Source organism: Pseudomonas sp. OST1909 (assembly GCF_015277575.1).
Classification (GTDB): Bacteria; Pseudomonadota; Gammaproteobacteria; order Pseudomonadales; family Pseudomonadaceae; genus Aquipseudomonas; species Aquipseudomonas synxantha_A.
On sequence record NZ_CP063780.1, the window covers coordinates 3393944 to 3509286 of the forward strand.

At 57.0% G+C, this 115343-nt stretch carries 91 protein-coding genes and 1 pseudogene (2 of these 92 running past the window's edge); 30 read left to right on the top strand and 62 right to left on the bottom strand.

The window, feature by feature from the left end; genetic code table 11:
* Positions 1-118, top strand: partial view of a Rab family GTPase gene (locus IH404_RS14860; protein ID WP_194438207.1) — the end only. Its footprint begins 539 nt before the window's first position; the window shows 118 of its 657 coding nt (coding positions 540-657); the start codon falls outside the window, past its left edge; it ends in the stop codon at positions 116-118.
* Between the two features lie 500 nt (positions 119-618).
* Positions 619-1389 (top strand): hypothetical protein, encoded by a 771-nt coding sequence (locus IH404_RS14865; RefSeq protein WP_141125138.1) that lies wholly within the window; start codon positions 619-621, stop codon positions 1387-1389.
* A 221-nt stretch (positions 1390-1610) separates the two neighbouring features.
* On the opposite strand, the gene IH404_RS14870 is transcribed toward IH404_RS14865, so the two are convergent.
* Positions 1611-2087: a hypothetical protein gene (locus IH404_RS14870; RefSeq protein WP_069868481.1), complete on the bottom strand. Its 477-nt coding sequence runs from the start codon at positions 2085-2087 to the stop codon at positions 1611-1613.
* A 173-nt stretch (positions 2088-2260) separates the two neighbouring features.
* Here IH404_RS14870 and IH404_RS14875 point away from each other — a divergent pair, with 173 nt between their 5' ends.
* Positions 2261-3433 carry a phospholipase D family protein gene (locus IH404_RS14875; protein ID WP_131696325.1) on the top strand — a complete coding sequence of 391 codons (1173 nt, stop codon included), beginning with the start codon at positions 2261-2263 and terminating at the stop codon, positions 3431-3433.
* 410 nt (positions 3434-3843) lie between these two features.
* On the opposite strand, the gene IH404_RS14880 is transcribed toward IH404_RS14875, so the two are convergent.
* The 3 genes from IH404_RS14880 to IH404_RS14890 all read right to left on the bottom strand — a co-directional run bounded on the left by IH404_RS14880 (position 3844) and on the right by IH404_RS14890 (position 10692).
* Entirely contained in the window at positions 3844-7788 is a 3945-nt protein-coding gene (locus tag IH404_RS14880) for a hypothetical protein (protein ID WP_194438209.1), read from the bottom strand.
* Between the two features lie 443 nt (positions 7789-8231).
* Positions 8232-8819 carry a 3'-5' exonuclease gene (locus IH404_RS14885; RefSeq protein ID WP_194438211.1) on the bottom strand — a complete coding sequence of 196 codons (588 nt, stop codon included), beginning with the start codon at positions 8817-8819 and terminating at the stop codon, positions 8232-8234.
* A gap of 97 nt (positions 8820-8916) precedes the next feature.
* Positions 8917-10692 carry a UvrD-helicase domain-containing protein gene (locus IH404_RS14890; RefSeq protein WP_194438212.1) on the bottom strand — a complete coding sequence of 592 codons (1776 nt, stop codon included), beginning with the start codon at positions 10690-10692 and terminating at the stop codon, positions 8917-8919.
* Positions 10693-10791: 99 nt separating this feature from the next.
* Between IH404_RS14890 and IH404_RS14895 the strand changes: the two genes are divergently transcribed.
* Positions 10792-11202, top strand: coding sequence for an NUDIX domain-containing protein (locus tag IH404_RS14895; protein ID WP_194438213.1), 411 nt, complete (start codon positions 10792-10794; stop codon positions 11200-11202).
* Between the two features lie 6 nt (positions 11203-11208).
* On the opposite strand, the gene IH404_RS14900 is transcribed toward IH404_RS14895, so the two are convergent.
* The 4 genes from IH404_RS14900 to IH404_RS14915 all read right to left on the bottom strand — a co-directional run bounded on the left by IH404_RS14900 (position 11209) and on the right by IH404_RS14915 (position 13952).
* A complete protein-coding gene (locus IH404_RS14900; protein ID WP_194438214.1) occupies positions 11209-12765 on the bottom strand; it encodes an IS66 family transposase in 1557 nt (518 codons plus the stop codon).
* A 63-nt stretch (positions 12766-12828) separates the two neighbouring features.
* On the bottom strand, positions 12829-13164 hold the full coding sequence (gene tnpB, locus IH404_RS27855; RefSeq protein ID WP_004575513.1) for an IS66 family insertion sequence element accessory protein TnpB: 336 nt from the start codon (positions 13162-13164) through the stop codon (positions 12829-12831).
* The gene (locus tag IH404_RS14910; RefSeq protein ID WP_194438215.1) at positions 13161-13481 is read right to left on the bottom strand and encodes a transposase; all 321 of its coding nucleotides are present in this window, start codon (positions 13479-13481) and stop codon (positions 13161-13163) included. The genes tnpB and IH404_RS14910 overlap by 4 nt, the downstream gene beginning before the upstream one ends.
* A gap of 96 nt (positions 13482-13577) precedes the next feature.
* On the bottom strand, positions 13578-13952 hold the full coding sequence (locus tag IH404_RS14915; RefSeq protein WP_194438217.1) for a hypothetical protein: 375 nt from the start codon (positions 13950-13952) through the stop codon (positions 13578-13580).
* A gap of 535 nt (positions 13953-14487) precedes the next feature.
* Here IH404_RS14915 and IH404_RS14920 point away from each other — a divergent pair.
* On the top strand, positions 14488-18435 hold the full coding sequence (locus tag IH404_RS14920; protein ID WP_194438219.1) for a hypothetical protein: 3948 nt from the start codon (positions 14488-14490) through the stop codon (positions 18433-18435).
* 187 nt (positions 18436-18622) lie between these two features.
* Positions 18623-18991 (top strand): histone-like nucleoid-structuring protein, MvaT/MvaU family, encoded by a 369-nt coding sequence (locus tag IH404_RS14925; RefSeq protein WP_053256026.1) that lies wholly within the window; start codon positions 18623-18625, stop codon positions 18989-18991.
* 126 nt (positions 18992-19117) lie between these two features.
* Here IH404_RS14925 and IH404_RS14930 read toward each other — a convergent pair whose 3' ends face one another.
* The 4 genes from IH404_RS14930 to IH404_RS14945 all read right to left on the bottom strand — a co-directional run bounded on the left by IH404_RS14930 (position 19118) and on the right by IH404_RS14945 (position 23517).
* Positions 19118-19810 (bottom strand): ImmA/IrrE family metallo-endopeptidase, encoded by a 693-nt coding sequence (locus IH404_RS14930; RefSeq protein ID WP_053256027.1) that lies wholly within the window; start codon positions 19808-19810, stop codon positions 19118-19120.
* A gap of 181 nt (positions 19811-19991) precedes the next feature.
* Positions 19992-21335, bottom strand: coding sequence for an RES domain-containing protein (locus tag IH404_RS14935; protein WP_194438221.1), 1344 nt, complete (start codon positions 21333-21335; stop codon positions 19992-19994).
* A gap of 127 nt (positions 21336-21462) precedes the next feature.
* Positions 21463-22395 carry a hypothetical protein gene (locus tag IH404_RS14940; protein WP_131696322.1) on the bottom strand — a complete coding sequence of 311 codons (933 nt, stop codon included), beginning with the start codon at positions 22393-22395 and terminating at the stop codon, positions 21463-21465.
* 207 nt (positions 22396-22602) lie between these two features.
* A complete protein-coding gene (locus IH404_RS14945) occupies positions 22603-23517 on the bottom strand; it encodes a DUF4209 domain-containing protein (protein WP_194438223.1) in 915 nt (304 codons plus the stop codon).
* A 150-nt stretch (positions 23518-23667) separates the two neighbouring features.
* Here IH404_RS14945 and IH404_RS14950 point away from each other — a divergent pair, with 150 nt between their 5' ends.
* From IH404_RS14950 to IH404_RS14960, 3 genes are read left to right on the top strand one after another with little or no spacing between them, the layout of a single operon-like run.
* Entirely contained in the window at positions 23668-26088 is a 2421-nt protein-coding gene (locus tag IH404_RS14950) for a TerB N-terminal domain-containing protein (RefSeq protein ID WP_194438225.1), read from the top strand.
* Positions 26085-27380 carry an ATP-binding protein gene (locus IH404_RS14955; protein WP_053256032.1) on the top strand — a complete coding sequence of 432 codons (1296 nt, stop codon included), beginning with the start codon at positions 26085-26087 and terminating at the stop codon, positions 27378-27380. Before IH404_RS14950 ends, IH404_RS14955 begins: the two co-directional genes overlap by 4 nt.
* A 43-nt stretch (positions 27381-27423) precedes the next feature.
* Positions 27424-29610, top strand: a complete 2187-nt coding sequence (locus IH404_RS14960; RefSeq protein WP_194440678.1) for a DEAD/DEAH box helicase — start codon at positions 27424-27426, stop codon at positions 29608-29610.
* Positions 29611-29837: 227 nt separating this feature from the next.
* Here the strand turns inward: IH404_RS14960 and IH404_RS14965 are convergent, their stop codons facing one another.
* Positions 29838-30827 carry a DNA-binding protein gene (locus IH404_RS14965; protein WP_053256033.1) on the bottom strand — a complete coding sequence of 330 codons (990 nt, stop codon included), beginning with the start codon at positions 30825-30827 and terminating at the stop codon, positions 29838-29840.
* A 216-nt stretch (positions 30828-31043) separates the two neighbouring features.
* On the opposite strand from IH404_RS14965, the gene IH404_RS14970 reads away from it, so the two are divergent.
* The 4 genes from IH404_RS14970 to IH404_RS14985 all read left to right on the top strand — a co-directional run bounded on the left by IH404_RS14970 (position 31044) and on the right by IH404_RS14985 (position 33715).
* Positions 31044-31985 carry a tyrosine-type recombinase/integrase gene (locus IH404_RS14970; protein ID WP_194438226.1) on the top strand — a complete coding sequence of 314 codons (942 nt, stop codon included), beginning with the start codon at positions 31044-31046 and terminating at the stop codon, positions 31983-31985.
* Between the two features lie 108 nt (positions 31986-32093).
* Entirely contained in the window at positions 32094-33155 is a 1062-nt protein-coding gene (locus IH404_RS14975; RefSeq protein ID WP_194438228.1) for a hypothetical protein, read from the top strand.
* A gap of 122 nt (positions 33156-33277) precedes the next feature.
* The gene (locus IH404_RS14980; protein ID WP_194438230.1) at positions 33278-33550 is read left to right on the top strand and encodes a hypothetical protein; all 273 of its coding nucleotides are present in this window, start codon (positions 33278-33280) and stop codon (positions 33548-33550) included.
* A gap of 18 nt (positions 33551-33568) precedes the next feature.
* Positions 33569-33715, top strand: a complete 147-nt coding sequence (locus IH404_RS14985; protein WP_194438233.1) for a hypothetical protein — start codon at positions 33569-33571, stop codon at positions 33713-33715.
* 30 nt (positions 33716-33745) lie between these two features.
* Here the strand turns inward: IH404_RS14985 and IH404_RS14990 are convergent, their stop codons facing one another.
* Positions 33746-34696, bottom strand: coding sequence for a hypothetical protein (locus IH404_RS14990; protein ID WP_194438235.1), 951 nt, complete (start codon positions 34694-34696; stop codon positions 33746-33748).
* Positions 34697-34708: 12 nt separating this feature from the next.
* Complete coding sequence (locus tag IH404_RS14995) at positions 34709-34966, bottom strand: hypothetical protein (RefSeq protein WP_156893503.1); 258 nt, start codon at positions 34964-34966, stop codon at positions 34709-34711.
* Positions 34967-35084: 118 nt separating this feature from the next.
* Between IH404_RS14995 and mauJ the strand changes: the two genes are divergently transcribed.
* Positions 35085-36422, top strand: a complete 1338-nt coding sequence (gene mauJ / locus IH404_RS15000) for a methylamine utilization protein MauJ (protein ID WP_194438237.1) — start codon at positions 35085-35087, stop codon at positions 36420-36422.
* Positions 36423-36672: 250 nt separating this feature from the next.
* Here mauJ and IH404_RS15005 read toward each other — a convergent pair whose 3' ends face one another.
* The 3 genes from IH404_RS15005 to IH404_RS15015 all read right to left on the bottom strand — a co-directional run bounded on the left by IH404_RS15005 (position 36673) and on the right by IH404_RS15015 (position 38403).
* Entirely contained in the window at positions 36673-37170 is a 498-nt protein-coding gene (locus IH404_RS15005; RefSeq protein ID WP_194438238.1) for a hypothetical protein, read from the bottom strand.
* A gap of 175 nt (positions 37171-37345) precedes the next feature.
* Positions 37346-37669, bottom strand: a complete 324-nt coding sequence (locus tag IH404_RS15010) for a hypothetical protein (RefSeq protein ID WP_194438240.1) — start codon at positions 37667-37669, stop codon at positions 37346-37348.
* Positions 37669-38403, bottom strand: a complete 735-nt coding sequence (locus IH404_RS15015) for a metallophosphoesterase (RefSeq protein ID WP_194438242.1) — start codon at positions 38401-38403, stop codon at positions 37669-37671. The genes IH404_RS15010 and IH404_RS15015 overlap by 1 nt, the downstream gene beginning before the upstream one ends.
* A 293-nt stretch (positions 38404-38696) precedes the next feature.
* Here IH404_RS15015 and IH404_RS15020 point away from each other — a divergent pair, with 293 nt between their 5' ends.
* Positions 38697-39071 (top strand): helix-turn-helix domain-containing protein, encoded by a 375-nt coding sequence (locus IH404_RS15020; protein ID WP_242462608.1) that lies wholly within the window; start codon positions 38697-38699, stop codon positions 39069-39071.
* A gap of 47 nt (positions 39072-39118) precedes the next feature.
* On the opposite strand, the gene qatD is transcribed toward IH404_RS15020, so the two are convergent.
* From qatD to IH404_RS15105, 17 genes are all read right to left on the bottom strand, one after another.
* A complete protein-coding gene (qatD, locus tag IH404_RS15025; RefSeq protein WP_194438245.1) occupies positions 39119-39886 on the bottom strand; it encodes a Qat anti-phage system TatD family nuclease QatD in 768 nt (255 codons plus the stop codon).
* Positions 39883-41259 (bottom strand): Qat anti-phage system QueC-like protein QatC, encoded by a 1377-nt coding sequence (qatC, locus tag IH404_RS15030; protein WP_194438247.1) that lies wholly within the window; start codon positions 41257-41259, stop codon positions 39883-39885. Before qatC ends, qatD begins: the two co-directional genes overlap by 4 nt.
* A complete protein-coding gene (gene qatB / locus IH404_RS28025; RefSeq protein WP_347340288.1) occupies positions 41256-42137 on the bottom strand; it encodes a Qat anti-phage system associated protein QatB in 882 nt (293 codons plus the stop codon). The genes qatC and qatB overlap by 4 nt, the downstream gene beginning before the upstream one ends.
* A gap of 10 nt (positions 42138-42147) precedes the next feature.
* Positions 42148-44106 carry a Qat anti-phage system ATPase QatA gene (gene qatA / locus IH404_RS15040; protein WP_194438249.1) on the bottom strand — a complete coding sequence of 653 codons (1959 nt, stop codon included), beginning with the start codon at positions 44104-44106 and terminating at the stop codon, positions 42148-42150.
* Between the two features lie 142 nt (positions 44107-44248).
* A complete protein-coding gene (locus IH404_RS15045) occupies positions 44249-44659 on the bottom strand; it encodes a hypothetical protein (protein ID WP_194438251.1) in 411 nt (136 codons plus the stop codon).
* 18 nt (positions 44660-44677) lie between these two features.
* Positions 44678-45664, bottom strand: a complete 987-nt coding sequence (locus tag IH404_RS15050) for a hypothetical protein (RefSeq protein WP_194438253.1) — start codon at positions 45662-45664, stop codon at positions 44678-44680.
* Between the two features lie 16 nt (positions 45665-45680).
* Positions 45681-46364 (bottom strand): hypothetical protein, encoded by a 684-nt coding sequence (locus tag IH404_RS15055; protein ID WP_122881091.1) that lies wholly within the window; start codon positions 46362-46364, stop codon positions 45681-45683.
* Complete coding sequence (locus IH404_RS15060; protein ID WP_122881092.1) at positions 46349-47281, bottom strand: TniB family NTP-binding protein; 933 nt, start codon at positions 47279-47281, stop codon at positions 46349-46351. The genes IH404_RS15055 and IH404_RS15060 overlap by 16 nt, the downstream gene beginning before the upstream one ends.
* Positions 47278-49071: a Mu transposase C-terminal domain-containing protein gene (locus tag IH404_RS15065; RefSeq protein ID WP_194438255.1), complete on the bottom strand. Its 1794-nt coding sequence runs from the start codon at positions 49069-49071 to the stop codon at positions 47278-47280. The genes IH404_RS15060 and IH404_RS15065 overlap by 4 nt, the downstream gene beginning before the upstream one ends.
* 1278 nt (positions 49072-50349) lie before the next feature.
* On the bottom strand, positions 50350-52626 hold the full coding sequence (locus IH404_RS15070) for a TonB-dependent siderophore receptor (RefSeq protein ID WP_242462609.1): 2277 nt from the start codon (positions 52624-52626) through the stop codon (positions 50350-50352).
* A gap of 149 nt (positions 52627-52775) precedes the next feature.
* Positions 52776-53759, bottom strand: a complete 984-nt coding sequence (locus tag IH404_RS15075; RefSeq protein WP_122735052.1) for a siderophore ABC transporter substrate-binding protein — start codon at positions 53757-53759, stop codon at positions 52776-52778.
* Positions 53756-54538 (bottom strand): ATP-binding cassette domain-containing protein, encoded by a 783-nt coding sequence (locus IH404_RS15080; protein ID WP_194438257.1) that lies wholly within the window; start codon positions 54536-54538, stop codon positions 53756-53758. Before IH404_RS15080 ends, IH404_RS15075 begins: the two co-directional genes overlap by 4 nt.
* Positions 54535-55485 (bottom strand): iron chelate uptake ABC transporter family permease subunit, encoded by a 951-nt coding sequence (locus IH404_RS15085; protein WP_194438259.1) that lies wholly within the window; start codon positions 55483-55485, stop codon positions 54535-54537. The genes IH404_RS15080 and IH404_RS15085 overlap by 4 nt, the downstream gene beginning before the upstream one ends.
* Complete coding sequence (locus IH404_RS15090) at positions 55482-56426, bottom strand: iron chelate uptake ABC transporter family permease subunit (protein WP_005788347.1); 945 nt, start codon at positions 56424-56426, stop codon at positions 55482-55484. Before IH404_RS15090 ends, IH404_RS15085 begins: the two co-directional genes overlap by 4 nt.
* Positions 56423-58180, bottom strand: coding sequence for an ABC transporter ATP-binding protein (locus IH404_RS15095; RefSeq protein WP_194438261.1), 1758 nt, complete (start codon positions 58178-58180; stop codon positions 56423-56425). The genes IH404_RS15090 and IH404_RS15095 overlap by 4 nt, the downstream gene beginning before the upstream one ends.
* On the bottom strand, positions 58174-59952 hold the full coding sequence (locus IH404_RS15100; protein ID WP_194438263.1) for an ABC transporter ATP-binding protein: 1779 nt from the start codon (positions 59950-59952) through the stop codon (positions 58174-58176). Before IH404_RS15100 ends, IH404_RS15095 begins: the two co-directional genes overlap by 7 nt.
* A gap of 136 nt (positions 59953-60088) precedes the next feature.
* Positions 60089-60607, bottom strand: coding sequence for a sigma-70 family RNA polymerase sigma factor (locus IH404_RS15105; protein WP_194438265.1), 519 nt, complete (start codon positions 60605-60607; stop codon positions 60089-60091).
* Between the two features lie 229 nt (positions 60608-60836).
* Between IH404_RS15105 and IH404_RS15110 the strand changes: the two genes are divergently transcribed.
* Positions 60837-62948, top strand: coding sequence for a condensation domain-containing protein (locus IH404_RS15110; protein WP_194438267.1), 2112 nt, complete (start codon positions 60837-60839; stop codon positions 62946-62948).
* A 45-nt stretch (positions 62949-62993) separates the two neighbouring features.
* Here the strand turns inward: IH404_RS15110 and basC are convergent, their stop codons facing one another.
* Together basC and IH404_RS15120 are read right to left on the bottom strand one after the other, a co-directional pair.
* Complete coding sequence (basC, locus tag IH404_RS15115) at positions 62994-64313, bottom strand: putative histamine N-monooxygenase (RefSeq protein WP_005788355.1); 1320 nt, start codon at positions 64311-64313, stop codon at positions 62994-62996.
* Between the two features lie 31 nt (positions 64314-64344).
* Positions 64345-68685, bottom strand: a complete 4341-nt coding sequence (locus IH404_RS15120; RefSeq protein WP_194438269.1) for a non-ribosomal peptide synthetase — start codon at positions 68683-68685, stop codon at positions 64345-64347.
* 143 nt (positions 68686-68828) lie between these two features.
* Between IH404_RS15120 and IH404_RS15125 the strand changes: the two genes are divergently transcribed.
* From IH404_RS15125 to IH404_RS15145, 5 genes are all read left to right on the top strand, one after another.
* A complete protein-coding gene (locus IH404_RS15125; RefSeq protein ID WP_199803502.1) occupies positions 68829-69974 on the top strand; it encodes an isochorismate synthase MenF in 1146 nt (381 codons plus the stop codon).
* A 27-nt stretch (positions 69975-70001) separates the two neighbouring features.
* Complete coding sequence (locus tag IH404_RS15130; protein WP_005788360.1) at positions 70002-71837, top strand: (2,3-dihydroxybenzoyl)adenylate synthase; 1836 nt, start codon at positions 70002-70004, stop codon at positions 71835-71837.
* Positions 71838-71876: 39 nt separating this feature from the next.
* Positions 71877-73100, top strand: a complete 1224-nt coding sequence (locus IH404_RS15135; protein ID WP_005788362.1) for a histidine decarboxylase — start codon at positions 71877-71879, stop codon at positions 73098-73100.
* A gap of 28 nt (positions 73101-73128) precedes the next feature.
* Positions 73129-73461, top strand: coding sequence for an isochorismate lyase (locus tag IH404_RS15140; RefSeq protein ID WP_005788364.1), 333 nt, complete (start codon positions 73129-73131; stop codon positions 73459-73461).
* 399 nt (positions 73462-73860) lie between these two features.
* Positions 73861-74790, top strand: coding sequence for a LysR family transcriptional regulator (locus IH404_RS15145; RefSeq protein ID WP_194438273.1), 930 nt, complete (start codon positions 73861-73863; stop codon positions 74788-74790).
* Between the two features lie 48 nt (positions 74791-74838).
* On the opposite strand, the gene IH404_RS15150 is transcribed toward IH404_RS15145, so the two are convergent.
* From IH404_RS15150 to IH404_RS15160, 3 genes are read right to left on the bottom strand one after another with little or no spacing between them, the layout of a single operon-like run.
* Positions 74839-75735, bottom strand: a complete 897-nt coding sequence (locus IH404_RS15150; protein WP_194438275.1) for an alpha/beta hydrolase — start codon at positions 75733-75735, stop codon at positions 74839-74841.
* Between the two features lie 16 nt (positions 75736-75751).
* On the bottom strand, positions 75752-76603 hold the full coding sequence (locus IH404_RS15155; protein ID WP_194438277.1) for a LysR family transcriptional regulator: 852 nt from the start codon (positions 76601-76603) through the stop codon (positions 75752-75754).
* 47 nt (positions 76604-76650) lie between these two features.
* Complete coding sequence (locus IH404_RS15160) at positions 76651-77598, bottom strand: MBL fold metallo-hydrolase (protein WP_005788373.1); 948 nt, start codon at positions 77596-77598, stop codon at positions 76651-76653.
* A 232-nt stretch (positions 77599-77830) separates the two neighbouring features.
* On the opposite strand from IH404_RS15160, the gene IH404_RS15165 reads away from it, so the two are divergent.
* Positions 77831-79468, top strand: coding sequence for a GMC family oxidoreductase N-terminal domain-containing protein (locus tag IH404_RS15165; protein WP_194438280.1), 1638 nt, complete (start codon positions 77831-77833; stop codon positions 79466-79468).
* A gap of 14 nt (positions 79469-79482) precedes the next feature.
* Here the strand turns inward: IH404_RS15165 and IH404_RS15170 are convergent, their stop codons facing one another.
* The 13 genes from IH404_RS15170 to IH404_RS15230 all read right to left on the bottom strand — a co-directional run bounded on the left by IH404_RS15170 (position 79483) and on the right by IH404_RS15230 (position 93405).
* The gene (locus IH404_RS15170) at positions 79483-80781 is read right to left on the bottom strand and encodes an FAD-dependent oxidoreductase (protein WP_194438282.1); all 1299 of its coding nucleotides are present in this window, start codon (positions 80779-80781) and stop codon (positions 79483-79485) included.
* Positions 80778-81353, bottom strand: coding sequence for a c-type cytochrome (locus IH404_RS15175; RefSeq protein WP_194438284.1), 576 nt, complete (start codon positions 81351-81353; stop codon positions 80778-80780). Before IH404_RS15175 ends, IH404_RS15170 begins: the two co-directional genes overlap by 4 nt.
* A 36-nt stretch (positions 81354-81389) precedes the next feature.
* Complete coding sequence (locus tag IH404_RS15180) at positions 81390-81881, bottom strand: hypothetical protein (RefSeq protein WP_005788380.1); 492 nt, start codon at positions 81879-81881, stop codon at positions 81390-81392.
* Between the two features lie 53 nt (positions 81882-81934).
* Entirely contained in the window at positions 81935-82543 is a 609-nt protein-coding gene (locus tag IH404_RS15185; RefSeq protein ID WP_005788382.1) for a class I SAM-dependent methyltransferase, read from the bottom strand.
* Positions 82544-82604: 61 nt separating this feature from the next.
* On the bottom strand, positions 82605-83165 hold the full coding sequence (locus tag IH404_RS15190) for a hypothetical protein (RefSeq protein ID WP_005788384.1): 561 nt from the start codon (positions 83163-83165) through the stop codon (positions 82605-82607).
* Entirely contained in the window at positions 83162-83956 is a 795-nt protein-coding gene (locus IH404_RS15195; protein WP_005788386.1) for a hypothetical protein, read from the bottom strand. The genes IH404_RS15190 and IH404_RS15195 overlap by 4 nt, the downstream gene beginning before the upstream one ends.
* Positions 83957-83979: 23 nt before the next feature.
* Entirely contained in the window at positions 83980-86796 is a 2817-nt protein-coding gene (locus IH404_RS15200) for a hypothetical protein (protein WP_194438286.1), read from the bottom strand.
* The gene (locus IH404_RS15205; protein ID WP_005788390.1) at positions 86793-87578 is read right to left on the bottom strand and encodes a hypothetical protein; all 786 of its coding nucleotides are present in this window, start codon (positions 87576-87578) and stop codon (positions 86793-86795) included. Before IH404_RS15205 ends, IH404_RS15200 begins: the two co-directional genes overlap by 4 nt.
* A complete protein-coding gene (locus IH404_RS15210) occupies positions 87575-88966 on the bottom strand; it encodes an MBL fold metallo-hydrolase (RefSeq protein ID WP_005788392.1) in 1392 nt (463 codons plus the stop codon). The genes IH404_RS15205 and IH404_RS15210 overlap by 4 nt, the downstream gene beginning before the upstream one ends.
* Complete coding sequence (locus tag IH404_RS15215; protein WP_005788394.1) at positions 88963-90435, bottom strand: MBL fold metallo-hydrolase; 1473 nt, start codon at positions 90433-90435, stop codon at positions 88963-88965. Before IH404_RS15215 ends, IH404_RS15210 begins: the two co-directional genes overlap by 4 nt.
* Before the next feature lie 86 nt (positions 90436-90521).
* Positions 90522-90686 (bottom strand): hypothetical protein, encoded by a 165-nt coding sequence (locus IH404_RS15220; protein ID WP_005788395.1) that lies wholly within the window; start codon positions 90684-90686, stop codon positions 90522-90524.
* Between the two features lie 236 nt (positions 90687-90922).
* Complete coding sequence (locus IH404_RS15225; protein WP_005788397.1) at positions 90923-91534, bottom strand: dTMP kinase; 612 nt, start codon at positions 91532-91534, stop codon at positions 90923-90925.
* 149 nt (positions 91535-91683) lie between these two features.
* Positions 91684-93405 (bottom strand): hydrogenase maturation protein, encoded by a 1722-nt coding sequence (locus tag IH404_RS15230; protein ID WP_194438288.1) that lies wholly within the window; start codon positions 93403-93405, stop codon positions 91684-91686.
* Positions 93406-93612: 207 nt separating this feature from the next.
* Here IH404_RS15230 and IH404_RS15235 point away from each other — a divergent pair, with 207 nt between their 5' ends.
* Positions 93613-94527, top strand: coding sequence for a LysR family transcriptional regulator (locus IH404_RS15235; RefSeq protein ID WP_005788400.1), 915 nt, complete (start codon positions 93613-93615; stop codon positions 94525-94527).
* Here IH404_RS15235 and IH404_RS15240 read toward each other — a convergent pair.
* The 5 genes from IH404_RS15240 to IH404_RS15260 form a co-directional block, all read right to left on the bottom strand.
* Complete coding sequence (locus IH404_RS15240) at positions 94520-95452, bottom strand: cupin (protein ID WP_194438290.1); 933 nt, start codon at positions 95450-95452, stop codon at positions 94520-94522. The genes IH404_RS15235 and IH404_RS15240 overlap by 8 nt on opposite strands.
* A gap of 156 nt (positions 95453-95608) precedes the next feature.
* Positions 95609-96928: an LLM class flavin-dependent oxidoreductase gene (locus tag IH404_RS15245; RefSeq protein WP_194438292.1), complete on the bottom strand. Its 1320-nt coding sequence runs from the start codon at positions 96926-96928 to the stop codon at positions 95609-95611.
* A gap of 11 nt (positions 96929-96939) precedes the next feature.
* Positions 96940-97896 carry an ABC transporter substrate-binding protein gene (locus IH404_RS15250; RefSeq protein ID WP_005788410.1) on the bottom strand — a complete coding sequence of 319 codons (957 nt, stop codon included), beginning with the start codon at positions 97894-97896 and terminating at the stop codon, positions 96940-96942.
* A gap of 156 nt (positions 97897-98052) precedes the next feature.
* Entirely contained in the window at positions 98053-99384 is a 1332-nt protein-coding gene (locus IH404_RS15255; protein ID WP_194438294.1) for an ATP-binding protein, read from the bottom strand.
* Positions 99381-100124, bottom strand: a complete 744-nt coding sequence (locus tag IH404_RS15260; RefSeq protein WP_122735028.1) for a response regulator — start codon at positions 100122-100124, stop codon at positions 99381-99383. Before IH404_RS15260 ends, IH404_RS15255 begins: the two co-directional genes overlap by 4 nt.
* Positions 100125-100253: 129 nt before the next feature.
* Between IH404_RS15260 and IH404_RS15265 the strand changes: the two genes are divergently transcribed.
* The 5 genes from IH404_RS15265 (at position 100254) to IH404_RS15285 (ending at position 104859) form a co-directional block, all read left to right on the top strand.
* Positions 100254-100565 carry a hypothetical protein gene (locus IH404_RS15265; protein WP_005788417.1) on the top strand — a complete coding sequence of 104 codons (312 nt, stop codon included), beginning with the start codon at positions 100254-100256 and terminating at the stop codon, positions 100563-100565.
* The gene (locus IH404_RS15270) at positions 100565-101230 is read left to right on the top strand and encodes a DUF3313 domain-containing protein (protein WP_194438296.1); all 666 of its coding nucleotides are present in this window, start codon (positions 100565-100567) and stop codon (positions 101228-101230) included. The genes IH404_RS15265 and IH404_RS15270 overlap by 1 nt, the downstream gene beginning before the upstream one ends.
* Before the next feature lie 109 nt (positions 101231-101339).
* The gene (locus tag IH404_RS15275) at positions 101340-102209 is read left to right on the top strand and encodes an oxaloacetate decarboxylase (protein ID WP_005788420.1); all 870 of its coding nucleotides are present in this window, start codon (positions 101340-101342) and stop codon (positions 102207-102209) included.
* A gap of 83 nt (positions 102210-102292) precedes the next feature.
* Positions 102293-102673 carry a RidA family protein gene (locus tag IH404_RS15280; RefSeq protein WP_005788423.1) on the top strand — a complete coding sequence of 127 codons (381 nt, stop codon included), beginning with the start codon at positions 102293-102295 and terminating at the stop codon, positions 102671-102673.
* Positions 102674-102879: 206 nt separating this feature from the next.
* Positions 102880-104859 carry a U32 family peptidase gene (locus IH404_RS15285; RefSeq protein WP_194438298.1) on the top strand — a complete coding sequence of 660 codons (1980 nt, stop codon included), beginning with the start codon at positions 102880-102882 and terminating at the stop codon, positions 104857-104859.
* Here the strand turns inward: IH404_RS15285 and IH404_RS15290 are convergent.
* Positions 104837-105739: a DMT family transporter gene (locus IH404_RS15290; RefSeq protein WP_005788426.1), complete on the bottom strand. Its 903-nt coding sequence runs from the start codon at positions 105737-105739 to the stop codon at positions 104837-104839. The two genes, IH404_RS15285 and IH404_RS15290, sit on opposite strands and share 23 nt — an antisense overlap.
* 108 nt (positions 105740-105847) lie before the next feature.
* On the opposite strand from IH404_RS15290, the gene IH404_RS15295 reads away from it, so the two are divergent.
* A complete protein-coding gene (locus tag IH404_RS15295) occupies positions 105848-106288 on the top strand; it encodes an Lrp/AsnC family transcriptional regulator (protein WP_032875274.1) in 441 nt (146 codons plus the stop codon).
* Between the two features lie 328 nt (positions 106289-106616).
* Here the strand turns inward: IH404_RS15295 and IH404_RS15300 are convergent.
* Positions 106617-107783: pseudogene (locus tag IH404_RS15300) on the bottom strand (aminotransferase class I/II-fold pyridoxal phosphate-dependent enzyme); the annotation flags it as partial.
* A gap of 211 nt (positions 107784-107994) precedes the next feature.
* Positions 107995-113604: an SET domain-containing protein-lysine N-methyltransferase gene (locus IH404_RS15305; protein ID WP_194438300.1), complete on the bottom strand. Its 5610-nt coding sequence runs from the start codon at positions 113602-113604 to the stop codon at positions 107995-107997.
* Between the two features lie 195 nt (positions 113605-113799).
* Here IH404_RS15305 and IH404_RS15310 point away from each other — a divergent pair, with 195 nt between their 5' ends.
* On the top strand, positions 113800-115146 hold the full coding sequence (locus IH404_RS15310) for a sodium:proton antiporter (protein ID WP_005788435.1): 1347 nt from the start codon (positions 113800-113802) through the stop codon (positions 115144-115146).
* A 120-nt stretch (positions 115147-115266) separates the two neighbouring features.
* Here the strand turns inward: IH404_RS15310 and IH404_RS27985 are convergent, their stop codons facing one another.
* A protein-coding gene (locus IH404_RS27985) for a hypothetical protein (RefSeq protein WP_005788437.1) crosses the window boundary here: on the bottom strand, positions 115267-115343 show its 3' portion. It continues 58 nt past the right edge of the window; 77 of the gene's 135 nt are visible here — the last part of the coding sequence; its start codon lies off the right edge, out of view; the stop codon is at positions 115267-115269.

The window sequence follows — 115343 nt, forward strand, 5'->3', positions numbered from 1 at the left end:
TGAGACCGGGCTTTCTAAGCTAAATACACGACCAAAAGTAATCCTCGGATCATTTGATGTCGACTCCAGAATGAAGTCGACAGTTCAGCATTTAATCCAGGTAATGGGGTCTATATGAAAGCTCTAGCGTTTTACGCACAGGCGCTCGACAATAGGTCTAGCGACACTATGCTCAACGAAAACAGCGAGATAATTTCGGTCTCAGAACAGAGGCAGAAAACCTTGTCGAAGATATCCCATGTGACTGCAGACGGGAAACTAGCAGCCTCTGGAGATGGATGGAAAATATTCCATCTTAAAAATTATTTCGTAGCGCAGATAATAACATCCGAAAGTGATTCGCTCGGAAGAGCCGCACCGATAGTGTGTTTGATTGATAGTCAAAATAATCATGACGATTTTGATGTTGATGTTCAAATGAAAACGTTTCTATCTCGAGTAAACCGGACAGTCGATGCACCAAGACTAGATGAGCTTCTCCAGATTCTGCGAATTCATCAAAAAAAAAGATCTCAACGCGATTCTTTGGCAGGAACCACGAGATGGATCCAAGAAATAATCAGCTGGATAGTTAGATTCATTCGTAGTCGCCACTAGTAAACGAGAGTAAAAATCTGAATGTCATTGTTTCCAGAAAATCACTCCAAGCGCAGAGCGATCTTAGTCCTTAACGAGTCAGATATCGAGCACTGTCGCTACGACCTGCCACCAGATGAGCGGAGTTTTCTATATAGTGAGGAAGCGTTTGTTTTGCCGACCTCCGCGCTATCTTCAAAAGAAGAATGCCCTGCCTTAACTAACATCCTTGATTCTGATCAGGTAAGGCATGGCAATATACTTATCCAAAGCCCTTACGATAGAGACGTATATGCTGAACTATCGGAGGCTAAAGAAGTATTTTCAATGGAAAAAATGCGTCACTTTACTAGGCTTTGCCAGATTCTAGGCGCGTCAAAGGTGCAGATCAAGCAAGTGGACATTACAAAAGAAGGGGCCACCTCCACTCTCAATCTAGAAGGCCGCACTACTCTAGCGACAGCCGAAGTATCTTTTGAAAGCTCAATTTCAAAAGTTCTAAAAAACGTATTTTCAATTAGCAGTAGCTATTCCGGCGGACAACCTGACATTGTAGGGGCAGAGCAGTACCTTCGTAAAAACCTGCTTTGGAATGACTCTGTGCTACGTGGGCTTGTCGAGCAGCGCGGGCATCAAAGCAACCAAATAAAGGATCAAAATATTTGTATCAACCTGACACGTGAAGCCAACAAAAGCCTGAGCGTGGCCGCAAAGTTAAATTTACCAATAAAAAATATTGGAATTCAGGCAAACTATAGAGAGGTTGCTAGCGCCTCTGAAGAGTTAAGCTTAACAATGAACGTGGTTTTTTAATGCCGCACTTACTTCTGAGACAGTTTGTTGGTCGCCCTGGCTCGCTAGCGGTTAACCCTTCCTACGTTTCGTAAACAGCCATCCTCCTCAGTTTTATACGGTTGTCAGCTGATAGCCGAGTGCCCCCCACCAAGGATAGCGTTGGGTCGATATCAGCCGATCACGACTGACCGCTTCGGGTCGGAAGCGGGCGCCTCACAAGGCAGCCTCCCTCTTGCCCCTCAGTTGCTGCCGTTGCGTTTCAGGGTCATCTTGAATGAGAACTTTCCATTCACATCGGGCTTGTCGTCAGTGGTAGTGACTTTGCCATTGGCGCCGCCATCGATCGAAAGCGCGTAGTCCTTATGCATGACCATTGCCGCCAATCCAAGCACGCCGACGGTGGCAAGCGCAGCAACGGCAACCGCAGCTGCGCCGCCACTGATACCGGTAGCACCTACCGCACCCGCAGCAGCTCCGAAGGCCACCAGACCGCTTGCTCCGGCAACACCACCAGAAATAGCCCCCACCGGGTTCCAGAAGCTGGCCGCGGCTACCCCTGCTCCGCCTGCTATCAATGCAAGCTTCGTGTACGTCACGGACTTGATCACACGTACCGCCAAAGCAAGCTTGCGATCGGTGATTACGATGCTGTCTGCCTTGTCGTTCAGGGCGCTTTTCAGCTCTTTAGCATTCCCTACGAATCGCGTACTGCTCACTTCGGTAGTCCTTGGAAATAATGGTCAAAGGTGGCAACGGTGCATCATTTTACGGCAAAAGGCTATCATCCTCTTGGAGCACCGATCCAAGGCTGCCAACGGCCAAGAGCGGACAATCTATGGACGCGGCAAGGGCGTACCTAAATTTCGTACCACACTTGATAAGGCGTCATATGGAACTGATTCTGCTTCCGAAAAAATCCGAGAATCTCAGCCTCGATGGAATTTACCACCGCGCACTGAGCCGCTCGAAAGAGCTATACATCGTAAGTGCTTACCTTACCGAGTGGGGTATTAAAGAGTCGCTTGGCGACCAATGTGAGTCTTTCCTTTTCATCGTCGGAAAAGATTTTGGCATCACCCGCAAGAGCGCCTGTCGGGCCGTCATGGAATGGCTCCCAGCCGACCGCCATCAAGAGTTCATGGTAGCGGAGTCGATCAATGGCTTTCATCCGAAGGCCATGTTCTGGCGTGAGCACGATGGAAAGTGCTACGCGCTGCTTGGATCCTCCAACTTGACCAAGGCAGCATTCTCCACGAACTTCGAGGCCAACGGTTTCGCCTGCATATCTGACGAGCAGTTTCAACTGGCGTCTGAGTGGATCGAAAGAGTTTTCGAAGTGAGCGTGACCCTGAATGAAACTTGGCTTGATAGGTATCAGGAGGCTCGCCAACCTGCGAACGCGGGTGGCTCGAAAGCGGATGACCCCAAAGAAACCCAAGAGGCATATCACCTGCCACTGCCGGCGATACGCAAGCTCAAAGGTTATAAGCCGTACCTCACTCGGCGGCGCGACCAGATGAAAGCTTTTAGAAGGAATAAGACCAATTTGGTGTCGCTGATTCGTAGTACAAGCAAGGCCAGGATCTGGAACCAGACTCGAATTGATGATTTCTACAACAACCTCTGTGCATTGTGGTACATGGGGGAACAGGGAAGTCGCTTTCAAGGCAAAGGGTGGGAGCGTACGGGTCGTAATAGCGACTTTCGCGAATTTTCAAAAAGCCTTATTCGGGTGCTCGACGCCCCGTTCGCAGGTCGTGACCGAGTAGTGATTCAGGAGATAAATCGCCTCACGTCAATTGGATTGACAACTAGAGGCGCGTTGTTCTCCGAGATGCTCTGTCAGTTTTTCCCGAAACACTACTACGTATTAAATCGCCCAATACGAGGCTGGTTTGAAGGTCTGGACATTACGTTCCCAAGAGGTCTCAGCAATGGAGAGCGCTACGTCGATTGTGCTCGTCTTCTCCGTGCGGCTCTGAAGCGGGCAGATGGCTACCCAGCAGCAAATCTGGCCGAGCTCGATTGCATCATCTGGTTCGCTAGCACCCTGGATGGTTGAAAGGGCTCGACATCTGCCTGCAACCTGATAGCAGCTCACGGCCGATATCTTCGATGCCGAAGGGCTGCAATGGGTCGATTTCTGCCGGTCAAGACGTACCCTTGTGCTGGTCAATGCACTAGCCCACGCAAATGACCAGCTTTGTACAGCTGGTAATCGATGGCAGCTGATAGAAATGGCCGGCCTTAAGACGAAGGCGTTAGATTTCTGTCGCCGATCGCTTGTGAGCTTCTGCTTCGTTAGCCCCACACGACCGTAGCTGGAACTCAGGGTCTAAAGGCATAAGCCTCGCAAACGATCCTCGCTCACTCTCCAGATATTTCAATGAACGCCTGGACGAGCGGCTTAGAAATCGTGAACCCAGGCGACGCTGTATGGTGGTCGCTAAGCTGCTACCTTCAACGGTCAGGCTAGAGCCATCCGTTCTCAGATGTCATGGATGAAGGCTTGGTAGTTGCGATGATGACGTCGTCCTCTGGTGTCACCGTTGCCAGGTACCCCTCAGATTTCATCGCGCCCACCAACCTCTGGTTTGACTCAGTGTTTCTTACCTTGATCTTCTTTACCTTCGAGCTAACGGTTTTGAAGTCCTCATCGTCGAGCAACGCCAGAACTGCTGAAACGTCTGGCCACTTCATCCCTCGAAGACATTGTGTCAGCATTTCAGAGCGATGCTCCGGGATAAGGCTTGCGTTGCGAACCAGATGTCGCAGCACAGGCGTCAGCGAATCAGCAAACCTTTCGCCAGCTTGGTTGGCTAGCGCAGATACACGGCCGAGCTCAGGAACCGCTTCGGGTTTGCTTTCAATCGTCTCCAGGCTAAGCCCTGACCACATCTGAATTTTCAGTGTGAGTGGCAACGCTTTGCTTCTGCTCAGCGTGAGCATCGAGTCGAATTGGAGCGAGCCGATATCGATCTCGGCTTTTGCTAGATCCCACCGTTCAACCAAGTACTGGCCTTCGAGGTGTGGGCAAGTACTCAATACGATGTCCCTGACCTCCGAGCTGTATGGAAGGAATGATGAGGCCACCAGCATGAGCCAGCGCCCCGCAGGTAAGACCGCTTTGATCATTGATAGATCTTGGAGCACGACTCCATCGAGCAATACCTTGAGCACGTCATTACTGATGCTGGGTGAGCTCAGAAGATACTGTTGCAGCGCCCAGTCTGCGCTCGTTGACTGCCACAGCGTTCCCTTGAGAGCCGATGCATTCCGAGCGATGAAGGCGGTGAACACCGTTTTGGGTTCCGATCCGACTTCTTCGCCCGAAACGTGGCCGTCTGGCGCAATGAGTTTCTCAAAAAAGATCCACACAGCGTCGGCTTTGGCCACCAGGCGATCACTTTCTAGTGCCTTTGCCCAAAGATGTCTCGGGGCGTCATTGAGTGTGTGCAAGTCACAGGTTGTGTGATCGAAGAGTCGATTTGTCAGGTCGTCATCTGTGTCCAGTTCTGCTAGTAAACTGGCCAAGGAATCGCTTGATTCATCCAGGACAGCAGACTGACCTAGCAATGCGCTACTGAGCTCATCGGCGTGTGATAGCAGATAATCACCGAGCCCATTGATGCCCAAAGCCTGCAGTCTACGCAGAGACACGATGCCCACATCTGCAGGTTCGGATTTGGCGTCTGTGGAATGCTGTCCAGCTTCCGACTTCGCGCATATCAGCGATAGCATTGGCATGTTGATCTTGATGCAGCGCCAGTCGATCAGCCTTTCGAGGTCTGCGAGACTCATCATATGGCCCAGTGAGGCAAACTGGACTGGGTAAGCCCTGAGCCACGCCCAAGCTCCTACATTGCTCTCTAATCCTGGCATCAGCCGTGATGCATCTTCCAGCCAGTCGATCGTAGGAACTAGATCTGTTGAAGCGCCATCGGCAAGGGTCTTAAAGTCGGATTCTGACAGGTTGTCGGCGATTACTTTGACGAGGGACTGACGAGCCTCGCTTCCTTCAAACACGCCGCCAGCGTCCCCCGTGTCCCTGGCGTCGAAAAGGCTCTGAAACAGTTTGGGTTCTAGGCGGTACACAGCGCGGATAAATTCAGCCGCTTCTGTTCGGTTCATAAGATCGCGTACAGCGACGGCCATTCGTTCGGGGTGTTCGTTGAGGCCGCTCTTAAGTATGTGGCTTAGCTGGGCATCTGCTGAGTTAGTTGCGAACGAGGTTGGTCGGGCGCTGAGACAGGCGATCAAGTCGACGATGATCCCCCTGCCCTCGTCCAGCTCGTCGCTCTTAAGCTTCTCCAGCACGGTACTCGGGCTATCGACAGGCGTGGATACCTCAGGCAGCACACCACGTCTCAGCGAAAGGATCAGATCTTTGTCACCAGGTGTCAGCGAACCTTGATAGAAATAACCGAGGTAGTCCGTGTAGTCGGCGTCGAGGAAACCGTGCAGCATCAGATAGCTCACGACGTTCAAGCCTGGAAGTTTGTTTCTTACGACCTCCCCGTAGCCTTTTTTGACGGCAGCACTGAAGGACATCCGGATGACCTGATCCGATTGCTTCTGCACCGCTGCGATTTCGTCCGCGATTGTGCTGAGTCGCCGCCCAAGCAAAGCATGGCGCCGCTCATAGGATGTAGCGGTGAGCAGCTCAGCCTTCGAGACATTTCTAGATTGGTTTCTGGCCCGCCCGTATTGATCCAAGACAACCATTGAGAGGGGCCCGGCGTGATTCATGAATACGTCGAACACCTCGTCGGTCACGAACTGCTTTGGCGTGTACTGGGTACCAGTGATTAGGACATGGGTTGCCGTGTCCATTTCGGTCAGTCGAAGAAGCGTGAACCACACGTAGGCCCTCAACTCAGTGACATTGTTAGCCAGTTCGAAGACCCGGTCATCTCGCTCACGCCGCAATTCATCAAGTCGCTTGGCATTGGCGCTGTTTTGCTGGGTTTTCCAGGCAGCCAGTCCCTTGATGACGCCATAAATCGCCCCTCGGCGTTTGACCAAGTCGGCGTACGCTCCGGGATGCAGATTTCGAATGGCGACAATCGCAAACAGCTTGTCTGGCTCTAGGCTTAAGCCGCTGGCAAGTATATTTGAGAACATATCGAATTCATTGACGATATTTTTCACCAGCCGGAGGTCATCGATGTAGTAGCAGACCGTCTCCACCAGTCGACGGTCGAGGTGTTCGCCCAAAGGTTTCGATTTGAAGGTTCGATGGTTCAGCAGCTCTATCATCTTTTCTTGGGAGTTTTCCGAATTGATCACGGGGATCACTGGAACGATGAGGTCAAAAAACTTAGTCTTTTCGCCAACGACGAACATTTCATCGCGTAGCGCATAGACGAAATAGACAGGTCTTCCCACCTGAGGTGATTGCTTGATGATGAAATTGATTTCTCGCAATCGGGTGAACACGTCATGGATGCCGAACCGGTCGAGATCCTCAATGATCACCACGTCGATGCTGCTGCGCTCAAAGCAGTAAATGATCTCATCGATATTTTTGTGCAGGACGGAGCCATGGTGAGTGGTCTCCAGTTTGCCGCCTTTGATCGTCAACCCATCGATACTAAACAGCGAACCCAGCCTCAGACACGTGTGTAGCAGGTGTATGCACCCTAACGCGGCGATCCCGACGGCTAGCGGGCTCGGGATCAACAGCAGCCATTCCATGAGCCAACTCGGTTCGATCTTTGGCAGCTTTTCTGCCACAGGAACGTAAAGTCTCAGCGCTGCCAAAATAAGGGCGCCATAGCAGAGCGTTTTCCACCAGATCTTCAGGCCGGAAGCCTGATCGATTCTCTTAAGGCGGGTCTTGGGAAGCGTCTTTGCTGGGACGGCGTACAGCAGCTGCTGGACGATCGTCTCCTCGATCCGAACAACGAGATCGGATTCAGCCTTGTTTGCCTCGGATTTAGATTCCTGCCCTGCTTTGGTGGAGGATTCGGAGGGCCGCGAAGAATCCGAGGCCACGTCGGTATCGCTAACAAGATCAGACGCCCCGGAGATTTCGTTATCCTTGCCGAAGGTAGCCAACGAAACAAACGCGTAGACAAACTCTGGGTGGCGGTGGACGAAGGTGCGAAGCACGCTGCTCTTCCCTGCCCCGTACTCCCCCGTAATAGCGATGTTCCTGACTTGATCGTTCCTCAGACCGTTCAATAACTCACGCTCATACCGCTGTATCTTCCCAGGTTCAATGAGCACGGGGGTTAGCGGCTGGAACAGATTCTCATGAGTAGGCGTGGCCAAGAACGCATTTGCGGCCTTGTAAGCAGCGGCGACCGCGCAAGGGTATCGCTTCAGGGCGGCCAGCTTGCGGCGAGTCTCGTTGTTCCAGACGATATAGGCATGTAATGCCCGGTGATAAGTGGCGCGCAAGCGAATGAACATCCGTGTCTCCAAGCAGGCTGGCGGCTACCAGGCATTCATTTGCCGAAGACTGAATGATCGATCTTGGGTCTGAGCGGGAAGGTGAACTTCCGGTGAGCCTGATACGAGGATTCGGATGATAGCTCACGGCCATCTTCGCCTGCGAACCCTTTGTTCACCAGGCAAGAGCTAGGCGCTAGCTTAACCTCTGCACGATCCGCATGCATGACCAGGCCGGGAGAGGATTAATCAGGCTAAGAAGAACGTTATTTGGGCCGGCCTATCCGGTGCTGCCGGATCGAGAATCTTGGGAGCTTGGACGTTGTGTGCATACGGAGTGTCGGTAAGCCGTTAGCCGCCAACAAAAGATTAGCACCGGCATGCGCGGTGAATGACTTGTTGCCCGCGCATACCCTCGCCTGCAAAATATCCGAGTTCATGTTGGAGGCTCACGACTGACGGCCCTACATGCGTTTCTTCGGCGGCTTGTATTTGCACTTGGGAAAGGTTGAGCAGGATTGGAATTCTCCGTACGGCCCTCGTCGCCATATCAGCTCCCCTACCTTACAGCCTGGACAGACAGGCCCCTTGGCCTTGGCGGGAGCTTGCGCAGTGGCCGCCCCGGCAGAAACCCTATCGGGCTTGAGTTCAGCGGACGCCGGCTGTGTTATCGCTCGTCCGTTGTTATCACAGGGAGCTACGACACCTTCGTCGATCAACTCTTGCAGGAAAGATGAGCGGCGCCCTGCGACTGTGAACATCGCAACGCTGCGCCTTGCCCTTGTGAGTGCGACGTAGAACAGCCGGCGTTCCTCACTGGATGGAAACGTGTCGCCCTGCGGCATAACCAGGGAGAACAGTGGATCGTCAACTTTAACGTTTGGAAACCCCCGCATGACCATGCCTGGGAGAATCACATAGTCAGCCTCGTCACCCTTTGAGGTATGCACGGTCTTGAACCTGAACGCCATACGATCGCCAAAACGTTGCTGCCAATCGTGACTCAGGAATTTGGCATCAAGCTTGTAGCGCCCCAATACGAAGACATTCACTTTGCCGCCCCGTCCCAATGGCACGCTTCCATCGCAGATCTGCTGGTAAAGGCGCTCGACATATTTATCAACCGCTTGGGCTACCTTGTTCCGGTGCTCAACCTGTATAGCCTGGAAGGCCGGCCCGATGCGCCGTCACAGAGTTCACGCTCTTCTTGAATTGCGCTGGGTTCTTCGACACGAATCGGCTGGAGACGTCACAAATGGCCTGAGGGCATCTAAATGTCTTTTCTAGCCGAAGCACCTGGCCATGGCCGTACCAGGGTTTGAAACCTGTCATTACGGAAACGTCTGCACCCGCGAATCGGTTGATCGATTGCCAGTCGTCCCCGACGGCGAACAGAAACCGATTAGGCTGACGAACGAGGGCTTTGCAAAGCCGCGCCCGGGCACGCGATGCGTCCTGATATTCGTCAGCCATAACCAGGTCGTATGGCGACCGGTGACCGGCCTCCAAATATCCTGCAGCTTTGTTAATCATGTCTTCGAAGTCGATTCCGTTCTCTTCTGCCAAGGCTTTATCCCATTTCTTGACCACCGGGATCAGCAGGTCTACGAACATGTTGAACCGGTACTTGAAGGCGCCGCTGTCCATCTCAGCCACGCGAGCTTTCAAGTCCTGTTCCGTATAGCAGTTGCTTTTGAAATGGTTAATGAACGTACGGATCAGTCCAAGTAGGTCGGCATGTTTGATGGGTTCCAAACCATTAAATGGAATCGGCCGATCAGGGTTGGGATCGAGCTTGATGCCCCTGTCGGTGAGCTCTTTAGCCAGATGGGTGAACGCTTCCCCACTGCGGACTTGGTGAGAAAGCGTCTCGATCAGGTGCGTTCCCTTCTGCTTGTGGATCTGACGTTTCCAAGCCACCCCTTCCAGGTACTTCTTGAACTGCTCGGGGGGCTGGCCCTCTGCGTCCAGAGCAAAATGCTCATGGTAGAGATTTAGACCTGGGTAGAAAAAATCCGGGAAGTACTGGCGATGTTCCGCCGTAGCGGTCGGGTGCTCGTACTCACGTTCGTACTGGTACTCGACCCCGTTGTAAAAAAGCCAGTTGGCAATGATGCACTCCTCCTGGCTGGCCACCTCCTCGCCTTTTAGAGTGACCAGCTTCCCCTCGCCGTCCGAGTTTGTCGTATCGAAGAGCTTGTCATTGCGTGAAAGAGGTAGGCGTCGACCAAACACCAAGCGGAAAATATCCCAGCGTGTACGGAACGCTGGAGACTTATCTTTGAGGTCATCAACAATCTCGGCTAGCCTGGCCAACGCGAGACTTTCTTTGCGTGCCCAAGCGGGCACATGCGGTGTGCTTCCGGTAGCCGAACCTATGATCTTCAGCCCTAATGAATGGAACGTCATGGCTGCGATCTCGATGTTAGGCTTGCCAAGCCGTTCAAGAGAGGCTTTGGCCCGCGCTTGAAGCTCTGCAGCCGCATCCTTGTTGTAAGCCAGCATGACGATAGATTTGGGGCTGACAATCTCCCGATGCATGGCATAGATAGCCTTTGCGATCATCGTGGAGGTCTTACCAGAGCCCGCCGATGCGACAACCTGAACCCGGTTGTCAAAGCACACCACCGCCTCTGCCTGCTCGTCAGTCAAAGGCTTACTTTCTACCTTGTCGAAAATCTGCCGGCAGTTACGAAGCTCTCGCTTCGTGTGCAGCTCGTTGCGCTCTTCCCATGTGCTCGCCCAATCAGACGTCCACCGTTCGATATCGAGCTCAGCTTGGGCATACCCATCATTCAGATGGGCCCTCACCTCTGGGGTGTCAAGTAGCTCTTTTAGCGCCGCTACGCTCAACTCCAGGCTTGGTTTGCTACCCAGTAATGCTTGCTGGTTTTCATAGGTAAGCCAGCGGTAAGCGGACGGCAAACACACCTTGTGAATCTTTCGTCCTCTCCGGTTTCGATGGCAGCTTGCTTCGCTTATTCTTCCTGACTCACGCGTAAGGATCGGAGTAGGTTTGACGGCATGGAAGCAGATAAATCTTGTCCTGTAGTTCTGCGAGGCAGAGAAACGCTGGAAATCTTAGCGTTCGAGCATCCATTAGCAGGCTTTCAGCTGGTCAAAGGCAGTGTCGAGCCAGGTGAGTCAAGCGACCTGGCTGCGGTTCGAGAGCTGAAAGAAGAAGCAGGGATTCAGTCGACAGTTGGGCGACATCTGGGGCAGCGGCGATGCATCGTAACTGGATACACATGGGCATTTCATGAATGTCATGTTGCCCAAGACCTTCCAGATACTTGGATGCATTTTGCAGAAGATGATGGAGGCCATGAATTCAGATTCTTTTGGCATCCGCTCGTGAGCGAGCCCTCTGAGAATTGGCATCAGGTTTTCAAGGATGCTTTGAGCTTTCTTCGGAAAAAACTCACTGAAGCCTAAGTGCGCTTACAGCTTTTCTTGGGGTAGTCGGGACGGAACCCACTGATGCGGCAGCAATTGTGCGATCTCACGGGCCCGCTGCGTCGGCAGTCGCTTCAGCACATCCTTGAGATAGGCATACGGATCATGCCCGTTCATGCGCGCCGATTGGATCAAACTCATGATGGCCGCAGCCCGCTTACCGCTGCGCAGCGATCCAGCAAATAACCAGTTCGAGCGCCCGAGTGCCCATGGCCGTATCTGGTTCTCGACCTGGTTGTTGTCGATGGGCACAGCCCCATCGTCCAGGTAGCGCGTCAGCGCTACCTGGACGATGGGGCTGTAATCGAGGGCTTTGGCCGTGGCCGATCCGTTGGGTACCAGATCACGCTGGGCCAGCATCCAATCATGCAGTGTTTTGCTGATCGGAACCGCCAACTCCTGACGTATTCGCCACCGATCTTCATCGCTCATGTCCCGCGCCTGGCGTTCAACCTCATACAAGCCGCTGATCGAGTGCAGTGCTTGTTCGGCCAGCTGACTTTTGTTCGCCACGTGCAGATCGAAAAACTTGCGACGGGCGTGAGCCATGCAGCCGATTTCAGTGATGCCTTGTTCAAACCCGGCTTTGTAGCCAGCGAAGTCGTCGCAGACCAGCTTGCCGTTCCAGTCGCCCAGGAAGTTGCGCGCATGTTCGCCAGCACGGCTTGGGCTGAATTCGTAAACCACCGATTTGAGCGCCGAAAACGGGGTCGTGCTGTAGGCCCAGACATAGGCCCGGTGGGTTTTCTTCTCGCCTGGCGCAAGCATTTGCACGGGTGTTTCATCTGCGTGGATCACGTCCTTGTTAAGCACGGCTTCACGCAGCGCATCGACCAGTGGCTGAAGCCGCACGCCGGTTTGTCCGACCCACTGCGCCAGGGTCGAGCGGGCAATTGACAGCCCGGCGCGGCCAAAAATCTTCTCCTGCCGGTACAGCGGCAAATGATCGGCAAACTTGGCCACCATCACGTGGGCCAGCAAGCCTGCGGTCGGAATACCTTTGTCGATAACCTGGGCCGGTACCGGCGCCTGGATCAGAGTTTCGCACTGACGGCAGGCCCATTTTCCCCGGACATGTTGCTCGACGGTAAACACGCCCGGCGTGTAATCCAGCTTCTCGCTGACGTCTTCGCCGATGCGTTGAAGTTGGCAGCCGCAGGCGCACTGGGTATTTTCAGGCTCGTGGCGAATCACGGTGCGCGGGAACTGCGGCGGCAATGGCGAACGTTTCGGAGATTGCCGTGGCTCGGCTAGTGGCGGAACCGGAAGGAGCTGCTTCAGCTCGGCCTCGATAGCTTCAAGGTCGGCATCGAGCAGGTCATCTAGCAAGCTGCCTTGCGCCGGGCTGATTTGCTCACTGTGCCTTGCAAACTTGTGGCGTTTGAGCAGGGCGATCTCGTAAGTCAGATGGTCGATGATGGTTTCATCGTTCTGGATTTTCTTGCTCATCGCCTCAACCTGGGATTGCAACTGCAACGCCTGTGCCGCCAAGGCACGAAGCTGTTCCGGGGTCATCTGGTCGAGGTTGGGCGAGAAAGTCATGCCGCCGATTGTGCCAGAGCAGACGCGGGACGACGACAAGTAGACCGGCCAAATGGCCGGCGTTTACAGCATGCTAATCACACCGCCGGCGCCAACGCGCTGCCACGGCAGGCCCAGTACCAACGCCTGGAGTTGCTCGCTGTCGAGTTCGACCTCGCAGCCATGGCGAATGCCGGGCCAGTGGAACTTGCCTTGGTTCAGTCGACGCGCTGCAAGCCAGACGCCGACGCCATCGTGCACCAGCACTTTCATCCGGTTAGCCCGGCGATTGGCGAACAGATAAGCGCAGTGCGGCTTCGCCGCACCGAACACCGCGATCACTCGGGCTAATGCGGTTTCGGTACCGGCGCGCATGTCCATCGGCTCGGTGGCCAGCCAGATGGCATCGATGCGGATCATCGAGTGACAGCCCGAATAAACTGCGCGCAGCCTTCAGGATCTGAGGTTGGCCATTTCACCGTGATCACTTGCCCGGCCATGGGCAACTCGATGATCACTGGTGCTTCGGCTGGCCGTTTAGGTGCGGCTTTTAGCGGGACGAATGCCGGTAGTGAAGCCGCTGCGGGCTGATCTCGATAGAGCGGCATCCATTTGCGGATAACGTTGGCATTGATGCCGTGGCTGATGGCGACACTGGACACGGTTGCGCCAGGTTGCAGGCATTCTCGAACGACTTGAGCTTTGAATGGTTTCGGATAAGAGCTTCGTTGGCGCATGGAGATCCTGGCGATAAGGGTGATCGCGTCCGCTTAAAAATACGCGGACACCATCGCCCTTAATGCTGGAGTTCGGAAGGTGAGTTCGCCGGACGCTTACAGCCAGCGGTGCTTTTGATCAGCGGTTGCTAAGGCATGGTCAGCCTCTGCGAGCCACCGGGACAGCTTGGCGTAGTAGGAATCGAAGCGTTGGCAGCGGGATCGTTTGAGGAGATCGTTCAGTGCACGGTGCAGAGCTGGAGCGCGTAGGTTCGAGAGTCCACCAAAGCGCACGCCGGTGCCTGCAGGCCACACCAGTTCCGACCAGAGCATGCGGCTTTTGATTTCAAAGCTTGGGAGCGTTTCTGGTGCTATGTGGTATTGCTCCCCACCGACGGCCACGACAAGACGATCGCTTTCGACGAGGAGACGCCAGTTGGCTGATCTAGTCAGTAAGCGCCCTAACCTAGATGGCGTCCATTCCAAAAACATACACGATTCCTACACCCAAATAGGCGCAATTCTATCCCAATCTTCAGGGCTTTCGGACGCGCGCATGGATAGGTTCAGATCTCTGGGCTGGAACTATCCCAGTTGGTTCCGCTCTGGCGAATACCTGCGACCAAGGACTGATCTTCAAGTTTGTGATCATGCACCTGCTGTTATGTACACCTGGATGCCCTCTACGCACGGAAACGTTTAATGCCCTCCAGGCTTCCCGGGCTGCGCGCTCCGGTTGTCCTGGACAGCGTTGCAGGCAACGGCATAGCGGCTAACTTTAGTTCCCCCTACCCTTCGAGTTCAAAGCTGATTTCCCGTCAAACGGAAGTTATGATGCTCTCTACGCATCCGCCGACGTCGAGCGCCGCCGGGCAAGCATGGAGCTGTTCAAACGTGACAATCGAGCGGTATTTTTCTCGCCATCTGCGTCTTGAAAACAACGAATCATCTGGCTGTCTAGCCATCGTTGATGAGGATGGTCTCCTTGCCATTGCAGGCCCCAAGGTCATATTGGGGGGAGCCGGGCATGGGTAAAAGCCAGCTGATTGAGGAATTAGGACGGCGCTTAGACGTCCGGCCAATCAGCGCGCAACGGTTCATCGCCAGCGGCAACCCGGGGCGTTTTCATTTTCCTGGTAAACCTCTGTTGATAGATGGGCTCGACGAAGCCATGGCGCGGCGGGATAGCGATGCTGTGGATATGGTGTTAGGGAAGCTTGAGGATGCCGGGCATCCCGACTTCATCCTTTGCTGCAGGTCGAGAGAATGGCAGTCACGCAATGTTGTGAACCTAGCGCAAATTTATGGCTCAGCCCCCAGCATCCTAACCATCGAAGCGTTTACGAGGTTTGATGCCTTTGCTTTCATGCGCCAGCTCTACCCAGAGCTCGATGTGGATCATGTCCTTGATCACCTTGAGGATCAAGGGATTGCCGAGCTCTACCATAATCCTCTGACTCTTAGCCTCATTGGCAAAGTCGCTGTTGCTGACAGGACTCTCCCTGCTACACGTGGGGGCCTCTTCGAACGGGTGTGCACTCTACTCTGGCCTGAGCATGACCCTCACCGTATTGACGGCGCGCTTGGCCTTCTTTCTGAAGAACAAGCGCTTTCGGCCGCTGGGGCTCTCTGCGCGGGATTGCTACTCGCGAGCGGGGACGCGATCAGTCGCTCCGGCCCTAATCATCTCGTAGTAGGGGATGTCAGGCTTGCAGAGCTCAGCGAGCTGCCCGAGGCGGAAGCCGCACAAGCGGTTTTTTCCTCAAAACTGTTCCAGACGGTTGGCCCGGAACGGGCAAAGCCCATACATCGCGTGGTTGCAGAGTTTCTCGGGGCTCGATGGCTGTCAAAGGTCGCAATAACCACTCAAGCACAGAAGAGAGTGCTCGCTCAGTTTCGCACCGGCGGCAGTGTGCCTGCGAGTTTGCGAGGCCTGCACGCGTGGTTGTCTTACCACAGCCAAGCTATGTCATCTGCGGTGATTGCAGCCGATCCATATGGCGTGTTGCGGTATGGCGAGACGGCGAACCTCACTGCAGAGCAAGCTCAAAGCATGCTCGACGCGCTTACATCCCTGTCGCAAACAGATCCATTTTTTAGATCCCAGGATTGGGGCAGTCATAAGGCCAGTGGCCTGATGCATGATAACTTGGTAAGCAAAATCGAGACGATCATTACATCGCCGGACAGCAATGTTCACTTAAGGGCCCTTCTGATCGAGGGTCTCACGGGCACTCCGTTGGCCAGGTCGCTCGAAGACGCTCTTGACGGTGTGGTGTTTTCGGATCGACATGCTTTTTCAGAGCGCAAGCATGCTGTACAGGCTCTGCTGCCTTCCTGTGACCGGGCACGCCGGCAGAGCATGATTGATCGATTACATCAGTCGTATACTGACGTGTCGTTCGAGCTTGCGCTGTTCGTCATCGAGGCGAATGATTTTGACGTAAGCGATGAGCTTCTGGCCATGAATATCCTGGCATGCTCAGGGCTGTATGTCTGCTCGCTACCTAGAGCATCCTCAAGGACATCTGGCGGAGTCTACTGGCTACCTTTTAGCCAAAAACTGGCTCTCAGTAGGATTCCAAAGCTGCTGAGCCTGCTCACCGAGCAATGCGTTCCGGTCGACTTTAGTGAAACTGAGCCACCAAGCTACTTGGTCGGTCTTATCGCGCTTCTTATCAGCCGCGTCATCACTGAAAGCGTACTCACCGACTGCCCAGAAGATGCCGCGCTTCTCTGGAACTGGCTAGGCGCTATCCACCGGCTTGACCTTTATGATGTACCTGAGAGGAAAACACTCAACGCCCATCTCGACAATGCCGACGATCTCAGGCATGCCGTCCAGCAGTATGTGCTGCATGATCAGGAATCTGCCAGCTCCGTCTGGTCACAGAATTGTGATCTGGAGGATCGCCTTTTGGGGCTTGCAAGCCGCAAGTCCGACTTGCTCTTTTTTCTGGAGCGACTGGCTCTCTTTAGCACTCAGGATGAGAAAGCCCGGGCGCAATGGCGTGATTTGATGTTGATAGCGTGTAGAAATCGCACGTTTGACCCTGATGTTCGAGCTGTCAGCCGAAAATTCCAACGAGATGACTCTGAGCTAGAGGCCTATGTCTACACGCTGGAAAATCCAGGCAAATCCGAACATGCGATTCAAAGAGAGTTGAGGCAGGCGAAGCGAATAGAAGCGCTCCGCGTTCAGTATGAAGCCGATCGCGACCACTATCTTCAGCACCGTTCATCTCTGCGAAATGGCGATCTGCGGGAGATACTCCTTGCGGCCAGTTACTACCTGGGCCACCACGACGTTTACGACGTGCACCTTAACTCAGTTGAGGCCCTCACGGCGTGGCTTGGTGCCGAGTTTGCCGACGATGCCATTGTAGGCTTTGAAGCCGTGCTACACCGCGATGACCTGCCGTCTCCCCATGATGTGGCTCACAGTCCTGCTGAGGAGAAGATGTGGAACTACTCTCTACCTATGGTTGCCGGCTTACTGGCCAGGCTGCGCGCGGGTGAAGGCTTCTCAGACATCCAATCACCCGTTCTCCTATCCGCTTTGATTGCTTGCTTGCACAATCAGATAACGCTTCTTCCCAATGACCTTTCGTCCCTGTGCGAAGCTCTCGAAAACGAGTTATTTGGCAACCATGACTTGCCAAGGCGAGACACCCTGAGTCGTTATGACTTCGCTTGGCTGTGCCTTGAGCCCTGCATCAAGGCTGGCAAACCACAAATCTCAGCAATGAATGCAATCTTCTCTCAACCCCAGTGGCATGCAACCGCTGCTCTCCTTTCTGCCGCCTGGCTCAGCGACCAACTCGTGATGGGAGAATCGGTTGAGAACAGGATGATCCATCTCTTGGTCGCACCAGAACATCTGCACGAAATGGGCGCGATCGCGAAGCTTTACTCGGACGTTGAATTCAGCTCCGTCAGTCGGATGCTCATGTGGCGGGCCGTAGATTTTCTGGTCAGCTTTAATGAATCCAGGGAGGCTCTTGCGGTAATTGGCAAAGACGATCCGGATTTCATTTGGCCCATCATCAGGCTTGTACCCGGAGAGCGCCGAGGGCAAAAGCGTGTACTCGATACCGCTCAAGTCAAATGGATCGTATCCAATTTTCGAGGATCCTGGCCGCGCCAGAACAGGCCGTGGGTGAGTGACGGAAGCAAATCTCCTTTTGAGGCTGCCAGTTTCGTTCGATCAATGATCCAGCGGCTCGCAGACGATACTTCGATCGAGGCAATTGAAGCCCTGCAGGAGCTGATTGCAGAGCCGGAAGACAGCTACACCCTGGATCTTCTACATATGGCGGCCGAGCAGCGACAGAAGCGTGCAGAGGAAGACTTCGCCCCCCTTCAGCCAGGTGCCTTAAGTGCGCTGCTCCGTGAGGGGCCGCCGACGAACATGGTAGACCTCAGAGCACTGGTGCTCGATGAGCTTTCCGTGATTCAGAAAAAATTGTTGGGTGATGACCTGGATCGGGTAAGCGTGTTCTGGGGCGACAACGGTGTGCCCTACGTTGAGAACATCTGCAGAGACCGCTTTGCCATGCTCATCAGCCGAGAGCTGGAGCAGTTCGGTATCAGGGAGCTCACAGAAGCTGACATGCCCAAATCCAAGCGAGTGGATCTCGCGTTCGCCTGCGGTGACTTTCAGATTCCAATTGAGATCAAGTGCCAGTGGCATGACGAGGTTTGGCAGGGTGCAACCCACCAATTGCATGATCGCTATCTGATTGATTGGCGCTCGCATGGCTGCGGGATTTACCTGGTGTTCTGGTTTGGGGAACTACCGTCCAACACGGGAAAAAGACTGCAGGTTCCGCCCTCGGGCGTCCCTACCCCCCGTACGCCTGAGGCCATGCGGCTAGCCTTGATAGAGTGCCTTCCGGAAGCGTTGCGATCTCGGATTGATGTAGTGGTCATAGATCTCGAAGCTGGAAGAACAAGCCTCACGCCTCGCATCTAGGAGGCTGTAGTTCTCACTCGCAGACTACCTTGGTTTCGCAAGCTCGCATCAATGGCCATACTCGGATGATGTTCGACTCTTTGCTCTTTGCTCTTTGCTCTTTGGCCTCAGGCATCGGCTTGAACCTGCGCATTGATGGCCTGTAGCCCCACCCCTATACTCGACGCACCATATACAGGAGCATCAAATGTCCAGACTCGCCGAATTCCGTAAGTTGGAGCAACAACTGGCTGCTCAGCTTGCCGAACTTGAGACCCTCAAAAACGATGATGGCCTGAAGCGCGAAATCGAATTTGAACAAAAGCTCCGTAGCCTGCTCTCGGAGTACGGCTACAGCCTGCGCGATATCATAGCCATTCTTGACCCACAATCTGTCAGTCGACGTGCACCAGCCGCTGTGGCTGAAAAGTCCACCCGCAAGCCCCGTCAGCTTAAGGTCTACAAGAACCCACATACAGGCGAGCGCGTCGAGACCAAGGGTGGTAACCACAAGACCTTGAAAGAGTGGAAAAGCCAGCATGGTGCCGACGAAGTCGAGAGCTGGTTAGCTAAGTAACCCTTCAGAAGCAAAGATTAGGGGCCTCGTGAAGGCCCCTTTTTTATTTTACCCAGAACAGTGATGCCTCTCTGGGCGACCCAACAACTTCTGCCTACTGCACGTTCCAATAACGCCCTGCTCGTTCTAAGGCCACCGCACCAACTCCAGCTCCTTGAGCCGGATGGCCATCGCCGAGTCTGAGACACCGAATTGCTGGGCCAGTGACACCAGGTGCTGGTTGTTAAATCGGGTGCATCGCGCCAGCGCCAGCTCACGTTCTCCCGACTCTTTCGGGGAGTAGAGAAGCCGATCCGGATTGTTGGGGTCGAGGTGATAGGCAATCACGTCACTGAAGCGCAATTGCCCCTTGCAACAGAACATGAACTCGAACCGTTCTCTCACCAGCTTCTGAGGCATTAGGAAGCAGGCGGCGAAGCGATCGGCTTGTCTCTCTGCAGGTGCACGTGGTGTTTGCAAATGACTGCCGTCAAAAGCGCGGTCGCGGTGCATGATAGTGTCTTCGTGGAGCACAAGATGGCCGATCTCATGCGCGCCGGTGAAGAGCTGGACTTTGTCACCAAACTCAGTCGCGACGGCGATCTTGTTCGATTGACGGTCAATCAGGCCCGCGATACGAGTACCGGCGTTGTGCCGATTGAAATGGGTGTCTCCCAGGGTGGGATGCTCATGGTAGTCGTAGCCGCAGACCATGGCAGCGATCCGGGGGCTGCGCATCATCATCGGCGGAACATCTTGATCTGGCCACAGGTAACGGCGATCACGGTAAATCTGCATGAGCAGATCGGTCGCTGCTTTCTCGATATGGGCTTCGTTCATGGCAAAACACCAGATGTAGGCTCTCAAGCACAATTTAGCCCAATATGTAGTGCTTTCAATATGTGCCTAACCCAATATATAGGTTTTGCCGATGAACGGTAAGGCTGGTACTGGCCCGCTAAACTCCGATGGGTTCCGAGATCCCTTATAAGATCCGAGCTCTCGTTAGGAACCAGCCACGCTATCGAAACCCATGGTATTTCCTGTCCTGCGACCAAGGAACATAGTGGACTGGGTCGATCTCGGTGCTGAAGCGGACTCCCTGGATTTTGTGAATCACAATGCCGTCTCGAGCTAGACGTAGGCTTGGCTCCGGCGGAGGTACCAGAGGGACGTACCGGGAGGATTGATCTGAGTCTTTAGGTTCCGCTTCCCAGTACTCTGGGTAATACACCAACCTATCTTCATCCGGTTCCCAGAGACTCACATACTCAGCCTTTTGTGTGTCCTCGAGCCTTTCTACCCCACTGGCCTTGTTGAAAAGAATGACGTTCTGCCCCAGTGACGTATCCTGTTGCACCTGCACAGAGGGAAATAAGATACCGTCGAGATTCAGCTTTTCATGGGTTGCAAGGAAATCGGCAATAGCTTGCGTGATCAGATACCCGCTTTCCGCCGAGTCCGGCATAACTGGCATCGTCAGCTGGCGCTGTAAGTCTTTCAGAAACGCGCAGCGTTCGGTGAGGCTCCTGCGAATTGGATTGAAGTAGCTCAACCCCCGATGCGGACGCATTGAAGCCAGGTCGTTCAGGTTGAGAAGCCTCAGAGGCCGGATTACGTCGAACCGCGCGGTAACTACCATGCTGCCAACCGGAGGGCGCACCTCCGCAATTGCCGTGTGGTCATCTGTTGCGCCGTAAAAAACCGAAATTCCCTTGGCGTTCATTCGGCCAGGAGATCCCTTGCCTCCTGGTACCGGGCCGAGATGCTTTTCAGGGTGAGTCAGCGCTTCCTCCATGCTCTGCTCATCCTGAAACACCCTACCCCGTTGGAATGACGAGATTGGATAACCTTGGCCTGCGATCACAATGGCTGACCGGTCGTCCACCGAGCGCAGATCTTCTATGCCGTCGAAGACCATTGTCAGGATTGACCCCACCAAGGGATTTGCCAGCCGCGATTCGAACTTCAAGCTGTGCTCCATTTTCCGCCAACCGATAGTCAGCTCGGACGAAGCCTCTTTTTCCTCTTCGAAACAAGGATCGTCATCATCTGGACAACTCCAAGAGTCGAGCAAGCGCTCATGGATGTCAGAAAGCAGGGTCTCATCGGAACCCAGCATGCGCTCCAGCACGTCATACAGACTTTCACCGATCGGTGGGTAACCATGATGAATCACTGAATTCGGTTGCTGAACCTCACGGAAAGAGGCGTGGATTGCCGTTTCGCAGAGTTCCACCAGCTCATCCATGTCCATGACTGGGAGCTCTCGGTCGCAGTAGTCACACTCGCTGATATCGTTCTCCGAAGCATGATCCTGCAGGAAGGTTTCGGTAAGGCAATCGGTACACACCACTTGACGCATCACTTGCTCCTTTGCTGCATTACACGGCGCCTATCTACGTCTAGGCGAAGGCCTCTCGCTGATTTAAGCATTTACCCATCGGGTGCCGCCCTTGCCAATGGTTAGGAGCTGCCATCTCTACTGAAGCTCAGTTCCTCAACGGCCCCAAGTCAATCGCCAGGCAGCGAAGGTCAGTAACCTGTGCAACCATGGTGTCGCTGGCCTCGTGATAGGTGAAGGTGCCGAGGAAATAGAACGTGAAGTACCTTACCAGCCGTGCCTGATCGAGAATTTCATTCACATAGCGCCTTGATCGGTGCTGAGTCATGACCTCATCAGAGACCTGGAGAGAGGCATCTTTGTCCGTAACCTTGTCATAGAAGTTGAATACGAAGCCGGCCCCTTCACGCGGCTCAATCCGGCCACCGCCGTTGTAGACGTATCCTGCAGTGTCAGGTCTGGCCCAAGCCACCTTCTTGAAGTACGAACGCAACGGTATTTCACCACGCCCTGTCACGTTGATCGTTACCTCGGGAAAGAGGTCTTTCAAGGCTTCGCGTGTGTCGTGATAGTAATCCACTAGCTCACGCAGGTCACCGCTTCGGTGCTTCCGATCGGATCGGGTGCCTTCTGCGCCGCCACCGCCCCGTCGACGAATAGCTCCTGCCTCGTCCTCGTCGCCTGGTGCGGCTCGAGGTGGACGTACCACGGGTTGTTCTGGCTGTGTCGGGGGAACAAAGATATCGATTACCGAAGTGAGTTGGCGTTTTGCCAAGCGTGTGCGGGTCTGTAACTCAGTCTCTCCGGGCAACGGCGCATCGCTACCTTCGTCCTCATCTGGCAGCATCCACTCGCAGTCCGCGTGATGGTCATAGTGCTCGTTGTCTTTGTAATGCGGAGATTTGACGCGCGCTTTTTCGGTCGGGTGGATGTAGTAATTGACGGCTGTGATTTTTGGCACCACCTTGAGCGCCCTGCATTCCGGTGATGAGCACTGGAACAGAAAACGGCTACGTGGCTGGTTTTGGTTGAAATAGGCCTGATGAGCACCGCCAATGGTTAATTCTTTGGCCAAATCCACACAGTATGCCCGGGTGATCCTTCGCTTCGTTCGCATCTGCAGCCTCAACGCAAAAGCTTGAGACTAACGCGCGGTGTTTGGAGCGCCAAGGCCTGACCTAGAGCTGTTAGCTAATACCTTGGTCGAACATGGTGTCATCGGAAAGGTGAAGTTGGTAGAGGGTTTGGTCTGTTTCCTGACCAAACCCTCGCCTGGGGTTCGCAGATATTAAGAAGCATCTGTCTCAGGTTCGCCAGTAACTGCCGGCGCGCCTTCTACCGTAGAGAGTAGATCCTCGGCAACGGCTTGACGGTTTGACGCAGACTGGGCCCAGTACACCATGGCTACCCATCTCAACATGAACCACCAAGCGTAAACGGCGTCCGCCGAGTAAAAATCGTCATCATCCATCAGGCCATGAGCGAACGCGTTTCGCAGGTTCGGCCAGAACGCGCTGCAGAACAAAGCTTTCATCTCGAACACGATGTCGCCACCGAATACTGCATCGACGCCATCTACGTCTAGAAGCTTGCTCAGGCCGTTCTCGTTCTCGATACCCTCCAAGTCAGTGTTGGAGGTTTTCAGCCTCGCTCCTTTCATATGAAACCGGACGATATTCTCCAGTTGGGGGATTAGGAAGTGCACTGCCATGCCGAAATCACCCGTCATTCCCCAATACAGCCCCTTGCCGACCATGTGCGCCCGATCAGGCGGTACTAAGGCCGACGCTTTGGCAAGTTCAACCAGATCCTGCTCTTTATAGCAGTGTTCCCGCTGTATAACGCCCAGTGCTGGAATCACGCCGCCTTGCACGGTTAGGTTGCGTGTGAGCGCGTGGTTTTTGACCATTTCTGCCCAAACGCGCTCCTCATTATCCTGCGAGGGCTCAGCGCCTAATGACATAGGTTTGGTCTTAGCGATCACACGCCCACCCTTGTCGAGATATGTCGCTTCACTTAGCGCACCGATCAACCCTACGCGCAGCGTGTTCAAGGCTGCTTGGCGAGCGGCCTCTTTCTGGGCAAATGGATAAAGCGCAGCTAATGCACGGAGAGCTTCAACCGGGGACTTGCCCGAAACCTTCTCCAACGCATCACTGACCAAGCCTGAGATATCTGTAGGCGGCGTCGAGATCACGCGCATCATCCCCACCGCACGATTGCCTGCATCTGCGATGCGTTGATCCGTTTAAGTAATCTCGCCCCAGCGCTCCCTTCGTCTGTTCCGCTTGGCCCGCCTCGTGAAATCCGTAAGAATGTCATCTGGCCATTACCAACTGTACGGAATACTCATATGCCACGGAAGCGCAAAGGGAGCGGCGGCGGGCCGATCGCTCTGTACGCCTTGTTATTCGTTGTTGCCCTTTTGGCGCAAGTTCCAAAGCAAGCGTGGATCGCGCTTGGAGTTATCTTGGGCGTAAGTGCATTGGTATGGGCCGTCAGACGCGCCACCCAGGCAAAGCGTTACGCGCCTGAAGATGACATTGTTGCGGAGATCGCCGCTGAATCTCGACAGGCAACCTCCCCCAGTCTCACCGTCCAGTTCGGCACCAGTACCCGCGAGCGAGACTTCCATACTGTCCAAGTCGGTTCGTCCAGCGATAGTCAGAACTACACCATCCCAAAGCCAAGTGCAAAGCCCATGGGCGTTCGCTGGCTTGCAGAAGATGAGTCCATCACCGTGGCCGGATTGGCTATCCCGGGTGGAATGCTCTACATCACCGAGCGGGCAACCCAGTTCGGTCAGACTGAACCGTCCCTGATTGATGCAACGCTTCGAGTCGCACGCTCACCCATGAGCCTTACCGAGCGGCAGATGCCCTATTGGCCAAGTTACCGAAGCATCACGCCTGAGGCGCGGCGAGCGTATCTGCAATGGTTGGCAGGAGGTCGCCGCCAGCCTGCGGATGCGGGATACGTGTTCCTGTTTTTTTACGGGCTGGAACGCCGCGCGCTGATCGATGCACCGAGCGATCCTCAGGCTAAGGTAGAGATTGCTGCCATCAAGGCCGAGGTCGAACGCTTGCTTGGTCTCTACGGCGACAACCATTCTTTCCGCGGCTACGCTACCCGCTTTCTCGCCCATATCGACGCGGGTTCTGTTCAGCCTCAGAGCTATATGAGTGAACCGATTGCCAGTGCCGCAGATGGGTACGAGCTGCCCATGTCACTGAGAGTCGCGCTGGGTCAGATGGCCGTGGATAAATACCCTCTCAATCCGAGCTGGGCATTGGCCTGGGCGCTCGCAGAGCCCAACATTTCCAGACGCACACCTGTGACCCGTTGTCCTGAGCAATTCGCAGCGCTCTTCAAAAACCAATTCGCAAAACGTTATCCCAACGGCATTGTGCTTCCTCAGAACAAGACCAAGCTGAAGATTGCCTATCGCCCCGCTTCTTCCGGATTGAGCATCCCGGCAGCAGCCGTGGGCGACCTCCCCGATGTCGCCGCAACCTCAGGAACGCGTAACAAGCTGCAGGGTATAGTGGAAGAATGCACCACCGTTCTAGACGCTTACAGTCGATATCTGGGGCGCAACCCAGACGCTGGATATAGTCTGGAAGCCATCCTGCAGTTGCCAACAGAACTCTGGCCTGCTGAAGCAAAAGCCGAACTCGAACAGTTGGCACAACGCGTCGGCGGCGAAACTATCTGCATGAGTTTCGCTGAGCTGGCAGGCCGTTTCAAATCCGCCGGCGCGCTTTCCCGCGACAAAGTCGTGGCACTCGCACGGGCCTTGGAAAGCAAGCGGATCGGATTAGAGCCCGATGTGCTTTCTGGCAGCCGTACGCCCAAGGCAGAAGACACCATCGCACTGTTCGCAGCGGACTCTGATGAAGGTACTCTTCGTTCGACCGATGCTTACAGCGCTGCAGCAGTTACTTTAGACCTGGCCAGTGCAGTGGCTGCGGCTGACGGTGACACCTCGCTAGAAGAGGTGAGTCTGCTGTCCGGCCACATTGACTCATGGGATCACCTCTGCGTCGCGCATCGAAAACGCTTGAAGGCGCACCTCCAGATTCAACTGAAGCAACCGCCGACACTGGCAAGCCTCAAGAAGAAGCTTGAGCCGCTGACGATCGAGGCCAAGCGGAAAATTGCCAGCTTCCTGGCCCACCTGGCACAAGCGGATGGCGAGGTGACGCCACAGGAAGTTAAGCTCCTTGAGCGCGTATACAAGTCGCTCGCCCTCGATCCGCAGTTCGTCTACAGCGACCTCCACAGTGCAGCTGTTCGTCCCTCCCATGGAGTGGAGGCACTGACTGCGAATGCCGCGCTGGCCACTGCGACACAGACATCAGAAAGCACTGGCTCTGGCTTTGCACTGGACATGGACAAGGTCGCTCGCTTGCAACAAGAAACGGCAGAAGTGTCGGCGCTCCTGGCCAGCGTCTTCAATGAAGAATCGCTGACTGAGACGCCTAGCGCCTTGGAGCCCGAGGCGCCCCAACGGCAGGAAGAAAGTACCGCCGAACAGCTTGCTACCGTACATGGCCTGGACGTCGAGCATTCAGCGTTCCTTCGGCTTCTGGTGTCACGGGCTGAGTGGAGTCGTGCCGAGCTGGAAGACGCAGCCAGTGATATGGAACTGATGCTGGATGGCGCCTTGGAGCGGATCAACGAGACAGCGTTCGAGCTGTTCGACATGCCCGTGACCGAAGGTGATGATCCCATCGAAATCAACCCCGACATTCTGGATGAGCTAGCCCTATGAGTAAGATACGAGCCAAGGATCGCGACGCGGTCATTCAATCGCTGCGTGCGGGCGTAGTGCCCCGTGTTGGGCAGCATCTCATCCAGGTAGGTCGAGCGGGTGAACTCGATTCGCTGCTCAAAGATGTGGATCGTCTCGCGGATGGCGGCTCGGCTTTTCGCGTCGTCATTGGCGAGTACGGCGCGGGCAAAACCTTCTTCCTGAACCTAGTACGCGGCATCGCCATGGAGCGCAAGCTTGTCACCATGCACGCCGATTTGAATCCAGACCGCCGGCTTCACGCTTCAGGTGGCCAAGCGCGCTCACTTTACTCGGAGCTGGCCAAAAACATGGCCACCCGCACCAAGCCAGAAGGCGGCGCTCTGCAGGGTATCGTTGAGAAGTTCATCTCCCAAGCTAAAACGGAAGCCAAGACCAAAGGTGTCGAGAGTGAGGCGGTCATTCGTGAGTACCTGGCAGAGCTCACCGAGATGGTCAATGGGTATGATTTTGCCGACGTCATTGCCGCCTACTGCCGCGGCTTCGAGGAAGGTAACGAGCAGCTCAAGGCTGACGCCATTCGTTGGCTACGCGGGGAATTCTCCACCAAGACTGACGCCCGCGCTGCTCTGGGCGTGCGGACGATCGTCGATGATGCTTCTGTCTACGACCAGCTGAAATTGCTGTCACGATTCGTACGCCTGGCTGGTTTCGGCGGCTTGATGGTATGCCTGGATGAACTGGTCAACCTGTACAAACTGGCAAACACCCAGGCCCGTAACGCCAATTACGAACAGATTCTGCGCATCCTCAACGATTCGTTGCAGGGTTCCGCTGAAGGCCTGGGTTTTGTATTGGGCGGCACACCAGAGTTTCTGATGGACACTCGTCGGGGGCTCTACAGCTACCCTGCCCTGCAATCCCGCCTCGCTGAAAACAGCTTTGCTAAGTCTGGCCTGGTCGACCTTTCTGGGCCTGTCATTCGACTCAGCAGCCTGACACCTGAAGACTTCTACGTGCTTTTGCAGAAGCTGCGCAATGTTTACGCCTACGGTGAGCCTGAGAAGTTTTTGCTGCCGGATGAAGCCATCCCCGCTTTCATGGCGCACTGTAATCAGCGCTTGGGCGAGGCATATTTCCGGACGCCGCGCACGACCATTACGGCTTTCATCAACTTGCTCGCGGTGATCGAGCAAAACCCTACCGCGGATTGGCGAACCTTATTGGGCGCCGTGGAGCTGACCAAGGATGAGGCCGGGCAGCAAGATCTAGAAGTTGAGGCCGACGATGAGCTCGCCAGCTTCAAGCTCTGACTCTTCTTCGTTCGAGCGTTTACACCCGGAGGTTCAGCAATGGATCTGGTCACAGGGGTGGACGTCCCTGCGTGATGCGCAGGAGTGGGCGGTACCGGCATTGGTGGCCGCCGATCGCGATGTGATCATTGCAGCGTCCACTGCCGCAGGTAAAACAGAGGCCGCATTCCTGCCGATCCTGACCAACCTGCTCAACAACAGTGAGCCAGCCGGCGCGGTGCTGTATATCAGCCCGCTCAAGGTGCTGATCAACGACCAGTGGGACAGGCTTAGCCGGTTATGTGAGAGGCTCGAACTGCCCGTCGTTGCTTGGCATGGCGATGTGGCAGCAAGCAAGAAACAACGGTTTTTGAAATCGCCTGAGGGCATCTTGCTGATCACTCCGGAGTCCCTAGAAGCCCTGTTTGTAAATAGAGGCTCAGGCTTACCTGGGGCTTTTCAGAACCTTCGCTACATCGTCGTCGATGAGCTTCATGCCTTCATCGGAAGTGAGCGTGGAAAGCAGCTGCAATCGCTAATGCAACGGGTTGAAATCGTCGTGGGTAGAACGCTGCCCCGTGTAGGGCTTTCGGCGACGCTTGGGGAGATGTCGCTGGCCCGCAAGTTCCTGAGGCCAGTGTGCCCGGATGGCATCACGGTTATTGAGTCAAAGTCCTCTGGCCAAGAGCTCCAGGTACAGGTGCGTGGCTACATTGAGCAGCCCATGCAGCAGTTGGTGGTGGAACACCCAGGGAATGCATCAACAGATGAAGGCGCAGAGAAGGAAGACACCTCAGGTACCAAAGTGGCTATCGCAGGCCACCTGTACAAGGTGCTGAGGGGGCATAACAACCTGATCTTCCCGAACAGGCGCCAAGAGGTTGAATGGTTTGCCGACCGTCTGCGCTCACTGTGCGAAAACGATGGTGTTCCGAACGAGTTCTGGCCGCATCACGGTAGCTTGTCCAAGGAGCTACGCCAGGATGCCGAGCGGGCGTTGAAAGCGGGAGATCCTCCAGCTTCTGCCGTATGCACTACCACCCTGGAACTGGGTATAGACATCGGTAGCATCAGGACGGTCGCCCAGATCGGCTGTCCACCCTCTGTGGCAAGTCTCAGGCAAAGGCTTGGCCGCTCGGGTCGCCGCCCCGGTGAGCCTGCGATGCTCAGGACGTACTGCCGGGAGCGCCCTTTAACAGATAAGTCGGATCTCTCCGATCAGTTACGTGAGGGCCTTGTCCAAACGGTCGCTATGATCCGATTGCTGATCAGTGGATGGTTTGAGCCGCCTCGATCGGGAGGCCTACACGCCTCGACACTAGTGCAACAGTGCCTATCCTCAATTGCTCAGCTCGGCGGTGCTTCTGCGGCGCAATTATGGGGAAATCTCATCGCAAGCGGCAGTTTTGCGAGCGTCACCAAGCCTGATTTCCTGGCTTTGCTCAAGGGTATGGGTGAGAAGGAATTGATCGTCCAAGACAGCTCAGGACTTCTGCTACCAGGCGAACTCGGGGAGCGGTTGATCAACCACTATGAGTTCTACACCGCCTTCACAAGCGATGAAGAGTTTCGTTTGCTCCGGGATGGGAAGCCACTTGGCTCGCTGCCCGTCAGCAAACCCCTGACCAAGGGACAACGCATCATCTTCGGCGGAAGGCGTTGGCAGGTTCAGGATGTCGACCTCGAAGCAAAGGTGATCGTGGTCACACCGGCGCGGGGCGGCGAGCCCCCTCAGTTTGATGGGCTTGGTGCCCAGGTGGATGATCGTGTCAGGCTTGAAATGCGAAACGTGTTGATGGAGACCACATCCTGCCCCTTCCTGGACAAACACGCTCAAGCGCTCCTAGACGAGGCTCGGAATAACTTCCGCGCTCTCGGGTTGGGTGACGCGGCGATAATTGGCTCTGCCAGCGTAAGCCATGTGGCAACCTGGCGAGGGGATTACACCAACGATGCGCTGGCCTTGTTGCTCAGGCATGTAGGTATTCAGTGTGAAAACACCGGGCTATTCCTGGAAGTTGCATTCGGCGCGGAGGACACATTGCGAGCGTTGCGCGTGGTCGGTCAAATGGACATCTCGAACGTAGAGCCGATCTTGGAAAATGTCGAAAACATGATCCGAGAGAAATGGGATTGGGCCCTTCCCCGCCCGCTTCTTATGAAGTCGTTCGCCTCAAGCCATCTTGATCTCCAAGCCGCGGTCACCACAGCTCGACTCCTTACACTGGAGTCGCAGGTTGGCAACGAATAGGACTTCGCTCTTCTCCACGCCCATGATTTCGGCCGCTTATGTGTAGGTGGCTGCATGGGCTTTGAGCGAGCTGGCTTCGGCTATACAGATACTGGTAAGCCTGAAGTTAGAGGGTATGGCAGGCGCTGGTTCGCATGGGGACTACCTGGCTCGGATCGCGAGCTGCGAATTCTGACAGGAGTACAAATGTACTCAGCGATGTGCTAATGGGTTCAAGGTTCTCTGGACTACGCCTGCGAGCCATCCGCCTCACTCGATACGCGCAAAGCCATGAGCTCAGCCTCTGCGGTGGTGAGTTTGTGTGCCAGATCCACCTCCCTTAGCTTCGCGGCTGCGAATTGCGACTGAGACTCACCAGCCTCTTTAGCCTTTGCTTCCAACTGTTGAGCGAGCAGTTCCTTCGCACCTTCCGCACGCGCGGTAGTAGCATTGGCAATGCTCAGCTCACCCCGCAGGGTTTCGACAGCCTCACGATGTTGCGAGGCTTCCCTGGCATGCTGGCGATTTTCGGCAATGAAGCGCTCGTTATCCCGGATCAATCGGGTGATCTCCTCCTGCTTGACCATGAGCGTCTGCTGAAGGACGGTCAGCTCCTGCTGCAATTGATAGAGCTGGGACTCGTGGCGGTTCAGATCTTGGTCTCGCTGCTCCTTGATCGAAGCACGGTAGTGTTCCAGGGCCTCCCGGGCATGCATATGCTTTTGCTCCAGAGACTGGATCTGCACATCCTTCTCTTGAATCCGGACTTCGAGATCACTGTTGCTCTGGGTGAGCCTGGCGTTGCGCGTGATCTCAGTCTGCAGTGTGGACTGAGTGGTCTTAAGCTCTTCAGTTTGAGCAGCCAAGACATCTCCTTGCGCCCTGAAATGGAGCTTGACTTCATCTAGCTCGCTCTCAAGTGCCTCGGCTCGTGAGACCAATAGCTTACGTTCGTGCTCGAACTCTGCTCGTGCCTCAAGAAAGGCCTGGCTGCCCTCTTCCTGGACTTGATCCAACAAGCTTTCGACGACCCCGCGCAGCGCGCCGCTCATGCGTTCACGAGGGTTCGCTTCTGATCCTGGTGATTCCAGCTGCTTTAGATACCGAGCGATCGTGGTCTTTGAGCCCGTATTTCCAATCTCCACTCGGACTGCATCAATGCTGGGATAAACACCACGCATTAGCAGGCTGTTCCGCGCCTTTTGCACCACCGCTAGGTTAACGCCGCCTCGCGCCATACCCCCTCCAGACGATTTCGTGTCATGTCACATGTCATGCAATTACATAATACGAAAATGCCAAACCTTGCTGTGAACTTGCCGACAACTGGCAAGATATAATCGAGGTTTATAGCTTGTTAGGCCATTGAGCAGGGGTAAAATGACCTGAATATCGGTACAGCTGGCCAGCGAGTCATGGAAGGCTCGAAACGGGGAAATCGGATGGTAGCAGTGGTGAGCAAGGCAGACAGGTTCCTAGCGGCGAGCGTTCGTCAGAACACGACGAAAAGCTATGCAGCCGCCCTCTCCCATTTCGAGGTGGCCTGGGGTGGATACCTACCCACCACCACAGAGTCAGTAGTGCGCTACATCGCTGAGTACGCCGACCAGCTGGCGCTGAGCACGCTGAAGCAACGCTTGGCTGCGCTCGCAAACTGGCACCAAAGCAACGGCTTCCCTGACCCTACCAAAGCACCTAAGGTCAGGCAGTTGCTGAAAGGCATCCGGGCGGTATACCCCGTGCAGCAGAAGCAAGCAGCTCCTCTGGCTTTGCTGCACCTCGCAAAAGCAGTGGCGCACTTGGAGGATGAGGTTGCTCAGGCAAGAGCCGCCGGCAACATGGCCGCCCTTCTCAAGGCGAGCCGTGACATTGCCTTGCTCACGATTGGCTTTTGGAGGGGATTCCGCGGAGATGAGTTGGCCAGGCTCACGATCGAGAACACGCACGCCGAGCGTTACGTCGGGATCAGGTTCTATCTCGGGTCGACCAAAGGAGACCGGCAGAACATCGGCCGCGAGTACAAGACACCATCATTGAGCAAGCTTTGCCCAGTGGAGGCGTACTTGAATTGGATCGAAGCTGCCGGTCTTACAAACGGCGGCGTGTTCAGGGGCATTGATCGCTGGGGCAACATCAGCGATCGCCCACTTGCAGCACACAGCATGATCCCGCTCATTCGAGATACTCTGGGTCGGTGCGGTTTGCCGTCCGAAATCTACAGTGCTCACTCTATCCGGCGTGGCTTCGCCACGTGGGCGGCAAGCTCTGGCTGGGATATCAAGACGCTCATGGAGTACGTGGGTTGGAGTGATATGAAATCGGCTCTTCGCTATGTGGAGCCGGCTCAGCAATTTGGCGGACTACTCCGGAGTTCGGAGGGACTGGAAATGACTTGAGCTAATTTCGTATCTTCTAGATATCTGCGCATGAAAGCGGGCTGCTTGAAATAACAGCGCTGCGAGCCAGAGCATCGGACGAATTATTAAACTGAACAAGGACGAGACATGTACTATAGAACTTTGACCCCGATCAACTGGGAAAAATATTTCGAACAAAAAAGTCAGGGCGGTGAATTTTTTCTTGATTTTGAGATTGATGCTGGTTTCAGCTTCGCAACTGCAGTTGCGCATGAAAAGATGAGAGAAAATTCAGGCCCTGTAGCGCTAGATGAGACTCTAGATGTGCCAGACCTCCGACTTAGCTTTGATTGCACACTGAAAAACTCCCCAATCCAGATCAAGTCAGTGACCATAAAAAACTTGCTTAGAGCAACTTACGAAGCAACCGACAAATACCGCATCTCAACAATCTTCACGCTGAAAAAAATTGATTTCGGCAAACTAGAAAAAGATGTCGCAAGGAGGGTGAAGGATACCCCGGATGTTCCAGTTCAATCTATTATCATGCTGTGCATGGCAGAATACTTTCAAGAGAAGGCAGGCCTGATTAAAGAGATTATCATATCTCATATTGAACTCTCCGGATACTTTGCAAAGCTCACTCCTGCCACCTTGTCTCTATATATAAGGAATGAAAGCGGTATATTTAGGATGCTTCAGCAAGCCGGTGGTCATGAGTCCGCAGGTCATTATCCTATTCACCCACGCAGCATTACTAAAGAAGTTGTCGTTAAGAATCATGAGCGCTTCTCGTTGCTGTCAACTGGCATGAGACGGCATTACCAGAAAGGACTGCATTATAAGTTTCTCGGATTCTATGATGAAAGCTACCTTTGTTTTTATAAACTGATTGAAACCACATTCAAAACGGATAAATTCCAAAGCAAAGCCGTGCCAAGTATTTTCGGCATTGATAGTAAGCAACTGCGGGAGACACTAAATAACTCCAATCAGCGGACAATGGTGCTATTTATTTATCAAATCATCATCAAAGAAAGTTCCGAATTCCCTGAGGTTGAGAAAGCTAAAATTATGACTAAAATGCTAGAGTCTAGCAAAATACGGAACGAAATTGCGCACAGTTCTGATCAGGCCGAAAACAGCAAAGCTATGCTTCCATTTATTATGAGCCTTTCTAACATGATGTTGCTGTACATTGAGCAATAGGACTGTATTGCTTTGCGGTGGTGCAGCATCATTTATAGAGAGGCCTGACCATGAACGAGGGCCTCTCCTGGAACGCATCTGGCCAGCTTCACGCCCCCATCCAATCAGGGTGACGATAGGCCATGGAGAAAGCTCAACAGCTGAAGACAGCTGTGAACGGAAACAAGCTTATCGAATCTCAGATCCATGCCGTAGCGGTCGACGTGATCTTGAAGCAGGTGGCTCCAATGTGGCTGGAGGTTCAAGAGGGCGTGGTTGAGCAACAGAAGCTGGTGAATGCTCTTCACGGCCTAAGCCTAGTGAATGGTGAGCGGCGCAGCGCCATGCTCGATGAATTTTACAGCAAGTATGCCGGAAGCCAGACTGAAAGCCTGCTACGCCGGCTCCTTGGGTAAGGCGGTTACACGGAACAGGTGATTAGCCTTAGCCAGGCGCGGCGCCGGTGGCGTCGTATCCTTCGGCTGGTTGAGGACAGCTGGACGTTTGTCATCACTAGGCACGGAAAACCAGTCTGCAATTTGACTCGAGTCTATGAACCTGCGCCCCACCGTGAGTCCTGAGTAACCCCAAGGCCCAAAGGGTAAGCGAAGCTAAACCCCCTCAAGATTTTTGCATTCCCCCATTTGCCTAACCATCTCGTTAAATTCTTTTCGGGCTTGAATCGCTTCTGGAGTAGCCTGCATCTCCAAATTTACGAGATTGGCAGCCGGGTCAATAACATAAGTCTGAGCTTCTCTATATTTCAAGATTGCTGGCAAAATCAAATAGGCCGGATAGAAACGAAGCGTTCCATTACCAGCTTTCTGTATCATGCCCACCCACCGAGTCTGCTCAGCGTTAGGCTCTACATTTGTAACAACTCCACCGCTCACCCCATTCATCTGTACATGAGTGTATTCGCGCTCAAATCTGAGGTAGGGGCTTCCGTTCTCCATAGTGCAGAAACCAGGATAGGTAAACCGATGAAGATTGGTGGCGAAGTCATGCTCGCTCTCGCCTGCAGGCATTACATGATTTTCCTCGATGGGATACCCTGCCGCCAGGAATATCAATCCTTCCTGGAACTCATCTCGCCTCAGGCAAACAACACTATCTGGAGTATCAAAGTCCAAGAAGTGTTCGGGGTATCCCCCTGGCATCGGTTGCCCCATCTCTACAAGCACAATATCCTCATCATCAATCCAAGGAATATCAGTCTTAATCAAAGACCCAATTTCCCAACCTCGAATTGGATACAGGAGCTTGCTCAGGTCATCCCACTGACTTTTCGCTAAGGCGTTGGTGAAAAATGGCGATTCATTCTGAGGTTCCGAGTAATGAGCTTTTATAACATGCTGCGCCGTCAGAAGAAAAAATTTCTCCTCATATTTTATCAACAGCCCAGTGCCGCCAAAGTTATAAAGCCAGTCTGCAAAGAAATAACCCCTCTGCTCCAGTTCTTCATTGCAGTGGGTGAATATAAGCCGTCTGGACGCCTGGATCATATTGCCTTGCACAGCACGAGATATAAAACCATCAAGCTCTGACCAAGTGAATGACATCTCTCTACGCTCTCAATCTAAGCTAGCAACATAAATCTGAATTGCAGTGACGCCTTGACTCATCTCAGCACGCACGCAATACCCTTTGTAACGACCAAGCAATCGTTGCTCCAACCCAGTCATCAAACTATAAAAATCAGCAGATGAGTCATCACCTCTAGATATACTCATTTCAAATTTAAAATTTTTGCTTTTTGCCGCCTCTCTATTTATCGCACCACTGACATCCTCAAAAGCTCTGTCTATCACAGATTGACTCAGCACAACCATGCTCCTTTATCCACTAGGAAGTTTTCTCTCGCTCGAAGCAAGTATATCGCCCCGCTGATGTAGTTTGAATATAATCTGGAGTGGCACACCGCCGCCACCAACTTTTAGGAGCCCCTCAATGCTGGCGACCGACGATCCTTTCGAACTGGCCGAGCGGTACCAGAACCAGAGAGGGCAATGGGTGGTAGGTGGGCTAGAGACCCAGGTCTTCTGGCCAAACCGCCCTCAATTCATCAGGTTCGAAAATCTTGATTTCCTTCTGCAGCCGGCAGTGGTCGACGGTCAGCACCGCAGCCTCCCTGCGATCGCGATTCGAGCAAATGGCTTTGGATTAACGGTTAACGAGGGCCGTGCAGCTGTCATGCGCCTGGCCACAGCTATTGCTTGGCGTGAAAGCAAGAAGGTTGACATCGTCATGTGGGGAGGGGGTAGCAGTCCATTCCGTGTAGGCAGGATGCTGAACAACGCTATCACCGAGTTTTTCTCAGACGAGAACCTTCATGTCCCACAGAGCGAAGAAGCTCGAAAGGCGCTCGCCTACTACCGTGAAGGGCTATCACTCGGAAATCCATTCTACTCCTTCCTTGGCTTCTACAAGGCCTTCGCCCGCTCTCTTCCCAATGGCCGTGAACGAGGGCCATGGATTGAGCATGCCCTGCTCCGCATGACGGACAGAGAGGCAATCTCCCGGCGTGAAGAGCTTCAGGCGCAAGGTGACAACATCTCCGAATACCTGGCAACGCAGGGTCGCCACGCAATCGCTCACGCTGAGCGAGAAGATATCGTCGACCCCGATGACCCGGATGACCACCAGCGAATCCATCTCGACAAGCCACTGATGCGCCATCTCGCAGAGCTGGCAATGGATGAACGGCTCGGTGTACCACCCCCATCGTCCTATGAGGGCGAGCACCTCTACGAGCTAGAAGGTTTTCGCACCCTATTCGACAACGAGCAATTAGGTGCGCTTCGGAGAGGTGAGCTTGCTCAGGGCCGCGAGTACATGCTTCCTGATGATTTTTACGTGATGGCTCGGAAAGGTAAATCGTGCGTGCATCTCGGAGGGATGCGTATGACAGCCGGTGGCATGGATCAAGGGAAGCTCGGCGTCAGACTCGAATCACCGAATGGCAAAGTCGCACTTGAGTTTTGGATGGACTTCAGAGATGAGCGACTGATCATCGACCCGATCGGTGGATGTGTACTGCTCAACAAAAAGCGCGAAAGCCGAAGCGATATTCAATCCGAGATATCCCTAGAGCAGTTTAAATTCCTGCTCTACTGCAACGGTTCGCTGGAGATATGGTCAGCCGACCGAGAGCGCCGGATGGGCAAATCAGAGGCATACATGCTGCCTGCGAATTGGAGCCCGGATTTCGCAGGGCATCAGCGCACCCTCACTGGACTAAACGAACTATTGCAGGAAATGCCAGAGATTGGAGACGATCCTCAGTGAGCTGAGGTGGTGAGAGTTCGATTCCAAATTCAGCCGCGGTGCCCTCGATCCCCTGGTCATGAGTCATGATCCAGCGAATGTCATCTGTTGACGCGGCACGCCACTGCTGTGAGCTCAGGTGGAGAAGCCGTCGATAGGGATTCTGCCGGTTTCGAATCTCCAAAAGCGTACCGAAGAGATCAAAAATTACCGCTACTGTCGTTCGTTGCTCCTCATCGGTACGCAGCCTCGCAGCTGTTTGGACTAGCCGCTACTGCACAACGACTCCATGCGCAGCAAGCTCGCTCACCAGGGTGCTTCGACGTAGCATCCGGGGGATTTTAAAGAGACTTCTGTATGCATAGAAGAGGCACACAGGCGTAAACAGCAGCCCGATACCAAAAGTCGCTGTTGCGATGATCAAGCCCGCAGGAATTGCCGCTACGGCGAAAACAATGCCTTTGAGAATGCTGGATTTAGCAACGTGCCGCAGGTGATCAAGGTCATACTCAATCTTTCCATCTGCCTTTTGGAAGGCCACTAGAACGATGGTTTTCTTGTTCAAATGCTTGAAGTACCACGTACGAGGCTTGTCAGTAACAATCGCCCCGTGCCTTTTCAAGTAGTCCAACATGCAAACTTCTTTGAAATAGAAAGTTTTTCCTTCACTGTCTTCGCACCGAACTTGGCTATAGAGCGTATCAATGTCAGCGGAGTTTTTAACAATGTAGTTCTTAACAGTGAGCTCAATTTTTTTCAGATCAGACATGCATTTTCCTTAGTGCACTTTGAAGTGGTACGTGAATGAGAGCGCACACGAAGCCGTCCAGCGGATTGGTCTGCGGGATACATAAAGGTCTAAATCCAAAGCGCTCGCCGCGCCTTGCCAAGTACTACAGCTCGAAAACGGCGCTTGGGCCGGGTGAGTCAACCCAATTGGATGCTCACCGCGGCTCGCTGAGCTCACTAGCGATAACGTAGTAGTCTTTGCCACTTAGGCTGCGCATTAGCTTGAACCCCGCCCTTGTCTCAACCAGCTGAAGTGGAGGCGTAGCAACCGTCATTCCATTCGAGCTTACGTTTGACTGATCGTTGTAAACGAGCGCCGCATAGCTCTGCCCTACCCTTGCCGCGTTGACAAGGTAAGCGTCGACCACCGCACCCCAGGAAATGCCCTGTGCCTGGATGACCTCCGAGGGAAGATCCTGATCGAGCTCTATCGGCTCGACGGCGTGGTCAAAAAAGTGCTTCATCGCCGAAGTGGCCATTAGATTTGGATCTCGAAGTAAGGGTCAAAACCGGTGCTCTCCTCAGGGTAGCCACGGGGGTTTGAGATCACCCGGCAGCCGGCCAGCTCAACATCTGTAGCCTCATGCGTGTGACCGAACACCCACACATGGGCCTTCTCGATCAAATGCGGCCAGTCGTTGGTGTACGCTGCAGTAAGATGCCCTTCATGCTGCTCACCAATCACCACGGTAGATGGTGAGTGATGGGTCACCACTACCGTTTTGCCACCAAACGGTCGAGCAAGTTCTTGGGTGAGCCAGTCCTTGGCGATGTGGTTCCGGGTAACCAGGTCATCCGGTCTCAATCGTCTGTAGTTCGAGTCTGCCCTGATGTACTTGAAGTCGTTCATGCCTTGCCTGGCAGAGTTGCTGGCCGCCAACAAATCCCCTGTGACGCTGTAGTCAGTCCACGCAGTAGTACCCAAGATCCTGATATCACCCAGTATGAGTGCTTCATTCTCTAGCACGTGGACATGGCCGGCCGCAGCATCCTTCATTTTTTGCAGGGTGCGATCGATGTGACCGTCGTAGTACTCATGGTTCCCTGCGATATACGCGACGTGGCAGGCGAAGGTATCGTTGGCCCACTGGACGCCCCTGGCCTTCTTGTTGATGTCGCCGGCGAGGATCACCAGGTCAACCCCAGCATCGAGGGATGGGAGGGCGAAACGGTGGAACTCGGCATGGAGGTCTGAGTAAATTCTGATTCGCAAACGCTGGCTCTTGAGGATTTAGCGGTAAATTGACGGAGGCCGGATCTGTAAGCGCGGCAAGCGCTAGCGCGCTCCAGCGTGACGGAACGTGTCCAGCAAGAAATAGTGAGGCGTCGCCAGTTGCCTTGCACGCACTATATTGCATGGAGAACAACCGCGCAATATGGCTTTATCCTCGGCTTTGGGTGCTCCAAATGTCGCTGAGAGAACCGTTGGCCGCAGTCTTGAGGCTGTCACGCGCAGCTCGGAACCTGTCCCAAGAAGATTTCCATGGTCGAGTCGAGGCTCGGCAAATGAGTAACATTGAGCACGCCAAGAGCAATCCCACCCTGTCAACGATAGAGGAATTTGCCTCAGTACTCGACATTGATCTTGTCGCTCTACTGGCGGTGGCTTCGTCCTATGCGCGTCACCAAACACCCAAGGAGTTCTTGAAAGGCGTGGCTGTTGAGATAGCGAAGCTCGAAAGGCTGGGTGTGCTCGATAAGCTCCATCATGAGTTCGAGGACGGTAAGCTTCACTCAGTCCATCCCCGTATCAGATCTGGAGAGGCCAATCGGCAAGCGGTGCTCAAGTGCAAGGCTGAAGGAAAAAGCCAGAAAGAGACGGCGGAACTGCTGGGGCTCGACAAGTCTAGGGTTAGCAGGCTCTGGAAAGACGACCATTAAGTGTCGATACACGCTTGGAGTAGGTACGCGTGATCATCTGGGCAGCACTAGCAACTACGCAGGAGGCTACCCAGGTTGCTAACAATCTGATTCGCGACCATTTCCAGATCGAGCTCCTTGAGCGAAGCGATCGCCTGAATCACATCGCTCACATCTCGAGGCGCTAATGGCCTTCCACCCGCCAGCACGAATGGCCCATCGGTTTCGGTGAGCATACGATCAAGTGGCAGCGATGCCACAAGCGCCCGGTGCTTCGTGGACTTCAACATCTCGATGTTGATCGAGAAGTAGCATCCGAGATCCAAAGCCCGCCTAGCCTCCGCCGCACTGCCAGTGAACCAGTGCAGCACGACCCTACCGCGATCGGGTGGAAGGAGGCGCTCGATGTGTCCCAGCACCTTTGCAGCAGTGCGGACGCTGTGCACTGTGAGGATCTTGCCACCCTGCTCAGAACAAGCCGACAGGATCCGGGAAAAGACCCGCTCTTGCGCCTCGAAGCTGGAGTAGAACCGAGGGCCAGCATCGAGACCAATCTCTCCGACGTATCGTGTCCCTTCCAGCAAGCGCTCGAACAGCGCGAGCTCCCCTTCACGCTCCGCCACCAGTTGCGGGTGCAAACCTAAGGCGACACGCACATGCTTAGAAGTACGAGCCAGTTCCTGATTTCGAGCCCAGGCCTTTGGAGTGGTGGTAACAGCGAGCGTGGCTACCCCTTCCCGATCGCACTCACGAATCAAGGCTTCATGGTTGGGGTAGAGATCCAAGTGGCAGTGAAAATCTACCCATCTTGGACGCTCGCGCGCTGTTTGGCTCATAGGGGCTGTGCCCTGACTCCAGTCAGATATCGATCGACTTCATTGAGCCCGTCCACATACACCTGCTCATACGCCTGATGGTCGTTCGGATGGTCGATCAAGGGGCCAGGGATGTGTATCTCGAACCTCGAACTGTTCGGCGCCCGCCGTAGCCGGCGGATGGCCATCTGGAATGAACGCACATGTGCTCCATCAGCCTTGTTCGTGTTCAAAACATCCGCGTGCAAGTCGGGAATCACATACGGGGTTCTATCATCGCCGCATCCATGGGCAATGGAGGCCCGCCGGATGATACAAGGAACGCAGAAGCCGCAGTGCTTGGGTTGCCGGTTGGTCGGATCCTTTTGGTATCGTGCCTTGCCCGGTGAGGAGCAGGACATGGTTTTGTGGACGTTCGCACGGAGAAATTCACCATCAGCGCACTGCTCGGCCATCTGCCCCTTAGTGCGATGTCCATACATGTTGTGCAACCGCATCCGAAGCCCAAGACCAGCAAAGAGCTCATTCACGCGAGCCATGTAGTAGGGGTGTGTTGTCCGCGTGCTCAGAGCGCCCAATCGCAGCGGATCCAGCGGGACATTCAGGGAGATCAGACCGTTCTCAGGAACATGGATCACCATCTCCTCGCCCGTGGCATTGGCCGCCAACGCCGCCAACGCGAAGAACAGGAATGAGCGCCCCCGCAGCGTATCTTCACCCTTTGTGTTGGCCACCAGGCCTTGCGGGAAGCCCACCCTGGCCTGTACCTGGTGGATCGGAGTATCAGGGTATCGCTCTTGGAGCGCCTCAAAGCATTGATCCTGATATTTGCTGGTGCTATTGGAGTCCCAGTAGTGGCTCACCAGCAGCGGAGACTCTCCTTGGGCCAGCAGGTCGATCGCACCAATGAAGCTGTCCATACCTCCCGAGAAAAGACACACGCTTGTGGGAGTAGCGCTCCGAAAGAGCTCCACGATGGGAGCCAGCTCCTCCAAGCCTTCAGGCCTGGCGCGGAAGATGACCCTCCATCGATCGCCGGTTAAGAAATGCAAGGTCGAGTCAAGCAGCGCTGACATCGAAGTCCACAACGCAGGATCTGCCACAGGCACGTAAAGGTCGATCTCACGCGTCCAGGCATTCTGGGATTCGGTCTTCCGGGATATCCGGGTATCAGCCGCCGTGAGCGCTCCGGCTACGAGGGCCAGGTCGATTGAGGTCTCGCTGGGGCGCATGCCCTTATTCGCAAGCTGATCGATCGCTTGCCCAATACCAAAGCTCAGACGCTGGTAACCATCCAGGAATGAAATTGCGGTTTCACTGCTCCCAGGGTGCTTAATCTCGATCGGGTCAATATCACTGGCGCCGAGCCTGCAGATGATGCTGTGGTGTCTCATTGTGCTGCCTCCCCTGCAACGGCAATGATCTCAAAGGCCGACTCGTAAATTCGGCTGATCACGCCCTGGATGTCCTGGTCAGTCAGCCCTGGCAATCCCTCCAGTCGATCGGATAGCCGTCCGCGCGTGGCGCCGGTAATGAAGTCGTGAAGCTCCGTCTGCATACGCTCGACCGCGTCAACGTCATCGGGAATGGTCACACCTCGCTGACCAAGGTCGGCCATCACCATTCCCTCGATCGACTGCGACACGAAATCCAGGAAGAATTCGTTCATCTGCTCGGGCGTCATTTCATCGAACGTGGTTTCGCCGGACTCGGCGAGCGCGATGACATTCTCGAGCATGGCCTGACGTGCCACCGCCTCGTCGATCGCTCCGCCGGCGGGACATACAAACTCAACGAGGGCCATGAATACTTCAGAAGATGGGCGGCCTGCCAGGCCATTCAGATTCAGCCGACGCAATACCTCGGCTGCACCGAAGCGCTGCACATCCCTGATGACGCCAAGCAGGCGCCCCGCTGCTGCACGGGACGCCCCCATGCGCCGAGCAGCACGCCCAGCCCCGCCTGTCCCGCTTCGCACGTAGCCGGAGAGAGCTCTACCCAGCGCGCTGCGGCTTCCTGTTCTGGCAAAACGTGTGAACTGTGTTCGAGCTGGCTGCAGCTTGGCCGTGCCATTGTTGTCTGCAGGACGCTGCCCTGACTGACCTCCCTGCCCTGGCTGATTAGGATTGTTCGGACTGTTTGGATCGCTGGAAGGATTTGAGGGCTGCCCAGCTTCACCGGATTGACCCGGTGTAGTTGCAGGCGCCACATCATCCACCCAAGACGGAACCAGTCCAGAAACAGATCCCCCGTAACCTTTCGATGTTCCCATGCTGCATTCCTTAGCGTTTCGGGCCGAGATCCAACAATTGCTCAGCGGCTACTTTGAGTTTTTTGTTCTCGACCTGTGCGGCCCACTGTTCTTGAACGGCCTGGAGCGCTGATTTTGCGGCTGGCTCAACCAAGCACTCGCTGAAAGAGGACGCCGCCCAGCCACCCAATCGCTCGACAGGTAGTCCCCGTATGAATTCGAGCAGTCGGTTTTGAAGCCGTGGCTGTTCTTTGACTAGGCCAACCAGACCGTCGATGCCCTGAGGGCGCTTATCGAAGATGTCTCCCAGGAGGATACGATCCCGGATCGCATCGAAGACCTCTTCAGAATCAGGAGCGGACAGCTCTCGCATGCTGTTGAGCACAGGCGCGCTTTTCAACTTCATACGTGGGCCCATCAGGGTCTCTACCAATGCTTCAAGCTGACTAGTGGCTACGAAGCCTGCGAGGGAGCTGCGCTTGTCCCTGGTGACAAAGACGTAAGGCCTCAGATCAACACCGGCGAGTGTCGGGTCGATCCGTGCCCAGTTGAGCGCCCAGTCACTTTTAAGCCATTGCTGAAGCTCAGCACCGACGGCCACGGCCACCTTGGGTTTAGCTTTTCGCTCACCCGTATCCTGCTGGTCATCCTCGACTTCCTGAGGCGCGGCCCTCGCCCGCTTCTCAAGCCCGGCGAGAGCCTCTGGTGCGCCGTCCTGCGCCAAGGATGCGAGCCTCGCGATCTGCTCGTAGAAATCGCTGTAGAAGCGCTCAGCCAACATGATCTTCGCCAGGATTGGCCGGCTGATCTCATTGCCAAACCCACGCGCTTCAGCAATCGCCTGGCGGAGCATCATGGAGTTCAGGAATCGCTTGATCTGGCGTGGGTTACCCCGTGTGCCTTCACTCAGGATCTTGGTGACATGGGCGCTGATGGTGATCGCCTGGCTAACCTCCTCGGTCAGCGTTCCGCCCATGGCCGTCTGCACGACGCTGCGCTCGAGCCCCTTGCTCTTCCACGGCCGCTTCATGTCCTCTCGGGCGATGTCCAGCAACGCTTGGAACTTGGAATTGGTGGCGCCCAGGGCATTCTCAAGCTGCAGCAAGGTGATGTAGACACGCGTCTCGGCCAAGCCAAGCGCCGGGATGCGGAACGGTACCTGGATGAGCTTTTCGAGGTAGTTGCGGGCGTAGTTCGACGGGCCTGAGCTTTGCGGGAGGTCTGGAAAATGCTCACGCACTGCATATTCGATCATGGCTTCATCAGCACCGATAACGAACGCGGTGCGCTCAACGAACAGGAACAGCCGTATCGCTTCCAACGTTTCGATTGCCGTTTTCGGCAAGCACCTGTCCAGGTCGTCCACGATAACAACGAGCTGGTCGATGTCGGCGGCGTCCAGCAGCTCTTTGAATTCCTCTCGGAATTTATGGATGTGCTCAGGGAGCTTCTCGGAGTCGTCACCGCCCTCCTTGAGGAAGTCACCGATCTTTTCGGCGGCACCCTTTAGATCATCCTTGCTCACATGATCCAATGGGTTTGTAACCACGGACGTGACCAGGTCATACACCCCCTTCAACTGATCCATGGTGGGGATGCCGGTCATGGCAGTGAACGCGAAGCCGCCGGCTTTGCGCGCGACCTTCAGCCAATCGACACGCTTGAGCACCTTGGCAGCAGCGACTTTCACTTTTGCCGAGTTTGGCCTGGCTCGCTTCAGCTCATCGACGATCGTCTCGATGACTACCGTTTTGGCGTCTTCAAACCCTTCGAACGTCCAGCCGTTAAACCAGATGCAGCAGACACGATCGTTGGCTTTGAGCTCATCCTGCGTCATGCGCAGGACGCTGGACTTACCGGCACCCCAGTCCCCGTGCACACCAATGGTGATGGGGGTGTCAGGCGTATCCTTGATGAGCTTCACAACCGTTTTGGAGATCGCGCTGTAGTACAGCAAGTCCGTTGCGGTTTCCTGGTCGTTCAAAAACACTGCGCTGTCCCTCGCCTGCAATTTGCTGATGGGATGCAGTTATACAGGCAATGGGCCATCAAACGCTAATGGCAGCTGTACTTGAATCGGCACATGGAGAGTTAGCTCAGGTGCCCTGATAAGCCGAAGTTTGAGGTAGGCTCTACATGAGATATCGATTGTAACGAGCCACTGCATTGTTCATGAGCGAGTCAAAGACAGGCCTGGCGATGTACCGCACTACTGCCTGGCTTCCATACACTAAAACGGGATAGTCGTAGAAAAACTCCATCAAAGCGTCGACCACATCAGCGGTACGCTGCGTTTCGCTCAGACCATGAGCATTGATCCACCCAAGATTGGTCAAGCATGAAGGTAACGGCCCTGGCAGCATTAGCCTAACAGTGCCTACCTTGCTCCTAAGCCGGTCTGACGCATGAAACCAGGCCAGTATTTTTCTCGACGGGAATGAAACGAACACCCCAACATCCGCTTGCGGCCCGAAAGCTGCGCCATCCTCGGTGACGGCAATTGGGATGCAGAACCGAATCTGCGTAACGAACTGCAGCAGCATATTTCCTCCAGATGATAACTATCGCCCCCTGCCACCAAACCCTGCAATAAACTCAGTCAGGTAAGGGCTGAAAATTTTGGTTGAGAGCTGAGTCAATTGGGCGAGGAGCTGGCTCCCATGCTCTGGAGTAAATACGTTGGACGATCGACCTAGCCCGGCGGCGCTATCGAAAAAGTAATGACGTCGGTCAAATGATTGAAGATACTCCTCCACCGCTAGACGCTCATCCTCTGCCAAAACATCCAACATCAAGCCAGCCAGAAGTATTGCCAGCTGCCTACGCACTACCGAGCTCACTAATGGCCCTAAATTTAGGTTATATCGAAAAAGCCGAACATCTGTGCCAATCGATTGCCTAGGGAACAAAGAATGAATAATTCCATAGCGGGGATAAAGAAATATTCGAACTATAGTCTGAATCAGACGCCACTCAGAATCATTCCCGCCACTCGCGGCACTAATCTCAACACTGGACATAAATGCCTGTACTGACAGCAACGCGCCGACCACCTTAGGAGTCAGAGAACGACGGGGAAATTCCACGGAACTTGACTGGGCATGGTAGTAGGAAAAAATCTTCACCGCCATATTAAGTTTGTAGCTTTGCTTTCCGGGCGTGTCGAGTAGCGGAGCTATATGTATAGGGCAAACAGTTTGAATAACTGAACACCACTCAGTAAGCATTGTTGGGAGCTTGAATGACCGAATGTGATCACAGAAGCATTCGTAGCAGAATGACCCGCGATAATAGCGCGGTATCAACCAGGAACTTTTGGGTGCGAACATAGAAAGATCAGAAGCCCTAACCCCAAGCCGTTCAAGCGCGATACTGCTGAACTCGCTTGGTAAACAAAAGTCAGGATCGAAATCAACACGCTGCATACAAGATTGGTAGATCTCCAACAGATCATCGATAGATCGACCTGCATCGGTGGGTATTGCCCCTTGGCGGTACAACCAGGATGTAAAAAGCTCATTTGAGACTGAGAGGATGGCGCCATTCATTTGATATGCTTATTCCTTATTTCCACTTATGCTTCAAAAGAGGATGACAAAGATGCTGCATGGTTGAAGCGAGATTACCGCCTGTAATTTCATACAGCCGGGTTAGTTCAAGGTTCGATACGTCGTGCAATCCAAGCGATGCGGTGATGCATTGAAAGTGATCAATGAACTGCGACAGACCTGAAAAGCTACGTAAATAAAACTCATAACGTCTTTGAGCCCCATCAATATCATTGTGACGGATACTGTGGTCGCGATCCCATCTGGACAATGTCTGAGAAATGATCAAGCTCATACCCGGCAACGCTGAAGCAATCTTGCTCAAATGCCCTATAGCCATTTTCCTCATTGGGATAGTTACAGCAAAATCATCGATATCTTCAATAAGCACTCCGACGATTGGTTGCAGCTCTATGAGAGGGGATATAAAGGCTGGAACAGGTGCCCGGTGTGAGATACCCTCAGCCCCTAGCCCCAAATGATAATAAAATGCTTCAAGCAGGTTGCGCCCACTTATGGCCGGCCTCGATGTTAGAGGAACACATGCTGACCCAATAGTGTTCGTTATCTTTTCCATCAATGTCGAAAGGCCTGAACCTGGCTCAGCATTCAGTATTATTATAGTTGGCTCAGGCAGCTTCAACTGATCCGATACCAGGTTATAAATTTCTTGCTGACATGGAGTCATGCAGGGAGCCATGGCTGCTCCTGCTTCGAGATGTCAGCATTACGGTCGACCTTAGGAATATGCAAGTTAAATCCAAATCGCATCGCGATGTCACGCAACCGAGGGAACTGCTCAAGCGTAATGCGTTCGACTCCCGAGTCAATAGCATCCATGGCGAGGCATTTCATGATCTTTACAACGTTATCCATGATCTTATATGACTCAGTATGGATTAGCGTTCTAATCTCAGGACATGCGAGGTCGGATTTGAGCTTAAGTGGCAGGTGGGCCTCATACGTCGCAAGGAAATCAACGAAATCTTGCCCCAGCTCCCAATCCTTGATTGCAAACTGCACAAAGCGCCGATCAATGATACGATCCAGCATGAGGATGCTACACGCCTCTGTATTTCCAAACGCGATTACGCATAATTTCAGAGTACCCGAGAGATTACGAAGCAGTGAAAGCAGTGTACGTTTCTGTGCGTACGGCTGAAGAAGTGCATCATTTAACTCATCTATGACTATGGCGCAAATATTGTTTGCTCTGATATATTTTAAGATTAGATCTTCTTTGTCAGCAGTGCTACGGCGACCGACCTCAATGCCAAACGCTTCCAAGAGACGATCATGTAGCTTGAAGCGATTAGTATTTTCGGTTAGTTCGATAAAAACCATTTTCCTGTCAGAGTTTGCGCTGAGAAATTTCAGCCGATGCCACGCAGCTGATTTTCCATCACCGCCTGCTCCGTGGATAAAAATGCAAGACGATTGAATCTGGTTGTGGGTATACAGCATGTGGCTAATGCATTCAAACATCAAAGCGAATTTTGGGGTATCGATCCAAAAGTCATGCCTGCAGATTTCAATACGCTCAGCCGCAGAAAGCTCAAGATTAAGGCGAAGTTCTGGTAAGACGTGGTCGTACAAGAGGGAAGCGTCCATAGTCATTTTTTGAACCTATCAACTATTATTGTTGGCTGCAAAATTTCGGGCGAACCTCGGCCACTGTCGATAATACGTGGCGCGCCAATTACGGGCTGGACTGCTGGATGAGCGGGTAGCCGCTCCGACTGTGCTGTAATATCTTTGGGTGGCCTTGGCGTTTTTTTTGACTGTGTCTCAAACGCAATTGCTTGTTCGCGCTGCCGTTGCTGGGCTGCAAATGCATACTCATCATCAATAAGCCCTGCAGGCGCGCTATGACCGACGTGCCTGGCGCTAGATAAGGCTTTATGGCTGCTATAAGACTCCCAGTTTCTGGATAGACGATCCTTGGTATACGTGCAGGGGACATTTAGAAATCTCCCAGGAACCATAATCCAGATCGAATCTAGGTTATAAGGCTGAAACCTTAACTCAACATTTTTTGCTCCAATATACGGTTCAAGCTCGGGACTATAATATCTCCTGCCCGAAAAATTTACTCCATAGGGTTGAATCGTATGATTGTAAGACGGCGCCAGAAAATCAATCTCAAAGCGTTCCTTTCGATCCGGACTAATCACCCTGTCATGATCTAAAAGCCCTTGGGAGTCGTAATAAAACCACGCCTGACGCGGAGTGCTTTGTAAGCCTTCATGCACCGTCCCATGGTAAATAATCGCTTGTTCAAGCAACCACTTACCACATTCCACTATGTCATACTTAGCGTCTAGCTCTGGAGTTAAGCCTGCTCGTTGAATCACATTACTACCTGTGGTTCCGGGTAAGAAGTGCACTTCCCCCATGAATGTGCCTATCACGCGCTCGATTAACCCGCCGAACCACTTTTTGTCGACTGGGCGATGATCCCAATCCATCCCCCATCTGTTGCACGTTGCCATGAATCGAGGACTTGTGAACTCAGCAGCATTGTCCGTATATATCAAAAAGGGGATGCCGTAAAATGGATATGCCTTGGGATCAATCCCGTAGAGCTCTAAAAACCTAGACTTGTCCTGGACTGCAAAGGCTAGAGCGCTTGCTACAGTTATTAAGTTCGGGGGGCGGAAGCTCAGATACATCCCAAGTATCACCCTTGTGAGAGCACACATGATCATTGTCAACCAAGGGCGCCCTAGCAAAACCTTGCGATCAAACTGGTCGACTAAAAGCATGTCAACCATAGTGTGATCCATCTGCACTTGCTGAAGCACACGCTCCATGATTTTTTTCTTGGGCTTCGGCTTGTATTTGTTGTCGCCCGCCTCCTTACCATACTTTCTGTAATACTTTTCTTTTTCCGGCTTTGCACCCACAAATCTCCTACATTGATACCTGCTGGGCGGCAACTCATCTTCAGGTACCAGTCCTTGTGCTCCCTTCCAAACTTTCGCCGATGATGCTTTTGGCCCCTTGTAATTCTCTTGATATGAAAGTTCGAGGGCGCTGAGCTGGCCCGGCGTTAACTTATGGTTTCCGGGCTTAGTTCCGCGCTTTTTTCTAGTTAGCTCAAGATAGCTAGTTGACTGTAAAAATGACCTATAGAGATTGTAGAACTGGCTTTTTTTGACCTCCAAAAGCTCCATCGCTTTGGCTTGACCTATCAACCCTAATCTCAGTTGCTTGAATATCGCATCGCGCTTCCGCGCAAGGCGTAATTCCGCTTCACTCACATTGAGAGCTTCATAAGGCACCGCGGATTGAGTAACTGTAGCGTTAGCTGGCTTCCAAGGCCGTGGGATTTTCAGGGGTGGAACCTTAACTCGAACCGGCTTGGAAGCATGTATAGTTATGGCCGTGCGAATTTCCTTACTCACCTTAGTTATCACCTGTCATGTCGAACTGATAGTAGTAATCAACCCTCCGAGACCCATTAACTCTTACATGCTCGTGGTTAACACCATCACTTTACTTCACTAAAATGGTGAGGCGACTTCTTGCAACCATGACTCTGCGCCACCGTCAGAATGATCTTGGTTGAGGTAATCGCTGCCGCTGGTAAGTGTCCGGCGCTCGCCTACATCTAAACCTTTTGCAGCCGTATGCCGGCCAGATCTTCATGGACATGCAGTCCCCTCACGCAGGACTTACGTTTTGGTAGACGACTACTGAAACCTATCAGAAGACTACACGTCAGTTGCTAGTGACAGACGCTAGCTTACAACGCCGATAGTTACAACAACTTTTATTAACTCACTACTGTCAACAAACTGGCAGTCCGAATAATGCTTAAATTGATATTTGAGCATTGGTATTTATTTAGTATTTTTTTTCGATTTATTTTTCCTGTCAGAACAATCACTTGTGAGCGAGCAATTTAATTACCTATAAATTGAAATTTTGCAATACATAAATAAAGCGACTATCCGATTACCCCTAGACATGGTTATAGCACTTGAGAGAATGCGAAATTTTTCGTCTATTAAATCGCGTCTCTTATGAGTGCAGGATAGAATCTGCATCCCTGATGTATGGCCTGAACCTCGTTCCAGAACTGAATGTACTTTCGCCTGGACGCTTTCTTGGCATGCAACCATCGGCTTCCTTGGGCTTGTTGGGTAGGATTTAAACGAGCCATTTAGGCGCTTAGGATAGCGAACGCGTTGAATTCAACCTCTGAATAATGATTGCGGACTGCCAGTCTGTTTCCCGGCGATGACTAACCGCCGTTGACAGCTGAGCTCGCGGCGAGGTCGCGACAAAGCCCCTTAAAGACATTCGCGCTTGGCCTGTGGCTGAGTTCAGGACGTGGCTAGAGGTTGTCGTACAACTGTTCGACTAAACACCCGTTCAGTGCAGTCGTTGAGTGGAAAATGGCTGGAATTGCAGCTTTTTACCGGAAAACAGAAATCTGTTTTCCAATCTAGAGCTAGCACTGTTCACTTCTATCAATGAAATCAATGGCTTATGCGATTCCGATAAATCGGTGCCCGTCACATCTGCTGCCCTCTCTCAACGGGCCATGCACTTCGTGTTCATGGCGAGTCCTACTCGTGTTGGCTATCTGAAGGCTCAATTATCGCGGGAATTTTTCGCAGCGTTGAAACAAGCCAGCGTGGATGCGTCCCAGGACGCCTCCACGCTTGGCTTGAGGGTTAAAAGTCCACCGAGGCCGACAGTTGCAGCGTACGTGGCGTACCCAGGCCACCGGACAATCCGCTGCCGTCGCCACCGTTGTACGAACCGATCCAATAAGCACGGTTGGCCACGTTCTCGACATTGGCGCGCAAGGTCACTGGCTTGGACATGACTTTGGTGGTGTAGCGGCCGCCCACATCAAACACGGTGTAGGACGGCAGTTCCATACGATGGTCGTCGGTAACGTAGCGGCTGCCAACGTAGTTGGTGTTGGCGGTCAGGGTCAGCCCCGGCACCATCTCAAGGTCGTATTCGGCGCCCAGTTTGGCGATGATCTTCGGTACGCCGGTCACTTGGTTGCCTTCGTTGGATTTGACCAACGCCTTGGTCAGTTCAGCCTGAGTATAGGACGCGCCGCCCATCAGGCGCAGGCCGGGTTGGACTTCACCGAAGAAACTCCATTCCACGCCACGGTTACGCTGCTCGCCGTTGGTGGCGTAAATATTGGTGATGGGGTCGGTGTAGGCGCTGGGTTTTTCAATCTGGAACACGGCCAGTGTCGTGGCGAAGGTGCCCAGGTCGAACTTGGCGCCGACCTCATACTGCTTGGTCTGGTAAGGGCTGAGGATTTCACCCGAGTTGGCGGCGCTGGTGGGTGCCGTGCCCCCTTGGGACAAACCTTCGATGTAGTTGGCATAGAGCGAAACATCATCGGTGACCTTGACCAGCAACGCTGTCGCCGGCGACACCTTGCTGTCGCTGTAGCGGGACGTCTTGACCCGGGCCGGCGTCAGGCTGGCGCTTTCCACGGTCTGGTTGCGCCAGCCCACGGTCCATTGCACGCGGCCATCGAGGAACGACAGAGTGTCGAGGAACGCAAAGCTTCTCAGCTTGGCTTCGCTGCGGGAGGTGACGGCGCCGTATTTGCCCAGAGGCGGTGTTGCACCGAAGTCGAGGTTGTCGTAGTTGGTGACTACATAGTTGGGGATCATCAAATCCTTGAAGCTCATCTCCGATTTGTACTGGGTGGCTGCCACAGACCAGGCGTGGCCTACCGGGCCGGTGTCGAAAGTGCCCTTGAGGCCGGCTTCACCGGACTTCTGCGTGCCCTGCCCGTCCGAGCGATAAGCCAGCACGTCGATGTCTCCGGCGTTGTTGATCAACGTGTCACGGGTCATCAGGGCATTGCGGCCACCGTCGCGCTGGCCATAGGCGGCAAAGGCGGTGAGCGAGTCATTCAGGTCGACCTCGCCACGGATCAACACGGTTTCGGTGTCGTTGATGGTGTAGGCCCAGTCGGGCGCCAGGGAGTTATCGCCCTTCTTCGGGCTGGGCACTTTATTGACCGTTGGCGAGATGCCGAAAATACCGAAATAGTTGGCGCCATCCAGGCGCTCACGCTGCTTGTAAGCGTCCAGGGACAGGCGTACGCGCTCAGTGCGCCAGTCCAGGCCCAGGGCGTTGAGTTGCATCTTTTGCTGCTGGTCGTCCACGTTGGTGTCGCCATCGCGGTACACGCCGTTGTAGCGGATACCGAACTGGTTCTGCTCGCCGAAGCGCCGGCCCACGTCAGCGTGGGCGCCATACAGCCCGTTGGATTCGTAACTGGTGGTGAGGCGCGTCAGCGGCTCGTCGGCGGCGCGCTTGGGCACCATGTTGATGCTGCCGGCGACGCTGCCATCGGGCGGCATGCCGTTGAGCAGCGCAGACGGGCCCTTGAGCACTTCGATACGCTCGGCCAGTTCGGTCGAGCCGCGCAGGTTCGGCGCCATGCCGGCAAGGCCGTTGAAGGTGATGTCGTTGGCGCTGGTGTTGAAGCCGCGGATGAAGAAGGTTTCGAGGATGGCCCGCTTGGACGGCACGTTGACCGACGGGTCAGTGGCGCCGATTACCGAGCCGATGTCCTTGGCCTGGTGGTTGCGCACGAATTCATCGGTATAGCTGATGGCGTTGAACGGTGTTTCCATGAAGTCCTTGTTGCCCAGCAGCCCGATACGACCGCCCGTGGCGACCTGCCCACCCGCGTACGCAGGTGGCAGGTCGTCGGTGGCGAGCCGCTCGCCGTCGATGATGGTTTCCGACAGCACCAGGCTGTTCTTTTCCGCTTCGGCCCGGACCTGGGTGGCCGGCTCCGGTTCAGGCGCCGCCGACACTGCCGGCGAGCCGCCGCTCAACCCGAGCAGCAAGGCCATCTGCACGGCGCAGAACGTACGGTTCAAGGTAAACGGGAAAGTACGCGGTGTAGCCTGGAATAAATCAGGGTGGGCGCGAGTTGGGCGGCCGTGTTCCGACATGCTGGATTCCTTTCGATGCGAAGTATTGAAGTGCATTCACTAGGTTTCCGTACCAGAACTACAAACCCTCAATCTAAATGATAAATATTCCCAAAAAAAAGCCGCGACCTGAATGGCAGCGGCTTTGGGTACCACGACGCGTGTCTGGATCAGCCTTTGTAGCCTTCGACCACCTCGTCCGCCATGCGGTTAAGGCAGGTCACACTGGCCGTGCACAGGTACCAGGTCTGGGCGTCGACGAAGACCACCCGGCCGTTGTTCCATGCCTTTGTCTTGCGCAGCAGTGGGTTGTCGAGGCTCTTGAGGTCAAGGGCCGGGCGGTGCTCCATCACTGCCGTGCGGTCGATGATGTACAGAATGTCCGGGTCGGCCTGCTGAATGAACTCATTGGAAATCGGCTGACCATGCAAGCCGGCCTCGATGTCGGTGCTGGCCGGTTTAACGCCCAGAGTGTCGAACACAAAACCGTAGCGCGATTTCACGCCGTAGGAGGTGAAGGCACCATTGTTATGCAGCACGATCAAGGCCTTCTCGGGGCGACCGGCAGTGACTTGGCGGGTCTGCGCGACCTTGGCATCCATTTGCGCCACTTTCTGGCGGGCGAGTTCCGGCTTGTCGAGGATACGTCCCAGCAGGGTCAAATGGGCCTTGGCGGTCTCGATGAGATTGCCTTTTTTGTTGGTCAGGTCCATGTCGTCGTACACGGTTGGAGCGATCTGGCTGAGTTCCTTATAGCTCTGGGCCTGAAGCGGAGAGATCAGGATCAGGTCGGGCTTGAGCGCATGCAGGCGTTCCAGGTTGGGCTGGATGGTCGAGCCCACATCCGCGACATTCGTGTCGTCACGGTAGCGAGTGAGGAAGCTGGTAACGTAGTCCTTGGCGATACCGACCACAGGGGCACCGAGTTGATCCAGGGTGTCGAGCTCGCTCATGTCGAAGGCCACTACACGCTGGGGCAACTGAGTGACCACGGTGGTGCCCAGCGGATGCTCGATGGTGATCGGCGCGTAGGCCGCCTGCGCCACGACTGGGGCCTTGGCCTCTGGCGCCGGTTTGTCACACCCCTGCAGCCCCGCCGCCACGGCCATCGTCAGCAGTAGCGCGTGCATTCTGTTCGTGCGATCAGTGCTCATGTCAGTTCCCTTGAAGGTGATGGGTTGAAGTAGTTGCAAACGAAGCCTTGTTGGCTGTGCAGAATCTCGAAATCCAGGTCGAACAGTTCGCGCAGGTTGGCCTCAGTCACTACCTGGTCGACTGGGCCGTGACGATGGATGGCGCCGCCTTTCATCGCCACGATATGGTCGGAATAATTGGCCGCGAAGTTGATGTCATGCACCACCAGGATCACCGTGCGACCTTGCTCATCACACAAGCGGCGCAAGGCGCGCATGATTTGAACACCGTGCTTCATGTCGAGATTATTGAGCGGCTCATCCAGCAACAGATAATCGGTTTGCTGAGCGATCGTCATTGCCAGGAACGCCATCTGCCGCTGCCCGCCGCTGAGCTCGTCGATGTAACAAAGGCGCAGCGGTTGCAGTGAAAGGAAGTCGATGGCCTCGTCGATCACCACCCGGTCCTGGGCGGTGAGCGCGCCTCGGCTGTAGGGGAAACGCCCGAAGGCCACCAGCTCTTCGACGGTGAGGCGCAGGTTGAAATCCGGCGACTGACGCAAGGTGGCGACGCGCTTGGCGTAGTCGCGTACCGGTACGTCGGCGATGCTGCGCCCGCCCATCAGTACATCGCCACGGGTAGGCGGCAACAGACGGGCGATCAACATCAACAAGGTGGATTTGCCCGCCCCGTTGGGGCCGATCAATGAGGTCACCTGCCCCGGTGGGAACTGCACACTGACGTCACTCAGCACATGCTTGGCGCCATAGGCTTTGTAGACGTGTTGGAGAGAGATCATGCCGTGCCTCGGGTTCGGATCATCAGCGCGAGGAAATACACACCGCACAGCAGGTTGATGAGAATGCTCACGGAGGTGTTGTAGTTGAACCATTGCTCCACCAGATACTGAGCGATGATGAAAATGCCAATAACAATCGCACAGCCCAGAGGCAAGGTGACCCTGTGCCGCGTGGTGCGGGCCAAGGCATAGGCGATGTTGGCGACGAACACGCCCATGAACGCGGTCGGCCCCACTAGGCTGGTGGACACCGCTACCAGAACGGCGATCAGTGCCAGTTGCAGGCGCACGCTGCGTGGGTAGTCGACCCCCAGGGAAATCGCCTGGTCACGTCCCAGGGCCAACACATCGAGCACCGGCAACGTGCGCTGGGCGATGAAACACACCACCGCCACCAATACGCCCGAATAGATCACCTGCCCCGTTTGCGCCTTGTTGAAGGAGGCGTAGTTGAATCCCTGGAAAATCGAGAACTCCCCGGGGCTGATCTTCAACTGGATGAATTGGGTGAAGGTGCCCATCACCATGCTCAACACCAACCCCAGCAGCAACAGCAGGTACACGTTGTGACTGCCGTCGCGCAACAGCCACCGATGGAGGAGCCACGAATAGCCGAGCATCAACAGCACCGATAACAGCACGTTGCCGTCACGCCCCAGCAGCACCAGGCTCTGGGTACCCAGCACCAGAATCAGCAACGCCTGGAACAACAGATAGATTGCCTCATAGCCCATGATGGCCGGCGTGAGGAGGCGGTTGCCGGCGATGGTCTGGAAAATCACCGACGAATACGCAATGCACACGCCGGCAATGCCCATTGCGGCCAGGCGGGTAAGCCGCTTGGGAATGATGTAATCGAAATCCAGGCCTGAGCCCAGCAACAGGAACCCAAGGGCCAGCAATAACACCAGCAGCCAGGGGCCATAACGGGTAGCCAGGTGTTTCATGCGTACTTCCGGATCAGCAGCACCAGGAACACCACACCGCCAATGCAGCCGGCAGTCAGGCCGATCGGCACTTCGAAGGGGTAGATCAGCAGGCGGCCGAGGATGTCGCAGGCCAACAGCAACGAGGCACCGCACAGGGCGACGATGGGCAGCGTGCGCTCCAGGTTTTCACCGTAGTGCAGGGCAACCAGATTGGGAATCACCAGCCCGACGAAGGGGATCGCCCCCACGGTAATCACCGTGGCGGAGACGGTAACGGCGACCAACATCAAGCCCAGCGCCGCGTTGGCGGCGTAGTTCAGGCCCAGGCTGCTGGCCATGCCCTCCCCCATGCCCAGTACGGTGAAACGATGGGCATACAGGTAGGTCAGCACGACAATGGGCAGGATCAGGTAGATGATCTCGTAATTGCCCTGCACGATCTTCGAGAAATCGCCGAGCATCCAACCCTGCATGCTCTGCAGGATGTTGTGACGGTAAGCGTAGAACTCGGCGACGGCGCTCAGCACGCTGCCGTACATCAGGCCGATCACCGGCACCATTACGGTGTTCTTGAACTGGATGCGCCGGATGATCGCGACATAGATCAGGCTGGCAGCAAAGCAAAAGGCCAAGGCAAACAGCATTCTACCGGCGGCCCCGGCTCCCGGAGCTACCGTCAGGGAAATCAGGATGCCCAGCTTGGCGGCATCCAGCCCACCGCAAGTACCGGGCTCGACGAAGCGGTTACGCACGATCTGCTGCAGGATCACCCCGCACACGGCCAACCCGACCCCGGTGAGGATCAGCGCGGCCAGGCGTGGCAGCCGGCTCGCGGTGAGGGTCAGCCAGGCGTCGTCGGAAAAGCTCAGCAGCTCGACCCACGACACCTGCTTGACCCCCACCATCAGCGACAGGCCGCACAGCACTACAAACAGGACGACTAACGCTGCACGACTCAAGAACCGCCCTCACCCGCGATACGCCAGCCTTTTGCCGCCCTGCGCTGGGCGAGAAAGTGGGCATACAGCCCAGGCTTGGCGCTCAATTGGGCATGGGAACCTTGTTCGCTGAGCTGGCCTTGATCGAGCACCAGGATCTGATCGGCCATGACCACGGTCGAAAGCTGGTGGGCGATAACGATCAGCGTGCGTTTGCCGCGCAGCCGCGCCAGCGCTTCGGCGATGGCGGCCTGGTTCTCGGCATCAAGGGCCGCGGTGGCTTCGTCGACCAGCAGGATCGGTGCATCCTTGATCAGCGCACGGGCGATGGAGATCCGTTGGCGTTCGCCACCGGACAACCGTGCCCCGCCCTCGCCCACCGGCGTGTCCAGGCCCTGGGGCAGTCGCTCGATGATTTCCAGCACGCCGGCTTGTCGCGCGGCTTCCATCACTTCGGCATCGCCGGCCGCGGGTTTGCCGATACGGATGTTGTCGGCAATGCTGCCCTGGAACAGGTAGGCATCCTGGAAGATCTGGCTGATCTGGCCGGCCAGTTGCTCACCGGACATCTGGCGCACATCCACGCCGCCGATGATCACGCGGCCTTGGGTCACATCGAAGAAGCGTGCGATCAAGCGCACCAATGTGGTCTTGCCCGAGCCGGAAGCACCCACCAGTGCGGACATGCTGCCCGGTTCGATGCGCAGGCTGACATCGCGCAGCACCTCGGGATGGCCCTCGGCATAAGCGAAGCTGACATTGCACAGCTCGACGGAGCTATCGACAGGTGCCTCGGGTGCCTGTGGCTGCGGCAGTGGCTTGACTGCAAAAATCTCGCGCACGGCGCCCAACTGGCCACGGGCACCGCGCAGCACTTCGCTGTAACCGGCCACTTCCAGCAGCGGGTCGATGAAGCGGCTGACCAGCAATAGCGTAATCATCACGGCGATGACCGAGCCCACTTCCAGACCGGCGCCCAGCAGGTCGCCCAGCCACAGGGTGGCAGCCACCAGCAGCGCAGCAAAACCGGCCTGCACCGCCCACGCATTGAACACCACTGACATCGCCGATACGTGGATCAGATGCTTCGCAGCCTGCTGCTGGCGAGCGATGGCCTGTTCGAGGAACTGTGTACCGCCGTCCTCGCCATTGAAGGCACGCAGTACCGACTGCGCCTGGGCGAACTCGACCATGCGCTGGCTGGTCAGGGCGGCGTTATGCTGGAAGTCGTGGTCGGCTCGCTGCCCCAGCCGTGCAGTCAACACGAACACGCCCAGCAACACCGGCAGGGTCGCCAGGGCAACCAGGCCCATTTGCCAGTGCAGGGTGAACAGCGCGATAAGAATCACCACCGGCGTGACCACACCGGTCAACAGTGGCGTGAACACGTGTGCGGGCAACTGCGCCATTTCCATCATGCCCGAAGTCGCCAGATGGCTGAGCCGCGCCGTGTTTTGCGCGCTGAACCAGCCTACGGGCAACTTCGCCACATGGTCGCCAAGGCGGTGGCGGCCGCGCTGGAGCACGGCGATGCCGACGCGGATACCGGCTTTTTCCACGCTGCGTCGCAGCGCCCAGCACACCACTACACCGATGGCCAGCGCGATCAGCCATTGCGCGGCGGCGTGGGTATCACCACCCAGCAGGTGGGTGAGGATCGGCACCAGCATGACAATCGTCACCCCGCAGAGCAGGCCATAGACCAGGGCCATTGCCAGATAGCGGCGCAATACCGAGGCATCTTCGCCGAGCAGTTGAATAAAGGTTTTCAGCATGACGACACCGCCTGTTCCTTGGCTTTTTCATAACCGCCCAACGCCCACAGCCTGGCGTAGCGACCTTTGCGTGCGAGCAACTCGGCGTGGGTGCCTTGCTCGCAGAGGGTGCCGTTGTCGATCAGGATGATCTGGTCGGCGTGCATCACCGTGTCGAGCCGGTGAGCAATCACCATAAGGGTGCGACCCTGGGCGAATCGCGACAGGGCTTGTTGCAGCTTCACCTCATTTTCGGCATCGGCTGCCGCCGTGGCTTCATCCAGTACCAACACGGGTGGGTCGAGCAACACGGCGCGGGCGATGCTGACGCGCTGCAACTCACCGCCGGAGAGCTGTACATCTTCACCGATCACCGAGTCATAGCCCCGTGGCAGGTCCAGGATGCGTTCGTGGATGTTCGCAATACGCGCGGCGGCCTCGATTTCCTGCTGGCTGGCCGAGGGACGGCCCAGGGCAATGTTGTCGCGCAGGCTGGCGTGAACCAGGCGCACTTCCTGCAACACGAAACCGATGCGCCGGTACAACTGGGGGCTCTCGATATGGCGCAGGTCGACGCCACCCAAGGTGATACGCCCTTCGGTCGGGTCGAAAAAACGCAGCAGCAGGCGGGCCAGGGTCGACTTGCCGGAACCTGATGCGCCGACAATGGCGGTCACCGTGCCTGGCTTGAGGGTGAAGCTAAGGTCCTGGAGCACCGGGGATTGGTCGTTATAGTGGTAGCTCAGGTGTTCGACGCGAATTTCAGCGTTTGCAGGCAATTGTGCTGAGGTGCCTGGCAGGGTTTCGAGCACAGGGGTTTCCAGCAGGGTTTGCACGCGCTGGGCAGCGGCGGTCGCGTTGTTCAGGTCGTGAGTGATATAGCTCAGCAGCAACAGCGGCGCGCAGATGCCCGGGGCGACCAGGGCAAACGGCAGGATGTCTACCGGAGCCAGCCAGCCCTGGCTCACCCCCAGCGTACCGAAGGCCAGCACCACGCCGAGTACCGCTACGGGCGTGATCATGGCGTGGGCGTTGGCCATCGCGCTGACCAGTGGCCGGGTAAAGTCGGTAAACGCAGCAGCAAAGTCATCCACGGCATCCCGGTAGCTGCCATGGGCCTTGCCCTCGGCGCCAAATGCCTTGACCACGGGAATACCGTTGACAAACTCGACCACGGCATTGTTGATGCGCATCATGCCGGCGCCGAACGCTTGCATGTTAGCCCCACTGGCCTTGGTGGCGCGGGTGAAAAACAGGAAAAACAGCGGGAATGGCAACAGCGAGACAATCGCCATGCGCCAGTCCATGGCAAACAGGTAAAGGACAGCGATGATCACAGCCCCAAGCGTACGGCCGAGGGTGGTGAAAAAGTGCGCCGTCAAGCTGTGCAAGGTGCCGATGTCATCCTGCATCGCCTGCTTGACCTCACCCGAAGCACGACTGGTGAACCAACCCAGCGGCACCCTGGCCAACCGACGGGTGATGGCCTGGCGCAGGTGGCCCGTGATGTGGTTGTCGGCCAGGTGCGCGACCATCTCCCCCAGCGAAATCAAGGTCATGCCGAGGAACAGGCAAGCCAGACTGACACCGACCACTTGCCAGACTGGGCCTTGCAACTGGACCCAACTGGCTGCGTCACTCATGGCCAGTTGAGCAATATGGGCAATGCCAGCCAGGGGCACCATGGTCTGCATGGTTCCAAGGGCGGCCAGTACCGCGGCAAGTATCAGACGCCCGCGAATGGGGCGTAATACCTGGGATACCGAACCGACGGGTGTGTCTTTAACGCTCATGAGCTCTCCTGAATAACCACTGCCGGCCACCGTGTGGCGTACCTGGCGTCCTTTGCGTTCGAGCGTTTTGCACGGTGCATACCGTGTATTCCGAACGACACGGCGAAAACCTCAACGGCGCTGCGGATTTAATTGTTCACAGCCCGGCCGCCGATGCGAAGGGATGGCACGCCCGCAGGCCCGCCGCGATGTATTTTTCGACAGAAGACACCGACACTTTCAATTCCGCGGCGATGTCCCGATGGCCCATGCCATGCAGCTTGCACAGCAACAGTGCTTCGCGGGCCTTGGGCGGTTTGGCATGCAGCGCGTCATCGATTTGCACCAGCGCCTCGGTGGCCAGCGCCCGCACCTCTTCCGACGGCACCAGCGGTTCGGCCTGCTGCATCAAGGTTTCGAGGTGGCAGGCTTCGCGGTGACGGCGACGATACAGGTCAATCACCATGCCTTTGGCGATCTGGGACAAGTGGCAGCGCGAGTCTTCAATCGAAGGCACGCGGCCCTTCTTGATGAGGTTGAGATAGATATCGTGGGCCAGATCCGCAGCATCCACCGAATTGCCCAGCTTGCGCCGCAGCAACCTGCACAACCAGCGGTGATGGTCGACATACAGCTTTTCGAATTGCTGCTTGGACGCAAACGCTCCGTTGTTCACAACACCTCTCCTGAGACGAATCCACCCGCGATCAGCTTTTGACTAATGCGAATATGTATGATTATTATTTGTGATCATACGGTGTTCATAAAGCCCCTGCAACGCAGCCGGATTGCACGTCCTTTGACGCCCGGGTTCCCAGGCGTTACACCAGACCGAGGATGGGTCTGTCGGCACTTGGTGCCATCTCTACTTCTTACTGTTCAGTCTGATAAGGCGGGAAACTTCCATGATGGAACTCACTCCAGATACGTTTTCGAAACGGTCTGCCACCGATTACGAAGCGCATATTTGGCTCTTGCAGCAGCAATATCCCGAGCGCATTCTCAGGCACTTGAGTGCCTGGAAACTCGACGCGGATGTCGACCCCGCAAGGCTGGAGTCAGCACTCCAGGCGGTGATCGAATCAATCCCTGAGCTGAATGCCCGCTATCAGTTCAACGATGACGGCGAAGTCGACAAGGTCCAGGCGCGCGACTGGCAAGCGTGCATCGAGCGCATTCAGGTAACCGGTGACGCCAGTCACTACCTGCTCCCCGAACAAGCCGCGCCGTGGGACGCTGAGCACCAGCCGCCGTTCAAGGCGCTGATAATGCAAACGCCGGAGGCGCCCATCCTCGCACTGGTCCTTCACCCGATTCTTGACCAGACCTGCCAGGCGAACGACCTGTACCGCAAGATCATGCACACAGTTGATACGCCACTGCCTTGGCTGCACCGCCAGGCGGACATCGGCGAGAACGCCGCCCAAACCGAAACACCTGACGTTGCAGCCATCATCCTCGCCGAGTTCCGCGAAGCCCTGGCGGAACCGGGCATGTTGGCGACAGATGACTTCTTCGACTTTGGCGGCCACTCGCTGCTGGCCACCCGCATCATCGGCAAGCTGTTGAGCAGCCACAGCATCGAAGTCCAGTTCAATGATTTCTTCAGCGCCCCCTCGGCAACCGCCTTGGCGGCGCGCGCCCAGGTCATCGCGAGAGACGCTGCGCCAACGACCGCCACCGGCTCGCCGCAAGACGTACAAAAAGCACCGTTTGCACTGGCCCAGGCATCCCTGGGACGCGCTTACGCCGCCTTCGAATTCGGTACGATCTTCAACCTGCCGTTTGCCGTGGAGTTTCTTGACACGGTGGACGAAGTGCTGTTCGAGCAGGCATTCCATGACCTGCTTGAGCGCCATGCCAGCCTGCGTAGCACCTTCCACTTCGAGAGTGACGAGGCATACCAGCAAATCGTGCCGACCTCTCAGCTATCGCAGTTCAAGTGGTTCTGGCCGAGCCGCGAAAGCCAGGGCGTCACCCTGCAAAGTGAAGCCACCTATCAGTTCGATCTGACCCGCGAGTTACCCCTGCGGGTGCGCTTCATTCAGGGCTCGCAACATCAACGCCAAACCTTGTCGCTGCTCGTCCACCACATGGCCATCGATGAATGGTCGCTCAACGTGATGATGGAAGAACTGGCCCAGGCTTACCTGGCCCGTGCAGCCGACAAAGCGCCCGTCTGGAAAAGCCCGGCACCGTCCTTCCATGAGTTCGCCGTGCGCCAGCAAGCCGCCGGGATCAACCGGAAGCACCTCGACTACTGGACCAGTATGCTGCGCGACGCCACCCGTGGCCTGACGCTGCCCTCCTCCGAGGCACAGCCCGCACAGGTTTCGACCAAGGCCCAGTGGTTCGAGATCAAGCCCACCCAGGGCACGACCGACCACCTGTACGCCTTCGCCCGCCAGAACAACGCGTCACTGTTCGGCGTGGTTTATTCGGCAATCGTGCTTTCCCTGTACAAGCTCGGCGATTTGAAAGACCTGGTAGTGGGCACGTCGGCTTCCGGTCGCACAGACCCCGCGTATTACGACACGGTCGGCTACTTCACCACCATGGTCGCGCACCGCGTGCAATTCGATGCTCGGCAAGCCGTCGGCGCCATGATTGAAAGCGTCAGTCGCTTGATCAACGACTCGATGGCCTACGCCGATGTGCCGATGGAGCAGATTCAACAGGCCCTGGGCATGACGCCGGCGGATGGACTGCTGTTCGACGTGTACATCCAGATTCACGCCAACAACGCCTTGAACGGCGCCCTGAGCACACCGGACAACGGCGCAATCCGCTACCGCCAGATTGACCCGGACAAGAACCAGTCGATGTTCGGTATTCAGTTCGAGATCATGGAAAACACACTCGACGGCAAGCGCGCATTGCGCCTGGTGATCACCTACCGTTCGGATCGTTACAGTGCAGAACAGATGGCTCGCATGAGCGCCACGATTGAGCAGATGTTCGCGCTGTTTGCGACACCTGGCGCCGATGGCATCACCCTGGACCACATCCGCGTCTGACCTTCAACAGGGCCTTGGTAACACCAAGGCCCTGCCTTTCACGCACTAAACCTCATGCATGCCATAACGCTGGAACGACGAACGTTTGGGCAGGCGGTAGTGCGGGCGGCCGAGCAGTTGATTGGCAATGCTCGCATTACGAATCGCGGCAATGCCCAGGTCCGGCGAGCCCACGCCATGCTGGAAGATCTCGGCGTTCTGCACAAAGATACGCCCTGCCCCGTCATCACAGCGACGTGCAGTGAAGTCATCCTCCACAAGGCAGTCACCGTGCTCATCGGTTTCCAGCACTGTCCCCTTGAGCCGCTCAAACCACTGCGGCCAGGCATGCCCGTAGCCCGTGGCGGCCACAATCGCGTCCGCCTCCAGGCTGCCGGTCTGGTCCAGCTCACGATGCCGATAGGCAATACGCAGCGTACCGGCGACATCCTCGACCGTCTCGACCTCACAGTTGGACATCAAGGTCAGGCCAGGATCATTGCCGCCGATGGAGCGCTCATAGATCAAGTCGTAGATAGCGGCGATAGTGGAAAAACTGATGCCCTTGTACAACAACCCCTGCTTGGCCACGACCTCACGACGGCGCTCACGCGGGAGGCTGTGGAAGTACTCCATATAGGACGGCGTAAAGCACTCCTGCCCCAGCTTGGAGTATTCCATGGGGTGGAAACCGGCTGAACGGGTGATCCAGCGGATCGAGGCGCCCGCGGCAATCCGCTCGGGGGTCAGCTCATTGAATAACGCGAGCACGCACTCGGCGGCGCTCTGGCCGGAGCCAATCACGGTGACACGCCGACATTCCGACAACTGCGCCTGGCGCTTGCCAAACTCCGCCGAATGCATGATGGGCGCCGTGCTTTTTACCTGAGTCCATTGCGGCAATATCGGCGTAGTGCCGATGCCTACCGCCAGGTTTCGACTGGAATAGTAGCGTTTGAAGCCCGACACGGACTGGCTTTCAATCAGGAACTTTTCGGCGCCCGCGTCGTAAGTCACATCACAGATATCCTCGCCGAAATGGCACGTCGGCAACTGCAGCGAAGCCCAACGACAATAGTGATCGTACTCGCGGCGCGGCACCTGGAAGTTCTCGTAGTAATAGAACTGATACAGGCGATCGTGCTGGTGCAGGTAATTCAGATAGCTCAGTTCGTGGGTCGGGTCGGCCATCGTCACCAGGTCCGCCAGAAACGGCACCTGCAACGTGGTGCCCGGTAAGAGCAACCCTTCATGCCAACGAAATTCGGCTTTGCGATCCAGGAAAAGACTGGTCACGCCGGAATGTTTGGACAATAAAGCGGCCAACCCGAGGTTAAAGGGCCCGATGCCAACACCGGCGATATCTACAGTGGGTAAATCCGTCATCCAATCTGTCTCCCTGGGTATTGCTATGTGGTTATGCGCAGGCGAGCAATCGCTCGACATCTTGTGCGTTACGGCAACGCAGTAATTGTCCGGGGGAAAGCGTCACCGCCAGTTCCTCTTGGAGCCGGGCCGCGATGGCTTTCAAATGCTGGGGCCGCAGGCCCAGACTGATGAAGTCGACCGATGCATTGGCGCCATCCTGCGGGGGCCTGCCCAACACACTCAGGTAGATCGCCAAGACCTTGTTGCCCTGGGTCGCAACGACCTCTTCGGCAGGTTCCTGCAACAAGCTGCGGGCACGCGGGCGATCAGGCTTGCCGTTTTGCGATAACGGCAGCGCCTCCACCGCCAGGAATCGCGTGGGCACATGGGATTGCGGCAAATGCTCGCGGGCGAACTGGCGCAACTCGGCGGCGGTCAAGGGGGCGGCGTCTTCGGCACTCACGTACAGCGCACCAATGTTGACCTCGCCCTGGCGCTGTTCGCCGTAGTCCACTACCAGCACATGCCTGACCGCCGGATGCTTGATCAGCTCGATCTCGATGTCGGGCAGCGACACGCGTACGCCGCGCACCTTCACGTAGCCATTCACACGGCTGTCGAACATCAACGTGCCGTCACGGCGATAGCGCCCGCAGTCACCGGTCCGAAATGCGCGTACGGCCTGGCCGTGCTCATCGATGACGCTGATAAATTCGGTTTGTGCCAGCGCGCCGTTTTCCAGATAGCCCAGGGCCAGGTTGACGCCTGCCGTATGAATGCGACCGACAACGCCTGCTGGGCAATGGGCTCCCTGGGCATCGAGAACCAGATAACAGTTGCCCGGTAACGGTCGGCCGTAGGGAATTTGCAGCTGGTCATCAGCAGTGATGTCGTGCCAGATGCTCCAAATCGTGGTTTCTGTCGGCCCCCCCAGGGAAATCAGGCGGGACGATGGCAGCAGCCCGCGCAACTCGGCGATCACGCCCGGCTTGATGTAGTCGCCGCCCTGGGCGATCAGGCGCAGACTGACCAAGTCATGTTCACCACGGCACGACAGCAGCATTTCCAGAATGGCCGGCACGGAACACCACAATGTCACACGGTGCCTGGCGATCAACTGATTCCAACGCACCGCATCCTTTTCCTCGCCGACGCCAGGCAGCACCAGAGTGGCGCCGGCCGTCAGGCAGCCAAGCACATCGAAGACCGACATGTCGTGGTGCAGCGGGGTGACCGACATGAACACGTCGCCCTGGCTCACGCGCCAGTGTGACAAGGTGCTGCCGATGACATTGGCCGTGGCACGGTTGCACAACACCACGCACTTGGGCTTGCCGGTGGTGCCTGAGGTGTAGAGGTAATACGCCGGCGCTTCGCTCATTGAGCGATCATCCAACATTGGCGCACTGGGCTGCGGCCCGGCCAGCAATTCGTTCGGCGTGGCGTGGGCTTGCGCGACCGTCTCGCCCGAGCTGATGACCACCAGATCGGGTCGACAGTTTTCCAACAGATACTTCCGACGCTCGTCTGGCGCCGAGGCGTCGATAGGTACCCAGATCACGCCCGTCAACGCACAGGCCAAGGTCAGCGTGGTGTGCTCCGGGCTGCGTGGCAAGCAGATGGCGACCACCTGGCCCGGCCCGATGCCACGGACCTTGAACGCCGCAATGACACGCGACACCCCCGCTCCCAGTTCGGCGTAGCTGATCTGCCGCTCGCCGCTGATCAGGGCGATCCGTTGATTGGCGGGATCGAACAGGTGCTTGGCGATTTGCTCCAGGAATCCTTCGGCACTGGCCTCGGTCGTCGAGCTATTGAGGCGATAGTGAGAGGTGTCGATGATCGCGGTAGCGTCCATGGCAAACTCACCGCTGGCGCTGATCTGGCTGATGGCCTTTTCCAGCGCATCCAGGATGTCGTGAACCACCGCTGGGTCCAGGACTTCCCGTGCATAGTCGATATCCAGCATCAGCGCGCCCTCGGCGTTAGCCCAGAAGCGAATATCCATGGCCACCTGAGGCGTCTGGGTCAGGCCGCCTTGCAACTGCATTAGACTGTTCGACGCCGACACTGGCCAGGAAAAACCATTGGTAATCACCACCGGCAGCACTGGCCCAGGGCCGTGGGATTCGAACAGCAACCGGGCGAGGTCAACGCCCGAATAGGCCAGGTGTTGCAGCCCTTCCAGCACGTCCACTTGCAGCTTCGCCGCACGCTCCGTCAAGGTGCCGGGAGCCTCGCTTCGGTTGATCGCGATAAAGCTGGAACGATTGGCAAATGCACCACCCGTTTGCGGCGCAACAGGCACCGCCACGCACAAGCTGCCCTCATCGATCCAGTGGGACAGCACCTCCATTACCAGCGCCATCAGGGCGGAGTTCTTGAATAGCCGCTGCCGGGCGCCCAATTTGCAGAAACCGTTGAATACCGCCTTGGGCACTTGCCGGCTTTGGCGCTCGTAGCGCGATGCCCGCACTTGATCGAGCGGCACCCGCCATGGCAGGCGTGGTGCACCCGTCACATCGGCGAGCTTGGTCTTCCAGTAAACCGCATCGGCCTTGCGTTGACCGGTCTGATCCACCGAGGCAGGCGCAGCCTCGGCAGCGGGCTCATCGCCAGTCAGGCCGTCGAACAGCTCGACCAACAACGCAGCAATGGAGCGGCCGTCGAGGATCAACGCATCCAGGCGCACGAACACTGTCAACTGGTGGTCGGGCAGGTGGAAGATCGTGACATTCCAAGGCGCACGGTCCAGCTCGAAGATGGCGTGGGCGTATGCCTCACGACGCCCATCGATGTAGGCCGACGCTGCTTGCGTCGACATCGAGGTGAGGTCAACTTCCTCTAGATTGATGCAGGCTTCATCGCTGACATAACTCACCAGCTTGAGCGCATCCACCCGTGTGCGCAGGCTGTCATGGCGCTGAACCATCGCCGTCAGGCGACTGCGCAGCAGCGTCGGGTCCATGGCCCCGTGGTATTCACGAAACTCCTGCATGGCCACGCCGCCGAGAGGCACCTGGGTGCCACGGCCCAATAAGTACGCCTGCTGCAGTGCTGACAGTGGTTTTTCGAGAGTGCGCGATACACCGACATTGAGCGTTTGATCCAACGCGCGAGAATCGGCCGCCACTTCCTGCGTAATCGCCACAAAGCGGTCAAAGAACGTCGTTACCCACGGCAGTGGCAACGCATCAAGACGGATATCCCAATTGATCAGGATACCGCCATCGGCGCAGGCAATCTGTGCATCAAGAGCCACCTGAGGCCCTTGGGAGATGACCCAATTCATCGGGCCGAATACACGCCGGACGCGCGGCGAAAGCAAGTCGCCACCGGGCATGTCCAGCGCAGCAGTAAAGACCACCGGCGCCAGCTGTGGCGAACCCTGATGGCGGGACAGATCGCGCATCACATTCACGCCCGGATAGGCGCAATGCTCAAGCAGGGTGACCATTTTTTTCGCCAGCTGCGCACACAGCACGGCCGGCGTGGCGGCGGACTCGATGTCCACATCCAGAATCAACACATTGGCAAAGTCACCCACTACGCGCTCGACATTATCCACCAACGGCTGGCGCCAGAACGTCGGTACATTGAGGCGCAAGCTACGGTCGCCGGTCTGCTCACCGAGCACCGCCGCAAACAGCCCCATCATCAAGGTCGAGAGGGTAATCCTGCGTTCCCGTGCCACTTGTTGCAATGCCTGACGCTCGACGGGGCCCAGCCAGGTATGGAGCCGGTGGCTTTGCGCTTGCTCCGGCGGGCGTTCAAGCAATGGCAAGGTGGGTGCCGGGGCAACGTGCGCCAGGCGCTCACGCCACCAGGCACGGTCGCGATCACGAGCGGCCTTGAGCGCCGGGTCGACACGGGCCTTGTCGTACCAATCGAAGAAGGATGGCGTGTGCGGCAGCGTGTCATCGGGCTGCTCGTAAAGCCGGGCCAAGTCCTCCATCAGCGTGCGGAAACTGGATGGGTCGATGGCGATCATGTCGGTATCGACATGCAGGCGAAACCTATCGTCCGCCATCAGGCTTACTGCAAACCGGGCGCCCGGCCCATGGCCGAGGTCCAGTTGCTGATGTGTCCACGCCTCCCGTTTGGCCAGCAGGTGGCGGGCGGCCTCCGGCGCGGTCATGGCACGCAGGTCTTCGACTTCCAACTGAGGCGATTGGTCCATGGAAGCAATGAATTGCAGCCCTTGCGCATCCACCCGCACTCGCAGCATCGGATGCAGCAGGCTGGCCCGCTCAAGCGCTTCGCGTAAGCGGTCCAGTTCAATGGAATGGCCATCGAACTCGGCATAAAGATGAGCCGAAACCCTCCCTAAAAAGGCGTGAGCAGTACGCCCGATCCAACAGGCGGCTTGCATCGAAGTTAACTCTCTCATGGTCCACTCATGTGATTGACAAATCTAAATGATTAGCGTCACCTATTAAAAACGATAATGATTATATTTCAAGATATAAATTTTCGACCACAAGCCACGGAGGCTTTCTGCAAATGAGAACGAGCACCCTTAGGACGAGCGACATGGATGAGGTGCAACAGCTTGATGCAACGCGGAGTTTTTCATTTACCTCGGGTGATCGTGAGCTAGCTGTCAGCGGCATGTTGCAACGTATCGAAACTCCGGCCATCGCCGGCGAAAACGCCAGCAGCCTGTTTCAAAAAACCGTTTCGCACGCCTTTGAACAAGCGCGCAAAGCTGGCCAGGCCAACCCGATTATCGTCGGTGCCATCCCCTTCGACCCCGCTGAAGCGTCCTGCCTCTACATCCCCGAACACGCCGAGTGGCGCGCCCGCAGCGGTGCCGTGCAAACCGGCGCGGCCTCGATGCCGGAACTGCTTGAACAAAAAAACATACCGGACGAGCAAGGCTTCAAGCGCACGGTCGAACACGCCATCGTCAACTTCCGCCACAGCGACGTGCGCAAGGCAGTGCTCTCGGTGCAGCGCGAATTGCTGTTTGCCCAAGATGTGGACGTGAGCGCCATGCAGAACAATCTGCGGGCCCAGAACCCCGGCGGCTACCACTTTCGCGTGCCCATGCCGGACGGCGCCACGCTGATCGGCGTCAGCCCCGAATTGCTGGTGCACAAGGACGGTCTGGACTTCGTGTCCAACCCCCTGGCCGGCTCGGCCAAACGTATGGCTGACCTCGAAGCCGACCGACGTAACGCCGACTGGCTGGCCGCCTCGGAAAAAGACCACTACGAACACCGCCTGGTGACCGAAGACATCGCCTCCCAGCTCAGCGAATTGTGCACGCAACTGAACGTGCCACAGCGCCCTAGCCTGATCAGCACGCCTGCGTTGTGGCACCTCTCCACTCGTATCGAAGGCACCCTGGCCGACCCCGGCATCTCGGCCTTGCAGTTGGCTTGCCGCCTGCACCCAACCCCTGCGGTCTGTGGCTTCCCTACCGAGCGCGCCCGGCACCTGATCCGATTCGTCGAACACGTCGAGCGCGGCCTGTTCACCGGCATGGTCGGCTGGTGCGACGCCCAAGGTAACGGCGAATGGGTCGTGACCATCCGATGCGGCACCATCAAGCGCAACAAGGTCCGCCTGTTCGCCGGCGCCGGCATCGTCGAAGCCTCAAGCCCCGACTCCGAATGGACAGAAGTCCAGACCAAGCTCGGCACCATGCTGCGCGCATGCGGCCTGGCCCACTAACTTCCCCATTTTTCAGCAGTGACCCTCATGACTCTAGAATTCACGCACTGGCCCCTCGAAAGAGCACAACGCTATCGGGAAAACGGCTACTGGATCGATCAACCCCTCACCCACCTGCTTCAGGCCCGCAGCCAAGCACAGCCCCAGGCTTGCGCGATCATTTGCGGCGAGCGTCGCTTCAGTTACGGCGAGCTAGACCAACTGTCCTCCAACCTGGCCTCGCGCCTGGCCGCCAACGGACTTGGCCACGGCGACACCGCGCTGGTGCAACTGCCCAACATCGCCGAGTTCTACATCGTGCTGTTCGCGCTGCTCAAGGCCGGCATCGTGCCGCTCAACGCGCTCTACAGCCATCGCAAACTGGAGCTCAAAAGCTACGCCAAACAAATCACACCAAAGCTGTTGATCGCCTCGCGTGAGCATGAAGTGTTTCGTGATGACGGCTACCTCGCCGACCTCAACGAAGTCGGCGCAAGCCCTCAGGTCACGCTGTTCCTCGGCGAACAGCACTTCCCCAACAACCTGACCGCATGGATTGAAAGCCCAAGCGACAGCCGCGTGGACTTCTCTCCCAGCGCACCAGATGAAGTTGCTCTCTTTCAGTTATCCGGCGGCAGCACCGGCACACCCAAGCTCATCCCACGCACCCACAATGACTACCACTACAATGCCCGTACCAGTGCCGAGGTGTGCGGCCTGAGCGCACAAACACGCTTTTTGTGCGCCCTGCCGGCAGCGCATAACTTCCTGCTCAGCTCGCCGGGCGCCCTGGGCGTATTGTACGCGGGCGGTACCATCATCATGGCGCCGAGCCCAGAACCGCAGACCTGCTTTGCAATGATCCAGCGCCACGAAGTCAACACCGTCGCCCTGGTGCCCAGTGCCGTCGCGTTGTGGCTGCAGGCCGCGCCGCAGCGCACCGAGCAACTGCAATCGCTTGAATTCCTCCAGGTCGGCGGCGCCGTGTTCGCCGACTCGCTGGCCCGCCAGGTGCCCGGGGTGCTCGGCTGCAAACTGCAGCAGGTGTTCGGCATGGCCGAGGGCCTGATCAACTACACTCGCCTGGATGACACCGACGAGCAAATCTTTACCACCCAAGGCCGCCCGATCAGCCCGGGGGACGAAATCAAAATCGTCGATGAACAAGGTGTGCCCGTAGCGGAGGGCGAGCCCGGCATGTTGGCTACCCGCGGCCCCTACACCTTCTGCGGCTACTACCAGAGCCCCGAACAGAACGCTCAAGCCTTCGATAACGAGGGTTACTACTACTCCGGTGACCTGGTGCAAATGACACCCAGCGGTGACTTGCGCGTCGTCGGCCGGGTCAAGGACCAGATCAACCGGGGGGGCGAAAAAGTCGCTTCCGAAGAGATCGAAAACCTCATCGTGTTGCACCCCGAGGTCACCCACGCCGGCCTGGTCGCCATGCCCGACGCCGCACTCGGGGAAAAAAGCTGCGCCTTCGTCGTCTCGTGCAATCCCAACCTCAAGCCGCCCGCCCTGCGCCGCCACCTGATCGAACTGGGCATCGCCGAATACAAACTGCCCGACCGCATCCGGCTGATCGACACCATGCCGCTCACCGCCGTGGGCAAGATCGACAAGAAACAGCTGCGCCATCTGCTGACGGCGGAAACCACCCGCGCCTGGCTCAAAACCCGCGTGTTGCAATTGATCGAAGACGGTGAAGAGCTGGACCCCGAGGAAAACCTGATTTTCTACGGCCTCGACTCCCTGCAAGTGATGAAACTCGCCGCCGAACTCAAGGAGCGTGGAATCGCCGTCACCTTTGAAGAACTGGCCGACTCGCCCACGCTCGCCAGTTGGTGGTCGCTGGTGGACACGCGGAAAACAGCGGCCTGACCGGGCCGCTTCGCCCAGTCGATTTAAAAGGAGTTAGAGATGACTTTATCCACGGCCGACCAAAGCAGGCTTGAACACTTCTGGCAGCACTGCGTGACCCATCAGTACTTCAACATCGGCTACCCCGAATCCGCCGATTTCGATTACTCCCAGTTGCACCGTTTCCTGCAGTTTTCGATCAACAATTGCGGGGACTGGAACGAGTACAGCAACTATGTGCTGAACTCGTTCGACTTCGAAAAGGACGTGATGACTTACTTCTCCGAGCTGTTCGACATTGCGCTCGAAGACAGCTGGGGCTACGTCACCAATGGCGGCACCGAAGGCAATATGTTCGGCTGCTACCTGGCCCGCGAACTGTTCCCTGACGGCACCTTGTATTACTCCAAGGACACCCACTACTCAGTGGCCAAGATCGTCAAGCTGCTGCGCATCAAATGCCGTGCCGTCGAATCCCTGCCCAACGGCGAGATCGACTACGACGACCTGATGCTCAAGATCGCCGCCGACCAGGAGCGTCACCCGATCATCTTCGCCAATATCGGCACGACGATGCGTGGCGCGGTGGACAACATCGCGACCATCCAACAACGGCTGCAACTGGCGGGCATTGCCCGGCGTGACTATTACCTGCATGCCGACGCGGCACTGAGCGGGATGATCCTGCCCTTCGTCGACCACCCACAACCTTTCACGTTTGCCGACGGCATCGATTCGATCTGCGTGTCCGGGCACAAGATGATTGGTTCGCCGATCCCATGCGGCATCGTGGTGGCCAAGCGCAAGAACGTGGCGCGCATCTCCGTGCAAGTCGACTACATCCTGGCCCATGACAAAACCATCAGCGGCTCACGCAATGGCCACACGCCGCTGATGATGTGGGCGGCACTGCGCAGCCACTCGTTCGCCGACTGGCGCCAGCGTATCCGCCACTGTCTGGACCAGGCGCAATATGCCGTGGATCGCTTCCAGGCAGCCGGCATCGATGCATGGCGCAACGAGAACTCCATCACCGTGGTGTTTCCCTGCCCGTCAGAAGGGATCGCGAAAAAGTATTGCCTGGCCACCTCTGGCGACACCGCGCACTTGATCACCACGCCTCATCATCACGACAACTGCATGATCGATGCCTTGATTGATGAGGTCATCGCCGAGTGTGACACCGACGCCTGGAGCATTGGCGCCGCCCGTGCTCATCAAGACACCCATGAGCGCCCCCCTGCCACTGCCCGGCTGGCATGCCCACGCTTCGACGTAATCTGAAACCGAACCCCTATTAGAGACAAACACCATGTCGTCACTGAAAGTACCCGAGGCGTGCGAAAGCCTCACCGACATCCGCGCTGGCATCGACTTTTTCGACCGTCAGATCCTTCAGTCACTGCAACAGCGCTTGGGTTACGTGAAAGCCGCCGTGCGCTTCAAGGCCAACGAACAAGCGATCCCCGCGCCGGAACGGGTTGCGGCGATGCTGCAGGACCGCCGCGAGTGGGCCGTCGAGACCGGGTTCGATGTGGATTTTGTGGAAAAACTCTACGAGCACATCATTTATTGGAACATCCAACAGCAAATTTCCCATTGGCAGGCGCTTTATCCGCAGCGAAGTATCGAAAACACCCGCTAAAGCGTCGAAAGGCCCGCCCATTTAAGTCCACCCGCTTTGACTTAATGGCCAACGCCAACACGTCCTCAAGAATCGATGAACAATCGCGCTGATTCGAGAGCGATCAGTGAGCAATCTCGGGCCCATGAGCTGCTTATGAACATCTGGCATCGCCCACTTTTAAACGAGGTGCTATGTCAGATGTTCAATTCAGGGCTGCTGTCTCGCGAACCTAGTGTGCATGAGATCCAAAGCCCCGTTCACTGTCTGCCTCGCTATTTCCAGATCATTTCCTGGATCACGTCTCGTCATCAGGGACACCTGCGCACTCATAACACTTACAGGTAGGTCGGGTTCAAAGTGCGGTACTCTTTCCTGAAAACCGTAGGTGCGCCCAATGGCACAGCAACAGGAGCGACCGTGAACAAGTTGGCTGAAATGCAGTGCTTCGTGGTAACCGTTGATACCGGCAGTATTTCAGAAGCCGCAAGGCGTCTTGGAACAGCCAAGTCGGTGGTCAGCCAGCGTATCCGGCAGTTGGAAAAACGCCTTGGCATTATTTTTTTCGATCGAGGTCGCCAAGTAAGCCCGACTGAGGCGGGAAAAGTGTTTTATCAGCACTGCGTACGTATCCTTGCAGATGTTGAGCACGCCGAAGAAGCCATTCTTGCGTTCACGTCAGAATTAAGCGGCAACCTGCGTTTGTCGGCACCGATGGCGTTCAGCAGCCGTTATCTGACGCAGATTCTTTCGTCTTTTGCACTGCGCTACCCGTCGTTGCGCCTGGATATTGAATATGATGACCGTTATGTGAATTTACAGGAGGAGAACTTTGATGCTGCGATTCGCATTGGTGAATTGCCTGACTCCTCCCTGGTCGCCAGAAGCATTGCTGGAAACCGCCATCTCATCTGTGCAAGTCCTGGGTATATAGCCACTCATGGTGCGCCGCAAACGCCCGAGGAGCTGGCCGAGCACCATGCCCTGCTGTATGTGCATCGTGAGCCTCACGGCATGTGGGCATTGCCGGTAGGTAACTTGACAGAGTCTTTCCGGGTTCGAAGCCGGATGCGCACAAACAATGGATTTCAATTGCTGGAGGGGGCAAAAGCTGGCATGGGGCTGGCGATATTGCCTACGTTCCTTGCCGTGGATGCAATCGTTGCCGGTGAGCTACAGATCGTGTTGACTTCTTACGAGCCTCGGGGCGGTAACATATCGCTGGTTTATCGCCAGTCTCAGCGCACCTCGCCAAAGATGGAGGCCTTGTCGAACTTTCTGATCGAACAGATTGGCAGTCCTCCTATATGGGAACAGCAACTGACGGCTTATCTGGAAACCGTCAGTTGACTGTGCGCAAAGCCCGAGATCTTCGTTTGCTTTGAAGGCCTGGTCATGTCAGGTGTTGAGGTGTTGATTGAACCAGCTGGCAGCGGCTTCACTGGTAACCTTGAAGTTTTCAACATAGGGGGTGAAGTGCCCTCCTTTGATCATCACAAGCTTCTTTGGCTCCAGTGCTTTTTCATAAGCCGCGAGGCATATATCCGTGGCGGTCAAAAGATCGTTATCCCCCACAATCATCAGGAACGGTGTTGGGCTGATACGCGAAATAAAATGACCAGGTTCGTTCTCCCGGAACAACTCGGTGCTCCTCAAGGTCACCTCATTCTTCCAGTTCGGCGCAAACGACCTAGTGTTCATGAAGAACTCATAACTATCTGCTCCTACCATGGCACAGGCAACGCTCGGGTCATCGGACACCGCCGCAATGGTTGCGGGTTGTGCACCTGCAAAACGGGCCTGTCGGTCATTGTCATAGCGAGCAAGCATGGCAGGCACGAGGTCCGAGCGTAGCCGGCGCTTCGCCGATTCATAGCCACTGATCGAGGGAACCTGAGCAACAACGCATTTTACGCGACGATCAATTGCAGCAACTTCTATGACATGTCCGCCGCTCAGACTTGTTCCCCAGATGCCAATTCGCTGTGGATCAATGCCTGGAAGTGATTGCACAAAGGTAATGGCGTCGCGATAGCCACGACGTTGCAAGACAGGGTCCATCTCCTGCCGTGGCGTGCCTTCACTGTCACCAAAGTTTGCATGGTCATAGACCAGTACATGAAAACCTTGCGAACAGAACACCTCCGCATATTTATCAAGGTATTGTTCCTTGACCGATGTAAAACCATGCGCCATGACAATAGCGGGTGTTGCAGACGAGGTGTTTTCTGGCTCATAAAGCCAGCCCTTTAATAGAGTTCCCTCGGAAACAAAACTGATGTTGCTGCGTTTCATAACATCCTCACCATATTCAAACTATTACCTGCGCACTCAAGAGTGCGCGCACAATCGCCTTTAATCGTGGTACATCACGCAAATCACGATGGTAACCAAGCCAGAGTTCTCGACCTGGTGGAGACGCTTGCAGATCAATCACTTTAAGCCCCGGGATTTTTTGCCCCACGACCACGGGCAATACCGCGAGTCCTAGCCCTGCCGCGCATAACTGCGCCTGAATGATCCGATCATTACTGCGTTGCATGACGGACGCTTCGGGTAGCAATTGCTGTAGCCATGCCACATCCGGAAAATGGTTGAGGTCTGCATTCATCAGAATCAGGTTGACCCCCTCCCCTGTACCGCTGGCGACGCTGTAGTTCTGCGCCGCGTACACGGCATATCGAACGTCCATCAATTTGCGCTGAACGATATCCGGTTGGTCGAAGGGAACATTTCTAAGTGCAACGTCGGCTTCACGTCTCGATAAGTCGAGCATGCGCGGCGAAGTAAGGATTTCCACTCGAATGTTCGGATGCTTGCGCGCGAAGCTCACCATCAAGTCAGGCATTACATAACCAGCGAACCACTCCGGACAGGTAATTCTTATTCCGCCCTCAAGGTGCTCATCATGGATTGCCATCTTGCGATTTAGCGCCAAAGCGCTTTGTTCCATGCTTTCTGCCAAATCGAGAATGGATTCGCCTTCGGCCGTGATCACCAGCCCCTCCCCGGTGCGCTGGAACAATTTTTGGCCCAACGCTTCTTCCAGGGCCTGCACACGGCGACTCACCGTAGGTCGGCTGACCCTCAGTTGCGTTGCTGCATCGGCATAGGTTCCAGCGCGCACAACGGCAAGAAAGACCTTAACATCGCCCCACTCCATATGAATGCTCCTTGTCTTTAGTGCCGTTGCGCTTAATCACTCAGCACTCATTTCTGAACGGGCTGCCAGAGGTAGTCTTCGCCCTTCTTTGCCACCTTGCCAATACCAGGGAAATCAATGTGGGCGTCGGCAACCCAGTATCGTTCAGTGGATGTGGCGGCATCTTCCAGCGCCGCCTTACGGGTACTGATTGCCTGACTTGGAGTACTGTCGTAGATGACGGTGACTTGCGGTTCAGGGAATTGAACCGGTTGCACATGGATTACATCGCCCCAGAACAGCAATTGGTCCCCTCCTTCACTGACCTTGAACCCAGTATGCCCCGGGGTATGCCCGCGTAAATCGATGGCTTCAATGCCCGCAAAAAGCTTGTCCCCCCATTTGAAGGTCCTGACACGACCGGCGTCCTGGTAAGGTTTGAGATAACGTTTGACTGCAGAGAATGCTTCAGGCTTGTCCTCTTTGCCCAACGCAATGGAGGCGTCCGACATCCAGTAGTTCAACTCATTGTCATTGACCTCAACTACCGCATTCTTGAACGTGCGTTGCTGCCCGTTCAACAACCCTCCGATATGATCGGCATGCAAGTGCGTCATCAGTACCACATCGATCTGATCGGCGCTGTAGCCCGCGGCCTTCATGCTTTCCAGCAGGCGGCCGGCAGTGCTTCCGGTCAGTTCGCCACCGCCGGTGTCTACCAGGATTTTCTTGTCCCCTGTATCGACCAGATAAACATTGACGGACATGCGCGCATCTTTATCCAGCCCTGCCTGTTCAAGCAGCGTACTTATGCGGGCACCATCGCCCCCTTCAAGGATCTTGACCATATCGGCAGGGAGGTAGCCGTCATAGAGGGCAACCACCTTGAACTTGCCGACATTCATCGAGTAACTGGCCTGGGCGTCGGGCAGCGCAGATGCGAACACACTATTGGAGATAGACAGTGCGAATGCGAACGGCAGTACTGCTGAGTAAATGGATTTGAATAGCTTCATTGTGTGGTTCCTGAAGTAGGTTGTGTTGCACACACTGTCCTCGATTGAACCCACTGAAATAAACATTTTTGTGTGAAATCCGGGCGTACAAAAATGTACGTCGGTTGCGCAGCTGTTCGTTCGCCAAATACGAAATGTCGATTCGCTTTTTGCAGGCTTATTAAGCAGGCGAGCTCGGCTTTATCGTTCCCTCTGCACGCATCTGACCTCACCTTCAACAGGAAGAAAATGCATGAGAGAAACTATCGGTAACCCCTCAAGAAGGACTCTATTGGCAAGCGGTGTTGCAGTCGCCGCGACCCTGGCAGCAGGCAGTGGGCTGACCAGTGTTTACGCTGCCGGCGAGTCTCATACCAAAGACTCGGACGCAAGCTCGCGCGTGGATGTAATCATTGTGGGGGGCGGATCTGCTGGTGCGGTATTGGCCCGGCGCTTGAGTGAGAACAGCAACCGTCGGGTACTGCTGCTTGAGGCGGGTCACAGTTACGGTCCGCAAGGTTATCCGGAAATTGTCGCCAACAGCGACATTGTCGGAGCCAATGCCAACCCTGAGTTCGAATGGGGTTACAAGACTCAGCCAGGTTACGTCGGTCACCCTATTGGGGCGCTGCGTGGCAAGGTACTGGGAGGCAGTTCGGCTATCAATGGGGCGGTGGCGATCCGTGCACGCGACACCGACTTCAAGCGCTGGAACTTGCCCGGATGGAGTTATGAAGAGATGCTGCCTTCATTCAAGAAACTTGAAACCCGCAGCGGCGGCGACGCTACTTTGCACGGCCACGAAGGACCGCTTCCAGTACACCAACTCAAGCGCGCAGACGTAACGCCAATGCAGCAGGCGTTCATGGATGCGACGTTGGCCAACGGATTCAAAATCATCAACGATTTCGATGGGGCCGACGCTGACGGTGTGGGGCCCTACCCGATGAACATCGTCAATGGCGTGCGCATCAATACCGGCATGGCATATTTGAACGATGAGGTCCGCGCGCGCAAAAACCTTGTAATCCGCCCAGATAGTTTGGTGGACAAGGTGCTTTTCGAAGGCAATCGTGCAATTGGCGTACGGTTGGCCGATGGCGAGACGTTGCACGCCGGCGAAGTGATCCTGTCGGCCGGAACCTATGGTAGTGCGGCCATCCTGCTGCGCTCCGGTGTCGGGCCTAAAGCTGACTTGCAGGCGTTGAACATCGAGCAAGTGGTGGAGTTACCCGTTGGCCAGCACTTGATGGATCACCCCTTCTATTACAATGCCTACGCAGCCCGGCCCGAACTGATCGGCCGACAGTCACCTGCCATTGGTGCCAAGTTGTGGACCCATAGCAGCAGCGCCAGTCATGGCGATCTTGATCTGCACATCACGGCAACCCATCTGTTCCCGCACGACCAGAGCCCGACCAAGGTGGCGTTTGTACTCGCTGTTGCCCTGACCCGCCCCATGTCCCAAGGCACACTGACCCTGGCCAGCCGTGATCCATTTGTTGCGCCGCGCATCGACTTGAATTTCCTCGCAAGGCAAGAAGACCGTCAGCGTCTGCTGGAGGGTATTCGGTTGGCTCGCAAGATCGGTAGCACCAGACCGTTGCGGGAGTTGATTCACTCGGAGCTCAATCCAGGCAAAGGCAACGACTCGGACGAAGCCCTGCTCGCCAGCGTGCGGTCCAGCCTCGATACCTATCACCATCCCACTTCATCTGCGCCCATGGGGCGTCCAGGCGACGCGCGCGCCGTGGTGGATTTGAATGCACGGCCATTTGGCCTGCAAGCTTTGCGGATAGTCGATGCGTCCATCTTTCCGGATGTGCCCTCGGTAGCCACCAATATCACCGTAATTGCCCTTGCCGAGAAAATCGCCGGCCAGTACGCATGACTCGCGAGACCACACTAGCCAAACGCCTCTTTGACCAAGCTGTCGAACATGCTGTAGGCCGACAGCGCTTCACGACGATAATCCTCGTCGTTGGCGTCCAGGGGGGTGACCCGTAGGGTTTGGATCTCGATGAGATTGCGGGTTGCGTCATGCTGGTAGTGAAGCAGCACCGAGATACCGTAGTTGTCAGCACACAGGCTGTAGCAGACATTCATGTATTGCGGCTTGAGCAACGCCAGGCCGTGCATCTGGCTATGGATGGCCAATGCACAGACTCTGGCCTGACAGGTCGCGGCGAAGGCTGACTTGGGTAGTTTCTCGGCGTAGGCAGCGTCGCCGATCACATGCACATCCGGTACCAACAAGGATTCCAGGGTCTGGGTGTTGACTGGACACCAGCCATGTTCGGCAGCAAGGCCGTTGCACCGTGAAAAATCATCAGCCTGCTGGGGCGCGATAATGTTGATCACTTGGCCACTGACCGGCCCTCCCTCCGTCAGCAACTGTCCTTTGGCTTCGTCGAAACCTTGCACGGTGCCTCCCTGCAAGGCGCCGATCCACTGGATGTTGGCCTGCTCGCTACCATAGCCATAGAAGCGTTTCCAAGCCTGCTCGAATTGCGCTTGCTTGGCGAACCGCGGCTTGGCATCCAGAATGATCACGCGTGAATCGGGCTTGTGGGTCTTGAGATAATCGGCAATCAGGCTAGCCCGTTCATATGGACCGGGCGGGCAGCGGTAATCGTCCACAGGTACCGAGATCAACACATTGCCGCCGTTGGGCATAGCCTCCAGTTGCTGCCGGAGAAGACGCAGTTGTTCGCCGCCGCCCCAGGCATGAGGTACACGACGGGCCACCGCCTCGCTGTAACCGGCGATGCTTTCGTACTTGTAGCCAATGCCCGTCGCAACTACGCAGCGGTCATAACCAAGTACCGAACCATCGACAAGAATGACCTGCTTTCGCTTGGCATCAATCGAGCGCGCCCTCTGATGCACCACCTCGATGCCCTCGGCGCGTAACTGCGCGTACCCGAAGATCAGGGTTTCTTCGTCCCGCTTGCCTACCAGGTACTCAACCCCCAGTGGACAGCAATGATACTGCGGGCTGGGCTCGACCAAAGTGATACCGACGCTGCTATCCAGGCGCCTGAGCGTACGAGCGAAAGTTGCGCCGGCAAAGCCGCCGCCGATCACCACTACGGCATAAGATGAGGCCGTCAGGTGCCCCATCGGCGTGGCCAGCGTCTGGATTGAGGAAGCGCCGATACCAGTGGCCAGCCACTTGAGCAGCAGTCTTCGTTGTCGGTTCATCGGCATAGAGCCTCCCGCGCGCAACCTTGCAGGTAACCCAGCAACTCTTGTAATTCCTCGCCTTTGAGGGCAGACATCGCGCTGGCCATTTCCTCCGGAACCGTTCGTTCGCCCGTGGCCATATCCTTCAGCACTCCTTCCATATATCGCGCATTTTGTCCTTTTACATACGGCGTATCCGCCTGCTTGTCATGGCAACTGGAACAGTGTTGAGCGTACAACTGCTCCCCTTGGCCGGGTGCCTGGGACGGCGGCGCCCCCAGCAAGACTTTCGGCAGACCGCTGTAATACTTGGCGAACTGCCTGAGTGTCCGGTCGTCGTACCCTTCCATCGCCCGGTTCATGATGGTGCCTTTGAGAGTGCCATCGCGATAAGCGGCGAGGGTCTTGTACAAGTAGGCCTCGGGCTGGCCGGCCAGCGAAGGAATCGCCCCGGGCGTGCGTTGCCCCTCAAAGCCGTGGCAATTGATACAACCGTTGCTCAACATGAAGGGCTCGCCACGACTGCTGGCTTGCAGACCGGGCACCGCAAAAACCAGGACGATAAACAACGACCCGATGACCACGCGCATAGGCAGGACTCTCTCTGTGCTTTATATCGGCCGTTTTTACTCAGTGAGCACATTGCTCATGTACACCTTGGTATGACGCAGGTACTCCTTGGGAATGTGGTAACCGCCGTAGGCTTTCACATGGCCGTCGATATAGCCGCTCATGGCCTCGCGTGAAGCAAATATTTGCTTGGCCCGCTCGAAGGCCACCGCATCGCGGTAGATCATCAGGTGGATCAGCGGCTCGCCCAGTTCGGTGGGGATGAGGTTGATCACCTTGACCCCTTCCTTCGATTTGCCGGCATAAGTTTGCATGTACGCAGCCTGCGAGGTGACGAAGGTATTCAGGAACGCCTCCTCCTGTCCCTTGGGTGGCTCAAATATGATGGTCATGGCCTTGCTGGTGGAAGCTGCAGCCGCAGTTGTCGGGGGCTGAGTCTGAGCCCATGTTTGGCTGCCAAAAAACCACAGAAAGCTGACCAGGCCAAGACGTGCTGTAAGTTTGTTCATCACGATCACCGTTATTGTTACTGATGGCTTATTTTTCATGTTGGGCCAGGCTCCTCCGGCGAGCCGGCCCGATGGCGGACACGAGGCTTTTCCTATTTGTGCAACACAACTGAAATCATTCGCCCGTCCAACTCCGCCGTGGGGTCGGCTGTATCCCTGGGGGCAACCTGCACCGAGCTGATTTCCACGCGGCGATAGTGTTCGAACATCACGCGCTGGTACTCCAGCGGCAGCAAGGGCCGGATGCAGAACAGGGCCAAGCGTCCGCCATCGTCGAGCAGCGATTGTGCGGCGAACTTGAGGAACTGGAGGTTCTCGTCGTCAACCGCAGCCATGTCATCGGCGAACGGATCGAAGAAGATCGCCGAATAGCGCTGGGTGGGTAGCTGCTGCCAATAACCTGGGTGCAACTGTATGTTCGTGCGCATGCCCTTCCAGCGCTCAGCCTGGAGCAGCACTTGGGGGTGGGGTTCGACAATCGTGTGGGACACCGGGCCGAACTCCTGCAGAATACTGGCCGAGATGCCCATGCCGAAGCCGATTTCCAGTAGACGGTCATCAGGCGTGAGTTTGAGGTCCTCGACCATCCTGCGGATCAGTGGCCTCTCCCATTCATGCATGACGTACTCATCGCCGATGCGCAGCGAATCACCGGTGTAAACCGCTTCTGTCGCCAAATATTCCTTGCGTTGCGGGTCCATGAACACTCCTTTTCACTTCACTCAAGGGAGGATCGGCAATCACGCCAACAGGGCGGTAGCGTCACCTCACCAGTTTCAATTCCGGCCTGCCGACGAAGGCTTGCGCCGGCGTTACATTTGATTTCAGCAACAGGGTCTGGAACCCGCCTTTGAATGGAACCCTGGCAAGGACCGCGATGCTCAGTTCTTCGAGGTACAGAGAAAAGCCTTGGAGCGTCTGCAGGGATAGCCCGGCAAGTACGGCGTATGCAATTTCCAGCAGCAACTGGTCGAGATAGATCACCAGAGTGCTTTCGCTGTGTCGGCAAAAAATCGCTTCCAGTTCGATGGCAAATGCATGATAGAGCGTGCTCAGGCTCAGGCTGCCGTTGCGACCGGCATAGGGATCGAACAACCAGTCCATCTTGCGGGCCCCATGCACCTGCTGCGGATCGTAGAAATCCTGCTCGAAGACCTGGGTCTGGATCTCCAGACTGTCAGCCAGTGCCAGGACCGGGGCATAGCAGGCTGAGCGGCCGGACATCACTAGCAGGTTGTCATGTGCCCGATGCAACGTTTGCAGGTGGTCTTGCAATAACGCCTCGTCGACCTGCCGCGCACAGCGCATCAGAATCACGTTCATCTCATGGAACTCCTGAAACCAGCCTCGCAAGCCGCCAATGCCTCGATATGCCGTGTACGGGTAGCTCCGACAATACAAGCATCGACCTGGCGATGATGAAAGGCGTAGTCCAGCGCAGGCTCCAAAGGAATATCGCCGCCCGCCAGACAATGCACTGCGTAAAGCCGGGACCGGGCCTTGATCTGATGTAGATAGCCCGCGTAGCTCGCGCATTGCATATTCAAGAGGTTGACTGGCACCGCAGCGCCGGCGAACGGCCGTTCTTTCAACACCTGCAGGAAGCCGGCGCTGGGATGGAACCCCAGGAGAATCCGCGAGGCCGCCGGAATGGCCGCCTCCATCTGTCGCAGGATCGCCTCAAGCAGCGCGTATTGCTGTTGCGCCAGTAGTATGTCCAGCCAGTCGCCACCCAAGGTCACCAAACCAGGCTGGCAGCACCGGATGATTTCGAGGTCTTCGGCTATTTGTTGCGCATCGGCGGTGAAGGTATAGCCAAGTGCAGTGTAGTAGTACGCCGGGGCTGCCTGGACCTGACGGACACTGACGCCCTGCCCTGTTGCCTGCTCGGTCACCCGCAGAAGAAACCGCGAATGATAGATATGCCGCGTTCGTGGGCCGCCGGCCAAGGCATTACTGACGGCCTTGGCTGTGGGCCAGTCGCCGCTGGCCATGCCCAGGTTGGAACTGGCCAATACCCGGCGCGCGATCTCCTCGACCTGCTGCGCCGAGTAGGGGCTGCCGTAACGTTTGAGAAACCCCCGGTCACCCAGGTACAGAATCGGCTCATCCATGAGTACTTCCTTGCGGCGGGCAATCAGCGAACCAGCTCGCTGAGCTCGATGTCATGTTCCAGTCTGCAGCGATGCTCCACCAGCACCAGGGTGTTGCCGCTACGCTCGACGTAACGGTGCAACGCTTCTACACGCTCCGCCAATTGCTCGGCGCACAAAGCGCTGAACGGCTCATCCAGCAGCAACAGGTGATGGCGGTCATTTGGCAGCGCGCTCAGCCAGGTATCCAGCCAGTTGCTTGCCCCAGGCTCACCACCGAGCAGCGCCAGGACATTGCTGTCCAGGTAATAGCGGGTTGATGCCGTAGCCTGCGGCGCGCCCGCCTCGTCGGTGATCACATTGGTGATACCGGCCACGCCCTTGAGGTAATCGCTTTTGCCAGCGCCGGAATGGCCAGAGAGCGAATATAACCGTCCCCGTTCCAGGCTTAGGGCACGATAGGTACGTTGAGCGACAAAGGACGCGATGTTCAGGCTCTGACCGACAATCGTCACGGACACCACACTTTTGGGCTGGCCAAAATGCTGCAGGCGCGTCACGGACACCGACTGCGATTTAAACCCCGTGATTGCCAGAAATACGTTGGCCAGGTCAGAGCGCACCAACAACAAGGCCGTGACTGCCAGCACAAAAGCTGAATCGCTGGTGCGATAGAGGCTGCCCATCAGAACCACCAGGACAATCACCAGGTCGCTGAGCAAACTGCAACTGGCGGCGGTGATCGTGCGGGTGATCACACTGTGCATGCGGGTGGTATAGAAATGCTTCAGCCCCTCGGCTATCGCGCCCTGTTGGGTGAGTGCCAGCCAGTCCCCCAGGCGTTCGAAACCGGTGCCGCCGGTTCGGGAAATAGAAAACGCCACATGGGCCGAGCGCAGCAGGGAGTCGAATCCCTTGGTGCTCTCCACCCGTGTTCTATAAAGCTCGTCGATCGAAAGGCGGTACAAAACCGCCAGCAACCCGCTGAACAACAGCGCCACGGCGATGCCGAACAGGCCAAACCCCATCCACAAGGCCATGCCATTGCACAGTAAAAGCGCGATGATCCAGGCGATGTCGTGGGCATACCAGGCAATGCGTTCGAATGTCGTGGTGACATCGCGAGAAACCACCTGCAGCGCATCGGCCAGGCTGGTGATCCGGATGTCTCGCAGCCCCCCGATGAACAAGCGGCAAAAGCGGCTGCGCAGCAGGTCCTCGATAAACAGCCCGGCAGCGACCCCTGCCCCAACCCCGGTTACGGCATACAACAGAACCTGCCAGGGTGAGAAACCCGACTCTGGCAGCGTCAGGTTGGCTGCGTAGCTCATCATCAGCGCCGGCACCAACAACATCAGCACGCCCCAGCGACAGTACTTGAAGAGATCGCCGAGGCTGAAATGCTCCGGCACGGTGGGGCCTTCCAACACCGTCGGAGCCGTCCTCTCAGCGACCTCCATCGCCGAGCCCCCGCGCTGCGCGATCGCTCTTGCAGCCGATGGGCTGAAGCTCACCCAGGGCAGGCGCTCCAAGGCGTCTCTGACTGCCAAGGCAGCCGCGGCGTCCAATACCGAGAAATCGTGGTCGATACTTAGGGTCCCGTTCCGGGTACGAGCCAGAAACACTCCGCGCAGCAGTTGCAAACGCAGGCGCTGCCCGGCAGAAAGATTGCTCCCGTCGAGCTCGATGGGCAGTTGCATAACTTGCTGTGGGCTCTGTCCCAACTCGGGTATCAACAGGAAAGCGCCCAGCAACGCTTGTATGTCCTCGCGCTGGCTCTCCAGCGGGCCTGGAACCAGTTCGACCAGTGTCGCGGGCCATATCGGCCAGTCGACATCGAACTCGATCACGCTGCGGGTCTGATCGGCGGCGGCGTTCTGCAATACCGGCTGCCTTGAGGTGCTTTGATACAGGCCATCAAGCGCTTCCAAGGAGCGGCCGACGGCCTTGTAACTCACATAAGCGCGGGGCAACGCAAGTACCGCAGCCAGCAACGGGATACTCAGCCAGAAAATCGCCCCGTCCCAGACCGTGGCCGATTCTGAGGTGCCCAGCAGCCCAAGCAACACAAAAGGAATCAAGCGACCGAAACCAATGATGTAGCTGTCAGCGCCGCGCAGCAGCGTATCCAGGTTGCGCAGGCCGCGTTCGCCCGTCAGTGTCCGCTCGATGTTCTGCAAGGCCGTGCGGTCAGCGAACTGTTTGAGCCACGGGCCTTTGCGCAACCATGCCGAACACTGTTCGATGCGCTGCGCGGTCATATCCATGATCCGCTGGTAGTTGCGATCCGAGAGCCTGGACAGCAGATACGAGAACGGCAGAAACACACCGATCACCGCAACGGCCCATAACCCTGCCGTACCGAAAACCAGAAATGCCATCAGGATGGAAAGCAGAAGAAAAACCGGGATAGCCAGCAGATTAACGCTAGTGCCGATGCCCTCTAGAATGACGCTGAAATCCCTGGAAACCACCCGCTCCAGCAAAGCGACCTCTACGCGGGAGGGCATCTTGCGCGCCAGAAGGTGCTCGAATTCGCGGCATAACCTCAGCGAGATGTAGCGTTCCAGATTGAGCTCGCTCACCACCAGCAAGAACCCGCTGATGGCCAGGAACGCCAGGAGCGCGATGTCCCCCGGCGTGGTATCGACGCTGTTTTGGGCAGCCACCAGCGTACTCAGCGTGTAGATGAACAACAGCGGCACGCTGTACTGCAACAGCGACACCAGTACATAAGCACCGACCGCCCAAGGCGCAAGGTTGAAGGCCAAGCCGAAAAAACCATCGGCGAACGCTCGTCCTTCGGAGCGAGCGGCTGTCCGATAGCGCAATTCTGGGGTAAAAGAGTACATCCACTTCACGACAGCGCCTCCTCGCAGTACACCCGACCCGGCTCCAGGGACTGTACGCGCTGCAGGTAGTCTCGGATTTTCTGTAGATCGTAATAGTGCGCGGGAATCTTCCGGCATTCGCAGTAGCGGGCCACCCATTCCTCCAGACTCCACGGACATGATGGTCCTGCCCCCAGAAAGCGGCTCAAGGACAAAATGTCGAACCACACGCTGCGCTGCAGTGAATAGGTCTCCAGGTCGAGGATGTGCACGCCATTCACCGTAACAAGCAGATGCTCCGCCTTGCAGTCACCGACGCTGATGCCCTGCAGGTCAAACGAGGGAAAACGACAGCTGGAAGACAGACAAGGATCGAGGAATTCAGGGGTACTGCGGTGGCCCATGACACGCTGGAAATTAGCCAGGGCCGTAGAATGCATCGCTGCATAGGCCGCAATCACTTCAGGCAGATCGGCCAAAACCGGCAAACGACCCTGGAGAGCTTCCAGCACCAGTACCTGATGCCGCGAATCCTGATAGCGCATTCCTGCGATCGGACCCGAACGGAACAGCAAATACCCGCTGGCCTCAGCGGCATAGGCCGCCTCGTCAAAGTAACGCTTGATCACCACCTGCTCGCCCGAGACCATGCACAGGCCGGAGCAGACCAGGGACTTGACCGACTGGCCGAGTACAAGCAGAACCTGATAACGCTCGGCCAACAGGTCGCCAAGCGCCTGGCGGTGCTGCTCTACCTGAGCTGCTTCGAGGAGTTCCAGATGCACATGTTCAAAGGTTCTTTGCCCGCTCATGGCGCGGTCGCCAGGGACAGTTCATAACTGCGCAGAGCGCGTTCATAGTCCACTTGCTCGTTGTAATACTCGAGCCAGAACGCCAGCGGACTGTCATAGCGATCGCAGACATACCACTGCGATGCCGACAGGTTGAGCAGCTCCCATATTTGCAACTCGCCCAGAACCAGTTGACAGAAATCGTCATGGTCGACACGGATGCCGTAGGGATAAAGCTTTATTGCCCCCGCGCCTTCGTCCGGCACCTGGACGAACTCGACCCTGGACACGTCCAGCAGCCACTGTTGGTCGGCGCCGTCGCGCCGGGTCAACTGCAGCACCGCACGGCACGGACCGACGGGACGCCCCAGGTAATTGCTCTGCGTCATCAGCACCTGGCCATAGCGGGTGATAAGCCATGTCCTGGCCATTTCGTCGAGATGGGCCTTGATCTGCTGCTTGTCGAGCGACGTCGTCCGGCATCGCCCTTTCGCCGGACTGACCCCGGCGTATTCATCGGACAAGCGGATCCAGTCCGCCGGCTCGCCAGGCCGTGCCATCGCCACGTCGAAGCTTTCGCCGGGTGTGAGCGAGTACACCGTCCGTAACAACGATAGTTCGCTGCAGATCTGCGCCAGTTCGAGGTTCGACCAGGGGTGATGCATCTTGCCTGAGGGATCGCGATAACCGTTGCCCGCGATGATCAAGGTCGGTACCTGGTCAAGTCGGCGCATTGGCTTGTGAACGATTTCGTCCAGCAGACGCAAGCCCGACACCCTGGTGTAGCGCTGGTCGGGCAGCGGCAACAGGTTGTCCAGGCCGATGGGGCCTTGCGCCCCGCTACCCTGGAAATTATTGGTCATCACCATGACCTGTGGCCAGGCAATAGCTCCATTATTGACATCAGCAAAGTAGGCGTCGGCGATGCGCGTATCAGACTGGATGAAAATCGCCTCGCGGCTCTGGTGCTCGACATGCAGCGACGCTACCCGGCTGTCCCAGAACAGTACCTCGGTGCCGGGCATGTAAAAGCGCAAGCTCAGCGAGCCGATGACAAACGAGGTCTGGGTATTGACACGCTGCACCTCGTAACCGCAGGCGCAGGCTATCGCTTCGGCCGCGCCGGGAAACAGTTCCGGGACATAGACCACCTTGCGCTTAAGCAAATGCCCGTAGTCCGACGACAGTCGGCGCAAGGAGGCTGGGTGAAAGTGCTGCAGGTGTTCGGTAGTCAAGACAATGCCATCCACCGCAGGCATGCGCTGCAGATCGACATTGCGCGCCGGGACTATCGCAAACTGTCGGTCGGCATCGGAACCGAAGCCAGGACCCAGCACCGGGTCGACCAACACGTGACTATCGCCAGCCTGCAACGACCAGCTTTCGTGACCGATCATTGTCAGCTTCATGGGCCCACCTCAAGATTACGCATGCTGCGCCCGATGATTTTCGCCAATAGCTCAGGGCTGCCGTTCTCGCCGTAATAGCTGTAGAAGAACGGGATCAAGCCGTCGAAGATGCCGCTCTCGAACCAGGACTGGACCGAAACGCCCACGATGTCCCAGATCTGCAGGTCACCCTCTACCATGCCGATGAAGTCCACCAGGGGCAGGCATATGCCAAAGGGATACTGCTCGACCAGCGATTCGAGTTGGTTGTGCGTCTCAGCCTCGAACTGGCCGCTGATCAGATTCAGCGCATAGCTGTCCTGAAGCCCGAGAGCATGCGAGGCAAAACTGAAAACGATTCGTTTCGGCCCCAGCTTGCGCCCCTTGTAGTGAGACATCGCCAACGCCTTGCGCCCGGTAATGAACAGCATCAGGCTTTTCGCCAGGCGTTGCAGCTCGGCCAGCGCGCGTTGCAGCAGCTCTTCATAAGCCTCGACGTCCTGCACGTCGGGTCTTACCGAGGCGACCACCTCGACGGTCTTGCGTGCCTCGATGAACTGATCCAGTTCATCGATCAGCAAGTTGTGCTGCACCTTGTCTACCTGGACCCAGTCGATGATCGCCTGCTGGCCGAGATCTGGATCAAGGGCAAAGGCTTCGCCTGGCAGCAGGCCGACAATATTGGTGTCCAGGCTGAGCCGATTAGCCAATCTGCTCAATGTCGGCTGGTCGGAAAAGGGGAAAGCGGCGAACTCTCCCATACGCTTGATGAACCCGCCGCCGCAAAGAGCTATGTTTGCGGGTTGCACCGGAAAATCGTCCATGTAGCTGGTCAGCACAGCGCTCAGCACACCGATCCCCAGCGGACCGACCTTACGGTTGCCGTCACTCGCGTTCTTGCCCCAGTTTTCCAGGGACTGAAAAGCTCCCGGAGGTGACACCCTGGAGTTGTTCGAGACAATGACAAGTTTGGGCGGTGCCAGTCGACCTTCGACGATATCGGTCTTGAACACCTCGGACACCAGGGCGTCCACGGCAATGAAGATGCCATTGCTTGGCTGCTCGGCCTCCTCGATATGCACCTGGGTAACCCGACTTTCCCAGAAGGCGGTCTTGGGATCTGCCGGATAGAAGCGCAGGCTCAAGTCACCGATCAGCATCGGCTCGGTGTCGCAGACTTGCGTAAGGGTGAACCCAAGGTCGCGGATGCATTGCTTGACCGGTTCGACGATGGTCGCTCCCACGACAAACCGGGCGGAACGTGGCAACAGATTCAGCGAATGGATATCGAAATGATCGGAATGCTCATGACTGAGAAAAATCAGGTCTATATCGGATAGTGCCGTGGCATCAACAACCCTCGGCGGATAGATCTCGATCCGGTGCGCGTCGACCAGGCCGAAGTCTTCACATAACAGCGGGTCAATCAGGATCCTGGTACTTCCGTGTTCCACAAGCCATGTTTGATGGCCGATAAAGATCGCTCTCATGCCCACCTCCCTGGTTGACAATTGAATGCTCAGCACCCAAAAGGAGAAAAAGCAAGAAAGTCCTTTCTTGCTTTTTCTGGGTCAGCTCAACGGTGGTATGCGCAGCTCGCCGCCTTGGTTTGCGAAGCTCCGGTTTTGGACTTCTTGATGGCGTCGCTCAAGACCTGCAATTCCTCCTTGCTGAACAGCACTTTCTCGCCGTCTTGATGAGCGGGTGCGGCTACTGCATCTTGCTGGATCTTCTGGTTCATGACTTGCTCCTTGTCTGGCTGTTTATCCAAGCACGTCGAAAGCGTAACGGCGTCCTCGCATGAATGAACATAGCGGAGGAAGCCGATTTTTCAATAAACAAAAGTGGATTGAGTAGCGACACAGGTACGGTTTTGTGCTATTTGCAAAACTTTGTCACAAATCATCTGCCTGCGATGACCTGATTAAAGGTGAGCCTTCACGCATATCGGTCATAGCGCTGACCAAGGTAAAACTTTTAAAAACAATAAGTATAGATCGCAGAAACCACCCGCCTCATCGCCTCCTCAATCGTCCCTTCATTGCGACACATCACCCACCCCTGCCCCACAACCGCCCGCTCAAACGCCTCTGTACACACAACCTGCTCCTCCAGCTTATGCATCACCGTACTGCTCAACCCGCGCCGTCGTGTCGCTGCCCTCGCCCAGGATATTTGCGCTGAGGTGACAACCCCCACATGCAGATCCGGCACTTGCACCTGTCGATCAAGGTTCAGCGCAAGAATGTCTGTAAACGGTATCAACCGCCGAAACGCCGCATCGGACGGGTACCAGCGATCCATCAGGATGATGCTGTCAGGTGGCTGTGCAGCCAGTACGTGCCGGGTAATCCAACTGCGGCTGTCAGCAAAGCGTTCACACACCTCAAGTTCCAGATCCCGGCTGGGGTCTCTGGCGAATTTGTTAACCAGAGCCATCGTTTGCGCTCGATAGGGATCGCTTTTGCGTTCGCACAATCGGACCACCTTCTTGTTATCAGCCCTCAATGCTGCCGTGACGGCCTCCAACAGCGTGGTTTTGCCGGTGCCCTTGGGCCCATCCAACGAAATAAACAGCGCACGATTCATACGAGCGCTGCGTTATCGTTGAGGTTGTGCAGTTCCATGGGGCCTCTGGTCTGAGCGTTTGGGCGAATTGGCCTCCATTATGGGGAACCCTATTGCCCAATGCGAGGCTGTACCCTCCCCGCGTCGACCGTAGAGGATCGGTCAGCCATTCAGCATTCCGGGACTTCGGCCTCGTACGTCACCGCCCAGGGCGCGATCAAGCGCTGCGGGGTCCGGCAGGTTTTGCGTTTAAACACGAAGTTGCGGCACTTTTCGGCAAACTGTTGGCGGTTTTGCACCATATCCAACTGCATCTGTACCAGCTCATGTTCGCGGCAACGTTCAACCTGCTGACTATCCAGCGTGGCTTTACGGGTGCGTGCGTACAGGTACTTCTCATCGGTCAGCGCGCTTTGGGCCTGTTGAGAGAGCCACAGATCAAAGGCGTGTAGGCAGCGTGGGCCGATGTCCTGAACCATGCCGTACTGCAAGGCCTGGACGGCACTGACGGGCAGGCATTCTTCGGTGAGCTTGTGCGCGATCTCAGTGCCGACGGCCCGTGGCAAGCTGTAGGTCCAGTATTCGGAGCCATAGAGCCCCATGGTTTTGTAATGCGGGTTGAGCACTACCCCCTCACGGGCCAATACAATGTCAGCGGCCAGCGCGAGCATCACGCCGCCTGCGCCCGCACTGCCGGTCAGGCCGCTGATCACCAGTTGCCTGGCGGTTAGCAGCTCCCGGCACACATCGTCGATGGCTTGAATATTGGCCCAGGCTTCCAGCCCCGGCACTTTGGCGGCCTGGATGACATTGAGGTGTACGCCATTGGAAAAGCTCCCGCGCCCGCCCTTGATCAACAACACTTGGGTGGCTCGCGCCTTGGCCCAGCGCAATGCTGCCACCAGCCGTTGGCATTGTTCGGTGCTCATGGCGCCGTTGTAGAACTCGAATGTCAGTTCGCCGACGTGACCGGCCTCCCGGTAGCGAATCGGTTGATAGGCCAGCGCATTGAAGCTTTGTTGCGCGATCGAGCTGTTCAACACCGGAATGTCAGCCAGTTGTTCAGCCAAGACATGGCGAGCCGGCAGCTTGAAGGTCTCCTCCCCTGGCTGGGCCTTGCGTTTGAGCGAGCCGATCCACAGGCTGTGATCCCCAGCTGCCACCAACACGGCGTCGTCCTGTACCGCGAGGATATCTCCCGGGGTGCCCTGGCGTGAGTCCAAGTGCGCGTCGTACAGGTAATATTGCCCACCCAGCAGGCTTGCCAACACACCGGGCTGGCCGTCGGCGGCGTCGATGCTGCGCTTGATGAAGCTTGCGCAATCGAACCAACTGAAGGTGCGGTCAGCCTGGGTCATGTTCGGCTGCAACCGCCCGATAACGCTGGGTTGCGTGTAGTCGAGGGGCTCCGGGACGAAGCCATTGGCGAATTTTTCCACCACGTCGCGGATGCAGACGATCGCCGCGTCACTCACCGGGCCGTTGTACAGCTCGGATTTGCGCACATCGGCGGGCATATCGAATTCACAGGTCGACCAGATCGGCCCGGCGTCCATTTCCTCCACGGCCTGCAGGGCCGTGACGCCCCAGCGCCTGACCTGCTGGGTGATGGCCCAGTCCAGTGCGCTGGCGCCACGGTCGCCGACGATGCCGGGATGGATGATCACCACCGGGCGCTGCGGGTGGCTCCATAGCTGCTGTGGTACACGGTCCTTCAGGAATGGGCAGATCACCAGGTCGGCGCCTGACGCCTCGATCTGGCGACACACCGTGGTTTCATCGGTGAATACCACAACGCTGGGGTCGTGACCCGCCTGGCGCAAATCCAGCCAGGCCCGCTGGGTCAAACCGTTGAATGCCGAGGATAACAACAGGATCTTCAATGATCGCATGGCTGACTCTTCCTTGAGATTGGGCGACCAGAGGTGCTCCTTGAGCCGTCCCTGGCCTTTGATGGAAGCTCAAGGTTATAGAGCGTGGCAGCAGCGTTACCTGACCAGGATCAAGCTTGTGCCAGCAAATGACGATAGTTTCGAGTTGACAGCGCCCTGCAAACTTCAACAACCTGCCAACTTTCCTGCCCTGCCCCGAGGCTGTCCTTGGACTATTTCAGTGCCCTCACCGCCTTCGTCGAAGCTGCCGAAGGCAATAACTTCTCCCGCGCAGCCGAGCGTTTGGGGATCAAGGCGTCCACGGTTTCACGCTATATAAAGGATCTTGAGCAAGACCTGGGTATCGCGTTGTTCAACCGCTCCACGCGCACCTTGCACCTGACCGAAGGCGGCCAGACCTTCCTGATGCACGCCCGCAGGGTGCTGGATGAACTGGAACACGCCAAGGCGGCGACGTCTGCGTTGAACCAGCAGCCCAGGGGCTTGTTGAAGCTCAACCTGCCGCCGGCATTCGCCCGCCATCACATCCTTCCAGCCTTGAAGGACTTTTGCGCGCGCTACCCGCAAATCAGTGTGGAATTGGTATTGGATAATGCTCAGGTCAACCTGATTCATGCCGGCGTCGATCTAGCCATACGCATTGGCGCGCTGGCCGATTCGACGCTCAAGGCCCGCAAACTCTGCGACGGCCACTACCGCGTGGTGGTCAGCCCGGCTTTTGCCAGGCAGCACCCTGCACCCTCAACCCCCGCCGACCTCGCCGGTTTGCCTGCGGTGTTGGGTACGCTGCCTACGGGCGCTATCAGCTTTGTCTGCGGCGATCAGGTATCACCGCTGCTGCACAACGGCTGCATTCGGATAAATGATCTCGACGCACAACTGATCGCCGCTCGCCAGGGGCTGGGCTTTGCCCTTTTGCCGGATTGGTTGGTCGCCCAGAGCATCCAGGCCGGCGAGTTGCTCGTGTGGCTGCCGCAATGGCGAATACGCGATGTCGAGCGCGACTTCGCCGTGTGGTTTGTCTACCCGCCCAAGCGCATAGTGTCGTCCAAGGTCAGGTGTTTTATCGACTTTATCGTTGAGCGACTGGGCCAGACGCCTGAGTGGACATCACTCAACTGAAGCGAATATCCAGCGAGCGCAGATAGGTTTGCAGCCCTGCGTCCTGAATCGGAATCAGGAACGCCTCGGTGTCCGATTCATTGAAGTGCGCGTGCCAGTACCCCGGCGGCGTGACAAATGCCAGGCCAGGCGACCAGTCCACCCGCTGCGGATTGCGGATCTGCCCGTCCGCGTCCAACTCGGTGCCCACCAGCGAGTAACAGCCCGGCGGGCAATCAATGATGAAGTCCAGCGCAATCGACTGATGCCGGTGAGGTTTCTGTACCGAGCCTGCCGGCAGGATCCCATACATGGCCCACAGCACGTGGGTCACGGTGCGCGTCTGGGGGAAGTTGCGGTTGCCCAGCAAAATGCTGATGCGGCTGCGGTCTTGCGCACGAGGATCGTCGGCCGCTTCACGCAGCTTGGCGTTAGCCAGTTCTGCGGGGTACAACGTCGGCGCGAAGCGGTCTGCGCTGCCTGCCACCCCCAGGTAACGCAATAACGGTTCATCGTGCACGTAGTAAAGACGGGCATCCTGGCGGGCGCTGAAGTGTGCTGCCTGCAAGCCAGGCAAGGCCATAAAACAACCTTTTGACCATTGAATCTCATGTTCGCCCTGAACCACGCTGCCCTCGCCTGCGATCACGTAGAACACCTGGGACGTCGCATTGGGTTGCAGGGTCAGCGTGTCGCCACGGTTAAGGCGCATGAAGTTCGCGCACAGCCCGGGGCCTGTCGCAGGGCCTTCGCAGCCCAAGGCGTCACTGAGGTCCAGCGGTACCACGCGTGAAGGGCCACTGTCGTATAACGAGGCGGGAAAGCTGTGGTAGGGAATGCGCGCAATAAGGTTGGCACTGATGGGGTTGGCCGCCTTGCTGTACTCGAAGTACTCGGCGTCCACTTGGTTTATATCCGTCGGCGCAGGGTTGAATTCACGGTTCATCAGGCTCACCTCAGTTTTTGGCTGGAGCCCGCAGCGCGTTTAAACGCTGCGGTGTGTGAATGAACTATAGGCAGTGCGCGCCGGCGGATTAATCCCTGGAACTGCACAGCAGTTATGCGAAACGGGGAGGTGTTGGGCGCCTTGTCGACACCGCTATCAAACCTTAAACCGTGGTATCGCCAGCCCCAGACTTTCGCGCAAAGTCGAGCCTTCATACTCTGTGCGATAAACCCCGCGTTCCTGCAACAACGGAATCACCTCCCGGGTGAATCGATCGAACTGCCCGGGGTGGCCGATGTAGATATTGAACCCGTCCACAGCCCGCGCCTGGAGCCAGTCAGCCATTTTCTGCGTCACCGTATCGGCGCTACCCACGAAGGCGCCAGGACGCAGTTGCCGACCAAACTCAATGGCCTGGCGCAAGGTGAAACCCTTCTCCCGCGCCTGATCGGCAATGCGTTTGGCATTGGTGAAAAAACTGCTGCGCGCCGCTTCCAGGCTCTCTTGCGGGAATGGCGCATCCAGGTCGTACTGGCTGAAATCATGCCAGCCGAAATTACGCCCGAACTCCTTGAGCGCCAGTTCAAAACTATGGTCGAGTTGATGGTAGTGCTGCTCGATTTCCCGGGCCTGTGCATCAGTGTCACCCACATAGACTTCCGCACCGGGCATGATCAATAACTGCTCCGGATCGCGCCCTCTTTGTGCCGCCCTGCCCTTGATATCCCGGTAAAACGCCTGGCCCTGCTCGATGCTGGCCGCATGGGTGAAGATCACGTCCGCCGTGGCGGCGCCCAGATCGCGGCCTGGCTCGGAATCACCGGCCTGAAAGATCACCGGTTGGCCCTGGGGTGAGCGTTGGATATTCAGCGGGCCGACCACGCGAAAATGTTCGCCCTGGTGGTTCAGGCTGTGCAGCTTGCTGGGGTCGAGAAACTGGCCGGTAGCGCGGTCGCGCACAAACGCATCGTCTTCGTAAGAGTTCCACAACCCCTGCACCACCTGGACGTGTTCGGCGGCGCGGCCATAGCGGGTAGCGTAGTCATAATGTTCATCGCGGCTGTAATTGCCTGCGGTGCCAGCATCACCGCTGGTGACCACGTTCCAGCCGGCGCGGCCTTTGCTGATCAAATCCAGGGACGCCAGGCGCCGCGCCACGTTATACGGCGAGTTGTAGGAGGTGGTCAGCGTGCCAACCAGGCCGATATGCCGGGTACTCACCGCCAGCGCCGATAACAGTGTCAGCGGCTCCAGGCGATTGAGGTAATGGGATGGCGAGCCGGGGGTGATAAATTGGCTGTCGACGATAAACATCAAGTCGAACAGCGCCGCCTCGGCCTGGCGCGCAATTTCGATGTACCAATCGACGTTGACGCTGGCATCGGCCGGCAGTTGCGGGTCGAGCCACAGGTTATGGCGGCCCGGGCCACCGCTGCCCATGGTCAGGGCGCCCAGTTTGAGCTGTCTTTTAGTCATGACAAGAACCTTCAGGGCTGGCGGGTGGCGACGGCTGGCTGCAAGGACGCCGCGAAGGACGGGTCAAACAGTTGGGCGGCCGGGTAAGCCTTGATCAGGCCCTGGCTGGCGAAAAAGTCCACGGTCTTTTGCGCCTCCACAGGCGCCTGGGCGGTCAGTGGCTCGACGGTGGTGCGCGCCCGAGCAAACCACACACGGGCGATGTCGGCGTCGGCACGGGTGCGCTTGGCCCAGGCATCGGCATAGGCATCGGCGTTGGTCGGGTTTTGGCGAGCCCAGTCACGGGCTTTTTTCAGCCGCTGGAGAAAGTCGCTGATAGGCTCACGCTTGGCCTCTACCGCATTGGCGTTGGCGGCGATAAAACTCTGGGCCGGGATCAACCCCTCGGCGGTCGCCAGCACTCGCGCACCCTGGCGTTCCTGTTGCGTGACATAGGGCTCCCAGGTGGCGATGACGTCAACCGCGCCGCCCTCCAGCGCATGGGACGCATCCAGCGCGCTGAGGTAGCGTAACTCCAGAGAGTCCCGTGCAACCCCGGCTTTATCCAATGCAGTCAGCAGCAGTTGCTGGCTCCAGGAGCCCTTCCAGATGGCCGCGCGCTTGCCCGCAAGATCGGCCAGGCTGTGGATCGACGAATCCTTTTTCACCAAAATCGCCACGCCCGCAAGATTCTGGCGGCTGACGGCAATCACCTTGATCGGTGCGCCCAACGCGCCCAGGAACAATACCGGCGCATCGCCCAGCAGGCCGATATCCAGGCTGCCGACGTTGAGCGCTTCGGCCACCGGTGACCCGGCGGTGAATTGCTTCCATTCCAGGGTATAGGGCAGATCATCCAGCACCCCCGCCGCTTCCATCACCGCTTGGGCGTTATAGCTCTGGTCACCCACGACCAGGGTTTGTGCCTGTGCCGTCAGGCTTAGCAAGGTGGCGGCCAACCCGGCCGCCAATGTTGTCAGGTAACGCACGCTCGTCTCCAGATGCCGTGTGGGGCAGTCAAGTCGATCCGCGCGCGCGGTCTCGGCAATATTCGTAAGGATCGATACGATGCGGTTCTAAGAGGTGCGTGTAAAATACCTATAACGCATAACGTAATGCGAAAATAATGCGCGCCCCGCATCAGGCTATAGAGGCAACTCGACCCGCGCCACCAAGCCTGAGCCACGCAGACGGTTGCTTAGCGTCAGTTCGCCGCCCTGCTCGCGCACAATGGCGCGCGCTGCTGAAAGCCCGAGACCCACGCCACCGGTATTACGATTGCGCGAGGTTTCGAGGCGAAAGAATGGATCGAATACGCGCTCAAGGTCAGCCTCGGGAATCCCCGGTCCCTGGTCATGAACCTCAATGCAGATGCGCTGACCGTCCCCACTCAGAGAGATGCCAGGGTGACGCGCATATTTGGCGGCGTTCTCCAGCAGGTTGACCATCACCCGCTTAAGTCCCAGTGGGCGTCCGTGATAGACCAGGTGGGACGGCCCAATGAAATCCACCGCAAAATGCTGGTCGCGATAATCATCGATGATGGTTTGCAGCAGCTCCGACAGATCGAATGCAGTGCGTTGCTCCAGCACCGTATCGTCGCGAAAGAACGCCAGCGCAGTGTTGATCATCGACTGCATTTCCTCGACATCGCGAATCAGTTTGTGCTGATGGTCCAGATCCTCCATGAACTCGCAACGCAGGCGAATCCGCGTCAAAGGCGCGCGCAAGTCGTGGGAAATCGCCGCGAGCATATGGGTGCGTTCGCCGATGAAATGCTGGATCTGCGCCTGCATGGTGTTGAAGGCGATGATGGCCTGGCGTATTTCGTGGGGGCCTTCGCTGTCGATGGGCGGAGCGCGCAAATCACCACCAAAACGCCTGGCGGCACTGGCGAAACGCTGCAACGGTTGGGCCAATTGCCGGGTCGCGAGCCAGGCCACCAACAAGGTCGCGATCAACCCCAGGGTGATGATCACCGCGATGCGCGTGGGTGCGCTCAGCCCCCACGTGCGTTCAGGCGGGACGAATGACAACCAGCTGCCATCGAGCAACTGCACGAGCGCAACATAGTGCGCCTCGGGGCTGCCACGCGGCCAATCGTCGGGGCTGAACACCTTAATTTGTCGCCCAGTGCCAAACAGTGCTTGTATCCCCGGGACTTCGCCCGTTTGAAGCGCCGTGTTGCCGTCGGGAAGGCCGAAATCCGCGGGCTCGTTACGCCACGCCACATGCAGGCGGGCATCGCTGGCCGCTGCCGCCAGTTGCGGACGCAGCGTTGCAGGCGCGGCTTCGATGACTTTGGTGGTGGCGGCCATCTGCTCCAGCAACCCTGTGCGCTCGATCGGCGGGCGCGCCCAGACCCCGGCAACCTGGACGAACAAGGCATTAAGCGCCAGCGAAGCGAGCATCGCGGCGAGAATGGTCAGGGCGATGCGCCGGTTCAGGGTGTCGCGACGCAACAGGTCGCGGATCATGACCGGGTGACCGGGGCGGTGAACAGATAGCCGCCATTGCGTACCGTGCGGATCAGGTCCGGGCGTTTGCAATCGGGCTCGATCTTGCGCCGCAGCCGGCTGACCTGCACGTCAATGCTGCGGTCGAAGGCGTCGTGGCCCCGGCCGTGGGTCAGGTCGATCAATTGGTCGCGGGTGAGGATGCGCTGAGGATGCTCAAGAAACACCACCAGCAAGTCGAATTCGCCACCGGACAGCGGAATCATCACGCCCTCGGGAGAGCGCAGCTCGCGGCAGGTAATATCCAGATGCCAACCGGCGAACGCGATGATTGGCCGGGAATGCTCACTGGCAGCGCCGACGGGCTGCCCCGCCCGCCGTTGCACCGCCCGCAGACGGGCCAGCAATTCGCGGGGGGCAAACGGTTTGGTCAGATAGTCGTCGGCGCCAAGCTCCAGGCCGACGATGCGATCACTGAGCTCGCCCATGGCCGTGAGCATGATGATTGGAATGCCCATCTGCGCCCGGACTTTCTGGCACAGGCTAAGGCCGCCTTCACCGGGCAGCATGAGGTCCAGGATAATGGTGTCTGGCCGCTGCCGGGCGATGGCTGCCCACATGGCTTCTCCGTCGGCAGCCACGTCGACCTCGTAGGCGTGCTGCACGAAGAACTTCTTCAGCAATGCCAGAATTTCTCCGTCGTCGTCGACGATCAGCAGTCTGCTCACGTTCCCAGGCCCCCTGGCAAAAAAGGAAAACATCTAAAACCATTCCGGCGCCGGGGTCATTTATTTCAATCGAGCAACATTCCTTCGCCACGGACACAACCCGGACATCTTCGGGAAAAAACCGTCGGGCATCCTGCACGCCTTCCATTCAAGGCGACGTTCATGAAGGTTTCCAGCAGCAGGTATACAGAGCAGGCACAGGACACCGGGCGGCCCCTGGTGCTGAGCCAGCGCACATCGTCCCTCGCACAGGACAGCCCCATGCTGTTCCAGGAGTCCTGCCTGGGCCTGACGGCGGACCAGGACCGCATCGTATTGCGCCGCTACTTCGAACATTACAGCCCTGACGCCGGGCGCTGGGTCGAGTATGCCCACTCCATCCCCATCGCCGAGCTTGTCCATTGGATCATGACCCATGGGCAGTTGCACATCGAATGCTCTCATGACAACCCGAACGAACAGGCAGCCCACTAATGACCTGCAAACGTTCACTGCCGTTATTGATGGCGGCCTCCTTGAGCCTGGCGGCCTGCAGCAGCAACCGTATCGAGCCCGAAGACGCGGGTTTTCTTCACGATTACAGCCTGCTTAAAGAACACCAGAGTGCTTCGGGCCAGACCGTGCTGAGTTGGGTCAGTCCGGCCTTGAAGCGTGGCCGATACAAGCAGGTGTACCTGGCGCCCAGCCAGTTTTTCCCGGCCGTTGAACCCAGCGCCCAGATACCGCAAAGCACCCTCTTCCACGTCACCGGATATTACGACCTGGTACTGCGGTCGGAGCTTGGCAAACACATGTATCTGGCCGCAAAGCCCGGGCCCGACACGCTTACGGTACGCCCCGCCATTACCCGGATCACCACCAGCACCCAAGGCTTGCGCCTGTATGAATGGCTGCCGATCACCCTGGTCGCAGCGGGCGTGAGCACCGCCGCCGGCATCCGCGACCAGGACAGCGAGATCGCCACGCAGCTGTCCCTCGAAGACGGCTCGACCGGCGATGTGGTGGCTGCCATCGTGAGCGAGGGCACCGGCATTCCCCTGGATAACGACAAGCAAGTGATGACCGCCGACAACGTAAAAGAAGTGCTCGACGGCTGGGCCCGCGACCTGGGCCAGTCATACAGCGCCGTCGCTCAATAGCACGGCCCCGCTCAAACGTCATAATCCCCTGCCCGTCTGCGTGGTAATCTCCCGGCACCACGAATAGACATTGATCGTCACTTGACGATGACCAAAGCCAGGAAAGAACATGCCCAAGATTTCTCACTCAGCGCTACGCCGTAACTTCCGTGACCTGCTGGCAACGCCTATCTGCGTTGAAACCGCCTCCGTATTCGACCCCATGTCTGCCCGCATCGCGGCCGACCTGGGTTTTGAAGTCGGGATCCTGGGCGGTTCAGTCGCCTCCCTGCAGGTGCTGGCGGCCCCCGATTTCGCGTTGATTACCCTGAGTGAGTTTGTTGAGCAAGCCACCCGCATTGGCCGTGTCGCCCAGTTGCCCTTCATTGCCGACGCCGACCACGGCTACGGTAATGCGCTGAACGTGATGCGTACCGTCGAGGAACTGGAACGCGCCGGTGTTGCCGCGCTGACCATTGAAGATACCCTGCTGCCGGCGCAGTTCGGGCGCAAGTCCACCGATTTGATCTCGGTAGAAGAAGGCATCGGCAAGGTCAAGGCAGCCATTGAGGCGCGCGTCGACCCCGCATTGTCGATCATTGCCCGCACCAACGCCGGCGTGTTGCCCACCGCCGATGTTATCGCCCGCACCAAAGCCTACGAAAAGGCCGGCGCCGATGGTATCTGCATGGTTGGCGTCAAAGACTTCGAGCACCTGGAGCAAATCGCCGAGAACCTCAGCGTGCCGTTGATGCTGGTGACCTACGGCAACCCGCAACTGCATGACAGCGAGCGCCTGGCCAGCCTGGGCGTGCGCATCGTCGTAGCCGGGCATGGCGCCTACTTCGCCGCGATCAAGGCCACCTACGACAGCCTGCGTGCGCAACGCCAGCTTACCCATAGCACGTCCAATCTCAGCGCCACGGAACTGACCCACACCTACACGTTGCCGGAGAGCTATGTGGCGTGGGCTGAAGAGTTCATGGATGTGAAGGAGTAATTTTCAGACAACCCGCTGATTTGCCCCAAGCGTTTTTTTCGCGGACCATGGCGCCTTTCTGTTCCTGCCAACACGAGGTGCCCATGGCCAACCACGACCTGTCCTATACCCCCGACCCGGACGCCGACTCCATCTCATCTGACGTGATCGGTTTCAACGGTATTCTGGTCTCGACCCAAATCCCGACCCACTCCGACGGCAGCCTGGAGCTGGGCGACATCACCCTGCAAAGCGAATGCACCCTGCAAGCGCTCAAAGTCGCGCTGGAAAAAGCCGGCAGTTCCATGGACCGGGTGATGCACCTGACCATCTACCTCACCGATATGGCCGACCGCGCTGCGTTCAATGAAGTCTACAAGCGCTTTTTTGCCAAGCCATGGCCGGTGCGGGCTGCGGTGGGTGTTGCTGCATTGGCGGTGGACGGAATGCGTGTTGAAGTAACAGCGATGGCTGCCAAAGCCTGATATCTCAGCGCGCTATGAACAATGTGGGAGGGGGCTTGCTCCCGATAGCGGTGGGTCAGAACAGTTTTAATTACTGACACACCCTCATCGGGAGCAAGCCCCCTCCCACACAAGCCCTGGGCCCGACAGCCCTGCGGTAGATGCCGGCCGGGCATTTCACGGCTACAATGCGCGCCTCGACCGTGACAAGCCTGACTAAAAAAACTATGTCCTTGCCCAAGCATCACCTTGAATTGCTCAGCCCTGCCCGCGATGTCGCCATTGCGCGCGAGGCCATTCTGCATGGCGCCGACGCCATCTACATAGGCGGCCCAAGCTTCGGCGCCCGTCACAACGCCTGTAACGAGGTGAGCGATATCGCGCAGCTGGTGGAATTCGCCCGTCGATACCACGCCCGCGTCTTCACCACCATCAACACCATTTTGCATGACAACGAGCTGGAGCCGGCGCGCAAGCTGATCCACCAGCTGTATGACGCAGGTGTAGACGCGTTGATCGTGCAGGATCTGGGCGTGATGGAGCTGGATATTCCGCCCATCGAGCTACACGCCAGCACCCAGACCGACATCCGCACCCTGGGCCGGGCAAAGTTTCTTGACCAGGCCGGTTTCTCGCAGTTGGTATTGGCCCGTGAGCTGAACCTGCAGGAAATCCGCGCAATCGCCGACGAAACCGATGCCGCCATCGAATTCTTTATCCACGGCGCCCTGTGCGTGGCGTTCTCCGGGCAGTGCAATATTTCCCATGCGCAGAATGGCCGCAGTGCCAACCGTGGCGATTGCTCCCAGGCCTGCCGTCTGCCGTACACCTTGAAAGATGACCAGGGCCGCGTCGTGGCCTTTGAAAAGCACCTGCTGTCGATGAAAGACAACAACCAGAGCGCCAACCTGCGCGCGCTGGTCGAAGCGGGTGTGCGTTCGTTCAAGATCGAAGGCCGCTACAAGGACATGGGCTATGTGAAGAACATCACCGCCTACTACCGCCAGCGCCTTGACGAAATCCTCGAAGACCGCCCGGACCTGGCCCGCGCCTCCAGCGGGCGTACCGCGCATTTTTTCCTGCCGGACCCGGAGAAGACCTTCCACCGTGGCAGCACCGACTATTTCGTCACCGATCGCAAGATCGACATCGGCGCGTTCGATACTCCGACGTTTACCGGCCTGCCGGTGGGTGTGGTGGAAAAAGCCGGCAAGCGTGACTTGCAGGTAGTCACCCATGAGCCGCTGTCCAACGGCGATGGCCTGAATGTGCTGGTCAAGCGTGAAGTGGTGGGCTTTCGCGCCAATATCGCCGAGCCCAAGGGCGAGTTCGAGGAAGACGGCGAGAAGCGCTATCGCTACCGCGTCGAGCCGAATGAAATGCCGGCCGGCCTGCATCAGTTGCGCCCCAACCATCCTTTGAACCGTAACCTGGACCATAACTGGCAACAGGCACTGCTCAAGACGTCCGCCGAACGCCGTATCGGCCTGGCGTGGGTTGCACGCCTGCGTGAAGAGCAGTTGCACCTCACCGCCACCAGCGAAGAAGGCATCAGCGCCAGTGTCACCCTGCCCGGCCCGTTTGGTGTAGCCAACAAGCCGGAACAGGCACTGGACACTCTGCGCGATCTGCTCGGCCAACTCGGCACCACCGAGTACCACGCCACCCGCATCGACCTGGACGCGCCGCAGGCGTTCTTCATCCCCAACTCGCAGCTCAAGGCGTTGCGCCGTGAAGTGATCGAAGCCCTGACCGCCGCCCGCATCCAGGCGCACCCTCGGGGTGGACGCAAGGCCGAGACCACCCCGCCGCCGGTGTATCCGGATGCGCACCTGTCGTTCCTGGCCAACGTCTATAACCAGAAGGCTCGCGACTTCTACCACCGTCACGGCGTGAAGCTGATCGATGCGGCCTTCGAAGCCCACGAAGAAACCGGCGAAGTGCCAGTGATGATCACCAAGCATTGCCTGCGTTTCTCGTTCAACCTGTGCCCTAAACAGGCCAAGGGTGTGACCGGGGTAAAGACCAAGGTGGCGCCGATGCAATTGATCCACGGTGACGAAGTGCTGACCCTGAAGTTCGATTGCAAGCCGTGCGAGATGCATGTGGTAGGCAAAATCAAGGGGCATATCCTCGGGTTGCCGCAGCCGGGCAGTGCTGTAGAGCATTTCAACCCGGAAAACCTTATCTATCAGGGCACGCACTGAGCTGACGGGCGCGGGGCCACCACCAGCCCCGCTGCAACCCGGCAGCGGCCAGCAGAATCGCCGCCACACCCAGCCATTGCAGCCACCCCAGGCGATGCCCGAACGCGATCCAGTCCACCAGGATCGCCGCAATCGGGTAGATGAACGACAACGCGCCGGTCATCGCCGTGGGCAGCTTCTGAATAGCCCCGTACAGCAACACATACATCAAACCGGTATGCACCACGCCCAATGTCGCCAGTGCCGTCCAGGCAGTGGTCGACACGGGCAAGCTGTGCCAGGGCACCAGCGGCGCCAGCAGCACTGCGCCGGTGGTCACCTGGATCAACGCCATCAAATGCGGCGGTACGTCCTTCAGGCGTTTGATGATCAGCGCCGCCACCGCGTACAAAAATGCCGCGCCCAAGGCCAAGGCAATGCCAGCAAGATAATTCCCACCACCCGATTGCTCACCATGGGCGGTCACGATCGCCAACATGCCCAGGAACGCCACACTCAGCCACGCCATTTTTTGCACGGTGATCTTCTCACCGAGAAACACCGCTGCCAGCATCACCAGTATGAACGGCTGCACGTTGTACACCGCCGTGCTGATCGAGATGGACGCACGGGAATAGGACTCGAACAGCAACAGCCAGTTACCGACGATAGCCACGCCGCTGAGCACTGCCAGCCCGAGCTTGGCCCAGTTGAGTAACGCCAGGCGCAAATACCCCAGCAACGCGCACACCAGCAGCAGTGTCAGCGCGCCAATCACGCAGCGCCAGAACACCACCTCAAGCACCGACACGCCCGACACCAGCACAAACCAGCCAATGGTGCCGGAGATCAGCATGGCGGCGATCATTTCCCAGGTTCCGCGACGGATTGATGTATCCATGATTGAGGCTCCTCAAGTGAGGCTCAATTATGGCAATCTGCTCGACACGGCTACAGCGACTAAAAAAGGCAAAACCCAGGATTCACCTTTTCTTATTAGGCAAACCTCATGATCGACACTATCGACCAGCAATTGATCGCCGCCTTGATGGACGACTCGCGCCTGTCCCTCAAGACCCTGGCGGGCATCACCGGTCTGTCTTCGCCGAGCGTCAGCGAACGTCTGCGTCGCCTGGAAGAGCGCGGCGTGCTGACCCACTACACCGTCGACATCGACCCCAAGCACTTCGGCTACCTGCTGCAAGCCATCGTGCGCATCCGCCCCCTGCCCGGCAAATTGCAGGAAGTGGAACGCCAGATCCAGGCGATCCCCGAGTTCACCGAATGCGACAAGGTCACGGGTGACGACTGCTTTATCGCACGCCTGCATGTACGCACCATGGAGCACCTCGACACGCTGCTGGACCGGCTGAATACCTATGCCGAGACCAACACCGCTATCGTCAAGAAAACCCCGGTGAAACGGCGTTTGCCGCCGTTGGCTGACTAACAGGGCTGCGTAGCCTGTGGGAGGGGGCTTGCTCCCGATGGCGGCCTCGGGGCCGACCAGGATGCTGGGTCAGACCGAGTACATATCCCCCAAATCCCTGTCGAATTCCGGCCAGCGTGGTTTGACGGGGCGCCTGAGATCAAAAGCAGATCAAGATCAAGAGCGGCTCGCTACGCATCGTGGTTACCGTCGGCTGCTACCAATTTGGGTAGACACCTATGGCCATCGGGGCAAGTCGAATCGTCGCATTGCCCCTCCCACATTTGAAACGAGACAAGGCCAAAAGTTGGGCAAGTACTCACGCCCAGTGCACGGCCCGCTCACTGGCAAGCTGTTCAACAAACAGCACAATCCGCCGACAGGCTTGCGCCAGACGCTCCTCGCCCAAGGTAAAGGAAAGCCGAACGAAGCCCTGGGCCGGCTCGCCGAAGGCTGCCGCGTCCAGCACCGACACACCAGCTTCACGAAACAGGCGCCAGGCGAAATCCAGGGACCCCAGGCCCGTATCGCGCACATCCACCAACACAAACATGCCCGCTTGCGGCGCCTGCACGCGGATGCCCGGGCAGGCGCTCAAGGCAGTCACCACCAGGTCGCGTCGGCGTCGGTAAGTCTCACGCATGCCTTGCGTGACTTCGTCATGGGCCAACACCGCAGCTGTCGCCGCCTCCATCACGAAGCCGGGTAAGCCGTACATCATGCTCAACAGCAGGGTTTCAGCGTGCTGCACCATTTGCGCTGGGGCGATGAGCCAGCCGATACGCCAGCCGGTCATGGCATGGGACTTGGACAAGCTGCCAATCACGATGCAGCGCTGCGCCATGCCCGGCAACGCCGCGAGGCTGTGGTATTGACCGTCGAACACCAGGCTTTCGTAGACCTCATCCACTACCACCCACAGGTCGTGTGCGATCGCCAAGTCCGCAATGGCTCGCAGCTCTTGCCGGTTGAGCACCACGCCAGTGGGGTTGTTCGGATTGGAAAAGAATATCGCCCGGGTACGCGGCGTGATCGCGGCGGCGAGCAATGGTGGATCCAGTCGAAAGCCGGACTGCGCACTGCAGGGCACCCGCACCAGAGTGGCGCCGCTGGCCTTGAGCGTGGCTTCGTAGGTAACGTACATCGGGTCGAGCACCAGCACTTCGTCGCCGGCCTGCAACAGGCATAGCGAGCTGATGAACAGCGCGTTCTGCGCACCGGGCACGATGATGACGTTGTCAGCCGCCAACGGGCGGGCCAGGGTCTGGCTGTAACGGGTCGCGATCGCCTCGCGCAAGGCCGGGCGCCCGGCGATCTCGGTGTAGTGGGAATCTCCCGCGTGCAAGGCATTGACGGCGGCGTCAGTGATAAAGGCCGGCGTGGCGAAATCCGGGTCGCCGACGCTAAGGATGATGACGTCTTCGCCCTGGCTGGCAGCGTCGAACGCAGCGTGGTGGATGTCCCAGGCGGCGACGCCCTGCCCTGCAATTCGCTCAACGAAGGGAGAAAACCTCATGCCAGAGCCTCTGGTTCAAGATGAAAATGCGCAAATCCGTTGCTGTGCCAACGGGGAGAATGGGGTCAACATAGTGCAAACGAAACCGTCGTTCAACGGATAACTTGGGCCCTGCGCCTCACCATGCCTACCTGGAAAAAACCTGGAGCGCGCCGTCGATAAAATCTATGGGAAGGAGCTTGCTCGCTCCAACAGATTTGACCGGTTTGACTTAGTGATCAGGGTCCGGCTTGATCGCTATATCAGGCACCGTTTTATAGTACGGTCCATAGTCCAGCAGTAATTCCTCGCCTTTCTTGATGTCCTTCAGCGCCACGTAGAACGTCAGGTTTTTTCCGACGGCGATGGAGATGACATTGTTCGACTTCCAGGCCGGCAAACTGCCCAATTGCGAAGTATTGATCTTGCTCAGGGTATTGCCCGTGTGCAGCGCACTCACCGAGCGACTTCCCGACCGGGTCCCGAACAAGTACGTCAGTACCGCCCGCGAACCTTGCTTGCGTTGCTCCTGAAACAGCGATGCCTCAGAGGCATGATATTTGCCCGCGTACGGGCCAAGCACTTCAAACTTGGGAATATCGCGTCGCGCCCACACCGACGCACCTCGATCTGGCCCACCATCGTCGAGTGCTGTGACTACCTCCAAGGTTTCATCAAACCGGGACTGGTGCTGACGTTCGGTTTCCAGCCACTCTTTGATCTCGGCCTTTATCTTGGCTTTGACCCTCTTGTGCGTTGCGTTATCAAGCCCGTCAAGCAGACCATTCCAGTTGGCAATGCGGATGTCGTCGAAAGAACCCTCGATTGCTTTGGTCAAGCTGAGTGTGGGGTCCGCCGGGTCCTGCAGGATAGGCAGTGTATTGTCGATCTGGTGACGAGGTAATGGCGGCGAAGCAATGGGCTCAACCTTGATCACGACGGGCCGGTCTACAGGAGATGGGTCTGGGGTCTCTAAGCCTTGTGGCGCCTCGGGGCGCTGAGTCAGATCCGCAACCTTCGGTTGCGGTGAGTCCAAATGGTCCGGTGCAGGTCGTTTTAGTAGTGATCGATTCACAAGCGCTTCGCCGGCAGTCTTCAGGCTGCCATCAGCCCGTGCATATTTTCTGAACGTTTCCACATTAAGGTTATGGAGACCGGCAAAACCTTCGATGGTCATGGCTTCACGCGCTTGCGCGGTCATATTGATCCACGTTTGGAGATGCGTGTCGACCACGTGATCAAACGGTGTGTTGATCGGACGGTCGCGCACAATTATTCCGGCAGGACTCAGTTGGCCGCCAGGCTGCACGTAGTATTCAAAGGTTCTACGGGATATGTGTTTCTGTAGGGTAAAGCCTCTATGGGTAACGCTTTGCTGTTGCGCAGTCGACAACGCCTCCCACTCGCGCAAATGTTCGGCCGTAATCACTTTCATGGGCGCATTCGGCGTATGGGTTCTTGGGACCAGTGCGGCGCGCTCAAGACGCTCCGAGGCATTTTTTTTCAAGGAGCCATCAGGATTAACCCAGTCTCTCCAGGTGGCTGAATGGACCCCGTTATCTGTTATGAACTGCGCTTGCGTGACCGAGTTATCCGGGTTCTCGAAATGTGCTTTCCACTGACGGAGATGGTTATCGGTAATCGTATTAGGGATGACACCCGCCGTTCTGCCCAGCAACTCTATGCCAGCTTGACTCAGGGTACCATCTCGCCGCACGTAACTTTTGAACGTATTCGGATTGATATGGTAAAGCTCGGAAAAACCGTCGAGGGTCAAAGCGTCACGCTCCGGTTGTGCCAAGTTTTGCCAGGCACTGAGATGGGTTTCAGTCACCCTATGGAAGGGCGTGTTGGGCGCGCGGTCGCGTATTGCCACGCCGATAGCGGTCAGTTGACCATTGGGTTGCACGTAGCGCTCAAAAACTCTTGGGTGGATGTTTTTCTGCCGTGCAAAGTCCTCACGGGTAAGGCTTTGCTGTTGCAGCGCCTGCAACCCATCCCACTCGCGTAGATGCTCAGCCGTGACCACTCTTGCGGGAGCGCTCGGCGTAGGGGTTATTGAACCCAGTGCGGAGCGCTCGAGACGCGTCGAGGCGTTGTTTTTCAAGGAACCATCAACATTAACCCACACCCTCCAAAGAGCTGAATTGAGTCCGTTATCTGTTATGAACTGCGCTTGCGTGACCGGGTTATCCGGGTTCTCGACATGCGCTTTCCATTGGCGAAGATGGTCATCGGTAATCTGGTTAGGGCCAACACCGGACGCCCTGCCCTGCAAATCCATGCCGATTGAACTCAAGGTACCGTTTTGCCGCACATTATTTTTGAACGTATTCGGATTGACATGATAAAGCTCGGAAAACCCGACAAGGGTCAAAGCGTCACGCTCCGGTTGTGTCAAGTTTTGCCAAGCACTGAGATGGGTTTCAGTCACCCTATGGAAGGGCGTGTTGGGCGCACGGTCGCGCACTGCCAGGCCGGTATCGGTCAGTTGACCATTGGGCTGCACATAGCGCTCAAAAACTCTCGGGGGGATGTTTTTTTGCCGGGCAAAGACCTCAGGGGTAAGGCTTTGCTGTTGCTCGTAGGGCAGCGCCTGCCACGCTCGCAAATGATCAGCCATGGGAGTGGAGACCTGGACTGCGCCGGCCTGTCGTGCCTGCTCCAAACGCTGCGCGCCCGCCTGCGTCAACGAACCATCCGCGTTAACGAGCCTCGCCCAGCTACGTGGGTTGAGCCCGTGCTGGCTAACAAACTGCGCTGACGTCAATGAGTTTTCCACCTTCCTGAAAGTCTCATCCCACTGACGTAAATGATCATCGCTGATCTGGTTACTTCTGGTGGGATCGGACGCCTGGACCAGCGCATCCCCCTTGCTCGTCAGGGTGCCATTCTGACGCACATACGACCTGATCGTCGTCGGTCGAAGATTATGAAGGCCGATAAATCCGTCCAAGGTCATTTCGTCACGCGCCGCTTGTGTCATATTTTGCCAAGCACGCAGATGCGTTTCGGTCACCTTATTGGGCAAGGTACTGGCGGGGCGATCACGCACGATCACGCCGCTATCGCTCAACTGACCGTCAGGCTTCACAAAGAACTCAAAGGTTTTCTGTGGAAGCTTATTCTGTTTGGCAAAGCCCTTGCGCGTGACGCTTTCCTGTTGCTCTGGTGACAACGCCTCCCAGGCCTTCAAGTCCTCAGCAGTGATCTGCCCACCACCGGGCGCCCCCAGGCGTTGCCATTCGTCACCTTGTACATGCTGGACCAGCAACTCGGTTTGCCGGTTATTGTGATAAACCCGCGCCTGCACAACACCGTCGTCCGTGCGCGAAACCTGGCGGACCTCATACACCGCTGTATCACCGTTGCTGTCGGTATGGCGTATATGCGAAATGTGCCCATCAGCCGCCACATACACCCCCTGACTGTTACGTGACAGCCCCACGATTTTGCTGTCTGGCACTTTGAAGTGCCCGAACAGCTCATGGCTCAATTCACTCAGCCCATCGATATGCGCCGTGTCCACCTCACCCGCGACAGCCTGGGTTGCGACCGCGAACTCCTCGAGCGGGCTGCCATAAGGTCGCATCGCGTCGGCATCAAAAGCATACCAATGGCCGTTCTTGAGCACGGCGGCGCCCTCCACCATCTGTTCGGCCACCTTCACCACGCCTGTCGCCGCTGCGTCATACTGCTTGCTGATCGCCTTCAATACGTCGTAACTGCCGGTGGCACCTCTGAGTTTATTGACGGTTTTGGACAGTACATACAAGCCACCGCTGCCCACCAACCTGGCCAAATCACCCAAACCACCCACCGGATTGAGCAGGTCAATCGTGGCGACGCCGATGACTTTGGCAGCCTTTAGCGCCTTGGCACCGCTGGAGAGAACAGCGCTGCCGATCTTGAGCAGTTTTCCAGCCGTGGTGGCCCCTGCAGTAACAAAGCCGAAGATGTCCAGCATGAGATCAAATGCTGCCTCGCCATATTTGCCATTCTGAATATTGACGATGGCCGATCTGAAGGGGATCAGGTTCAACAAAAAATCGTTCAACGGTTTGGGGCTGTAATACTCGTCTATGGGAGTCTGCCCGCGTGCCTGTTCTTTTATTGCAGGGTCATCGAGATCAAGGTGTTGGACAAAGGCGTCGGCAATCGAACGGGATCGAGCGCTGGTGAAACTATTCACAAGTGAGTCACTCAATGGGCGTTCACGACCCAGACCATCTGCGTTATGACGGGGCGTGAACGCTTTGGTCGTAGAAACATTTTTGCCTGCCTTGGACTCCTGAACCTGCGCTGCGTACACGCTCGCCCTTTCAATCGAACCTTTATTGAAGTCGATGACGTAGGCTTTTGTCGTGCCATGCAGTTCAGTTTTGACCAACAGTCCAGGTTTATTTTGACCCTGCGTATTATTGAAATGACCATCCATGACGTATGAGCCTTCTTGGAAAAAGCTGATTTTTCCAAACTCGAAGTTCTTCCTATCCGCAGATGGGAGCTGCGAGATCATGTGCCTGACGGTTGTATTGACGGCAGCCTTTTTTTCCTGAATGGCGCGTGTGAACTGCTGTTCGAAAGCCTCCCTGACACCGAACGTGAGGTTACTGTTCACCGCCTCTATGGGAATGCGGGGGTCACTCGATTTAAGTGGTCTCGGATTCGGCAAGTCCATCTTGGCGTAGTCCAAGAGTGAATGAGTGCCGCTTATCCCGTTTTGCCCGTGCTTCACGCCAGACGCATCAGTGCTGAGTGCTTTGACTTCAAACAGCGCGCCCAAGTCTCCAAACCGCTCCTGCAACTTGATCTGTGCGATTTCTGTTCGCGTCGATATTGCCTTGTCCAGTATTTTTGAAGCAGACATCCGCTCATCAAGCTGTTGGTTGAACTCGGTCCTGACGGTTTCAAGTTGTGCAGCGGTGTAGGTGTCAGCGTTTCTTTTGGGGATGATTTCATTCGCAACGCCCCAATCGAATAACGCGGCAGTCTGGGCATGCTGAGTGGCCACAGGGTCAACCCGTCGGGCGTTTTCAGCCTCGCTCATGACCTGCGCAAACGTCATGCCGGGGACTTTGCCCGGGGTGTGCGCCTCAATCGTCATCGCAGCCATCGTCAGGCTGGCCCACGCCTGACTGCCGACCTTTACCGTCGGGGGAATGTCTTTGATCAGAAACTGCGGTACCGCCTTGGCCAGCAACAGGTACGCACCAACACTCGCCAGTGCAGCGCTGGTTTTGCCGGTACTGCTCAAATGTTCGGCCAAGCCGGCCACGACCTTGGAGGCGTGGTGCCCCCCACGTGTGTCACTGCCCAGGTCGAAACCGGCAACGCTGTTGCGATCGGGCGCAGTGATCGACTCAGGGTCCATCTGCAGGGCGATAGCGGCCAGCAGGTAATCGCTTGCGCTGCTTTCGCTGTCAACGCCTTGCATGGTTTGCTGTAGCGCTTTGCCCATCCGCTGCCCTTGCGGGGAGTTGACCAGTGCCTGGAGTATTTTAGCCGGGTCGTCGCCCGCCTCTGCCGGCAGCGGCTGCCGATACCGCAGAAACTCCAGCACCCCGCCCTGGGTTTGCATCACCAGCGGCTGATCGCCCAAATGGTGAGCGTGGTTCATGGTGATAAGTCGCAAACGCCGTTTTTCGCCTGAGTCCAACGTAATCGGCCACGATAACGCGCCGCCCAGAGGGCGTATTGCGGCGCTGCCCGTGTCGGTCGCGGCGCGGTCAATGGGCGCCTCACGCGGCAAAACATCGACGTCAGGAAGCACAGATGATGAGGCGCCGGGCGTAAACAGCGGCAGTGAGGAATGCGTAAGAGCTGGGGATATACCCGTCATATCAGGTACCTGTGCAGAGCTGTGTAGTCATCCGATTGAACACGCGCTCAGCGCCATCGGTATGTATGGGTGGTCAACCTTGGTGAATGCATTCCAGCCCGTGTGTTAGCCGATGCTTCCACGTTGTTGATTGTTTGAACCCGTACTTGTCCATGGCCCTCCAACCTGAATGAACCACGGCCGAGTGCACGCACGATGACTTTCATTCTATGGTTGGCCGTATTAGGCGCGGTACTGCTCACCCTCGCCCTCACCTCCTCCTATTTGCGCTGGATGCCGGTGACCACCTCAGCGGTGTGCTTGTTGTTGGGCATCGCCATTGGCCCGCTGGGCGTGGACTTGTTGCACCTGGACGTGAAGGGCTCGGCGCGCTGGATGGAGCACCTGACGGAAGTGGCGGTGCTGTTTTCGCTGTTTGTCAGCGGTTTGAAATTGCGCCTGCCGCTCAAGCACCGCACCTGGCGCATCGCCTTTGGCATGGCCGGGCCGGTGATGCTGTTGACCATCCTCGGCACCTGCCTGTTGCTGCACTACCTGTTCGATTTAACCTGGGGCGTTTCGCTGCTGGTGGGGGCGATGCTGGCGCCCACCGACCCGGTGCTGGCCGGCCTGGTGCAGGTCAACAATGCCCAGGACTATGACGCGTTGCGATTCGGCCTGTCCGGCGAAGCAGGGTTGAACGACGGTACCGCGTTTCCTTTTGTGATTTTTGGCCTGCTGTTTATGCAACATGGCGGTTTCGACGGCGACTGGTTCGGCGGCTGGGTGCTGAAGAACCTGCTGTGGGCGGTTCCGGCCGGGTTGTTGATGGGTTACTGGATGGGCCGCGGCATTGGCCGTATCACCCTGCGCCTGCGCTTGATCAATGCCGATAGCACCCTGTCACCGAATGACTACCTCACCCTCGCGCTGATTGCCCTGGCGTATGTGACGGCTGAAGCGGTCGGCGGCTACGGCTTCTTGTCGGTGTTCGCGGCGGGCCTGGGGCTGCGCCAGGCCGAGGTCAAATCCACCGGTTATGCGCAAACGCCGGCCGAGCACCTGGCCCAGCCGGTGGTGGGCCATCTGGAGATCGAGCCCGAGCAGGCGCTGCACGGTGACGTCAGCCAGTTGAAGGACACCCAGATCGCCGCCGGCGTGATGATGGGCGACATGCTGGCTTTCGGCAGCCTGGTCGAGCGCTCGATGGAGGTGTTTCTGGTCAGCGTATTGGGCATCGTGTTGGTCAGCCATTGGGATTGGCGCGCGCTGGCGGTGGCGGCGTTGCTGTTCTGTGTGGTTCGCCCGCTCAGCGTGTTTGCGATGCCTTGGGGCAGCCTGCTGGATCGGCGGCAACGCAGCCTGGTCAGTTGGTTTGGTATTCGCGGGATCGGCAGCCTCTACTACCTGTTCTATGCGCTCAACCATGGGCTGATCGGTACCAGCAGCGCCGTGGCGGTGAACCTGACCCTCTCGGTGATCGCGCTGAGCGTGATGGTGCATGGCCTCAGCACCCAGCCCTTGCTGGTGTGGTACGAACGACGCGCCGCGCACAAAAAATAAATCCTGCGCCGCGCTTGGCGTGATGGATAACCGCGTACAGGGCCAGTAGGTCTCGCTTGATCAAGCACAGGAAGGACATCTCCTGTTCAAGTTCACCGATCCCTCTGGCCCACCGCCGGATCAGTCCTGACTGTCGGTATTGCCGACGTCGGCCGCTTCATCCAGATCGTTGAGCGGCACTTGCGCATCATCCATCA

Coding starts and splice junctions, on each gene's coding strand:
- IH404_RS15295 (WP_032875274.1), top strand. CDS start 105,848: ATGATCGACACTATCGACCAGCAATTGATCGCCGCCTTGATGGACGAC.
- IH404_RS15230 (WP_194438288.1), bottom strand. CDS start 93,405: ATGCGATCATTGAAGATCCTGTTGTTATCCTCGGCATTCAACGGTTTG.
- IH404_RS15070 (WP_242462609.1), bottom strand. CDS start 52,626: ATGTCGGAACACGGCCGCCCAACTCGCGCCCACCCTGATTTATTCCAG.
- IH404_RS14950 (WP_194438225.1), top strand. CDS start 23,668: ATGCCACGGAAGCGCAAAGGGAGCGGCGGCGGGCCGATCGCTCTGTAC.
- IH404_RS15100 (WP_194438263.1), bottom strand. CDS start 59,952: ATGAGCGTTAAAGACACACCCGTCGGTTCGGTATCCCAGGTATTACGC.
- IH404_RS15085 (WP_194438259.1), bottom strand. CDS start 55,485: ATGAAACACCTGGCTACCCGTTATGGCCCCTGGCTGCTGGTGTTATTG.
- IH404_RS15245 (WP_194438292.1), bottom strand. CDS start 96,928: ATGACTAAAAGACAGCTCAAACTGGGCGCCCTGACCATGGGCAGCGGT.
- IH404_RS15195 (WP_005788386.1), bottom strand. CDS start 83,956: ATGGATGAGCCGATTCTGTACCTGGGTGACCGGGGGTTTCTCAAACGT.
- IH404_RS15260 (WP_122735028.1), bottom strand. CDS start 100,124: ATGTTTTCCTTTTTTGCCAGGGGGCCTGGGAACGTGAGCAGACTGCTG.
- IH404_RS15220 (WP_005788395.1), bottom strand. CDS start 90,686: ATGAACCAGAAGATCCAGCAAGATGCAGTAGCCGCACCCGCTCATCAA.
- IH404_RS15190 (WP_005788384.1), bottom strand. CDS start 83,165: ATGAACGTGATTCTGATGCGCTGTGCGCGGCAGGTCGACGAGGCGTTA.
- IH404_RS15240 (WP_194438290.1), bottom strand. CDS start 95,452: ATGAACCGTGAATTCAACCCTGCGCCGACGGATATAAACCAAGTGGAC.
- IH404_RS14935 (WP_194438221.1), bottom strand. CDS start 21,335: ATGCGTCAAGTGGTGTGTACCGATTGCCTTACCGAAACCTTCCTGCAG.
- IH404_RS15210 (WP_005788392.1), bottom strand. CDS start 88,966: ATGAAGCTGACAATGATCGGTCACGAAAGCTGGTCGTTGCAGGCTGGC.
- IH404_RS15270 (WP_194438296.1), top strand. CDS start 100,565: ATGACCTGCAAACGTTCACTGCCGTTATTGATGGCGGCCTCCTTGAGC.
- IH404_RS15050 (WP_194438253.1), bottom strand. CDS start 45,664: ATGAATGGCGCCATCCTCTCAGTCTCAAATGAGCTTTTTACATCCTGG.
- IH404_RS15010 (WP_194438240.1), bottom strand. CDS start 37,669: ATGGCCACTTCGGCGATGAAGCACTTTTTTGACCACGCCGTCGAGCCG.
- IH404_RS15150 (WP_194438275.1), bottom strand. CDS start 75,735: ATGAAACGCAGCAACATCAGTTTTGTTTCCGAGGGAACTCTATTAAAG.
- IH404_RS15280 (WP_005788423.1), top strand. CDS start 102,293: ATGGCCAACCACGACCTGTCCTATACCCCCGACCCGGACGCCGACTCC.
- IH404_RS15020 (WP_242462608.1), top strand. CDS start 38,697: ATGAGTAACATTGAGCACGCCAAGAGCAATCCCACCCTGTCAACGATA.
- IH404_RS14915 (WP_194438217.1), bottom strand. CDS start 13,952: ATGTTTTTGGAATGGACGCCATCTAGGTTAGGGCGCTTACTGACTAGA.
- IH404_RS14990 (WP_194438235.1), bottom strand. CDS start 34,696: ATGTCATTCACTTGGTCAGAGCTTGATGGTTTTATATCTCGTGCTGTG.
- IH404_RS15055 (WP_122881091.1), bottom strand. CDS start 46,364: ATGGCTCCCTGCATGACTCCATGTCAGCAAGAAATTTATAACCTGGTA.
- IH404_RS15060 (WP_122881092.1), bottom strand. CDS start 47,281: ATGACTATGGACGCTTCCCTCTTGTACGACCACGTCTTACCAGAACTT.
- IH404_RS15160 (WP_005788373.1), bottom strand. CDS start 77,598: ATGAAGCTATTCAAATCCATTTACTCAGCAGTACTGCCGTTCGCATTC.
- IH404_RS15165 (WP_194438280.1), top strand. CDS start 77,831: ATGAGAGAAACTATCGGTAACCCCTCAAGAAGGACTCTATTGGCAAGC.
- IH404_RS14910 (WP_194438215.1), bottom strand. CDS start 13,481: ATGCGCCAACGAAGCTCTTATCCGAAACCATTCAAAGCTCAAGTCGTT.
- IH404_RS14895 (WP_194438213.1), top strand. CDS start 10,792: ATGGAAGCAGATAAATCTTGTCCTGTAGTTCTGCGAGGCAGAGAAACG.
- IH404_RS14900 (WP_194438214.1), bottom strand. CDS start 12,765: ATGACTTTCTCGCCCAACCTCGACCAGATGACCCCGGAACAGCTTCGT.
- IH404_RS14955 (WP_053256032.1), top strand. CDS start 26,085: ATGAGTAAGATACGAGCCAAGGATCGCGACGCGGTCATTCAATCGCTG.
- IH404_RS14865 (WP_141125138.1), top strand. CDS start 619: ATGTCATTGTTTCCAGAAAATCACTCCAAGCGCAGAGCGATCTTAGTC.
- IH404_RS15215 (WP_005788394.1), bottom strand. CDS start 90,435: ATGAGAGCGATCTTTATCGGCCATCAAACATGGCTTGTGGAACACGGA.
- tnpB (WP_004575513.1), bottom strand. CDS start 13,164: ATGATCCGCATCGATGCCATCTGGCTGGCCACCGAGCCGATGGACATG.
- IH404_RS15255 (WP_194438294.1), bottom strand. CDS start 99,384: ATGATCCGCGACCTGTTGCGTCGCGACACCCTGAACCGGCGCATCGCC.
- IH404_RS14965 (WP_053256033.1), bottom strand. CDS start 30,827: ATGGCGCGAGGCGGCGTTAACCTAGCGGTGGTGCAAAAGGCGCGGAAC.
- IH404_RS14995 (WP_156893503.1), bottom strand. CDS start 34,966: ATGGTTGTGCTGAGTCAATCTGTGATAGACAGAGCTTTTGAGGATGTC.
- IH404_RS15005 (WP_194438238.1), bottom strand. CDS start 37,170: ATGTCTGATCTGAAAAAAATTGAGCTCACTGTTAAGAACTACATTGTT.
- qatD (WP_194438245.1), bottom strand. CDS start 39,886: ATGAGCCAAACAGCGCGCGAGCGTCCAAGATGGGTAGATTTTCACTGC.
- IH404_RS14880 (WP_194438209.1), bottom strand. CDS start 7,788: ATGTTCATTCGCTTGCGCGCCACTTATCACCGGGCATTACATGCCTAT.
- IH404_RS15290 (WP_005788426.1), bottom strand. CDS start 105,739: ATGGATACATCAATCCGTCGCGGAACCTGGGAAATGATCGCCGCCATG.
- IH404_RS15095 (WP_194438261.1), bottom strand. CDS start 58,180: ATGCTGAAAACCTTTATTCAACTGCTCGGCGAAGATGCCTCGGTATTG.
- IH404_RS14980 (WP_194438230.1), top strand. CDS start 33,278: ATGGAGAAAGCTCAACAGCTGAAGACAGCTGTGAACGGAAACAAGCTT.
- IH404_RS15120 (WP_194438269.1), bottom strand. CDS start 68,685: ATGAGAGAGTTAACTTCGATGCAAGCCGCCTGTTGGATCGGGCGTACT.
- IH404_RS15045 (WP_194438251.1), bottom strand. CDS start 44,659: ATGCTGCTGCAGTTCGTTACGCAGATTCGGTTCTGCATCCCAATTGCC.
- IH404_RS15285 (WP_194438298.1), top strand. CDS start 102,880: ATGTCCTTGCCCAAGCATCACCTTGAATTGCTCAGCCCTGCCCGCGAT.
- mauJ (WP_194438237.1), top strand. CDS start 35,085: ATGCTGGCGACCGACGATCCTTTCGAACTGGCCGAGCGGTACCAGAAC.
- IH404_RS14945 (WP_194438223.1), bottom strand. CDS start 23,517: ATGCGCGTGATCTCGACGCCGCCTACAGATATCTCAGGCTTGGTCAGT.
- IH404_RS15125 (WP_199803502.1), top strand. CDS start 68,829: ATGGATGAGGTGCAACAGCTTGATGCAACGCGGAGTTTTTCATTTACC.
- IH404_RS14925 (WP_053256026.1), top strand. CDS start 18,623: ATGTCCAGACTCGCCGAATTCCGTAAGTTGGAGCAACAACTGGCTGCT.
- IH404_RS15275 (WP_005788420.1), top strand. CDS start 101,340: ATGCCCAAGATTTCTCACTCAGCGCTACGCCGTAACTTCCGTGACCTG.
- IH404_RS15205 (WP_005788390.1), bottom strand. CDS start 87,578: ATGAGCGGGCAAAGAACCTTTGAACATGTGCATCTGGAACTCCTCGAA.
- IH404_RS15225 (WP_005788397.1), bottom strand. CDS start 91,534: ATGAATCGTGCGCTGTTTATTTCGTTGGATGGGCCCAAGGGCACCGGC.
- IH404_RS14930 (WP_053256027.1), bottom strand. CDS start 19,810: ATGAACGAAGCCCATATCGAGAAAGCAGCGACCGATCTGCTCATGCAG.
- IH404_RS15140 (WP_005788364.1), top strand. CDS start 73,129: ATGTCGTCACTGAAAGTACCCGAGGCGTGCGAAAGCCTCACCGACATC.
- IH404_RS15130 (WP_005788360.1), top strand. CDS start 70,002: ATGACTCTAGAATTCACGCACTGGCCCCTCGAAAGAGCACAACGCTAT.
- IH404_RS15170 (WP_194438282.1), bottom strand. CDS start 80,781: ATGAACCGACAACGAAGACTGCTGCTCAAGTGGCTGGCCACTGGTATC.
- IH404_RS15075 (WP_122735052.1), bottom strand. CDS start 53,759: ATGAGCACTGATCGCACGAACAGAATGCACGCGCTACTGCTGACGATG.
- qatB (WP_347340288.1), bottom strand. CDS start 42,137: ATGGGAACATCGAAAGGTTACGGGGGATCTGTTTCTGGACTGGTTCCG.
- IH404_RS14875 (WP_131696325.1), top strand. CDS start 2,261: ATGGAACTGATTCTGCTTCCGAAAAAATCCGAGAATCTCAGCCTCGAT.
- IH404_RS14920 (WP_194438219.1), top strand. CDS start 14,488: ATGGGTAAAAGCCAGCTGATTGAGGAATTAGGACGGCGCTTAGACGTC.
- IH404_RS15310 (WP_005788435.1), top strand. CDS start 113,800: ATGACTTTCATTCTATGGTTGGCCGTATTAGGCGCGGTACTGCTCACC.
- IH404_RS15155 (WP_194438277.1), bottom strand. CDS start 76,603: ATGGAGTGGGGCGATGTTAAGGTCTTTCTTGCCGTTGTGCGCGCTGGA.
- IH404_RS15175 (WP_194438284.1), bottom strand. CDS start 81,353: ATGCGCGTGGTCATCGGGTCGTTGTTTATCGTCCTGGTTTTTGCGGTG.
- IH404_RS14975 (WP_194438228.1), top strand. CDS start 32,094: ATGTACTATAGAACTTTGACCCCGATCAACTGGGAAAAATATTTCGAA.
- IH404_RS15180 (WP_005788380.1), bottom strand. CDS start 81,881: ATGAAAAATAAGCCATCAGTAACAATAACGGTGATCGTGATGAACAAA.
- IH404_RS15110 (WP_194438267.1), top strand. CDS start 60,837: ATGATGGAACTCACTCCAGATACGTTTTCGAAACGGTCTGCCACCGAT.
- IH404_RS15185 (WP_005788382.1), bottom strand. CDS start 82,543: ATGGACCCGCAACGCAAGGAATATTTGGCGACAGAAGCGGTTTACACC.
- IH404_RS15305 (WP_194438300.1), bottom strand. CDS start 113,604: ATGACGGGTATATCCCCAGCTCTTACGCATTCCTCACTGCCGCTGTTT.
- IH404_RS15080 (WP_194438257.1), bottom strand. CDS start 54,538: ATGATCTCTCTCCAACACGTCTACAAAGCCTATGGCGCCAAGCATGTG.
- IH404_RS15135 (WP_005788362.1), top strand. CDS start 71,877: ATGACTTTATCCACGGCCGACCAAAGCAGGCTTGAACACTTCTGGCAG.
- IH404_RS15265 (WP_005788417.1), top strand. CDS start 100,254: ATGAAGGTTTCCAGCAGCAGGTATACAGAGCAGGCACAGGACACCGGG.
- qatC (WP_194438247.1), bottom strand. CDS start 41,259: ATGAGACACCACAGCATCATCTGCAGGCTCGGCGCCAGTGATATTGAC.
- basC (WP_005788355.1), bottom strand. CDS start 64,313: ATGACGGATTTACCCACTGTAGATATCGCCGGTGTTGGCATCGGGCCC.